Origin of the sequence: Streptomyces sp. Tu 3180 (assembly GCF_009852415.1) — a bacterium.
Classification (GTDB): domain Bacteria; phylum Actinomycetota; class Actinomycetes; order Streptomycetales; family Streptomycetaceae; genus Streptomyces.
Genome location: NZ_WOXS01000002.1, coordinates 5,387,521 through 5,501,037, shown reverse-complemented (window position 1 = coordinate 5,501,037; position 113,517 = coordinate 5,387,521). Strand labels below are relative to the sequence as shown.

The following is a 113,517-nucleotide window of genomic DNA, read 5'->3' as shown; positions in this document are numbered from 1 at the left end:
GCGATCGCGGGCCGCACCGGTTTCGGCGACGCGGCCGCCCTGCGCCACCACTTCGTGCGCACCGTGGGGACCACGCCGAACGCCTACCGGCGGACGTTCCGCGGCCCCGAGGCCGCCTGAGCGCCCGCCGGCGGGCGGGGCTCACCGGGCGACCGGCCTCACCAGCAGCCGGTTCGGGCGCAGGGTGATGCCGACGCGCGTGGTGTCGTCCGAGCCGGCCGCCTGCTCGAAGCGGAACCGGGTGGCCATCGCCGCGGTGATCAGCGTCAGCATGGCCATCGAGAAGTGGTCGCCCGGGCACTTGCGGTTGCCCACGCTGAAGGGCCGCATGGCGTGTTTCGGCACGTCCTTCGCGCGTTCCGGCCGCCACCGGTCGGGGTCGAACTCCAGGGGACGCTCGAAGGACTTCGGGTCGCGCTGGATCGCGTACGGGCTGTAGACGATGTCCGCCCCGGCCGGAATGCGATAGCCGCCGAGTTCCGTGTCGGCCACCGCCCGGCGGGTCAGAATCCAGACGGCCGGACGCAAACGCATTGCCTCGACGACGACATTGTTGGTGTGCGCGAGCTTGCGGACGTCCTCGAATGCCACGGCGCGCCCACCGGTCACGGCTTCTACTTCGTCGCGCACCTTGTCCCCGTGTTCCGGGTGCGCGGCGAGCAGCTCGAGCAGCCACATGATCGTGGAAGCGGTCGTCTCGCTGCCGGCGGTGAGTATCCCGACCACCTGGTCGTGAATCTCCTGCTCCCCCACGGGGTCGCCATTGTCGTCCTTCGCGTCCAGCAATAACGTCAGCAAATCGTTCGGCTTTTGACCGGATGCCCGGCGCTCGGCCACGATCTCGTCGACGAGGAGATGCATATCGGCCAGCGCCCGGTTGAATTCGCGGTTGGCCGGGAACGGCAGCTTGTACAGCGGGCCGAGCGGCACCACCATCCGCCGGTACATCCCGCAGAAGACGGTGGTCAGGGCGGCGCACAGCCGCTCCGCCCGCCCGTCGATGAACCGGCCGCGCAGCAGGCAGCGGGCCGTGACGCGCACGGCGACCCGGAAGGCCTCGAAGGTGCAGTCGACGGTCCGCCCGGAGGACCACCGTTCGGTCAGGGCGTGCGCCTCCTCCTCCATGATCGGGCCGTAGGCGGGGATGGCGTCGAGCCTGAAGGCGGGCTGGAGGGTGCGCCGCCGGCGCCGGTGCAGCGGACCGTTGGAGGTGGCCACGCCCTCCTTGCCGAGCAGGCCCTCCAGGGACTCCCACAGCGGCCCGGAGATGATGTAGTCGGGACTCAGCGCCAGCGCCCCGGTGAGGTCGGGCGTGGTGACGGCGTACACCGTCTTCGGTCCGAGCCTCAGGCGCACGACGTCGCCGTGGTCGCGCAGCCGGGACATGAAGGCCAGCGGGTCGCGGACCAGCTTCCAGCCGTGGCCGAGGACGGGAACGCCTCCGCCCGCCACCGGCGGTTCGCGCAGTGCGGTCACCGCGGACGCTTCGGGTTTCACCGACTCGACGGTCATTTCTCACCTGCCGCTTGGTTGTTGACGTACGGGGGCGTGGACCGGTCGTCCCAGCTGTCGACCCTGTACCGGCCGGACTCGTGGTGGAACCAGTAGACGGAGCTGAACCAGTTCCGCATGTTGCCGATGCAGGCGCGCACGGCGGCGCTCGTTTCCTTTCCCCGCACCGTGCCGTCGTCGAGGCCGTCGGCGAACCGCAAGGCGTCCCGCTCGACGTCCAGGAATTCGCTGATGCATTCCTCGACGCGACGCCTCACTTCGGCGATCGCCTCTTCGAGGGTCAGCCCCTCGTGAGTGACGAGACTGATTCCCAGATTGTGCACCTCACTGCCCGCCATTTCCTTCGGCAGCGAGCACAGGTCGTTGTACCAGGCGGCGAATTCCTGGCTGAGCAGCGCCGCCTTCCGGTAGGCCGGGTTCTTCCGCACCGTGTCCGGGAGTTCACAGCCGGCACTGGGTTCCAGGAGATCGGTCCAGATCCGGTGCGCGAAGGTGAGCCGGCGGAGTTCCAGGTATTCCTCGACGGTGGGGACGATTCCCTCCGTGCGGTTGTGGAACTCCCGGTCGTACGCCTCGATCACCGCGTGGAAGTGCCGCGCGAACCGGGCGTTCCAGGTGCCGGACAGGAACGTGTACAGCCGCTGCACGCTGTCCGCGAGCCCCGCCACCACCGGATCCCCGTGGTCCAGGTGGTCGGCGGGGCTGTCGAGGGCCGAGTGCAGCCGCTCCTTCAGCCGCCGCCAGGCGGCGGGGCGGCCGTGCACGATGTCGCGGTCGTGCCGGTCGTCCCAGACGAAGAACCACGCGCTGTAGTCCGCTATCGCCTGCAGAACCTCGTCGGGGGCTCCTGTGTAGTAGCCCGCCATGAGGTCGGTGTAGCGCAGCCCGTCGGCGTGTTCCTCCACCGTGTCGGCCGGCATGAGCCGCTTTTCGAGCAGCCACGCACGTGTTGTTCCCTGGAGCTTCGGCCAATACGGGTGGAGTTGCCGGGGAAACGCCGCCTCGATCACCGGGAGAGACAGCGCGGGTGGAACTGCGATGGTGGTCGGTGTCGATGTGGTGCCGTGTGACAAAGCATGCACGAACAATCCCCTCTCAGCCGCCGGTTGCGACGTGCGCCCGCCCCCGTGCCGCGCGTGCGCCGGTGCGTATCCCCGCACCTCCATTCAGCACCACAACTGACCGCTCTGGGAACGGATTTGCTCTATTCACCCCACCAGGAAGCCGAGATTCCTCCGCGACGTGTCCGATTCCGGATCAGTGCGGAGCGATAGGGGATCGAACACATGGCGGACACACGAACGGCGCCCGATCCGGGAACAGGCCCGGTCGGACGCCGTGCGCGAGGGGATCCGCGGCCCCGGGGCCGGGTGTCAGTCGTTGGCGACCACGGGGTAGCGCGGTTCGTTCTCGGCCATCTGCCGCAGCGCGTCCTTGCGTTCCCGCTTGGACAGCCGGTCGATGTAGAGGTAGCCGTAGAGGTGGTCGGTCTCGTGCTGCAAACACCGTGCGAAGTAGCCGGTGCCGCGTACCTTGACGGGGTTGCCCCACTCGTCCTGACCGGTCACCTCGGCGTAGTCGGGACGGGCCAGCGGAGCGTACGCGGTGGGCACCGACAGACAGCCCTCGTTGCTGTCGTCCAGCCGGCGCTTCTCGGCGGGCAGTTCGACCAGCTTGGGGTTGCAGACCACGCCGACGTGGCGCACGCCCTCGTCGTCCGGGCAGTCGTAGACGAAGACCTTCAGGTCGACGCCGATCTGGTTGGCGGCCAGGCCCACGCCCTCGGCGGTGCGCTGGCTGGCGAACATGTCGTCGACCAGCTTGCGCAGCTCGTCGTCGAACTCCGTGACGTCCCTGCACTCCTTGTGCAGCACCGGGTTCCCGACGACCGTGATCGGGCGGGAGGTGCCGCGCTCGCGGTAGGCGGCCTCGCGCTCCTCGCAGTCCTCCGTGTCGATGACGTACCCCTCGTCGTCGACGGGGAGCACGCTCGCGTGCTGCTGATCGGTGTCCTGCTGAGCCATGACCGACGTATGCCTTCCTGGAAAACATGGGGGTGTGATGCTGATACAGGGTACGGCGACCGGCCCCCGGACCTCCGCCCTAGCAGACCTCTTCCAGGTCCCGCCAGTCCCGGGAATCCGGGCTGTCCGCGACCCACCCGTCCAGCAGCCCCCTCACCAGGGAAGCCGGCGCGGCCACCCCGCACTCCCGCTCCGGCACCCACAACTGGCCGTCGGTGCGGTGGCCGAGCGGCCCGGGATGTCCCGGCTCGCTGTGGTCGTGCGGGTCGAGGTGCTCGCCGTCGCCCTCGTCGGACGGCATCCGGGACTCCGAGCACATCCGGCACAGCAGCCGCACGGAGGACGACCAGTCCTCGGCGGCGAACCCGGCGTCGGAGGCCAGCTGCTCCAGCGCGTCCCGGTCGGCCTCGGAGGCGGCCTCCAGCAGCACCACCCAGGTCGGCACCGGTGAGGGCGCCCACAACTCGATCTCGTCGAAGACCGGGTAGGTGTGTCCGGCGGCCGTGCTCCGCTCCCCGTGCGGCACGCCGTCGTGCAGCACGACCTCGCCCCAGCGGCGCCCGGAGGACGGCAGCGGAATGGACAGCACCTCGATCCGGGCGGGATCGAGCCGCCGCCCCCACACGACCTCGGCCTCCCCCTCCGGGGACAGCCGTACGGCCGCGCTGCCCAGGTCCATGCCGAGGGGCTCGCCGGAGTCGGTGGCCGGGCCGGGGACCCTGAGTCCGTAGGCCTGCCAGGCCCGCCGGGCCAGCGGCCAGTCCTGCAGTGCGGTGGCGGCGATGCCGACGTTCCACCAGTCGGGAGCGCCGGTGTCGCGGTCGAGCAGCGCGACGGCCCGCAGACCGGCCGCGCGCGCCTGCTCCCAGTCGTGCCGGAACTTGTGCAGCAGCGCGAGGTTGAACCACGACTCCGACAGCCACGGCTCCAGATCGGCGGCCCGTGTCAGCAGCGCGCCCGCGTCCTCGTACCGGCCGTCGCCGATGAGCGTGAACGCGCGGTCCGTGGCCTGCCGCCAGGAGGCGGAGGGCCGGTGCCGTCCCTTGCCGAAGATCCTCACGATTCCCGCCTGCCAGTTCCGTGCGGTGGGCTGGCTGTGTCTTTCCGCGCCCCCGGACACCCTCTTCTTCGCATCCAACCACGTACGGCCGGAGAGGCGCTCATTACCCATGGGTTACCCAGCCTCGGACGGGGTCAGACCGCCCCGTTCGTGGCCCTCACCACGCCCGGCCCCCGAACGCGCGCGGCGCTCAGCTCCCGTACGCACGCACCACCTCCGTGTTCCGTGACAGCACCCGGGCCAGTGCCTCGACCACCTCCGGGGCGTACTCCCCGGCGGTCGCCAGCCGCAGTTCCTCCAGCGCGGTCAGCGGCCCGCCGGGCCCTCCTTCCCTGGACTTCTCCTCGTACGCGTTCACCACCCGGACGATCCGCGCGGCGAGCGGCTGCTCCCGGTGCGGGTCGGCCTGCCGTTCGACGATCCGGGCCACCTGGGGGTCCACCCCGGTCTGGCGTACGACCGCGCCGCCGAGCAGGGCGATCCGCCGCTGCTCGGTGACCGGCAGGCCGGCGGTGGCGCCCGCGGGGACCGGGTCGACGAGGCTGAGCTGGCCGATGTCGTGCATCAGGGCCGCGTACTCGAGCACGGTCAGCTCGGGCTCGGCCAGCCCGAGGTCCCGGCCCACCGCCTGGCTGAGCGCCGCGACCCGGTGGGCGTGCCCGGCCGGGGTGTACCCGGCGATCTCGGTGGCCCGCGCGAGGGAGGCGATGGTCTGCCGGTAGGTGGCGCGCACGGCGGCGTACCGCCGGTAGGACAGCTGGGCGAGCAGCAGCGGCACGGAGAAGACGGGCAGCGCCCACAGGCCCACGACCGCGGCCCCGAGCGCCATCACCGCGCTCGTGGCGACGACGGCGGCCCCGATGCCGGGCACGGCCCGCAGTTCGTCGCGCAGCGTCGGCAGGAAGGGCCACCCGGTGCGGGAGTGGGCCAGCGCGGCGGCCAGCACGGCGTCGCACAGCGCGGTGAGGGACAGCAGGGCGAGCAGCAGCAGCGCGTGGGCCGGCCCGCTCCAGTCGTCGAACGCGCCCTGGCTGTACAGGGGCTGGAAGCACACGGCGACGAAGCCGACGGTGAGCACCCGGCGGGCCAGTGGGTCGAGGGTGGGGCCGTGGCCGCGCCCGACGTGCGGCACGCTGCCGAGCAGGGAGGCGGCGAGCACCACGGTGACGGCCTGGGCGGCGCCGTGGTGGGTGGGCCGGCCGCCGGCCTCGCCGAGCAGCGCGTACGACAGCGACCCGGCGGCGGCGAGCGGCGCGGCCTGCCTGATCCGCGTCCCGTTGCGCCGGGTGAGCTCGCCGACCGCGACGAGCACGCCGAAGGCGAGGGCGGTGGCGCGGTCCTCGACGCCGTGGTGGAGGGTGACGCCCAGGGACCCGGCGGCGAGGACCGCGGCGCACGTGTGGACGAGGGTGTGGAGCCCGGGCCTCATCGGCGCGCCCCGGACCGGTCGGCGACCGGTGCGGCGGGCGCGGCCACGGCACGGGCGCGGGCGTCGTCGGCGGTCACCTCGGGACGCCATCCGACCCGGCCGATCACGCGCACCAGGGCGGCCACCATCCGCGGGTCGAAGTGGGACCCCGCGCACCGCTGGAGCTCCTCCAGCGCCACGGGCACGGGCCGGGCCCGGCTGTAGGAGCGGGTGGAGGTCATCGCGTCGAAGGCGTCGGCGACGGCGACCACCCGCGCGGACTCCGGGATCTGACTGCCCGCCAGCCCGTAGGGGTAGCCGCTGCCGTCCAGCCGCTCGTGGTGGTGCAGCACCGCCGCCCGGGCCTCGCCCAGGAAGGAGATCCCCCGCACCATCTCGTGCCCGTACTCGGGGTGCAGTTCGATCACCCGCCGCTCCTCGGGGTGAGCGGACCGTCCTTGGTGAGCAGCCGGGTGGGCACGCCGAGCTTGCCGACGTCGTGCAGGATGCCCGCGAACCGCAGCACCTCGACCCGTTCGTCGTCCATGCCCAGTTCGCGCGCGATCATCATGGACGCCTGTCCGACGCGCTCGCTGTGCCCGCGCGTGTAGCCGTCCTTGATGTCGACGGCCTGGACGAGGGCGCGGATCGTCGCCCGGTGCGCGGCCCGTTCCCGGTGGTACTGGGCGAAGGCCCACCACGAGACGCACATCGGCAGCAGCACGAGCAGCGCGGCCACGGGCCCGTAGGGGCTGCGCCACAGCAGGGCCATCATGAGTCCGGCGAGACCGTGCACGGTGATCGGCGCCAGTGACCGCAGGAACAGCCGCCACCAGGCGTCCGGCCCCGCCGTCCGTCCCCCGCGCCGGAGGGGCACGCCCGCGGTCAGCGCCAGGAGGGCGCCGTCCAGCAGGGTGAGCACCAGGCAGAACACCAGCACCGCGGCCCCGGCGGTCCCGAGCGCGAGCGGGACGTCGCAGTCCGCCACCGCGTCCCGGCCGCCGACCGTCCGGTGGACCCGGCCCGCGGCCCACACGGCGAGCACCAGGCGGCCGGCCCGCCAGAGCCGTCGGGCCGGGTACGGCCGCCGCGCCACGGGGACGAGCAGCGCCCCGGGCAGGGCGGCCAGCGCCGCGGCGGGCGGCGGCAGCAGAAAGGCTCCGGCGAGCAGGACGGGGTAGAAGGTTCCGCCCGGGTGCGGGGTGCCGACGAGGCGCGACCGGGCGAGGCACTCGCAGCCGCCGTACAGCGCGGCGAGCAGGGCGACCGCTCCCCAGGGGACGTGGACGCCCGGGAGGGGCAGCAGACAGAACAGGCCCAGCAGGGCGACACCGGCGACCAGCGCGCGGGCCCGTCCCGGTAACGCCTCCATGAGCCCCTCCCGACCGTGCCCGACGCACTCGACCCGCCGCCTGTCAGGTCCTGGAGCCTAGGACGGCGCGGGGCGCCTCCGCGGGCCGATAACCCGCGGATTAGCACGTACGAGTGACGGCGGTCCCTTCCCGGGACGGTCGCACGTCGGGGGGTGTCAGGACTCCTGCGGTGCGGCCGATTCGGCCGGTGAAGCCGGTGCGGCGGTGACGTCCTGCTCGGGCACGGTCTGGCCGGAGCGGATCAGCTCGATCCGGCCCATGACCTTGGAACGCAGGTCGCCCGGTACGTCGTCGTGCCCGCAGCACCGCTTGACCAGCTTCTTCACCGCCTGCTCGAGCCCGTACTTCTCGAGGCAGGGCGAGCACTCCTCGAAGTGGTGCTCGAACTTGGTGCACTCGGTATCCGGCATCTCACGGTCGAGGAACTCGTAGAGATGATCGAGGATTTCGCTGCAATCCGTCTCGTGCGGCTCTCCGCAGCTCATGACCCCGAGCCTTTCGCTTCGTTCGACTCTCCGGCGCCGGCCGGGACCAGTCCGCGTTCGCGGGCGTAGTCCTCGAGCATGCCGCGCAGCTGACGGCGGCCCCGGTGCAGCCGGGACATCACCGTACCGATGGGTGTGCCCATGATGTCGGCGATCTCCTTGTAGGCAAAGCCCTCCACGTCCGCGAGATACACGGCGATGCGGAATTCCTCGGGGATCGCCTGGAGCGCTTCCTTCACGTCCGAGTCGGGCAGGTGGTCCAGCGCCTGCGACTCCGCGGAGCGCAGACCCGTGGACATGTGCGACTCGGCGCGCGCGAGCTGCCAGTCCTCGATCTCCTCGGCCGCGCTGCGCTGGGGTTCGCGCTGCTTCTTGCGGTACGAGTTGATGAAGGTGTTGGTGAGGATCCGGTACAGCCACGCCTTGAGGTTGGTGCCCTCGCGGAACTGGTGGAAGGACGCGTACGCCTTGGCGTACGTCTCCTGCACCAGGTCCTCCGCGTCGGCCGGGTTGCGCGTCATGCGCAGCGCGGCCGAGTACATCTGGTCGAGGAACTCGAGCGCGTCCCGCTCGAAGCGCGCGCTGCGCTCCGCGGTCGACTCCGCGCCCGTGCCGTTGCCCCGGCCCTCGGGCTGCTCCGCCTGGCCGTGTTCGGTCCCTGCGTCGGTACCGGGAACCGGACCCACCTCCTCCAGAGTTGTCGTGAGACCGAGACCGGTCTCACCCGAATCGGAGGATAGACGACGATCCGGTCCGCCCGCCGCCCGAATCGGGGCGGTCCTGGCCGCGTGCAGCACCGTCCACTCCAGGTCGGCGCGGCTGCTGCGGCTCGGGCAGAAGGTCGAACCCATGGGGCGAACTTCCTCTCCTACGGCGGCGGTGCCGTTGACCGGCACGTACGTCCGGCTCAACAGCGGGAGCCGCCGGGGCATTCCCGGCGCGTCACCCGAGTGAGCCGCACCACCGCACGACCGCGTCCGTGACCACCGCCACGGCCTCCTCCTGCGTGATGTCCGCCCGTTTGGGGACGGCGAAGCCGTGGTCGCCGTGCTCCACCCCGACCAGTTCGTACGCCCCCTCGGGGAACTCCTCCGGCCTGCCGAACGGATCGTTCCCGCCCTGGACGACGAGGGTGGGCACCCCGGTCCCGAGCAGCTCGCCGGCGCGGGACTTCTCGGGCCTGCCCGGCGGGTGCAGGGGGAAGCTCAGGGCGAGCACGGCGTGCGCGCCCAGCTCGCCGGCCGTGCGGCAGGCGACACGGGCGCCCGCGCTGCGCCCGCCCGCGACCACCGGCAGGCCGGGCCCGGCCAGCGCGGGCCAGACGCCGCGCCAGCCGGTGTCGAGGGTCTTCGGCGCCGGGGCCACCTTCTTGCCGGCCACGCGCCAGGGCTGCTCGACGAGGGCCACGCTCACGCCGTGGGCGGGCAGGGCGGCGGCGAGGGCCTTCAGGTCCCGGGCCTCGATGCCGCCGCCGGCGCCGTGGCCGACCGCGAGGACGAGGCGTGCGCCGCGCGGCGCCCGGTGCCAGGTGATGCGGGCGGGACCGGCGTCCGTCCCGACGGTCTCGACGGTCACGTCGGGGGTGCCGGAGGTGTCGGGGGTGCGGGTGGTGCCGGTGGTCACGTCGGGGCTCTCGGAGGTCACGTCAGAAGAGTGTGCCCTCTTCCGGCGCGGCCAGCTCGTTCAGCAGCTCCGGGCCGTTGTTGCGGACGTTGCTGACCGCCGTGGCGACCGGGTAGGCGCGCATCAGGCCGGGGGGCGGCGGGGCGAGCAGTCCGCGCAGGTCGTCGGCGTCCGTGCGGGAGGGGTCCAGCCAGGCGTCCCAGCGGTCCGGCGTGAGCATGAGCGGCATCCGCGGGTGGATCTCGGCCAGGGTGTGCGGGCCGTCCGCCGGGGACACCGCGAGCGGGCCCGTCTCCGCCTCGGTGGTGATGACGGTGCACGTCGCCCACCAGGCCTGCGGATGGTCGTCCGGCAGTGTCCGGTCCCGCCAGAACTCGTACAGCCCGGCCATCGCGAAGACCGAGCCGTCCGCCGGCGTCACGAAGTACGGCTGCTTGCGGGGGCGCTTCTTCTTCCCCTCGACCTCCAGGTCCCGCTCCTGCTTGCCGGTGACCCACTCGTAGTAGCCGTCGGCGGGCAGGATGCAGCGCCGGGTGGCGAAGGCGCGCCGGTAGGACGGCTTCTCGTGGACGGTCTCCGCGCGTGCGTTGATCATCCGGGCAGCGCCCTCGGGCGTCTTCGACCACGAGGGGACCAGGCCCCACCTCAGCTTGCGCAGCTGCCGAACCGGCCGCGGGTCGTCCGCGTCCTTCAGGGCGCGGTCGAGTACGGCGTAGACCTCTTTGGTGGGAGCCACGTTGTAGTCGGGCGCCAGGCTCTCCTCCGGCTCCCACTTGTCGATCTCGAAGATTCCTGCGAGATCCTCGGGCCTGCGACTCGCTGCATACCGTCCGCACATACGTGCAACACTGCCAGACTCCGTACGCCCAGGCAGAGGGAGCCAACGGAAACACATGGAAAGCACCACGAGCACGATCGGCACCGCGTCCGCCTCCCTCGCCTCCCTCTGGGACGAGGTCTCCGGCACCCAGCCCGACCCCGATCTGTGGGTGGTCGTCGCCACACTGGCCGCCGCGCTCGCCGTCGTCGTGCCGCACGGGCTGTGGCGGCTCTCGCGCAACGCCATCACCATCGCCCACGAAGGCGGTCACGGGCTCGTGGCCCTGCTGACCGGCCGCACCCTGACGGGGATACGCCTGCACTCGGACACCAGCGGCCTGACCGTCAGCCGCGGCAAGCCGCACGGCATCGGCATGATCCTGACCGCGGCGGCCGGCTACACCGCGCCCCCGCTGCTGGGCCTGGGCGGCGCCGCGCTGCTCGGCGCCGGGCGCATCACGCTGCTGCTGTGGCTGGCGACGGCGCTGCTGCTCGCGATGCTGGTGATGATCCGCAACGCGTACGGGGTGCTGACCGTGCTCGTCACCGGCGGCACGTTCGTGGCCGTGTCCTGGCTCGCCGGGCCCCAGGTGCAGGCGGCGTTCGCGTACGCCGTGGTGTGGTTCCTGCTGCTGGGCGGGGTGCGCCCGGCCTTCGAGCTGCAGGCCAAGCGGGCGCACGGGGGTGCGGGGGACTCGGACGCGGACCAGCTGTCCCGGCTGACGCACGTACCGGCGGGACTGTGGTTCTTCCTGTTCCACGCGGTGTCGCTGTGCTCGCTGCTCGGCGGGGGGCGCTGGCTGCTGGAGCTGTGACGGCCGCCCCGGGGCGCGTCCGGCGCCGGGGCGCGGCCGCGCTCCGGGCGGGCCACCGGCCACAACGCCGCCGTACCCGGACCACCCCCGCCCACTAAAGTGGGGCGCATGACCGTTAACCCCGCACACACCGCCCTCTGGCCCGCCCCGCACGCGAGCGGAGCCGTCGACGCGACGGTCCACGTGCCCGGGTCCAAGTCGGTCACCAACCGCGCCCTCGTGCTCGCCGCCCTCGCCTCCGAGCCGGGCTGGCTGCGCCGCCCGCTGCGCTCGCGCGACACCCTGCTGATGGCGGGCGCGCTGCGCGCCATGGGGGTCGAGATCGAGGAGGGCGTGGGTCCGGACGGCACGGGCGAGGCCTGGCGGGTGCTGCCCACGGGCCTGCACGGTCCGGCCGCCGTCGACGTCGGCAACGCGGGCACGGTGATGCGGTTCCTGCCCCCGGTCGCCACGCTGGCCGACGGCCCCGTCCGCTTCGACGGCGACCCGCGCTCCTACGAGCGTCCCCTGAACGGCGTCATCGACGCGCTGCGCCAACTGGGTGCCCGGATCGACGACGAGGACCGCGGCGCGCTGCCGATGACGGTGCACGGCGGCGGCGCCCTGGACGGCGGCACGGTCTCGGTCGACGCCTCCTCGTCCTCCCAGTTCGTCAGCGCCCTGCTGCTGTCCGCGCCGCGCTTCAACCAGGGCGTCGAGGTCCGGCACACCGGCTCGACGCTGCCGTCCCTGCCGCACATCCGCATGACCGTCGACATGCTCCGCGCGGTCGGCGCCCAGGTGGACACCCCGGAGTCGGGCGGCGAGCCCGACGTCTGGCGGGTCACCCCGGGCGCCCTGCTCGGCCGGGACCTGACCATCGAGCCGGACCTGTCCAACGCCCAGCCGTTCCTGGCGGCGGCGCTGGTGACCGGCGGCAGGGTCGTGGTCCCGGACTGGCCGGCCCGGACCACCCAGCCGGGTGACCGCCTGCGGGAGATCTTCACCGAGATGGGCGGTTCGTGCGAGCTGACCGAGTACGGGCTCGTGTTCACCGGCTCCGGGGCGGTCCACGGCATCGACGTGGACCTCGGCGAGGTCGGCGAGCTCACGCCGGGCATCGCGGCCGTCGCGGCGCTCGCGGACTCGCCGTCCACCCTGCGGGGCGTGGCCCACCTGCGGCTGCACGAGACGGACCGCCTGGCGGCGCTCACCAAGGAGATCAACGAGCTCGGCGGCGACGTCACCGAGACCGCCGACGGTCTGCACATCCGCCCGCGCCGGCTGCACGGCGGGGTCTTCCACACCTACGAGGACCACCGCATGGCCACCGCCGGCGCGATCATCGGCCTCGTGGTCGAGGGGTGCAGATCGAGAACGTGGCGACCACGGCGAAGACCCTGCCGGACTTCCCCGAGCTGTGGACCGGGATGCTGGGACAGTAGGGACTCACGACCATGCGCCGCTACGGCAAGCACACCGACGAGGACGACATCCGCTCCCGCCCCAACCGCAAGGGCAACCGGCCGCGCACCCACATCCGGCCCAAGCACGAGGACGCCGCCGAGGGCATGGTCCTCACCGTCGACCGGGGCCGGCTGACCTGCCTCGTCGAGGACCGGGTGGTGACGGCGATGAAGGCCCGGGAGCTGGGCCGCAAGGCGGCGGTGGTCGGTGACCGGGTGGCGATCGTCGGCGATCTGTCCGGCAGGAAGGACACGCTGGCGCGGATCGTGCGCATCACGGAGCGGACGTCGGTGCTGCGCCGTACCGCCGACGACGACGATCCCTACGAGCGGGTCGTCGTCGCCAACGCCGACCAGCTGGCCGTCGTCACCGCCCTCGCCGACCCCGAACCCCGCCCGCGCCTGATCGACCGCTGCCTGGTCGCGGCGTACGACGGGGGGCTGACGCCGCTGCTGGTGCTGACCAAGTCGGACCTCGCGCCGCCCGACAAGCTGCTGGAGCTGTACGGCGACCTCGACATCCCGTACGTCGTCACCAGCCGTGCCGAACTGGAGGCCGGCGCGGCGGCGGACCGGGTGCGGGAGCACCTGGACGGCCGGGTCACGGCGTTCGTGGGGCACTCCGGGGTCGGCAAGACGACGCTGGTGAACGCGCTGGTGCCGGAGGAACGCCGGCGCACCACGGGCCATGTGAACGCGGTGACGGGGCGGGGCCGGCACACGACGACCTCCGCGCTGGCGCTGCCGCTGTCGGGCGCGGACGGGTGGGTGATCGACACCCCGGGCGTGCGGTCCTTCGGGCTCGCCCACGTCGACCCGTCCCGGGTCATCCACGCCTTCCCCGATCTGGAGCCGGGCACGCAGGGCTGTCCCCGCGCGTGCAGTCACGACGAGCCGGACTGCGCGCTGGACGCGTGGGTGGCCGAGGGGAACGCGGATCCGGCGCGGTTGTACTCGCTGCGGCGGCTGCTGGCGACGCGGGAGCGCACGGAGGGCGACTAGGAATTCCGCCTTCATGTTGTTTGTCACGGTGTCCGGGCGGTAAGTGCATAATCGCACCGAGCCGGACCCGGACCCGTCGAACCCGGCGAAGCGGTCACCGTGCGTGGGGAGAACGGGAGGACGACACATGGCGTGGCTGCTGGTCGTGGTGGCCGGGTTGCTCGAGACCGGATTCGCCGTGTGCCTGAAGCTGTCCCACGGCTTCACGCGGCTGTGGCCGACGATCGCCTTCTGCGTGTTCGCGCTCGGCAGCTTCGGCCTGCTGACCCTGTCGCTGAAGAAGCTGGACGTGGGACCGGCGTACGCGGTGTGGACGGGGATCGGGGCGGCGGGGACGGCCGTCTACGGGATGGTGTTCCTCGGCGACCTGGTGTCGACGCTGAAGATCGTGTCGATCACGCTGGTGATCGTCGGGGTGATCGGGCTGCAGCTGTCGGGGTCGGCGCACTGAGCCTTCGCCGTCACGCGACGGGGTGCCGGCGCAGGGCGCTGCGGACCAGGTCGGCCACGCCGCCCTCGGCCGGGGGCGCGACGACGCAGGACAGGGCGAGGCGGACCACGAGTTCGCAGGAACGGGCCAGGTCGGGGGTGTCGGTCCGGGGTGTCCCGGGGCCGGCCAGGACGGCGACGGCACGGTCGCGGACGAGGGCCACGAAGTCGGCGGGCGAGGGCAGCGGACCGTCGGCGCGGCGCTGGGCGGGGACGGCGGAGGCGGACCGCGCGGGCGCGAGGGCCGGGACGGGCAGGCGTTCGCTCCAGCAGCCGGTGAGCATGGCGCGGACCAGGGCGTTCTCGCGGGCGGTGGAGGTCGTCCACTCGGCGGTCGCGGTCAGCCGGTCGCGCGCGTCGGTGGGGCCGGTGAGGGCGCGGTCGACGCCGGCGAGGTAGCCGTCGGCCTCCCTGCGGACGAGGGCCCGCGCGAGGCCGTCCTTGCTGCCGAACTCGTTGTACAGCGTCTGCCGGGAGACTCCGGCCGCGGCGGCCACGTCCACCATCCGCACCGCGGACCACGGGTGACGCGCCAGCGCCGTGTAAGCGGCGTCCAGCAGAGATTCCCGCGCTGCAGGCATCATCGCCTCCCTCGGGGCGAGCGACCGACCCTGCGGTTCAGATTTGACGCGTCCCCGGGGGCTGTCAAGGGTTCGCGGACCCCCTGTGGTCCCGCCCCCGCCCCGGCGGATACCGTTCGTTTCATGCCCGACTACCTCGACGACCTGCGTCTCGCCCACGTCCTCGCGGACGCCGCCGACGCCGCGACGATGGACCGCTTCAAGGCCCTCGACCTCAAGGTCGAGACCAAACCGGACATGACGCCGGTGAGCGAGGCGGACAGGGCCGCCGAGGAACTCATCCGCGGCCACCTCCAGCGCGCCCGGCCCAGGGACGCGGTCCTCGGCGAGGAGTACGGGGTGGAGGGCACGGGTCCGCGCCGCTGGGTGGTCGATCCCATCGACGGCACGAAGAACTACGTGCGCGGCGTCCCCGTCTGGGCCACCCTGATCGCCCTGATGGAGGCGGGCGAGGGAGGCTTCCAGCCCGTCGTCGGCGTCGTCTCCGCGCCCGCCCTCGGCCGCCGCTGGTGGGCCGCGCGGGGCCACGGCGCCTTCAGCGGGCGCAGCCTGTCCTCGGCCTCCCGGCTGCGGGTCTCCCGCGTCTCCAAGCTCTCCGACGCGTCCTTCGCGTACTCCTCGCTCGGCGGCTGGGAGGAGCAGGGGCGCCTCGACGGCTTCCTCGACCTCACCCGCGAGGTGTGGCGCACGCGCGCGTACGGCGACTTCTGGCCGTACATGATGGTCGCCGAGGGGTCGGTCGACATGTGCGCCGAGCCCGAGCTGTCGCTGTGGGACATGGCCGCCAACGCCATCGTCGTCACCGAGGCCGGAGGCAGTTTCACCGGGCTCGACGGCCGTCCCGGGCCGCACAGCGGCAACGCCGCCGCGTCGAACGGCCTGCTCCACGACGAGCTGCTGGGGTACCTCAACCAGCGTTACTGAGAGCTCCGGGTCCGCGTGCGCGCCGCCGGCCGGCCGCACGCGCCCCCTTGTTGCGCCCCGCTGCGCCTGCCACTCTGGGAGCCCCCCACTTGTGAATTTGTGAAACCGTGAACTAGCGGACGCCGTGTCCGTCAACGGCGCGTCCGCGAGCGTCCGGTTTCCCGAAGGAGGTGGCTCCACCCATGCTCGTCCGTGACGCCATGAGCACCGTGGTCCTCACCATCGGCCCCGCCCACACCCTCCGCCGGGCCGCCGCACTGATGTCCGCCCGCCGCGTGGGCGCGGCCGTGGTCCTCGACCCCGACGGCACCGGCATCGGCATCCTCACCGAGCGGGACGTCCTCAACTCCCTGGGGCTCGGGCAGGACCCGGACACCGAGCGCGCCCACGCCCACACCACCACCGACGTGGTCTTCGCGGCCCCGTCATGGACCCTGGAGGAGGCCGCTGCCGCCATGACCCACGGCGGTTTCCGCCATCTGATCGTCCTGGAGCGCGGCGGGCCCGTCGGCATCGTCTCGGTCCGCGACATCATCCGCTGCTGGGCACCGCCGCGGCAGCCGGGCCGCCACGTGCCGGCGCAGGCGTCGGCATAGGTGCAGGGGCGGGTGCCCCCACCGGCACCGTCGCGGGCACGCGGAACGGGCCGGACCCCCTGAGGGGTCCGGCCCGTGTTTCCGGCAAGCGGTCCAGCGCTGGAATCAGCCGCGCAGGGCCTGGACCGCGGCCTCCAGCCGCTTGCCGAAGTCCTCGTCCGCCTGGCGGAAGTTGTTGATCGCGCGGTCGGCGATGTCGTCGCGCGTGACCCCGGAGATGGCGTTCGCCAGGTTCTTGACCAGGCGCTCCTTCTCCTCCTCCGTCATCAGCCGGTAGAGGTTGCCCGCCTGCACGAAGTCGTTGTCCTCGGCGTGGACGGGCGTGACCGTCTCGCCGGTGACACCGGTCACCGGGATGGGCTGCCACAGCGGACGGTCCGTCTGGGACGGGCCGCCGAAGCTGTTCGGCTCGTAGTTCTTCGCGCCCTTGTGGCGGCCGTCGTAGAGGTAGCCGTCACGGGAGTGGGTGCGCGCCTCGGTGGCGTGCGGACGGTTCACCGGCAGGTGGTCGGCGTTGATGCCGACGCGGTAGCGGTGGGCGTCGCCGTACGCGAAGAGACGGCCCTGGAGCATCTTGTCCGGGGAGGGACCGATGCCCGGCACGAAGTGGGCGGGGCTGAAGATGGACTGCTCGACCTCGGCGAAGATGTTCTCCGGGTTGCGGTTGAGCTCCAGCTTGCCGAACTCGATCAGCGGGTAGTCCGCGTGCGGCCAGACCTTGGTCAGGTCGAACGGGTTGAAGCGGTACGTCGCCGCCTCGGCCGCCGGCATCACCTGGACGTAGACGGTCCAGGACGGGAACTCGCCGCGCTCGATGGCCTCGCGCAGGTCCCGCTGGTGCGAGTCGGGGTCCTTGCCCGCGAGGATCTCGGCCTCCTCGGCGGTCAGGTTCTTGATGCCCTGGTCGGTCTTGAAGTGGTACTTGACCCAGAAGACCTCGCCGGCCTCGTTGTTCCACTGGTAGGTGTGCGAACCGAAGCCGTCCATGTGGCGGTAGGACGCCGGGATGCCGCGGTCACCGAACAGCCAGGTCACCTGGTGCGTCGACTCGGGCGACAGGCCCCAGAAGTCGAAGACGTTGTCCGCCTCCTGCGAGCCCGTGTACGGGTCGCGCTTCTGGGTGTGGATGAAGTCGGGGAACTTGATGGCGTCCCGGATGAAGAACACCGGGGTGTTGTTGCCGACGAGGTCGTAGTTGCCCTCCTCGGTGTAGAACTTCACCGCGAAACCGCGCGGGTCGCGCACGGCGTCCGCGGCGCCCAGGTTGCCGGCCACGGTCGAGAAGCGCAGGAAGACCTCGGTCTCCTTGCCGACCTCGGAGAGGAACTTGGCCCGGGTGTACTTCGTGACGTCGGCGGTGACCTTGAAGGTGCCGTAGGCACCGGCACCACGGGCGTGCACGACGCGCTCCGGGATGCGCTCACGGTTGAAGTGGGCCAGCTTCTCCAGAAGGAGCTGGTCCTGAACGAGCACCGGGCCGCCGACGCCCGCGGTCTCGCTGTTCTGGTTGTCGGCTACCGGAGCACCGGCCTCCGTAGTAAGCGGTCCCTGCGTCACGTGCGCCTCCTGCGTCATTACCGGACCAATCTGTCCCTTGGCCAAAGCCGAGCTCGATCCTACAATGGACAATGTCTAAGTCAAGTGAGACTCCAAAGTCACACCCATTCGGGACCTGGTCCCCCTCTGCTGCTAGGCTGGTGCCTATGAGTGACCTTCTGGAACGGCTCCGCGGACGTGGATGGCGGATGACCGCGCAACGCCGTGTCGTGGCCGAGGTCCTCGACGGCGAACACGTCCACCTGACGGCCGACGAGGTGCACGCCAGGGCTGTCGCGAAGCTGCCCGAGATCTCCCGGGCGACCGTCTACAACACCCTGGGCGAGCTGGTCTCGCTCGGCGAGGTGCTGGAGGTCGCCACGGACAAGCGGGCCAAGCGCTACGACCCCAACGCCCACCGCCCGCACCACCACCTGGTCTGCGCTCAGTGCGGCGCGATCCGCGACGTCCACCCGACCGGCAACCCGCTGGCCGACCTCCCCGACACGGAGCGCTTCGGCTTCACGGTCTCCGACGTGGAAGTGACGTACCGCGGCGTCTGCCCGAACTGCGCGGCGGCGTAGTCGCCCCACACGCGTGAGCGAAAGCCCCGGCACCGATGGGTGCCGGGGCCCTTCGTCGTGCCGTCCGTCGCCGCGGTGAGCGGTTCGATGCACGCTCAATACGCCGAGGGCCGGAACCCTTTCGGGTTCCGGCCCTCGGCCTTCAGTAGCGGGGACAGGATTTGAACCTGCGACCTCTGGGTTATGAGCCCAGCGAGCTACCGAGCTGCTCCACCCCGCGTCGGTGAATGCAACGTTACGTCAAGGATGCGCATGGAAGCAAATCGCTTTCCGCGGACCGCCGCGGCGCGGGCCCGGGGCCGGCGTGCGGCCGCCCCCACCGCACGGGTGCCGCGGGTCAGGCCGACAGCTCCTGGCGCAGGGCGTCACGAAGGCGCGCGGCGCGCTCCGCGACCGCCTCGGGGCCCATGGCCGCCGCGCGGTCGGCCCAGCGCTGGCCCTCGGCGAGCTCGCCCCGCCGCGCGTAGACCAGCGCGAGGCGCAGCGCCGCCCGGCCGTGTCCGGCGTCGGCCGCCCGGGTCCACCAGACCGCCGCCTCCGGCTCGCTGCCCTCCCGGGCCAGCAGCAGGCCCAGGTTGAAGGCGCCGTTGCGGGAGCCGGCCTCGGCCGCCGCGCGGTACCAGCGTGCCGCCTCGACCACGTCACCGCGGGCCGCGGCGAGCATGCCGACGCGCACCTGCGCCCGGCGGTGCCCCTGGGAGGCCGCGCGCTCGTACCACTCCTCGCACTCGCTCCGCCGGTTCACCGGCTCCCCCAGCTCGTGGGCGGGCTCCGGCGGCCTGCGGGCGTCCAGCACCGTCGCCAGGCGGTACGCGGCCTCCGCGCTCCCGCCGCCCGCCGCGCACCGCAGGAACCGCTCCGCCTCGCCCTCGTCGCCGTCCCGCAGCCGCGCCATGCCGACCTGGAGCGCCGCCTCGCAGTGCCCGGCGGCGGCCGCCCGCTCGTACCAGCGCAGCGCGGCCTCCTCCTCGCCCCGGCCGGCGTGCAGGATGCCGAGGTTGAAGGCGGCGTCCACGCTGCCCGCCTCCGCGGCCTTGGAGAACCACGGCTCCGCACCCGTCCGGTCCCCCGCCCTCAGCAGCAGGATCGCCAGCGCGTTCGCCGCCTCGCGGTGACCGGCGTAGGCGGCCCTGCGGTACCACTGCTCGGCCTGCTGGGTGCGGCCCTGCTCGGCGCAGAGCAGCCCGAGGTTGTACGCGCCGTTGTCGTCGCCCGCGTCCATCGCGGCCCGGTACCAGCGCTCGGCGGTCTGGGTCTCGCCCCGCCCGGCGTGCAGCGCGCCCAGCGCGTTGGCGGCGTTGCCGTCGCCGTCCTGCGCGGCCCGCAGCCACCACACGGCGGCGTTCTCCGTGTCCCCCGCGTCGCGCAGCAGGAAGCCGAGTGCGCAGGCGGCCCGGGGCTCGCCGTCCTTGGCGGAGGTCAGGTACCAGCGGCCGGCCTCCTTGAGCTCGCCGCGTCTCTCCAGGATCGCCCCGAGGTGCAGCGCGGCCCTGCGGTGCCCGCGCGCGGCGGCCTGCCGGTACCACTGCTCGGCCTCGTCCACCAGCGGGGCGCCCTCGTCCTCCGTCCCCTGCGCGGCCCTGCGGTCCAGTGCCCGTGCCAGCCGGTACGCGGCCTCCCGGTGCCCCCGCTCGGCGGCGGCCCGCATCCAGCGCTCGGCGCCGGCCGCGTCCCCGCGGTGTTCCAGCAGGTCGGCGAGGGCGTAGGCGCCCAGGGGGTGCCCCTGCTCGGCGGACTGGCGCAGCCAGTACTCGGCGGCGGGCTCGTCGCCGCGCTCCCGGTGGTGACGGCCGAGCGCGTGCGCCGCGGCCGCGGAGCCGGCGACGGCGGCGATCCGCCACCATCCGGCGGCCTCGTCGGCGTAGCCCCGCTGGTGCAGCAGGACGCCCAGGTTGTTGGCGGCGGCGCGGTCGCCCGCGGCGGTGGCGGCACGCAGATGGGGTTCGGCTCCGTCGAGGTCACCGCGGCGCAGCAGCATGGCGCCGAGGACGCTCATCGCCTCGACGTCACCGGCCTCCGCGGCGAGCCTCTGCCGCAGTTCCTCGGCCGCTTCGTCGGCGATTCCCTCCGCCTCGTCGCCGGTTTCCTCCCGGTAGGAGGCCTGCACAAAACGCCCTGTCTCGTACAGAGTTGCCTTGTCCCCCATAACGTCCATCGTCGCACCACCTGCAACCTGGGTACACCCGGTATACCGCAGCCATTGAGGTCACTTCAGCGTTTTGTCGACATGCCCACAGAGAGACAAGTCAAACACAGATCTCCCAACTCCCGTCGGCGGCATGGCCGTCACCTGCCCCGGGCACATGCGTTCGCACATCACAAAGGCCCGGACTCCTTGCGGAATCCGGGCCTTTGCCGTCGCCGACTGCGCGACTTCAGTAGCGGGGACAGGATTTGAACCTGCGACCTCTGGGTTATGAGCCCAGCGAGCTACCGAGCTGCTCCACCCCGCGTCGTTGTGCTGCAACCGTAGCACGACGCGGGGGGAGCCTCCGACCGGCCTGCTCGCTAACTGCTCGGGCTCGCCTCGGGAGCGGGACCGCCGTCCCCGCCGCCGCCCCCTTCGGCCGCCTGGGCCTCCTCAGCCCTGCGCAACGCGTCCTCGAGGTCCTTCTGCGCCTGGCCGTAGGCCTCCCAGTCGTTCTTCCTGAGGGCTTCCTGGCCGGCCTCGAAGGCCTCCTGGGCGTCGTTCAGCGCCTCCTGGACCGTGGGGTTGTCCGACGTCGGCGGTGGCGTCGTGCCCTCGTCCTCGCCGGTGCCCTCGTCCTCGCCCGGTGGCGGCTCGGTGGCCGGACCCTCCGCCCCGAAGACCTTGTCGAGGGCCTGTTCCAGGGTGTCCTCGAAGGCCGTCTGGCCTCCGTAGGTCACCAGCACCTTCCGCAGCAGCGGGTACTTGAGTCCGCCACCGCGGACGTAGACCGGCTCCACGTACAGCAGGCCTCCGTCGAGCGGGACGGCCAGCAGGTTGCCGTACTCGACCTCGGAGTCGCCGCCCCTCAGCAGCCTGATGGACTCGGCGATGTCCTGCTCGGAGTTGAACTGGCTCTGGACCTGTTTGGGGCCCGCGGCCGTCGTGCTCGTCGGCAGTTTCAGGACTCTGATCTTGCCGTAGTCCTCGGTACCGGCCTCGGCGTTGACCGCCATGAAGGCGCTGAGGTTGTCACGGCCGTTCGGGGTGAACGTCGTGGTGAGCGAGAAGACCTGCTCCTGCTGGTCCGGCATCTTCATGCTCAGGTAGTACGGCGGCACCGCGTCGCCCGTCTTGTTGGTCGGGTCGTCCGGCACCTGCCACACCTCGCTGCCGCTGAGGAACGTCGTGGCGTCCTTCACGTGGTAGCGGGTGAGCAGCTCGCGCTGCACCTTGAACAGGTCCTGCGGGTAGCGCAGGTGGGCCATCAGGGAGTCGGAGATCTCGCTCTTCGGCTCCACCGTGTCCGGGAACGCCTTCATCCACGTCTTCAGGACGGGGTCCTGGGTGTCCCACTCGTAGAGCTTGACCTCGCCGCTGTACGCGTCGACCGTCGCCTTCACCGAGTTGCGGATGTAGTTGACCTGGTTCTGCTGGGCCACCACCGCGCGCTGGTCGTTGGTGGCGGTCAGCGAGTCGGCCGTGGTGTCGCCGAGGGTCGTCCGCGACGAGTACGGGTAGCCGTTGGTGGTCGTGTAGGCGTCGACGATCCACTGGATCCGGCCGTCCACCACCGCCGGGTAGGCGTCGCCGTCGATGGTCAGCCACGGGGCGATCGCCTCGACGCGCTCCTTGGGCGTGCGGTTGTACAGGATCCGCGAACCCTCGCCGATCGCGCCGGAGTACAGGATCTGCGGCTCGCTGAACGCGACCGCGTACGCGGCCCGGTTGACCGGGTTGGCCAGGTTGACCCCGCTGTCGCCCCGGTAGCTGTACGTCTTCTCGCCGCTGTCGTCGGAGTAGTCGATCTCCTTCTGGGGACCGCCGACGATCGAGTACGTGGTCGTCCGCTCGCCGTAGTAGACGCGCTGCTCGTACGTCCCGAGGTCGCCCTTGGACGGCAGGTCGGACTCGGTGAACTTCGGACGGCCGCCGGAGTCGGCGCTGGTGCCCTCGGCGGCGACGACACCGTATCCGTGCGTGTACCGGAAGTGGTCGTTGATCCAGTTCCGCTTGGGGATGCCGTTGAGGTTCAGCTCGCGCAGACCGATGACGGTGTCCTGGTCCTTGCCGTCCTTGCTGTACCGGTCGACGTCCAGGTTGGTCGGGAACGCGTAGTAGTTCCTGATCTGCTGGAGCTGCTGGAACGTCGGCGAGACGATGTTCGGGTCCATGATCCGGATGCTCGCCGTGCCGGCGACGTCGTCCCGCAGCTGGGTCTTGTCCTCGGTCTGGCTCGTGCCCGGGTAGTCGGTGACCTTGGAGTCGTCGATGCCGTAGGCCTCACGCGTGGCCTTGAGGTTCTTCTCGACGTACGGCGCCTCCTTGGCCTGCTCGTTCGGCTGGACCTGGAACTTCTGCACGATCGCCGGGTACAGGCCGCCGATCAGGATCGCCGACAGCACCATCAGGCCGAAGCCGATCACGGGCAGCTGCCAGGTGCGCCGCCACAGGGTGGCGAAGAACAGCAGCGCGCAGATCACGGCGATGCAGAACAGGATCGTCTTGGCCGGCAGGTAGGCGTTGGCGTCGACGTACCTGAGGCCCGTCCAGCTGTCGGTGGCCTTGAAGTCGCTGGACTTGACCGCCAGTCCGTACCGGTCGAGCCAGTACGCGACCGCCTTCAGCGCGACGAAGACGCCGAGGACCACCGACAGGTGTCCGGTGGCCGCGGCGGTGGCGCGCGCGCCCGGGCTGGTGACGCGCAGCCCGCCGTACAGGTAGTGGGTGAGCGCGGCGGCGATCAGCGACAGGATCGTGGCCGCGAAGCCGAAGCCCAGCAGGAACCGGTACCAGGGCAGGTCGAAGGCGTAGAAGGAGACGTCGAGCTTGAACTGCGGGTCCTTCTGGCCGAAGGGCACGCCGTTGACCCACATCAGCCAGGTCCGCCACTGGCTCGAGGCCGAGGCGCCCGCGATCAGGCCCACCAGCGCGGTGATGCCGAGCAGCAGCCACTTCTTGTACGGGGCGATGCCCATCCGGTACCGGTCGAGGTTCTGCTGCTCCATCGACATGGCGCTCAGCGGCGGCCGCATCCGGTGTGCCAGCCAGATGTTGAAGCCGACGGCGAGGGCCATCAGCAGACCGAAGACGAAGAAGAGTCCGATCTTGGTCCACAGGGTCGTCGTGAACACCGACGAGTAGTCGACCGAGCGATACCACAGCCAGTCGGTCCAGAAGCCCGCGAACATGGTGAACACCATGCCGAGGACGGCCAGGACGCCCAGTGTCATGAGCAGGGTCCGGACCCGCCGGGACGGGCGGCCCACTCTGATCCGTGGCCCTGTCGGGCCTCCGCCGCGGTCCGGCATCTGGAAAGCCAAGGTAGGCACCTCGAAGTTCGCTGTTGATTCGTCAGGCCCGCGTTTTCCGTGGACCGGGTGCGGCCCCCGTGATCGCGGGCCCCCACCTATGCAACTTACTCACCCTTTACTCGGTTCCCGATTCCGGCCAGGAACGAGAGAGGATTGTGACCATGTCCAACACACCCATGGCGGCGAACCCGCTCACCCGGGCCGTGCTCGAGATCGACGAGTACGTCTCCGGCCTCGGCTGGGACCGGCCCGCCCGTCTCTTCGCCCTCGTAGACACTGCCCGGCTTCGGGCCGAACAGCCCTCTCTCGCGGACCGGCTCGGTCTGGACGTCGAGCAGGAGACGACCGCTCTCACCCCGATCGAGCAGGACGAGATTCCAACGGGCAAGCCGCTGGATGAGTTCCTGGGCACCATCGCGTGGCCCGACGCGGTGGCCGGCTGCGCCCTGACCGTGGAGCGGCTGATGCTGCCGCCGTCCGCGGAGGCCCAGGTCCCGGAGGACATGGACGAGGCCGCGCTGACGAAGTGGGTGGCCGCGCACCCGGAGCGCCAGGAGGTCCGCATGACGGTCGCGGTGCTGCGCGACGGCACCCGCGAGTCGGCCCTCCGGCTGCGCGAGAAGGACTCCCCCACCGAGGTCCTCACCGGTTCCGAACTGGTGCCGGGCCTGGCCGAGGCCCTGGCGGCGACGTTCGAGGAGTAGCCCGAGGAGCGGCCGTCCCGGTCGGCGGGCCGCTCAGGAGGCCGTGCACCTCGGCAGGCCGGCGGTGTCGCCGGAGCGGATGTCCGCCAGGGCGTCCAGGGCGTCGTCGATGGTGTTCACCTTCACCAGGGTGAGTCCCTCGGGGGTGTCCTTGGCGGCCGCCGCGCAGTTGTCGGCGGGCGTGAGGAAGTACTGGGCGCCCTTGGCGCGCGCGCCGACCGTCTTCATCTCGATCCCGCCGATCGGCCCGACCTCGCCGTCGTCGTCGATCGTGCCGGTGCCGGCGACGAACCTGCCGCCGGTCAGGCTGCCCGGGGTGAGCTTGTCGTAGATGCCGAGGGCGAACATCAGGCCCGCGCTCGGCCCGCCGACGTCGGCGAGCTTGATGTCGATGGTGAACGGGAAGGTGTGGTCGGTCCCGGCGGAGATCCCGACGACGGCCCGCTTCTCACCGGCGTCGTCGGACGTCGCGGTGGTGATCGTGACCTTCTCGGTCCTCGTCACCGTCCGGTTCTCCTTCTCGGCCGCGGCCTGCTCCTTGGCGGGCACGATCGTGAAGACGACGTCCTGGCCGGGCTCGTGCCTGGTCACCAGTTCGGCGACGTCGGCCGGCTCCTCCACCGCCTTGCCGTCCACGGCCTTGATCACGTCACCCGCGTGCAGCTTGCCCTCGGACGGGGAGCCCTTGACGACCGTCGAGACGATCACCCAGGACCTCACCGGGACGTCGAGCTCCTTCAGGGCCGCGACCTTGGCGCTCTCCTGGGACTGGCTGAACTCCTCGGCGTTCTCCTGGGTGGACTCCTCCTCCGTCTTGCCGTCCGGGTAGAGGGTGTCGTGCGGCACGACCTTGTTGTCGTGCGCGAGCCACCCGTAGACGGCCTCGACGAGGTTCATCCGGTAGTCGGCGCTGGTGACCCGCACCGTGGTCATGTTGAGGTGACCGTCCGTCGGGTAGGTCCTGCGCCCGGAGATCTGCAGCACCGGCTCGCCGTCGTGCTCGCCCAGCGTGTTCACCGTCGGCCCCGGGGACATCTCCGCATACGGCACGGGGATGAACACTCCCACGCACAGGAGCGCGATCAGCATCAGGGTGGAGGCGAGCATCGTCGCAGTGCGGCGTGGCATGCCTCGACAGTACGGGACGTGTCTGTCAGCGCACCGTCAGGGCCGCCCGGACGGGCGGCCCTGCTCGCTTCGACTGCTCTGACCTGCTGTTTTCCGGTCGTCAGCTACCCGACCGTGGCCTTTCCATGGCCTCGCGGAAGCGGGCGTAACCGATGAGCTCGGGTCCGTCGCTCCGCACCTTGCGGGTCCGGTTGGCCCAACTGCCCCACAGTCCCGCGCCTATCGCAGCCACAAGCGGAATCAGCAACCAGGCAAGCGCCGCCATGCCGACCTCCCAACCCCAATGAGCGTCCGCAACTGACTGATCAGCAGATTAACCATCCGCAGTGACAACGCTCACGCCAGGGGTGCGGTTACGCAACCGGAGTCCCAGCAGGTCCCACCCGTCACTTGGCCACCACCCGCCGACGGCGCTGCACGTCGACCCCGCCACTACCCCTCAACGACGGCGCTACACGCCGACCCGCCCACCCGTCACCCGGCCACCACCCCCCGACGACGGCGCTACACGCCGACCCATTCCTCGGTGCCGTCCGAGAACCTCTGGTGCTTCCAGATGGGCACCTCACGCTTGAGGTCGTCGATCAGCTTCCGGCACGCCTCGAAGGCCTCGCCCCGGTGCGGGCACGACACGCCGACGACGACGGCCAGGTCCCCGACCCTGAGGTCTCCCACCCGGTGCACGGCGGCCAGCGCCCGCACGGGGTACTCGGCGACCACCTTCTCGGCGATCCGCCGCATCTCGGCCTCGGCGCCGGGGTGGGACGAATAGCCGAGCTCGTCGACGTCGGTGCCGCCGTCGTGGTTGCGCACGGTCCCCACGAACAGCGCCGTCCCGCCGGCCGCGTCGTCCCCGACCGCCCGGAAGACCTCGTCCACCGACAGCGGTGTGTCGCGGATCCCGATCAGCTTGATCGGATCCTGCGCCGCCTGCTCACCCGGATGATCGTGCGTGGATGCCATGCCCCCATCGTGCCGCACGCCGACGACGACGCGGAATAGCGTTATCACCCGGCCCCCGCGCGTGCCGGTTCGGACACTCCTACAGGACACTCCCGCAGGAGGCGCGGCGGGCCCCGGCCGGGGAAGCCCGGGCTCCCGCGTTCAGATCCGCCGCCGGGCCTTCCGCGCCCGCCGCACCACCGCCGCCGCACCCAGCAGGGCCACCGTCGCGCCCGCGGCACCCGCCGCCGTCGCGTCCTTGCGCCCCAGCCGCCGGCCGGCGACCGTGTGCCTGCCGGAGACCTCCTCCAGCAGCTCCGCGAGCACCTCCTCGTTGGTGTACGCGGGCCGCCACCCGGCGTCGTGCAGCCGGCTCCCGCTCACCACCCAGGGGTACATCGTGTACGCCAGGTCCCCGGCCGGGGACGGGGTCAGCCCGATCCGGTGCAGCCGGGCCGCCGCGCCCAGCGCCACCGCCGACGGCAGCTCCATCCGGCGGATCCCGCTGAGCTCCTCGACCTCCTCCTGCTCCAGCCACCCGTCGCAGCCGACGGCCAGCTCGCCGTCGACCTTCTCCAGCACGGCGTACTCCAGGGCGCTGCACAGATCGTCGACGTGGCAGAACTGCCACGCGGGCCGCGACCCGGTCACCACGAGCAGCCGAGGCGACTCGAAGTACCTGGTCAGCGCGGTGTCGGTGCCTCCCACCAGGACGGCGGGGCGGACGACGGTGACGTTGAGCCCGGGATGCGCCCGCGGCGCCCGGCGCGCGAGCCGCTCGATCTCGAGGAGGTCGCCGACGCCCGTGGCCTCCGCGGTGGCCCGCAGCTCCGCGTCCTCGGACAGCGGCAGCTCGTTGTCGGGCAGCGCCCCGTAGACCATCGTCGAGGTGCACAGCACCACCCGGTGCACCCCGGCGGCCGCGGCGGCCGTCAGGACGGTCTGCGTCCCCCGTACGTTGTAGGCCGTACGGGCGGCGGCATCGGTCTCCAGATCGAGGTCGAGCGCCAGGTGCACCACCACGTCGGCCCCGCGCAGCTTGTCCGCGATCGCCGGGTCCCGTACGTCCAGGATGTGCCACCGGGCCTCGGCGCACTCGCCCCGGCGTTCGTCGATGGCGACGACCTGCTTGATCTCCTCCGAGGCGGCGAGCCGCCCGGTGAGCAGCGCGCCGACGCCGGACGCGGCACCGGTGACCGCGACGACGGGCCCGCGCGCCGCGGGACTGCTTGACTTGTTTCGCGCTGCGCGAACCTGCGGATCTGGGGAACTCACCGGGCGTCTCCAGCGGTTGTCTTCTGTACGGGCGCAAGTGACGCGTACGTACCAGGTGGCATCCATCCTGCCGCAGGCCTCCTGTCGGCGAAGCACCGAGGCCCGAACCGCTTCAGGTGTCTACGCTGGGTGGTGTTGTCGGGCAGCCGTGCCGCCGGAAAGAACCGGCGGCCCTACCAGCCGAGGAATCCCGTGAGTGACACCCCATTCGGATTCGGCCTTCCGCCGGAGGAGCCGGACGACGGCGACGAGGGCAAGAAGAAGGACCCGCAGAGCGGCGGTGGTCAGGGCCCGGCCAACCCGTTCGGTTTCGGCATGCCCGGAGCCGGAGGCTTTGGCGGCCCGGGCGCGGACAATCCGTTCGCCGCGATGTTCGGGTCGCTGAACCCCACCGACCTGGGCGCCGCGTTCCAGCAGCTCGGCCAGATGCTCTCCTACGAGGGCGGCCCGGTGAACTGGGACATGGCCAAGCAGATCGCACGACAGACCGTCTCCCAGGGCACCGCGAGCGGCTCGAAGGACGCGAGCGTGGGCCCCGCCGACCGCAAGGCCGTCGAGGACGCCGTCCGCCTGGCCGACCTGTGGCTGGACGACGCCACCTCCCTGCCGTCGGGCGCGCACTCCGCCGTGGCCTGGAGCCGCGCGGAGTGGGTCGAGGCGACCCTCCCGGCCTGGCGGGAACTGGTCGACCCGGTCGCCGAGCGCGTCGGGAACGCCATGGGCGACGTCCTGCCGGAGGAGATGCAGGCCATGGCCGGCCCGCTGATCGGCATGATGCGCTCCATGGGCGGCGCCATGTTCGGCACGCAGATCGGGCAGGCCGTCGGCGTGCTGGCCGGTGAGGTCGTCGGCTCGTCCGACATCGGCCTGCCCCTCGGGCCGGCCGGCCGGGCGGCCCTGCTTCCGCTGAACGTCGAGACGTTCGGCAAGGACCTGGGCGTGCCGCAGGAGGAGGTGCGGCTGTACCTCGCCCTGCGCGAGGCCGCCCACCAGCGCCTGTTCGCGCACGTCCCGTGGCTGCGCTCGCACCTGTTCGGCGCGGTCGACGGCTACGCGCGCGGGATCAAGGTCGACACGGCCAAGCTGGAGGACGTGGTCGGCCAGTTCGACCCGCAGAACCCCGAGCAGCTGCAGGAGGCCCTCCAGCAGGGCATGTTCCAGCCGGAGGACACGCCGGAGCAGAAGGCCGCCCTGGCCCGTCTGGAGACGGCGCTGGCGCTCGTCGAGGGCTGGGTGGACGCGGTGGTGCACGCAGCGGCGAAGCCCCGGCTGTCGTCGGCCGACGCGCTGCGCGAGACGCTGCGCCGCCGCCGTGCCTCGGGCGGCCCGGCGGAGCAGACGTTCGCCACGCTGATCGGTCTGGAGCTGCGCCCGCGCCGGCTGCGTGACGCCTCGCGCCTGTGGGCCTCGCTCACCGACGCGCGCGGCGTCGACGGCCGGGACGCCCTGTGGGCCCACCCGGACATGCTGCCCACGGCCACCGACCTGGACGATCCGGACGGTTTCGTGCACCGCGAGCAGATCGACTTCTCCGAGCTGGACAAGATGCTCGGCGAGGCGGCCGGCAAGCCCGACCTCAGGAAGAAGGACCAGGGCGAGGCCGAGGGCCCGGGCGGCGGCAAGGGCGAGGGCGACGGCGCCGAGTGAGCCTGCACGACGACGCGGTCCTCGTGCTCAAGGGGTACGAGGACCAGCCCGCACTGCGCCAGGCCTATCTGGACCACCTCGCGGCGCATCCGGACGGCATGTGGAAGGCCTGCCAGGCGGGCCACGTCACGGCGAGCGCCCTGGTGGTCGATCCGGAGCGCGGCCGGGTGCTGCTCACCCTGCACAGGAAGCTGCGCATGTGGCTGCAGATGGGCGGGCACTGCGAGCCGGGTGACGCCTCGCTCGCGGCGGCGGCCCTGCGGGAGGCCACGGAGGAGTCCGGCATCGCGGGCCTGACGCTCCTCGCGGGCGGGCCGGTGCGCCTGGACCGGCATCCGATCCCGCCGCCCTGCCACTGCCACCTCGACGTCCAGTACGCGGCCCTGGCCGCGCCGGACGCCGCGCACGCGATCAGCGACGAGTCCCTCGACCTGCGCTGGTTCCCGTACGACGAGGTCGCGGACGTGGCCGACGCGTCGGTCCTGCGTCTGGTCGAGGCGACCCGGAGGAGACTGGGCGTCTGACGCCCTCGCGAGGACACACGTGCAGGGGGCGACCGCCGTGGCGGTCGCCCCCTGCACGTGTCGTCGCCGGCCGGTCAGCTCCAGGCGTTGCCCTGGTTCTGGCCGCGGGCGCCCTGCTGTCCCGCGCCGTACTGCGCGGCGAAACCCGAGCCGATCTGGGCGTTCTGCGGCGGCAGCAGTTCGCTGGGCTGGACGAGCGCGAAGCCGCTGCCCATGAAGCTGAGCTCCCAGCCCTCACCGGTGTTGCCGCGCCGGCGCCACACCCCGGAGGAGTGCGTCTGGGCCTGCATCTGCACACGCAGCGCGGTGGACCAGGCGACGATCGCGTCGGCGTCGCAGTTGACGTACTTGTCCGGCGTCACCTGCATCAGCAGGGGCATGCCCGAGGTCATCAGGGCGACCTTGCCCCGGCCGGTGATGTTGAGCTGGTACTTCCCGGATCCCGAGATGCCGTACAGGCTGTCGACGGCGATGACCTCGTGGTGCAGCGAGGAGTCCATCGCGAGCACGTAGCTGCTGTCGACCGTCAGCCCGTCCTGGTCCACCTCCATGACGTGGATGTGCTGGGCGAGATTGGCGAGGTAGACCGTGCCCTGTCCGTGGCAGCGCATGAGGTCGAGTCCCTCGCCGGTCTGCGCCCGCGCGCGCGACTGGCTGCTGCTCTGGAACTCGGCGTCGAACTCGACGAGGCCCTGGTAGGCGACCATGGTGCCCTTGCGGGCGAGGACGTCGTCGTGGCCCTCCAGCGCGACGCGGAGCATCTGCTTGTTCTGCAGGCTCCAGCGCTCCTGGGTCTGCTGGTCGTTGTGGGCGAAAAGCGGGCTCTGCATGGTGTGGTTGCTCCCCCTCAGCCCCGGACCCGGAGACGGTCGGTGCTGTCCTCACTGGGCTGGACGACGACGATGCCCTGACCGGAGAAGGCCATCTGGTAGGCCTCCCCGCTGCCGCGGCCGATCAGCGACTGGGCCCGGAAGCTGCGCTTGCCCTTCACCTTGAGGTTCGGGGACCAGGCGACGAGTGCGTCCGGGTCGACGTAGGTCTCGTCCTCGCCGCCGCCGCAGTCGACGACGATCGGCTTGCCCCGGGAGGTCAGCGCGACCCAGCCCTGACCGGAGATCCTGGTGTTCCACAGGCCCTGGCCGGCGAACTTCGCCAGGCCCTTGACCCGCTCCACGCCCCACGTCAGGTGGGCGTCGAAGGCGAGCAGGTTGGTGGCGTTGACGGAGATGCCGTCGCCGTTGAGGTTGATCACGACGACGTTGGCGCCGTAGTCGGCGAGGTAGAGCAGGCCGTCGCCGGAGCACTTCATCAGGGGCGCGCCCTCACCGGTCAGCCAGTCCTTGGCGATCTGGCGGACGGCCGGCGGGTTGGGCTCGTACTGGACGAACCCCTCGTAGGCGACCATGGACCCCACGCGCGCGAGGAGGTCGTTGCCGGTCTGCATGGCGACCTTCAGCATGTGGTTGCCGTGGTTCTCCATGCGGGCGGTGACGGGGGCGGGGGCGAAGCCCGCGAGTGGCTGGTTCATGACGGGCTCCCCTTAGATCTCGTACGGCTGGACGACGATGAAGTTGCCGGGTGCGCCCCGGAACTGGAGGTTGACGCTCTCCCCCGTGTCGCCGGGGTAGGAGTTGCGGCGCATCCGCACCTGGCTGGAGACGACCACCTGGGAGGCGGCCGACCAGGCGACCACCGCGTTGCAGTCGGCGAACGTCGTGGGCGTGACCGGCAGCACCACGGGCACGCCGTGCGTCTTCACGACGACGGTGCCGGTCCCCTGGAACTGCATCGTGAACAGCGCGCCCCCGGGGATGCCGTGCCCCTCGATGCGGCGGACCTCGTACTGCAGGCTCTCGTCGAAGGCGAGAACGTTCTCGGCGGAGACGCACACGGCGTCGCCCTGGAGCTCGATCGGGTGCAGCATCGTGGAGTTCTCGGCGAAGAACACCTGGCCCTGGCCGGTGCAGCGCATCAGCTGCATCTCCTGGCCGGTGGCGTTGCCCACGATGCGGCCGGTGAAGCCGGCGCCCTTGTAGCTGAAGTCGACCTTGCCCTGGTAGAGCACCATGCTGCCCTGGCGGGCCAGCACGGGCTGTCCGCCGATCCCGAGGTCGGCGCGGACGAGCTTCTTGTTCTGCTGCGTCCAGCGCTGCCCGGTGGGCGTCTCCTTGAACTGCTGGAGCGCGCCGAGCACGCCCGGAGCCTGCGGGGCGCCCTGCGGAACACCCTGCGGCGCCCCGTAGGGGGCCTGCTGTCCCGGGATCTGGCCGGGCGGGGGCTGCTGGCCGTAGCCCGGGGCAGGCGTCGGCTGGCCGTAGCCGGGAGGGGGCGTCGGCTGGCCGTATCCCGGAGGGGGCGTCGGCTGGCCGTAGCCGGGCGGCGGCGCGGGGGCGTGGGGCGCCTGCGGCTGGGCGGCGTAGCCCGGGGGCGGCGGGGCGCTCTGTCCCGGAACGGGCTGACCGTACGGCGGCTGCTGGCCCGGCTGGCCGTAGGGCGCGGGGGCCGGAGCCGGAGGCGGCACCGGGGAGCCGCCGGGCGGAGTGTGCACGGGCGCGACGATGGTCGGCGCGGTGTGCACCGGCGGCGCCGAGGGCGCGGGGGCCGGCGGCGGGGTGGCACCCGGCGGGGGCGCGAAGCCCTGCGCGGCAGGCTGGGGGGCGGGAGCCGGAGCCGGGGCGGGGGCGGGGGCGGAGCCCGCACCGGGCACTCCGAACGCGGGCGGCGCGGCGCTCTGGGCGGGCGGCGCGAAACCGGGCGCGGCCGCGCCCGCCTGCGGCTGCTGCGGGGCGGCCGGCTCGTCCTCGGCCACCTCGCCGCCGAAGTTCCTCAGCAGCGCGTCGAGCCCGCCGTCGAAACCCTGCCCGACGGCGGCGAACCGCCACACGTCCTTGACGTAGAAGTCGCCGAGCATCACGGCCCGCTCGGTGGAGAACTCCGAGCCGTCGAAGGGGTACCGGGCCACTTCCTCGCCGCCCGCGACGATGCGGATGTATCCGGGACCGATCTGTGACATCTGGCCGGCGCCGTCGACGGTCGCCGTGAAGGACAGCTTCTTGATCTGCTGCGGGATCCGGTCCAGCGTCACGCGGAAGGACTCCGTGTCGCCCGCCTGCGCGCCCAGGAGCTGGATGGACTCCTCGGGGGACTTCGGCTGGTTGTAGAAGATGAAGTAACGGTCGTCCGAGAGCCGCTCGTCGGCGTCGAGACCGAAGCAGCTGATGTCGAAGGTCAGCCCGGGCCCGGAGATCTGCACGCCTACGTACAGATCCGTGCCCGCCGTGAGGTCACTGATCCTGGCCTTGTGGCCGCGTTGGAATTCCCTGGCCATGCGTACGACCGTCCCCCATCCCGAATGTGAGTGCGTCGCGCCAGGCTAACGGCAAACTCCGGCACCGGAAGCAGCCGGTGCGGGCAGTCGGTACAGACCCGGTACACAACGCGCGCGGCCCCGCGGCGCGCGCCGCGGGCGGGGCTCACTCGTCGCGGACGGCCGGCGCGTGGGGCAGCCGCTCGGCCGCGACCACTCCCTCGAGGTAGCCCCTGGCCCGCTCGGTCCTCGGGTACGCCTCCAGCAGCCGCCAGAAGCGGGGCCCGTGCCCGGGCACCAGCAGGTGCGCCAGTTCGTGGCACAGGACGTAGTCGACGACGTACTCGGGCATCCCCCGCAGCCGGTGCGACAGGCGGATGCTGCCGTCGGAGGGGGTGCACGAGCCCCAGCGCGTGTTCTGGTTGGTCACCCAGCGCACCGACGAGGGACGGGCCCGCCCCTCGAGGTACTGGGCGGACAGGTACCGGGCGCGCTCGGCCAGCTCGGTGTCGCCGAGCGCCCGCCGGCTCTCCTGGGCGGCCAGCTTGTCGAGCATGACGGTCACCCAGCGCTGCTCCTCCGCCTCGGACATCCGGGCGGGGATGAGCACGACGGTGCGATCGCCCTCGCGGTACGCGGAGACCGTTCTGCGGCGGCGGGCGCTCCTGCGGACCTCGATCGCGCTCGCCCGTGAGCCGTTCGCCGGCTGGCTCGTCGTGCTGCGCTGTGGCTTTCCGGCGCGGTGCAGTGGGTCGGCGGGCACGCCCCGACGGTACCGGTTGTACAGGGGGAAGTCCCGGCTCCGGGACCGTTCGACGATGATCCTCCCACCGTGCGCCGGATTTATACGATGAATCCTCTCGCTTGTGGACAACTTTCGGCGGCCGGGGGTCCGTGCGGGCATGCTGGCATTCACCGGCCGGGGCGCGAGTCGTCCCGGCCGGGCGTACGGGGACGATCCAGAACATACGGGGGCCTGTCATGCATCCGATGGTCAAGCCGGCGCTCAGGCGCGGATGGCGCGATCTCCATACCGTGCAGTTCGGGATGACGCCGGCCCACGCCCTGACGCTGGGACCGGTGGACACGGCGACGGGCAGCTTCCTCGACCTGCTCGACGGCACCCGGGGCCTGGAGCTCCTGCGCGAGGAGGGACGGCGCATGGATCTGCCCGACGGCCACGTCGACCGGCTCGTACGGCGGCTGTCGCGGGCCGGGCTCCTGGACGACTCCCGGGGCGGCGGACCGGACGCCGACGCCCTGCGCGGGAAACGGGAGGTCCTCGACCGGCTGCGCCCGGACCTGGCCTCGCTGACCCTGACCACCTCCGGACCGGGCGACGCGCTCGGGCGGCTGGCGGCACGCGGCAGCATGCGGGTGCAGGTGAGGGGCGCGGGCCGGGTCGGCGCGGTGCTGGCGGCGCTGCTGTCGGGGGCCGGAGTGGGGGAGGTCGACGTGCGCGACGTCGGGCGGGTCGAGCCGTGGGACGTCGCGCCGGGCGGACTGCCCGCCGAGGCCGTCGGCGACCGCAGGGACGAGGCGGCCCGCCGCGGCGCACGCCGGGCCGCACCGGACCGGCCGCCCCGCCGCACCGCCCGGTCGCGGCTCGAGGAGGACGCCCCCGGCTTCGGTCTGGTGGTCCTCGCCCCGCGGGACGACGTCGCCGTGCACGCGCCCGACCCGTCGTCCGCCGAACCCCTGCTGTCCGCGGGCACACCCCACCTCTACGCGGGTGTCGTGGAGGGAACCGGTGTGGTCGGCCCGCTCGTCCTGCCCGGCGAGACGAGCTGTGCGGGCTGCCTCCAGGAGGACCGCACCGACCGGGACCCGACCTGGCCGCGCCTGGTCGCCCAGTGGCGTTCCGGACGGCAGCGCCGGGTGGGAGCATGTGACCTGACGCTCGCCACGACGGTGGCCTCCCTGGCGGCCGCCCACGCGCTCGTCTTCCTGGACGGCGGGGTCCCGTCCAGCGCGGACGCCCGCTGGGAGGTCTCCGTCCCCGGTCTGCACTGGCACGCCCGGCCGGTCCGGGCGCACCCGGCGTGCCCGTGCGGAGCGGCGGAGGACAGTAAGGGAGAACACACCTCCGGAAACGGGCCGTCGCACGAGACAATGGGCGTGCACGGGCCGTCGGAGGAGTCGTGCCGTAAGGCGGACGCGAAGCGGCCGGCAGGGACTTGGAGGGCGCATGTCTGATCTTCCCCGGAAGGCGGTCACCCGGACCGCCAAGCTGGCCGCGCTCCCGCTCGGCTTCGCCGGGCGGGCTACCTGGGGACTCGGCAAGCGGATCGTGGGCGAATCCGCGGAGATCGTCGGCCGTGAGCTGCAGCAGCGCACCGCCGATCAGCTCTTCAAGGTGCTCGGCGAGCTCAAGGGCGGTGCGATGAAGTTCGGCCAGGCCCTGTCGGTCTTCGAGTCCGCCCTGCCGGAGGAGGTCGCCGGTCCCTACCGCGCGGCGTTGACCAAGCTCCAGGAGGCCGCCCCGCCCATGCCGACCCGCACCGTGCACACGGTGCTCCGGGAGCGGCTCGGCGAGGGCTGGCAGGAGCTGTTCCTGGAGTTCGAGGACAAGCCGTCCGCGGCGGCCTCGATCGGCCAGGTGCACCGGGCCGTGTGGCGCGACGGCCGCGAGGTGGCGGTCAAGGTGCAGTACCCCGGCGCCGGCGAGGCCCTGCTGTCCGACCTGAACCAGCTGAGCCGCTTCGCCCGTCTGCTGGGCCCGCTGATCCCCGGCATGGACGTCAAGCCGCTGATCGCGGAGCTCAAGGACCGCGTCTCGGAGGAGCTGGACTACGGACTGGAGGCCCAGGCCCAGCGGTCCCACGCCGAGGAGTTCGCGGGCGACCCCGACGTCGTCGTGCCGGACGTGGTCCACCAGTGCGAGCAGGTGCTGATCACCGAGTGGATGGACGGCATACCGCTGGCGGAGATCATCTCGGACGGCACCGAGGCCCAGCGCGACCGGGCCGGTCAGCTCCTGGCCCGCTTCCTGTTCTCCGGCCCCGCCCGCACCGGCCTGCTGCACGCCGACCCGCATCCCGGTAACTTCCGTCTGCTTCCCGGCGGGCCGGGCGGAGAGGACGACTGGCGTCTGGGCGTGCTGGACTTCGGCACGGTCGACCGGCTTCCGGGCGGGCTGCCCGCCCCCATCGGCGAGGCCCTGCGGATGACCCTGGACGGCGAGGCCGAGGCCGTCTACGACATGCTGTGCGCGGAGGGCTTCGTCAAGGAGACGATAGAGCTGGACCCCGAAGCGGTCCTGGACTACCTGCTGCCGATCATCGAACCGGCGCAGGTCGACGAGTTCACCTTCACCCGCGGCTGGATACGCAGCCAGGCGGCCCGCATCGCCGACATCCGCTCGCCCGCCTACCAGTTGGGCAAGCAGCTCAACCTGCCCCCGGCGTACCTGCTGATCCACCGGGTGACCCTGAGCACCATCGGTGTGCTGTGCCAGCTGGGTGCGACGGTGCGGCTGCGGGACGAACTCGAGGAGTGGCTGCCGGGCTTCGTCCCGGAGGAACCGGCACCGGAGGAGCCGGCGGCCCGGGCATGACACGCGCCGCCGCCGGCCGCCGTCACCACCACCGCGCGTCCGGACGGCCCTCGATCGCCCGCAGGTTGTCCCGGGAGCAGGTCGCGCAGGAGTGGCGGCGGACGCCGTTCTCCACGGAGAGGGTCCAGGTCGGCTGCGGGTCCTCGGCGCGCGTGCCGCAGCGGGCGCACACCAGGGCTTGCGGCTCCGCCGGGCCGGTGTCGTCGCCGCGGCCCGGATGACTCGTCACCCGCCGACGACAACGCCGCGTCCGGCGCTCCGCCCGCCGGCAACGCACCGCGGGGGCCGGTCCGTTCGTACGGACCGGCCCCCGCGGGGAGAGCTTGGCCCCCGGCCTGGGAGGCCACCGCTTCAGGCGTGGTCGGTTACTGCATGACCGCCATGGCAAGCGCGCGGCGGGCGCGCCGGGAGGCGCGCTCGGCCCGGCGCTGCATCCGGCGAGCGGTCACCAGGCCCATGGCCTGGCGCTCCCGCTGCGCCTCCCGCAGTCGCTCGTGCATATGCGCACGGGCCATGGCTTCTGGGATGAGTTGCATCTCTCGGGTCCTGTTCTGGCGCGAGTCGTTCGCACCACTGGTGGTGAAGTCTTCGGTCGCGGAGCCTGCCGGCTCGTGAGTGGACGGCATCATCGGGGCCTGCTTCTGGGGGTCGTGCGTGAGGGGGCGGTCGATCGTTCCTGGGGTGTTCATGCCGTGACCGGGTTCTTGCGCGGGCGGCCACGCGGCCGCTTCCGGGCGACGACGACTCCCTGGACGAACAGCTCGCCACCCCAGACGCCCCAGGGCTCGCGCCGCTCCTTGGCACCGGCGAGGCAGGCCTCGATCAGCGGGCAGGTGCGGCAGAGGGACTTGGCGTACTCGACGTCCGCCGGCGACTCGGCGAAGAAGACCTCCGGGTCGTACGAACGGCAGGGGACGGGGACGCCGAGGTTCTCGATGGCGTCGTCGAGCGCGGTGAGCGCGGTGAGCGGAGTCAAGGTCGGGTCCTCCGTGGAGCCGGGCTTGGGGATCGTGTCGGAAGGCGGTACGGACGGGACGTGCGCTTCGAGTTGCACGGTTCGTCTTCCTCGTCTGGTCGTTTCCGGCCGGTTGGCCGGGTGGCGGCTGGTACCGGGTTCTTTTCTTGTCCCGAGGCGCCTTCGGGGCTGTCTCCCCCGTTCGGGGAAAACAGAAGGGCCGCGGATCCCGGATGGGGTTCCGCGGCCCTGAAGGCGCCGGCCTGATCGAATCAGGCTGGATCGCTCCAGGGTTCTGGCCCACGGAAGGCCCACATCAGGTGGTGCTGCGTCGTCTGCTTCCGGAATCCGGCACCGGCCGCCGCAAAGGCATAGGCATGCGCCTGTGCCACTACCGCTTCCAGTGCCTTGGTCGGTCGCTCATCGCGCTCACGGACGGCAGGAGCCGAGGGAGCGACGAGGGACGCCGGGCGTGCGGCACGAATGCCGGACAGACCGGTGCCCTGGTTCGAAGCGCCGAGCATGCACAGGGAGACGGACGAGCGATCGGTCATTTTGACGGTGGAGCTGGCGTTGATGCTGATCACTGGACTCGCCTCCTCTCGGCGCTTCGGGACTGGGGTGAGCCAGTCCGACGGATATGCAAGTACAACACGGAATCAGGGCCTCCGAGAAGGCCGCTGTTCCCGTGCCTAAGAACCTATGGGGATCGCTGGGGCATGCGCAAACTATTTTTTCGACGAGTTGGCGTCAGTCCTGCTCCCGGTCCCCGGCGATGTCCCGGCCTGCGCAGATGGCCAGAACGTCCGCCCCGTAGCGGCCCGTCTTGCGTGTCCCCACCCCGGGGATGCGGGCGAGAGCGTGCTCGTCCTCGGGGACGGCCTCGGCGATGGCCATCAGCGTCTTCTCGGTGAAGACGCAGAAGTCGGGCTGACCGCTGCGCCGCGCCTGGTCCGCGCGCCACTCGAGCAGCCGCCCGTAGACCCCCTCGTCCATGTCGGAGGGACAGTCCTCGCAGCGCATCAGCTTCATCTCACCCGCGTCCGTCAGCGTGCGGCCGCAGACCCGGCAGCGGGCGGGGCTGCGCTGCTTGCGCACCCTGCCCGGCGCGGCCGAGGCGGACACCGCTCCGGAGAATCCGGGGAAACCTCGCTCCACTCCTCCCGTGCCCCCCGCGCCACCGCGGCCGGCGGCGGCGCTCGAGCCGGTGCGCAACCCGTCGAGGAAACGGCTGGGGCGGCGGTTCGGCCGGCCGCCGGGCGAGCGGGAGAGCGCCCAGGAGAGGTGGAGGCGCTCGCGCGCCCGGGTGACGCCGACGTAGAGGAGGCGGCGTTCCTCCTCGATCTGCTCCTCGGTCTTTGCGTAGGTGATCGGCATCATGCCCTCGGCGACGCCCACCAGGAAGACGACGTCCCACTCCAGGCCCTTGGCCGAGTGCAGTGAGGCGAGGGTGACGCCCTGCACGGTCGGGGCGTGCTGGGCACCGGCCCGCTCGTCGAGTTCGGCGACGAGGTCGGCGAGGGTGGCGCCCGGCCTGGCGGCGGCGAAGTCCTGGGCGAGGTTCACCAGGGCGGCGAGCGACTCCCAGCGCTCCCGGACCGCCCCCGAGCCGGCCGGCGGCTGCGGTGTCCAGCCCTCGCCCGACAGCACGGCACGCACCTGGGAGGGCAGGTCGGGGGCGTCGTCGAGAAGGACGTCGTTGCCGCCGAAGCGGGCCGCTCCCCGCAGGGCGATGCCCGCCTTGCGCACCTCGGGGCGGTCGAAGAACCGCTCGGCGCCGCGCAGCTGGTAGGGCACCCCGGCATCGGCCAGGGCCTGCTCGTAGGTCTCGGACTGGGAGTTCGTGCGGAACAGGACGGCGATCTCGCTCGCCGGGACCCCGGAGTCGATCAGCTCCCGGATCCGGCGCGCCGCCCCCTCGGCCTCCGCGGGCTCGTCGGTGTACTCGGTGAACACCGGCTCGGGCCCCGCCGCACGCTGGGAGACGAGTTCCAGCCGGTGATCGGCGGCACGGCCCCGGGCCTGCGCGAGCAGGCCGTTGGCCAGGTGGACGACCTGGGGGGTCGAACGGTAGTCACGGACCAGCTTGACGACGGTGGCCCCGGGATGACGGATGCGGAAGTCGAGCAGATGGTCGGGAGTTGCGCCCGTGAACGAGTAGATGGTCTGGCTGGCGTCGCCGACCACGCACAGGTTCTCCCGGTCGCCGAGCCACAGCTCCAGCAGTCGCTGCTGGAGCGGGCTGACGTCCTGGTACTCGTCGACCACGAAGTGCTGGTACTGGGCGCGGACCTGCTCCGCGACGTCGTGCCGGTCCTGCAGGACGGCGACGGTCAGCAGCAGCACGTCCTCGAAGTCGATGACGGCGCGTTCGCGCTTGAGGTCCTCGTAGGCGGAGTACAGCTGGGCGATCTCGGCGGGGTCGCGGGGCGCCTCCCGGCCGGCCTTGAGGGCCGCCGCCGCGTAGTCGGCCGGGACGGTCTGGGTGACCTTCGACCACTCGATCTCGGCGGTGACGTCCCGCAGCTCGCCCCGGTCGAGCCGGATGCGGCAGGCGGCGGCCGCGTCGGCGACGAGCTGGATCTTGCGGTCGACGAGCCGGGGCATGGAGCCGCCGATCGCCCTCGGCCAGAAGTACTGGAGCTGACGCAGCGCCGCCGAGTGGAAGGTGCGCGCCTGGACGCCGACGGCGCCGAGCTGGCGCAGCCGGCCGCGCATCTCCCCGGCGGCGCGGTTGGTGAAGGTGACGGCGAGCACGCTGGAGGGCTGGAGGATGCCGGCGCGCACCCCGTAGGCGATCCGGTGGGTGATCGCCCGGGTCTTGCCGGTACCGGCACCCGCCAGCACGCACACCGGACCGTGCAGGGCGGTGGCCACCGCGCGCTGCTCGGGGTCGAGCCCGTCGAGTACCGCGTCGGCCGAGTCCGGTACCTGCGGGAAGAGGGTGGAATGCGTTGCTGCTGTCACACAGCCATGCTGCCAGGTCGCCGGAGACGGGTGAGCCGGTTGTCCACAGGCAGGGCCTCGCAGTCGTACTGATACGACGGATGCCGCTCCGAAGACGCGGCGGGACACCGTCCGCGGGAATGCCGGCGCTTTCAAGCACGTTCCCCCGGGTGCGAGGACTTCCCCGAACCGCCGAAGGAGCGCGAGAGACATGCTGGGTACTGTGACGATGTACAGCACCACGTGGTGCGGCTACTGCCGCCGGCTGAAGAGCCAGCTGGACCGCGAGGGCATCGCGTACACCGAGATCAACATCGAGCAGGACCCGGAGTCCGCGGCGTTCGTGGAGAAGGCGAACGGCGGGAACCAGACGGTTCCGACGGTTCGGGTGGTTCCCGCCGCCGGCGGCGAGGAGGTCGTCATGACGAACCCCAGCCTCGCCCAGGTGAAGCAGGCTCTCGCGGTCTGACGTTCCCCGCGTCGCGCCCCCTCCGGTCGAGGTCACCGGAGGGGGCGGACCTGTGTTCGGGGACGTGCGGGCCCGTGAACCTGAGGGAACCCCGGGGCCGGGGCCGTGCGGCTCCGCCCGGCCCGCTCGTACGGGCGGTCCGGGGCGCGGGGAGGGCGAAACCGGCCGGATTCGAACCGGCGTCCTCACGGTTTTGGAGACCGCGCGCGACGACCTCTGCGCTACGGCTCCGCCCGGGCCGGCATCCTAGCCGGAGCACGGGTGGGCCGTTCCCCGGCCGGTGCACGAGTGGGGGCCGTTCCCCGGCCGGGGGGCGGCCACCACCGTTTCCTCGGGTGTCCCGTCAGAAGACGCTGCGGGTCGGCAGGTCCTTGCCGTACCAGCGCTCGATCAGACGGGCCGCGATCGAGATGCCGTAGGGCGGGAGCACCTCGCCCGACTCGAAGGCGGCGCCGAGTTCGTCGCGGGAGAACCAGCGGGCCTCGTGGATCTCGTCGCCGTCGACGTCGATCCGGGTCGAGGTGGCGCGGGCGACGAAGCCCAGCATGAGGCTGGACGGGAACGGCCAGGGCTGGCTGGCGACGTACTCGACCTCGCCGACGTCGATGCCGACCTCCTCGTGGACCTCGCGGCGCACCGACTGCTCGATGGACTCGCCGGGCTCGACGAATCCGGCGAGGGTGGAGAAACGGCCCTCGGGCCAGTGGACCTGGCGCCCGAGCAGGATGCGGTCCTGCTCGTCGATCACGGCCATGATCACGGCGGGGTCGGTGCGCGGGTAGTGCTCGGCGCCGCAGGCGGGGCAGCGGCGGATGTGGCCGGCCGCGGCGATGACGGTGCGCTCGCCGCAGCGGGAGCAGAAACGGTGCAGCCGCTGCCAGTTCTCGAGGGCGACGGCGTGCACCATCAGGCCGGCGTCCCGCGGCGACAGCAGCAGGCCCGCCTCGCGCAGACCCGCCGGGCGGGCGGACTCGTCCATGCGGCCGGGCAGGGAGTCCTTCTGGAGGGCGAAGTAGCTGACGCCGCTCTCGTCGGTGCCCAGGAAGTAGCGGTGCGCCTCGGTGAGCGGGGCCTCGAAGGACGGGGTCATGACGAGTTCGGTGCGCCCGTCCGCCGTCTCGTCGATGAGGACCTGACCGCCGGAGACCACGAAACAGCGCGTGGAGGGGTGGCTCCACGCCGCCGCGAGCCATGCCTCGTCGAGCCGGTGGTGGGCGGCGCGGTCGATGCCGCTCGGGGCGGTGAGCGAGATGGGGCGGTCGGCGGTGTGGTCGGTCCAGGTGGTCACGGGTGCTTCCAACTCCCCCGGTGGAACGGATTGGGTCGGCGGGCGGTTCGGCGGGACGGGCGGCGGGCGAGCGGGTCCGGCGGCGGGCCCTTTCCAGTGTGCCCCGCGCGGACGGCCGGTTCGGACGGCGTGCGGTGGTCAGGGGGCGTGCCGCCAGTGCTCGGCGAGGTCGCCCCACAGGTACGCGCTGGTCTCGGCCCCCTTGAGGAGCAGGTCCAGCCCGACCTTCTCGTTGGGGGCGTGCCAGCCGTCGGACGGGACGGAGATGCCGAGGAAGAGCACCGGTGCGCCGAGGACGTCCTGCAGGTCGGCGGCCGGTCCTGAGCCGCCCTCGCGGGTGAAGCGGACGGGCTTGCCGAAGGCGCGGCCCATCGCCCGGACCAGGGACTGCAGGGCCGGGTGGTCCGGCGGCGTCAGGCACGGGCGCGTGGCGGGGCTGAAGGAGATCTCGTGGCGGATGCCCTCGGGCAGCTGCCCGGGCACCCAGGCGCGGACGGCCTCCCGCACGTGCCCGGGGTCCTGGCCGGCGACCAGCCGGAAGGACAGCTTCACCATGGCGGAGGAGGGGATGATCGTCTTGCTGCCGGGGCCCTGGTAGCCGCCGCCGATGCCGTTGACCTCCGCGGTGGGGCGGGCCCAGATGCGTTCCAGCGTGCTGTACCCGGCCTCGCCCAGGGTGCCGTGGGACCTGGCGGCGTGCAGCCACCGCCCCTCGTCGAAGGGCAGCTCGGCGAAGAGTTCGCGCTCGCGGTCGGTGAGCTCGACGACGCCGTCGTAGAAGCCGGGGATCGCCACGCGCTCGTGCTCGTCGTGCAGGGCGGCGACCAGGCGGGCGGCGGCGGTGGCCGGGTTGGGGACCGCGCCGCCGAAGGAGCCGGAGTGGATGTCCTGGTCGGGGCCGTACAGCCGGATCTCGCACTCGGCGAGGCCGCGCATGCCGGTGCACACGGTGGGGGTGTCCTCGGACCACATGCCGGTGTCGGAGACGATCACGGCGTCGGCGGTGAGCCGGCCGGCGTGCTGCTCCACGAGCTCCCGGAAGTGCGGGGAGCCGGACTCCTCCTCGCCCTCGATCAGGAGCTTCAGGTGGACGGCCGGGGTGGTGCGGCCGGTGGCGGCGAGGTGGGCCCGGACGCCGAGCGTGTGGAAGAACACCTGGCCCTTGTCGTCGGCCGCTCCGCGCGCGTACAGGCGGTCGCCCCGCACGACGGGCTCGAAGGGATCGCTGTCCCAGCCGTCCTCGCGGGCGGCCGGCTGCACGTCGTGGTGGCCGTAGACCAGCACCGTGGGCGCGTCCGGGTCGGCGGAGGGCCACTCGGCGTAGACGGCCGGGGCGCCCGGGGTCTGCCAGACCTCGGCGGTCGGGAAACCGGTCTCCTTGAGCTCGGCGGCGAGCCAGTCGGCGCTGCGGCGCACGTCGGGCGCGTGGTCGGGCTGGGCCGACACGGAGGGGATGCGCAGCCATGCGGCGAGGTCCTCGAGGAAGGCGGCGCGGTGCTGTGCGATGTACGTACGGACGGCGCTGACGGCACTGTCAACGGGCTGGCTCATGCTCACGAGCCTATCGGCCCGCGCCGGCGTCCTCGGAGTGCGGTATCTCACCGGGCGTCCCGCCGGACGTCCCACCGTCCGTCCCGTCGGACGGGTCCCGGAGCAGCAGCCGCTCCAGCGCGGCCCGGTCGGGCAGGTCGTCGGGGCGTACGACCTCGCCGGTGCGCACGTACAGGAACGCGGCGCCGACGGACTCCAGGGGGACTCCCTGCTGCTCGGCCCAGGCGAGCCGGTACACGGCGAGCTGGAGCGGGTCGGCGGTGCGGGCGCGGCCGGTCTTCCAGTCGACGATCTCGTACGTCGCCCCGTCCCCGTCGCCCTCCTTGTAGACGGCGTCGATGCGGCCCCGGACGACGCGTCCGGCGATCGACAGCTGGAAGGGGGCCTCCACGCGGTGGGGGGTGCGGTGGGCGTACTCGGTGCGTTCGAAGGCGTCCTTGAGGGCCTGGAGGTCGCGCTCGTCGGCGATCTCGGCCGTGCTGCCGGGCAGTTCCTCCGGCTCCAGCATGGGGAGGGTGAGCTCCTCGAAGCGGGCCTCGACCCAGGCGTGGAAGCGGGTGCCGCGGCGCGCGGCGGGCTGCGGCGGGCGGGGCATGGGGCGGGCCAGCTCCTGCGCGAAGCCGTCCGGGTCGGCGGCCAGGCGCAGCAGCTCGGAGGCGGTGAGCGAGGTGGGCAGCGGGACGTCGGTGACGCCCTCGCGGGTGCGCAGCAGTTCTCCGGCCAGGGCGTCGAGGTCGCGGTCCCAGGAGGCGACGGTGCGGGCCTCCTCGGGGGTGAGCCGGGGCGTCCCGGTCTCCTCGGCGGGGCGCGGCCGCGGGGTGCCGGGCCGTCCTGTCCCCCCTGTGGCGCCCGGCCGCGCGGCATCCGCGGGGCGGGGGCGCGCGCCCCCGGGTGCGCCGGGCCCCGTGGCGGACTCCGGGGCCCTCGCCTGGTGCGGGATGACGGGACGGTCGGTGGTCCAGGAGTCCCAGTCGTCCGGGTCGCCGGCCGGGAAGGGGGCTTCCTCCTCGGGGAAGGGGTCCTCGTCGTCCGGTGGCGGCGGCCAGTCCGGGTCGTCGTACGTGTCCGGGTCGTGGACGGCCACGGGGTGGTCGTCCGGGTGGTCGTCGGGATGGTCGCCGGGGCCGTCGGCGAGGCGGTCGAGGTGGGCGAGGACGGTCTCGGCGGCCGCGCGGCGCCGGGCGAGGGCGTCGTCGTCCAGGGGCAGGGGCCACAGCCGGTCGCCGGTGGCCCGGTGCAGGGCGGGGTTCTCCTCGTCCTCGGCGGGCTCGTCGGCCCACACCTCGATCTCGCCGTACCCGGCGGCACAGTGGTCGTGGAGGGCCTGGAGGAACGCGGAGGGGCCGCGCGGCTTCTTCTGACTGGGTCCCCACCAGTGGCCGGAGCCGAGCAGGAGGGAGCGGGGGCGGGTGAAGGTGACGTAGCCGAGGCGGAGTTCCTCGGTGTGCTGGTGCTCCTTCATCGCCTCGTGGAAGGCCTTCAGGCCCCGGGAGTCCCAGGACGTGACGTCGGGCAGGGTGTCGGCGTCGCCGCGCAGCGCGTGCGGCAGCACCTTGCCCTGGGCGGTCCACTTCTCGCGGCCCTGGCCGCTGGGGAAGGTGCCGGTGACCAGTCCGGGGACGGCGACGACGTCCCACTCCAGGCCCTTGGACTTGTGCGCGGTGAGCACCTTGACGGTGTTCTCGCCGCCGGGCAGCGCGTTGTCGAGGCCCTTCTCGTACTGGGCGGCGGTGCGCAGGAAGCCGAGGAAGGCGAGCAGGGTCGCCTCGTTGTCGCCGGCGGCGAAGGAGGCGGCGACGTCGAGGAAGTTGGACAGGGTCTCGCGCCGGCGGGCGGCCAGGGCGTGCGGGGAGGCCGACAGCTCGACCTCCAGGCCGGTGACGGCGAGGACGCGGTGCAGGACGTCCATCAGGGGGTCGGCCAGGGAGCGGCGCAGGTCGCGCAGTTCGGCGGCCAGGCGGGCGAAGCGCACGCGCGCGTCCGGCGAGAAGGGCAGTCCGTCGTCGTCCCCGCGGCCGTCCAGCGGCGTCTCCAGGAACGTGTCGAGGGCGTCGGCGAGCGAGACCACCTCGGACGGGTCGACGCCCTCCACGGCCTCCGCGAGCCGGCGGTCCGGGTCGTCGTCGCCCTCCACGCGCGCGTGGGAGACCAGCAGCCGGGCCCGCCGCCCCAGCAGGGCGAGGTCGCGCGGGCCGATGCGCCAGCGCGGGCCGGTCAGCAGCCGCACCAGGGAGGCGTTGGCGCCGGGGTCCTGGAGGACCTCGCAGACGGCGACGAGGTCGGCGATCTCGGGCAGGTGCAGCAGCCCGGACAGGCCGACGACCTCGACGGGGACGTCCCGGGCGACCAGCGCGCCCTGGATCTCGGCGAAGTCGGTCGCCGTGCGGCACAGCACGGCGATCTCACCGGGCGCCTTCCCGGTGCGCACGAGGTGGGCGATGGAGTCGGCGATCCAGTCGATTTCCTCGGCGTGGGTGGGCAGCAGGGCGCAGCGCACGATGCCGTCGCGTTCGGCGCCGGGGGCCGGGCGCAGGGCCTCCACGCCCTCGTGCAGGGCGCGCAGGGGCTCGGCGAGGCCGTTGGCGAGGTCCAGCAGGCGGCCCCCGCTGCGGCGGTTCTCGCTGAGCGACTGGCGGGTGGCGGGGCGGCCGTCGGCGTGGGGGAAGTGCTCGGGGAAGTCGTCGAGGTTGGCGACGGAGGCGCCGCGCCAGCCGTAGATCGCCTGGCAGGGGTCGCCGACGGCGGTCACCGGGTGGCCGGTGCCGTCGCCGAACAGGCCGGCCAGCAGGACGCGCTGGGCGACCGAGGTGTCCTGGTACTCGTCGAGGAGGACCACCCGGAACTCGTCGCGCAGCACGCGGCCGACCTCGGGGATCGCGGCGAGCCGGGCCGACAGGGCGATCTGGTCGCCGAAGTCGAGCAGGTCGCGTTCGCGTTTGGCGGCCCGGTAGCGCAGCACGAGGTCGGCGAGCTCGCGCCGCGCGGCGGCCGCTTCGGGGACCTTGCGCAGGTCGGCGTTGGTGAGCCTGGTGTTCTCCAGGGCGCGCAGCAGTTCGGTGTCGTGGGCGCGCAGGTCCTCGGGCCGTACGAGGTGTTCGGCGAGTTCGCCGTCCAGGGTGAGGAGGTCGCCGACCAGGTCGGGGAAGGAGCGGGTCAGCGCCGGGTAGGGGCCGGGGGCCTCGCGCAGGACGCGCGCGGCGAGCTGGTAGCGGGTGGCGTCGGCGAGCAGGCGGGAGGTCGGTTCCAGGCCGATGCGCAGGCCGTGGTCGGTCAGCAGGCGGCCCGCGAAGGCGTGGTAGGTGGAGATCACGGGTTCGCCCGGGGGGTTGTCCGGGTCGATGGCATCGGGGTCGGTGACGCCGGCCTTGATCAGCGCCTTGCGGACGCGTTCGGCCAGCTCGCCGGCGGCCTTGTTGGTGAAGGTGAGGCCGAGCACCTGTTCGGGGGCGACCTGGCCGGTGCCGACCAGCCAGACCACGCGGGCCGCCATCACCGTGGTCTTGCCCGACCCGGCTCCGGCCACGATCACCTGCGGGGCGGGCGGCGCGGTGATGCAGGCCGTCTGCTCCGGGGTGAAGGGGATGCCGAGGAGTTCTTTGAGCTGATCGGGTTCGGTGATGCGGGCGGGCACACGCAGAGGCTAGCGGCGGACACTGACACGTGATGCCGGATCACCCTCCGGGGACGACGAAAGCGCAGGTCGGCACGGGTGGTGCGATGCGTCACGCCGGTCACTCGACCACGTGCCGCCCCTCGGGCCGGGCGCTGCAGGAGGCCCGGAAGGCGCAGTGGGCGCAGTGCTGCCCCGCGGTCGGGGTGAACCGTTCGTCGAGGACCTTGCCGGCGGCCGTGGCCAGCAGGTCGCCGACCCACTCCCCCTCCAGCGGCTGCTGGGCCTGCACCTTGGGCAGGGCCTCGCCCCCGTCCCGTTTGGCGGCCCCCTGGCGCAGCTGGACGAGCTCGGCGCCGCCCGGTTCGGGGCGCGCCCCGTCGAAGACCTCGTCGACGGCGCCCTCGCGCACGGCGAGCTGGTAGACGGCGAGCTGCGGGTGCCGGACCACCTCGGCGGAGCTGGGCGCCTGCTTGCCGGTCTTGAAGTCGACGACGTAGGCGCGGCCCTCGCCGTCGGCCTCGACGCGGTCCATCTGGCCGCGGATGCGGACCTGGTAGTCGCCCGCCTCGAGGGTGACGTCGAAGTCGTGCTCGCTGGCCACCGGGGTGCGTCCGGCGCGGTCCATGACGTGCCACTTCAGGAAGCGTTCGAGCGCGACGCGCGCGTTCTCCTTCTCCTGCGCCGACTTCCACGGCGCGTCGAAGGCCAGCGCGTTCCACACGGAGTCGAGGCGCTCCATGAGGACGTCGAGGTCGGCCGGGGTGTGTCCGGAGGCCACCTCGTCGGCCAGGACGTGCACCACGTTGCCGAAGCCCTGGGCGGCGGTCGCGGGGGCGTCGGCCTTCACCTCGCGGCCCAGGAACCACTGCAGCGCGCAGGTGTTGGCGAGCTGGTCGAGGGCGCTGCCGGAGAGCACCACCGGCTGGTCGCGGTCGCGCAGCGGCACCCTGGACTCGGTCGGCTCGAACATGCCCCACCAGCGGTAGGGGTGCGCGGACGGGACGAGCGGACGGCCGTCGTCGTCGGCGAGGGCGGCGAGCCGGGCCAGCCGGTGGGCCGCGGCCCGGCGGAGGGCGTCCGAGACGCGCGGGTCGACCGTCGTGGCCCGCAGTTCGGCGACGAGCGCGGCCACGGACAGGGGGCGGCGCGGGCGCCCGGTGACGTCCTTGGGTTCGACGCCGAGTTCGGTCAGGAAGCGGGAGGGCTGGTCGCCGTCGTCCGCGGGCGCCTTCACCGCCGTCACGACCAGGCGTTCACGCGCGCGCGTGGCGGCCACGTAGAACAGGCGTCGCTCCTCGGCGAGCAGGGCGCCCGGGGTGAGGGGTTCGGCGAGTCCGTCGCGGCCGATGCGGTCGGCCTCCAGCAGGGAGCCGCGGCGGCGCAGGTCCGGCCACAGGCCCTCCTGGACCCCGGCCACGACGACCAGGCGCCACTCCAGGCCCTTGGAGCGGTGCGCGGTCATCAGGCGCACCGCGTCGGGACGGACGGCGCGCCGGGTGAGGGTGTCGGCGGCGATGTCCTCGGCCTCGATCTCCTCCAGGAAGTTCAGGGCGCCGCGGCCACCGGTGCGCTCCTCCGCGCGGGCCGCGGTCGCGAACAGCGCGCACACGGCGTCGAGGTCCCGGTCGGCGTTGCGCCCGGCCGCGCCGCCGCGCCGGGCGGAGCGCTCCAGGCGCTGGGGCCACGGCGTGCCGTCCCACAGGTCCCACAGGGCCTCCTCGGCCGTGCCGCCGCCGGCCAGGCGCTCGCGGGCCTTGCGCAGCAGGGCGCCGAGGCGCTGGGCGCCGCGCGCGTACGCGGGGTCGTGCACGGCCAGCCGCTCCGGCTCGGCCAGCGCCCGCGCGAGCAGTTCGTCCGAGGGCGGCGGCAGCGGATTGCCCGCGGCCCGCTCCTCCTCGCGCAGGGCCCGCCCGAGGCGGCGCAGGTCGGCGGCGTCCATGCCGGCGAGGGGGGAGGTGAGCAGGGTGAGGGCGGTCTCGGTGTCGAGCCGGTACGGCTCCGGCACGTCGTCGGTGCCGGAGCCGGGACGGTCCGCGTCCGCGGCGGCCCCGCCGGTCCCCTCTCCCGCGGTCCCCGCGGCCCGGCCGGGGCCCTCGGCCGCCGCCGTCGCCACCACCCGCAGGGCCGTCAGCAGCGGGGCCACCGCCGGCTCGTGGCGCAGGGGCAGGTCGTCGCCGTCGACGTCCACGGGGACGCCCGCCGACGTGAGCGCGCGGCGGACGACGGGGAGGGTGCGGGAGCCGGCGCGCACCAGGACGGCCATGTCGCTCCAGGGGACGCCGTCCTCCAGGTGGGCCCTGCGCAGGATGTCGGCGATGTTGTCCAGCTCGGTGCCGGGCGTCGGGTAGGTGTACACCTCGACCCGGCCGCCCTCCCGCACCGGGACCGGCTCCCGGTGGGCGCGGACCTTCTCGGCGGGCAGGCGGGGCAGCGGCATGCGCCGGGTCACCAGCCGGGTGGCGGCCAGCAGGGCGGCGCCGGAGCGGCGTGAGGTGCGCAGCACCCCGACCGGGGCCGGGCGGCCGTCCGCGCGGGGGAACGCGTGCGGGAACTCCAGGATGCCGCCCACGTCCGCGCCCCGGAAGGCGTAGATCGACTGGTCGGGGTCGCCGAAGGCGACGAGGGTGCGGCCCTCCCCGGCCAGGGCGCGCAGCAGGCGCACCTGGGCCGGGTCGGTGTCCTGGTACTCGTCGACGTAGACGGCGTCGTACCGCGCGGCCAGCCGTCCGGCGGTCTCCGGGCGGCGGGCGAGGAGCACCGCGCGGTGGACCAGTTCGGCGTAGTCGAGCACGCCCTGGAGGTCGAGGACGTCGAGGTACTCGGCGAGGAAGGCGGAGGCGGCGCGCCAGTCGGGGCGGCCGATGCGGCGGGCGAAGGCGTCCAGGGCGTCGGGGCCGAGGCCCAGTTCGCGGCTGCGGGCGAGCACCGCGCGGACCTCGTCGGCGAAACCGCGGGTGGTCAGGCAGGCGCGCAGTTCGTCCGGCCAGCGCACGTGGGCGAGTCCGAGCCGTTCCAGGTCGACCTGGCCGGCGAGCAGTTCCCGGACCGTGACGTCCTGCTCGGGGCCCGACAGCAGCCGCAGCGGTTCCGCGAAGAGGTCGCCGTCCTGGTGGGCGCGGACCAGGGCGTAGCAGAACGAGTGGAAGGTGGTCGCCTGCGGGGCGCGCGCGGCGCCCATGCGCAGGGCCATGCGGTCGCGCAGCTCGACGGCCGCCTTGCGGCTGAACGTCAGCACCAGGATGCGCTCGGGGTCCCCGCCGCGGGCGATCCGCGCGGCCACGGACTCGACGAGCGTGGTGGTCTTCCCGGTGCCCGGGCCTGCGAGGACGAGCAGTGGTCCGCTCTCGTGGTCAACCACGGAGCGCTGTGCGGCGTCCAGTCGAGGGGGATCCATGCGAGCCGGCGGGGTACGCACCAGTCGATAAGCGCCACGGCTCCCCCGCCGCACCTGGGGGTGCGACAGGCCGCTGGTGGAGGAAGAGGAGCTCACGTGGTTCGCCGGTCCTGGTGGGTGTGCTGGTGGGCGGTCCGCCGCGCGTGGGTGGCGGTGGACCCGGGGTGAGGGGGACTCGCGCTGCCGACGCTACGCCGGTGAAAAGTATGGAAGCAGGGCTTCCGCTTCTTCCCGCACGGCACTCACGACACGCTCGTCCCCTCCCTCACGAACGTACGTCATGCCACGGACGTGTTCCGTTTCCCCATGACGGAGCAGAGGTCACACGGCGGCGCGCGCGATGGCGGAAGCTGTCAGGTGTGACCCTCGCCCTGTCCACCGCCGTCCCACCGCGCACGCTTCATGTCGAGGCGCGGCACGTGGCCCTGAGCGGCCCGGTCCGCCTCCCTCAGGGGCGTGCCCTCCGCGCGGTAGTGGCCGAGTGCCCTCAGTTCGTGGCCCGGCAGCAGGACACCGTCCGCGCGGACGACGCGCCACCACGGCACGGCGCCCCCGTAGAGGGCCATCACGCGCCCGACCTGCCGGGGACCCCCCTCCCCCAGCCACTCCGCCACGTCGCCGTACGTCATGACGCGTCCCGGCGGGATCAGCTCGGCCACCTCGAGGACCTGCTCGGCGTACTCGGGCAGGGCGTCCGGGGGCTCCGGGGCGGCATCGGGCGGAAGGCTCTCCTGACTCATCCGGCCCATCCTGCACCACCCCACCGACAACGCCGGGCGCACGCGCGCGTGTGCGCCCGCCTCGCCCCGGCGCACCGCTTCGGGCAGACTGTGCGGCCCCGCACATGGACCCTGATGCCCCCTCGTGCCGGTGCGGCATGCCACCATCGTGCGGGCGGTGACTGGTGATACGAGACCAAGAAGAGACGATGAAGCAGCAGGGCGCGCACCCCGGGGACACGGAGGGCACCCCTGACGCCTCGTCGCGCCCGGACACCGCGAGCGCCGACCCGGAGGAAGCCGGCCCCGAGGGCGCCGGCACCCGGGCGGCCGGGAGGAAGGCCGCCCTGGACAGCGACGACGCCGACGCGGCGCACATCGACGAGGTCGAGGGCGACGAACCCCTGCTGCCCGCGCGGGTGCACCGCCCGTCCGACCTCATGCGGCTCCTCGTGGGCGTCCTCGCCGTCGTGGTGCTGCTGGCGATCGCCGCGTTCGCCCACGGCACCACCTCGGGCCTGGAACAGGACATCACCAAGGGCACCGGGCAGGCACCCGACCTGTTCATCAAGATCGCGGGCCTGGCCTCCAGCATCGCGATCCTCCTGGTGCCGGTCGCCTTCGCCATCGAGCGGCTGATCAAACGGGACGGACTGCGCATCGCCGACGGCGTGCTCGCCGCCGTCCTCGCGCACGGCGTGACCCTCGCCACGGACCTGTGGGTCGCGCGGGCCGCCCCCGGCTCGATCCAGGAGGCGCTCACCCAGCCCTCCCCCGGCGACATCAACGCCCTGACCGATCCCGTGCACGGCTACCTGGCCCCGGTCATCGCGTACATGACGGCCGTCGGCATGTCCCGCAGACCCAGATGGCGCGCGGTGCTGTGGGTGGTCCTGCTCCTCGACGCCTTCTCGATGCTCGTCACCGGGTACACGACCCCGTTCTCGATCATCCTGACGGTGCTGATCGGCTGGACCGTCGCCTACGGCACCCTCTACGCGGTCGGCTCGCCCAACGTGCGCCCCACCGGCCGGACCCTGATGGCGGGCCTGCGCACCGTCGGCTTCCGTCCCGTGAGCGCGTCCCGCGAGGAGTCCGGCGACGCCTCCGAGGCCGGGGACCGGGGACGCCGGTACTTCGTCACCCTGGAGGACGGCCCGCCGCTGGACGTGACGGTGGTCGACCGCGAGCAGCAGGCGCAGGGGTTCTTCTACCGCGCGTGGCGCAATCTGACCCTGCGCGGCTTCGCCACCCGCAGCAGCCTCCAGTCACTGCGCCAGGCCCTGGAACAGGAAGCCCTGCTGGCGTACGCGGCCATCGCGGCCGGCGCCAACGCGCCCAAGCTGATCGCGGCCTCCGAGCTCGGGCCCGACGCGGTCATGCTCGTCTACGAGCACAGCGGCGGGCGCACACTCGACTCGCTGCCGGACGAGGAGATCACCGACGAACTGCTGCGCGACGCCTGGCACCAGGTACGGGCGCTGCAGTCCCGCCGCATCGCGCACCGCAGGCTGGTGGGCGACGCGATCCTGGTGGACCGTTCCGGCACGGTGATCCTCAGCGACCTGCGCATCGGCGAGATCGCGGCCGGCGATCTGCTGCTGCGCATGGACGTCTCCCAGCTGCTCGTGACGCTGGGCCTCAGGGTGGGCGCCGAACGGGCGGTGGCCTCCGCGCTGAGCGTCCTCGGTCCCGACGCCGTGGCGGACTGCCTGCCGATGCTCCAGCCCATCGCGCTGAGCCGCTCCACGCGCGCGACCCTGCGCAGGCTCGCCCGGGAGCGGGCGGAGCGCGAGCGCGAGGCGGTCCTGGAGGCCTCCCGGCAGGCCCGGCTGCTGCGCGCCGAGCAGGCGGCCGCCGACGACACCGACAAGCCCGTGCTCGAGAAGCCCGACAAGAAGTCCGTACGCGCGGAACAGCGGGCCGAGAAGCGGGCCATCGACGAGGCCCTGGAGGGGGCGCGCGAGGAGGACCTCCTCACCCAGATCCGGCACGAGGTGCTGCGGATCAGGCCGCAGGCCCCGGTCGAACCGGCCCGCCTGGAGCGGGTGCGGCCGCGGACGATGATCAGTTTCATCGCCGGCGCGATCGGCGCGTACTTCCTGCTGACCCAGCTCACGCACATCGAGTTCGGGCCGCTGATCGCCAACGCCGAGTGGGGATGGGTGGCCGCGGCCGTGCTGTTCTCGGCGGCCAGCTACTTCGCGGCCGCTCTGGCGCTGCTGGGGTTCGTGCCGGAGCGGGTGCCGTTCCTGCGGACGGTGGCGGCACAGGTCGCCGGGTCGTTCGTGAAGATCGTCGCCCCGGCGGCGGTGGGCGGCGTGGCCCTGAACACACGCTTCCTCCAGCGCGCGGGGGTGCGGCCGGGGCTCGCGGTGGCGAGCGTCGGCGCCTCCCAGCTGTTCGGGCTGGGCTGTCACATCCTGATGCTGCTGTCCTTCGGCTATCTGACCGGCACCGAGAAGACGCCCTCCCTGTCGCCGTCCCGCACGGTCATCGCGGGGCTGCTGACGGTGGCGGTGCTGATGCTCGTGGTGACCTCGGTGCCGTTCCTGCGGAAGTTCGTCGTCACGCGCGTGCGGTCGCTCTTCGCCGGGGTCGTGCCGCGCATGCTCGACGTGCTGCAGCGGCCGCAGAAGCTGGTCACCGGCATCGGCGGCATGCTGCTGCTCACGGCCTGCTTCGTGATGTGCCTGGACGCCTCGATCCGGGCGTTCGGCGACGAGACGACCTCGATCAGCATCGCCAGTGTCGCCGTCGTCTTCCTCGCCGGCAACGCGCTGGGGTCGGCGGCGCCGACGCCGGGCGGTGTGGGCGCGGTCGAGGCGACCCTGACGGTCGGCCTGATCGCCGTCGGGCTCCCCAAGGAGGTCGCCGCGCCGGCGGTGCTGCTGTTCCGGCTGCTGACGCTGTGGCTGCCGGTACTGCCGGGATGGCTGGCCTTCAACCACCTCACGCGCAAGGAAGCACTGTAGGGGCGCGAGGGCGGGCACGGCGGGGGCGGACGCCGTGGGACCGGTCCCGGGTCCTTACCCCGTACGGCCCGTGCCCCGCGCGCCCCGCCCCGGACCGCCGCAGGATGGAGGCATGCCCCGCCCCTTCCGCCTGCGTGCCGCCGCCCCGACCGTCTGCGCCGTACTGCTGTCCGCGCTGCTGGCGGGCTGCGGCGGGGACGACGGGAACGACGGGTACGCGGACCTGACGCAGCAGGAGCTCAGCTGGAAGGACTGCCCGGCCCAGTCCGAGGCCCAGGGCGGAGGTCCGGCCCCCTCGCCCCTGCCGGACGGAGCCGGGTGGAGCTGCGCCACCCTGAAGGCGCCCCTGGACTGGGACGAGCCCGGGGGCGACACCATCGACCTCGCGCTGATCCGCGCGAGGTCGAGCGGCGGACCGGACGAGCGCATCGGGTCCCTGATCTTCAACTTCGGCGGCCCTGGCGTTTCGGGCGTCGCCACGCTCCCCGCGTTCGGCGAGGAGTACGAGACCCTGCGCACCCGCTACGACCTGGTGAGCTTCGATCCCCGCGGGGTCGGCGACAGCGCGCCCGTGCGCTGCGTGAGCGACCGGCAGCTCGACGCCTACCTCCAGCAGGACGCGACCCCCGACGACGCCGCCGAGCGGACCGAGCTCCTGAACAGCACCAAGGAGTTCAACGCGGCCTGCGAGGAGAACTCCGAACGGATCCTGCCGCACGTGCGCACCACGGACACCGCCCGCGACCTCGACCTGATGCGCCAGGTCCTCGGCGACGACGAACTGCACTACTTCGGCATCTCCTACGGCACCGAACTCGGCGGCGTCCACGCCCACCTGTTCCCGCAGAAGGTGGGCCGGGCGGTGTTCGACGCGGTCGTCGACCCCACACGGACCCCCGAGCAGGTCTCGCTCGGACAGGCCCGGGGCTTCCAGCTCGCGCTCGGCAACTACGCCGAGCACTGCGTCTCCCGGGCCGGCGGCTGCCCCGTCGGCGACAGCGTGCAGGAGGTGGAGGACCGTATCGCCGGGCTCCTGGAGGACCTCGACGCCGAGCCGATCCCCGGTCTCCCCCCGCGCGAGCTGACCCAGGCCGCGGCGGTCGACGGGATCCTCCAGGCGTTGTACTCCCAGGAACTCTGGGAGTTCCTCACCCAGGGCCTGGAGGAGGCCTACAACGGCGACGGAACGATTCTGATGGTGCTGTCCGACTCCTCGAACGGGCGCGACCGGAACGGTGAGTACAACAACCTCGTCCCCGCCAACGTCTCCATCAACTGCGCCGACTACAAGCCCCGTTACGGCGTCGGGGACGTGGAGCGCGGGCTGCCCGCGTTCCGGGCCGCGTCCGAGTTGTTCGGCGACCACCTGGCCTGGGGCTTGATCGGCTGCACCGACTGGGCGGTCCCGGGGGCCGCCGACCGTCCCGAGGTGAGCGCACCCGGCGCGGCCCCGATCCTGGTGATCGGCAACACCGGCGACCCGGCCACGCCGTACGAGGGGGCGCGCAGGATGGCGCGGGCGCTGGGTGAGGGAGTCGGTGTCGAGCTGACGTACGAGGGGCAGGGGCACGGGGCCTACAACAGCGGGAACGGGTGTGTGCGGGACGCGGTGGACGGCTATCTCCTGGACGGAAAGGTGCCCGCGTCCGGCACCGTCTGCTCCTGAAGCAGACACCGTCTGAAAACTGCAGGTCAGAACGTTTTCCACAGGGTGCCCCGGTGGGAGGCGGATCTGCCTACCATGGCCTGACCGCCATCCGCGGCACGGCGCGGACGGTCGGCGAGGGGGGGAAGGCGCCACATGACGCGTATCACACGGTGGGCGGCTCTGACGGCCGTCATCACGCTGCTGGCGGTGGGCTGCGGCTCGTCCGGCGACGACGGCAAGAACGACGGGACGGCACTCGACTGGGGCCGCTGCAAGGCCTCGGGGGACGCCCCCGCCCCGGGCGGTGACTGGCAGTGCGCCACGCTCCGGGTGCCGCTGGACTGGTCGGAGCCCGACGGCACCACGATCGGGCTGGCGCTGATCCGGGCGAAGGCCACGGGGGACGACCGTCTCGGCTCACTGCTGTTCAACTTCGGCGGCCCGGGCGGCTCCGGCGTGTCCACGATGCCGTCCTACGCCGACACCGCCGCCGAGCTGCGCGAGCGGTACGACCTGGTGAGCTGGGATCCGCGCGGGGTGGCCGCCAGCGAGGGCATCCGCTGCCGTGACGACGCGGAGATCCGGGCGGCCGAATCGTCGGTGGACGGCACCCCGGACACGCCGGCCGAGGAGCGGGCGTACCTCGAGGACGCCGCCGACTTCGGCCGGGGCTGCCAGGAGGCCGCCGGGAAGCTGATGGCCCACGTGTCGACCACCGACACCGCCCGCGACATGGACCGCATCCGGCAGGCCCTCGGCGACGACAGGCTGAACTACTTCGGCATCTCCTACGGCACCGAACTCGGCGGCGTCTACGCCCATCTGTTCCCGCAGAAGGTGGGCCGGATGACGCTCGACGCGGTGGTCGACCCGAGTGCCGACGCGGTGGGCCACGCCAGGAACCAGACGCGCGGCTTCCAGCTGGCGCTCGACAACTACCTGAAGTCCACCGGCCGGGATCCGCAGGAGGGCTCACGCGAGATCGCGGAGTTGCTGGAGCGGATCGACGCGGAGCCGTTGCCGACGTCCTCGTCCGGACGGAAGCTGACGCAGACGCTGGCGCTGACCGGCATCGTCCTGCCGCTGTACAGCAAGTCCGGCTGGCCGGCGCTGACCAGCGCGCTGCGGGCGGCGGAGAAGGGAGACGGCACGGAGCTGCTGGCGCTGGCCGACGGCTACAACGAACGCGACTCCTCGGGCCGCTACGGCACGAGCACCCACTCGCAGCGGGTCATATCGTGCCTGGACGACAAGCAGCGGCCGACCGTGGCGGAGACGAAGAAGCTGCTGCCGGAGTTCGAGGAGATCTCGCCCGTGTTCGGGGCCTTCCTCGGCTGGGACACGGCCGGCTGGTGCCACGACTGGCCGGTGCCCGGCCGGCACGTCACCCCGGAGGTGAGCGCGCCGGGTGCGGACCCGGTCCTGGTGGTCGGGAACACCGGCGACCCGGCCACGCCGTACGAGGGCGCCCGGAGGATGGCGGACGAGCTGGGCGAGGGCGTCGGCGTGGTGCTCACCTGGAAGGGCGAGGGACACGGCGCGTACGGCAGCGGCAGCGACTGCGTCGACTCCACGGTGAACGCCTACCTCCTGAACGGCACGGTCCCCGAGGACGGCAAGGTCTGCTCATGACGAGGGCGGGAGCTTCGGAGGCCCGCGGCACCCGAAGCCCCCACCTCGACTACGGCTACGGCTACGGCTCCGAGTCGGCGGACTCGATCGCATCGGAGATCGCACAGCGACCGGGCGACGCGACCGGAGAGCAGGCTCTTCGGTACCGGGTCACTGACTGATGGACTCGCCAGGGGTGAGTGTGTGACCGCGTGACAGCGCCGACAGGCACGGGCGGACACGCGCGCACATCCATGGACGACCGCGGCAGCTCAGAGGCGTTGCGTGCCCAGGCATAACCCTCACCCGAGTTGCTTCCGGACGAAGCGGTCGCCGTGCCGCAAGGGCAGATGCGGGAGGCAGCCACGGTCAACGAGGGTGGCTGGTGGGTGTGTCCGGCTCCGCCGACTCGACCGGTGAATCAGCAGGTCGCCGGCCCGATGCCCCAGCCTCTCCCCTCAAGCGGGGGTCGCAGGTTCGGATCCTGCCGTGGCACAGGGGAAAAGGCCGCCTGCCGACGTTGGTGGGTGGCCTTGCACGAGCAGTGAACCGCCTCGGGTGTTCGAAGGCGCCTCAGACGCTCACGGCATGCTCGCGCACCGCGATCCGAGCCAGCTTCGTCAGCATCATGCCGTTGCGGACCCTGATGAAGTAATCCACCGGGAGCCCGTGCATCCGCGTGCCGGGGCCCCGGAGGGGGTGCCAATCGAGGGTGAAGAGGGTGTGCTCGCCCCAGGGGGTCAACTTCATGGCGATGCGAGCCGCACCGAAGGGTTCTGCCTTCGCTTCCAGTTGCAAGCGGTGTCGCGGTTCGGAGATGCGGACGATGCAGGTGTCCTCGAGGGTCAGAGGGCCGGCCCCGACGCGGACTTTCAGTCGGGCGCCTACGTCCGGCCAATGCGGGTCCACGGCGAGGACTTGCTGGGTTCCTGTCACCCACTCCCTGTAGCGGTGGCCGTCGGACAGCAGGCTCCAGACTTCGGACGGCGAGCTCAGGATCAGGCAGCGGTTCCGGGCCATCATCACGCTCCTGGAGGACGGGCAGTACGGAGCACCCCCCGTCATGGGGTCACCGGGATGAGGACGTCCGGCGCAGCAGAAGCGCGGCGGGGTAACCGGCCACTCCCCGGCTCGACGGGTGGACCCAGCGCACCGGGTTGCCTCTCCAGCCGTCCCACGGGCTTGGCTTCCAGCGTCACGCCGATCGCACCACCTGCACAGTCCGAGAGATCCAGACGGGTGAGTCGGCAGTCGGGGATGAGCCTGTGCCGGCCGACGCGGAGCAGCCGCAGCGCACGGCGCAGCCGTCGCCCGGCGTCGACGACGGGCGTCGACAGTGCCGGGCGACGGCGGACCGGGCCGGTCCTCCGAGGACCAGCCACCCGACGCCAACGGTGCCAACCGCCGCCGAGCGAACCCCTCATGCGGTGGTCACGCCTCCCTGCCGCGCCGGACGTACCAGCCCACAGCCGGGCACGACGGAAACGACGGCACAAACGCCCCCACGGTCGTCGCCGCGTCCAGGACCGGCACACGAGGGCCGGCGCGCAGGCGGAAGCCCACGGCATCCGAACTGGTCGGAGCCGTGGGCTTCGTCAGGCCCGCCGGCCGGCGGAAGGGGTGATCAGTAGACCGGCTTCTGCGGCTCGATCTGGTTGACCCAGCCGATCACGCCGCCGCCGACGTGGACGGCGTCGGAGAAGCCCGCGGACTTGAGGACCGCAAGGACTTCCGCACTGCGGACACCCGTCTTGCAGTTCAAGACGATCCTCTTGTCCTGCGGCAGGCCCTCCAGGGCGTTGCCCATGAGGAACTCGTTCTTGGGGATCAGGCGGGCGCCCGGGATGGAGACGATCTCGAACTCGTTCGGCTCGCGGACGTCGATGAGCTCGATGTTCTCGCCGTCGTCGATCCACTCCTTGAGCTGCTTGGGAGTGATCGTGGAGTCGGCGGCCGCCGCCTGGGCCTCCTCGGACACGACGCCGCAGAAGGCCTCGTAGTCGATGAGCTCGGTGACGGTCGGGTTCTCGCCGCAGACCGCGCAGTCGGGGTCCTTGCGGACCTTGACCTGGCGGTACTGCATCTCCAGGGCGTCGTAGATCATCAGGCGGCCGACCAGCGGCTCACCGATGCCGGCGAGGAGCTTGATGGCCTCGTTGGTCTGGATGGAGCCGATGGACGCGCACAGCACGCCCAGGACGCCGCCCTCGGCGCAGGAGGGGACCATGCCGGGGGGCGGGGGCTCCGGGTAGAGGCAGCGGTAGCAGGGACCGTGCTCGGACCAGAAGACCGAGGCCTGGCCGTCGAAGCGGTAGATCGAGCCCCACACGTAGGGCTTGTTCAGCAGCACGCAGGCGTCGTTGACCAGGTAGCGGGTCGCGAAGTTGTCCGTGCCGTCGACGATCAGGTCGTACTGGCTGAAGATGTCCATCACGTTGTCGGCCTCGAGCCGCTCCTCGTGAAGGACCACGTTCACGTACGGGTTGATGCCCTGGATCGTGTCGCGGGCGGACTCAGCCTTGGGGCGGCCGATGTCGGCCTGGCTGTGGATGACCTGGCGCTGCAGGTTCGACTCGTCGACCTCGTCGAATTCCACGATGCCGAGCGTGCCGACACCGGCTGCCGCCAGGTACATCAGGGTCGGCGAGCCGAGCCCGCCCGCGCCCACGGCGAGCACCTTGGCGTTCTTCAGCCGCTTCTGCCCGTCCATCCCCACATCGGGGATGATCAGGTGGCGGGAGTACCTGCGGACCTCGTCTACGGTGAGCTCGGGGGCCGGCTCGACCAGGGGTGGCAGCGACACGGGGACTCCGTTGGTCGGTCGATCACTACGGTTGTTCTCCGCTTAACAGTGCCACGGCCTTTTTCATTCCGAGACACCCGTCCCGATGTTCGAGACGATCTCGTCCCAGTAGCCGGGCAGCGGCTCCCAGGGATCGGTGCGGCCGCCGCGGCCCGTGTGGTCGGTGAAGTAGATCGTCGCGGCGCCCTGCCAGCGGGCGATGCGCAGGGCCTCCTCCAGGTGCGGTCCGGGCACCCCGTGCACGAAGTGGCAGAAGCGTTCGGGCGGATGGTCGGCGGTCCACTCCGCCGCCTGCGACCAGCGGTAGTCGCTCCAGGGTCCGGAGAAGGTGACCAGTTGGTCGGCGTCGTCGGCGTATCCGGGGTACGGGTGGGTGCCGTGGCCGAGGACGATGTGGGCACCGTCACGGATCACCCGGAGCGTGGTGACGGTGCGCCGGACCTCGGGGAGCCCGGCGCGGTCGGCCGGGCAGCGGTCCAGGAGGAAGCCGTCGACCCGGTACCAGTCGAGGAACCGGTGGGCGTCCGAGATCACCTCGCCGAAGGTGCGCAGGCCGTACGCGGCGTCGACGTGGCCGAGGACGCGGACACCTGCGTTGCGCAGGCGGCCGGCCGCCTCCAGGCAGTGCGGGTCGGGCCGGACGCCGGGGCCGTCGGCCACGTTCAGGACGACCCAGTGCAGGGGGGCGCCCGGGCGGGTGAGTTCCCTCCACTCGGCCGGGGCGACGAGGGGGTGCGCGAAGCCCGGGACGCCGAAGCCGGTTCGGACGCCGGTGCCCGCGGTGCCCGGTCTGACGCTGGTCAGATACGGCATGCCGCCTCCATCCAGATGTCGGCCAGGGACTCCTCGAGGTTGATCCGGGGGCGCCAGCCGAGCCGGTCGCGTGCGGTGCGCACGTCGGCCTGCTGCCAGCCGCCGCAGCCGTCCGGGTACGGGTACGCGACCGGAGGCGCGTGGTGGTCCGCTTCGGCGCGGGGATGGCCGATGGTGGCCCTGAGGTGGGCGGGGTGGCCCGTGTGGGAGGCGTGCGCGGCGTGCGAGATCGGTGACGCGTGCGCCCCGTGGGGGCCGGGGGGACCGTCCAGTTCGGTGAGGGTGCCGCCGTACCCGGCCACGCGGGCGAGGATCCCGGCGGCGTCGCGCAGGCGGACGGCGCGGCCCGAGCCGATGTTGATGACGCCCTGTGCGGCGGAGAGCGAGGCGGCGTGGACGGCGCGGGCCACGTCACGGACGTCGACGAAGTCCCGCTGGGCGCCGAGTCCGCCGAGCCTCAGCTCGCCGTCGCCGGTCTGCATGGCGCGGCGCATGGCCTCGGCGAGGCGGCCGAGCGGGGAGCCGGCGGGGGTGCCGGGGCCGACGGGTGAGAAGACCCGCAGGACGACGGCGTCCAGGCCGGAGCCGAGGACCAGCTCGGTGGCGGCGAGCTTGCTGACGCCGTACGGGCCGCCGGGGCGGGGGACGGCGTCCTCCGCCGTGGAGGAACCGGGCTGGCTCGGGCCGTACTCCGCGCTGCAGCCGATCTGCACGAGACGCGCGCCGCAGCCGCTGCGGCGCAGGGCCTCGCAGACGGTGGCGACGGCGACGGTGTTGTGCCGGGTGAGCTCGCGGGCACCGCCCCGGGTGGCGCCGGCGCAGTTGACCACCACGCCGGGGTGGACGGCGTCGAGGAAGCGGGTGAGGGCGCCGGGGCTGCCGGTGGCGAGGTCGAAGCGGACGTCGGCGTCGTCGCCGCGGCCGAGGGCGGTGAGCTGGACGGCCGGGTCGGCGAGCAGGCGGTCGGCGACGAAGCGGCCGATGTAACCGTTGGATCCGATCAGCAGGACTCTCATCGGGCGGCTCCTTCGGCGTCCGGAGCTGCTGGGCGGGTGGTCATGTGGGGTTCTCCTTCGGATGCGGATGCGTGGGGGTGGGGGGCGGGAGCCGTGGGGGGCGGGAGCGGCGCGCGGCTGCCGGACGTCCGCCGTTCGGCCCGCCTTCGCGCCGTGCGCGGGCACGGGCCGTGCCCGCCCGGCTCGCGCGGCCCGCGCGGGGAGCCCGGCCGGTCACCGCGGTTGCTCCGGGTGGGTGTGGGCCGAGGCCCGGGCGAGTGTGCGGGACGCGTGGACCAGGAGGACCAGGGCCGCCGCCCCGCAGGTGAGGGTGGGGACGGCGGCGGGGCCCCAGGCGGTGGCCAGCGCGTCCACGGGGGCGGCCAGCGGCCCGCAGCCGGGGAGGCGGGCCGCGAAGACCGTGGCCAGGGCCGCTGCCTGGGCGACGGCCGTGGCCGCGAGGACCACCCTCGGGGCGTGGGTGAATCCGTGGACCGCGAGGAGGCGGGCCAGGAAGAGGAGGGCGCCCAGGGCGAGGGTCCGGGGGTGGGCGGGGGGTGCGTCGAGGAGTGCGGCCGAAAGGGCGAGGAGCACTCCCAGGGCGCCCAGGTACAGGGCGAACGCGCCGAGCAGTACGGGCCGGACGGAAGCGGCGAAGTCCTCCAGGCCCCGGCTCGAGACGAGCCTGCGGCGGGCGCGGGCGCGGAAGAGGTGGGCGGTCCAGGCCGCGGGCGCGCAGGACAGGGCGAGGGCCAGGACCGGGGCGGCGGTGAGCGGCCAGTCCCCCTCGGCGGTGCCGGTGGGCAGGCCGTCGGGGCCGCCGGTGACCGCGGTGCCGAGCAGGCCGTCGCCCAGGAGGGCGTAGCCGACGAGCCAGCAGGTCCAGGACGCGGTGGCGGGGCGTCGCGGGGCGGGTGAGACGTGGTCGCCGGTGCTCAGGGGGCCTCGGCGCAGTGCCGCGCGCAGGGCGAGGGCGACGGCGAGGACGCCGGCGGTCGCCGCGAGGAGGCGGGTCTGGCCGTGGGTGAGGCGCAGGGCGGCCAGGGAAGCGGCGCACAGCGCTCCGGGGAGCAGGGTGAGGACCACCCAGTCGGCGCGCGCCCCGGGGGCGGCCGTGGCCGGGGCGGGCCGGGTCTCGCCGTCGCGGGGGACGCGGGCGTACAGCTCCTCCGCGAGGGAGAAGACGTCCCGGTGGCGGAAGCGCGCGGCGGTCCGGTCGGTGACGCCGTGGGCCTCCAGGCCGGCCGCGATCTCCAGGGGGTCCACGGCCCGTTCGCACAGCTCGCGGTGACGGTGCAGGAGTGCCTTGACCGGATCGGCCGCGCCCCGGCGGGCGGTGGGGGCGGGGTCGGCCGCCGGGGCGGTGGCCCGGCCGTCCGGCTCGGGGGACCGCGGGCCGCCGGGCTCCGCTGTCTCTCGGTGCGGTGCGCCCAGGTCGTTCATCGGGCTGCCTCCGTCGCGGGCGCCGGCGTGGCGCGTACGGGTGTGCTCGTCGCCCATGTGGGGAGGGCGCGCGGGGCGGGGTCGGTCCAGTGGCCGGGGACGTGGGCCTCGGCGGGGGTGGCGAAGGGCAGGGGGTCGCCGCCGTCGTTCAGCAGGAGGCGGCGGACCGGGGTGCGCGCGACGGTCTCCAGATACAGGCCCTGGAACGCCGCGACGTTCTGCTCGACGGTGAACAGTTCGAGTGCGCGGGCGCGCGCGGCGGCTCCGAGGCGCTCGCGGCGCGCGGGATCGCGCAACAGGGACACGCACGCCTCGGCGAGCGCCCGCGGGTTGCGCGGCGGGACGACGAGGCCCGTTCCGCCGATGGCCTCCACGACGGCGCCGACGTCCGTGGAGACCGTCGCGCGCCCGCAGAACATCGCCTCGACCAGCCCGGCGGGGAACCCCTCGACGACGCTGGACAGAACGGTCACGGCGCCCGAGGCGTACGCGTCGGCGGCGGTGGGCAGGTCCGGGCCGCCGATCTCCTCGAAGGACACCGGGTTGTCACCGACGGAGTGCGGGCCCTCGGCCTCGTCCGGGAAGAGCTGCGCGGCCAACGCCTTGCAGTGGCCGAGATAGCCGGCGCCCTCCGCACCGGAGGGGCCGCCTATGATCCGCAGTCGGGTCCCGGGCTCCTCCTTGTGGATCTCCGCGAAGGCGTGCAGCAGCGAGACCAGGTCCTTGGCGGGCTCCACACGGCCGACCCAGACCAGGGTGCGCGGGTCCCCGCGCCCGGGTGACTCGCCGACCTCCTCGAAGGGCGCGGCGTCCATGCCGGGGTGGACCGTGCGGAGCTTGGCCCGGTCGGCGCCGCAGCGTTCCTGCCAGCGGCGGGCGTGGGCGTTGCCCGGGGTGACGAACGCGGCCCGGCGGTAGGTCTCGGCGGCGAGCCTGCCGTGGAAGGCGGCGAGCAGGGAGCGGACCGCGGGCGAGGAGTCCGGACGGGTCAGGTAGTGCGTCCGCAGCCGTACGCCGTACTCGGTCACCAGCAGCGGGATGCCGAAGAAGTGGTGGGCGAGCAGGCCCGGCAGGGCGGCCGCGCCGCCGGCCGTGGCGTGGCACAGGTCGACCGCGCCGAGCCCGTCCTCCTCGTACCAGTCGAGCGAGAGGGGGCGCAGGGCCTGCTCCAGGTGCGCGGCGACGGCCAGCAGATCCGGTACGCGGGCCTCGCGCGCGGCGCGCAGGACGCGGGGCGCACGACAGGCGCGTTCCAGGGCGCGTACGGCGGTCTCGGAGCGGAGGGCGGCCACCAGGCCGCCCTCGTCGCGGGCGAGTTCGGCGAGGCCGTTCAGGGCGGTGGCGAAACGGTCCGCCTCGGGCGACACACGGGCCGTCCCGGTGGGTTCACGGCGTGCGCCGGGCGTCGCCGCGGGCCGTGCGCCGGGGGCGGCGTCAGGCGCGGCTCCGGGGGCGGCGGGGTCCACCGCCGCGCAGAGCACGGCGGCCAGTTCGCCGTAGTGCTCCGTGAAGCGCCGGCGCGCGCGGCGGCCGTACACCACCCCGTCGTCCTCGGCCGCCCACAGCGGCGCGGTGCGCACCCTGCCGACCTGCGGCGGCAGCGGGACCCAGCCCGCGTCCTCCTGGGCTTCGCTGCGGCTGAACGCGTAGACGTCGAACTCGTGTTGGTGAAGTCCGCGCACGAGGCGGTCGCACCAGAGCCCGGCGCCACCGCTCACATACGGATAACCACCCTCCGTAAGCAGTCCGATGCGCACGTGTGCACCCCCGATCTCCCGTATGGGGAGCCGCCGTTGGTCCGGCGGCTCGCAGCGGGACGAACGTATGCGGACAAGGCGGTGGTGCGATGGACGGTTGTCCATCGCACCACCAAAAGGGGTGAACGGGCGTAACCTTCCTGCGCGGGGCGCGTTTCGCCCCGTCAGGGGATCAGGCCTTCGGGTAGGGCCACGGGTTCGGCCGGCAGTCGATGCCGTCGTGGTCCACGAACTTGGTCTGCTGCTGCATGACCGGGGCGAGTTCGCCGTCCTTGTCGCAGGTGACGTGGCCGTAGCCCAGGCGGTGGCCGATCTCGTGGTTGATCAGCATCTGGCGGTAGGCGTGGATCTCGTCGCCGTACGGCTCCGCCCCCTGCGCCCACCGGTACGCGTTGATCATCACGCGTTCGGTGGCCGCCGAGTCGCAGGAGACGTTGTCCACGGTGGTGTCCAGGCCGGACTTGGCGCACCAGTCGGCGGTGGTGCCGGGGCTGGCGAGGGTGATCACGAAGTCGGGCCGGCCGGAGTGGATGCGCTCGAAGGTGCGGGCGCCGTTGTGCGCCCAGCTGCGGTCGTCGTTGAGCGTCTTCTGCACGGCCTCGGCGAAGAGTTCGCCGTCGAGGCCGAGGCCCTGCTCCACGTCCACCCGGTAGGTGATCTTCTGCCCCGTGCCCGGCGCCTTGTCGATGCCGGGGATCGCGTCGAACTTCCCCGAGCCCGCGAGCGTGGCGCCGAGCGGGTACCTCCGCTCCATCTTCTGCTCGTACGTCAGCGGCTCGGCGCCGGACACCCCGCCGGGCGTCTCCCGGTCGTCCCCGCGCGAGGCGGGGTCCCGGACGTCACGCGCCCGGTCGACGGCGGACTGCGCCTGTACGTCGGTGCCGCCGTGTTCGTCGGCGACCTGGCCGGCCACGACCACGGCCAGCACCGTGGTGACGGCGGCGGCCGCGATCCCGGTGAACGCCCGCCCCTTGCCGCCCCTGTTCCGCGCGGGCTCACCGGTGGGCGGCGCGTCGTCGCCGGGGCCGGACGCGACGGCGGTGCCCGCGGCGGTGGTCCAGTCGGTGACGGCGGCGTACGGGTCCGCGGGGTGCGCGGCGGCGGGCGGGCGCGGCGCGGCGGCGGGCGGGCGCGGCGTGAAGAGGTCGCCGGCCTCGTCGAAGGCGTCCAGGTAGTCCTGCCGCGGGCCTCCGGGGGGCGCCTGCCGCTGCCGCGGCAGGGGCACCTCGGCCCCGGCCGGCACGCCGTGTCCGGTCCCGGGCGGGCCTCCCGCCGGCCGCCCCGTCAACTTCCCCCAGCCACCGCCGGGTTCCCGCTGCTCGGGGTGGCCGCCGCGGACCCGGGGGGTGCCGTGGGCGGGGGTGCCGTCGGGGAACGGGGGGACACCGTGCGCCGGGGTGCCGTCGAAGGCGCGCGGGACGCCGTGAGCGGGCGTGCCGTCCGGCAGGCGCGGGAAGCCGTGCGCCGGCGTGCCGTCCGGAAGCCACCCGTCCGGGAGGCGTGGCACCGCGCCGCCCGGCGTGCCGTACACCGGGGTCCCGTACGCCTCGGGCGCGCCGGGAGGCGTTCCGGCCGGCCCCGGACGGGCCTCCCGCCGGCCGTCCCGCCGGGTCTCTCCCCGGGCTTCGCGGCCGTCCCGGCCGCTGCGTGCTGCAGTTGTGTCCGCGGTGTCGCCCTTCGGGGCGGGCCCACGGCGGCTGTGGCGTCCCACGTCGCGCCTCAGCCCCTCACGTTCTCGGCGGTGACCCCGCCGTCGACGGCCTCGTCCGCACCGCTGTCGGCGGCCGGACCGGGGGCGCCCTTCGCGCCCGGCTCCCCAGTATCCCCCTCGCTCCTCGAATCCCTTGCGTCCGCGAGGAGTTCACGGAAGGCGAGGGCCACGGTCTCGGGGTACTCCATCATCGCCACGTGCCCCGCGTCCGGGAGTGTCACCAGCCGCGAGTTCCGGAACGCGCGGGCCGCCCGCTGGGCCATGCGGAAGCCGACGAGCTGGTCCCGGCCGCCGTAGACGAGCAGGGTCGGCGCGAGCACCCGCTCGGCCTGGCGCCACAGTCCGTGCTGGCCACCCAGCGTGTAGGCGTTGACGAGGCCCCGCGCGGAGCGCGCCGTCGCGTCCCAGAAGTACGGCAGCCGCATCCGCCGCTCCATCTCGTGCACGGCGTTGCGGAACCCCTCCGGCGTCACTCGCCCGGGGTCGCCGTAGCAGAGATCCATCACGCCGCGGACCCGCTGTTCCGCCGTCCACCCCCGGGTGATGCGGGTGAACAGCGGTGCGACCCCGGGCACCGCCAGCAGTCCCGTCGGGACGGCGGTGCGCTGCACGCGCAGCTCCGGCAGGGCCGGCGAGACGAGCGTGAGCGTACGGACGAGGTCCGGGCGCACGGCGGCGACGCGTGTCGCGACCGCGCCGCCGAGCGAGTTGCCGAAGAGGTGCACCGGGCCGCGTCCGGCGGTGTCGAGATAACGGATCACCGCGCGGGCGTGCGCGGAGACGGAGTAGTTGCCGTCGTCCGGGGGCGGGGAGTCGCCGAAGCCCGGCAGGTCCACCGCCTCGCTGTCGACGACGTCCTCCAGCAGGGGCATCAGGGCCGACCAGTTCAGCGAGGAGCCGCCCAGTCCGTGGACGTAGAGGGCGGGCGGCAGCCCCCGGCGCGCGGGCGGCCTCGACCGGATCGACAGCGTGACCCCGGGCAGCTCCACCGACCTGAGCCGCTCGCCCTCCGCGACCCTGACGGCGGCCACTTCGGGAAGCACGCTTGCGGGCGGCACGGACGGCGGCTCGGTCGAAGACATGCGGCAATGTTACGAGACGATCACGCAATGGCTCACGTGTTCGCCGTCACAGGGCCGCGTGCGCATCGCGTCACGTCCCGGTCGCGGATCGCATAGCGTCCGGATCGGGTGTCTCCTAGGCTCGTACAGAGGGCACCCGCATGTGGCCCCTGCATTCCCAGGGACGTTCGTAGGAAGGGAGCCCAGCATGGCCGTAGATCCGACCGACCCCGAGACGTTCGAGGAGGACGAGGACGTCCGCGAGGGTCAGGAGTTCGACGTCGAGGCGCCCGTGGTCGACGCGGCCGAGCAGCACGCGGAGGTCAGGCCGGACCGCGACGACCCGCTGACCGGTGTCGATCCCGATCGCGCCAATGAGGCGGATCTGGTGGAGCAGGCGAGGATCGTCTCCCTCGACGAGGACGACTACCGGTGAGGAGACCGCCGAGGAGGGCCTCGACGAGCAGGAGAGAGGCCATATTTTGCCCACTCTGACACCTTTTGAAACCGTCCGTACGGCTTTCGCTGTCGTCCGGTCCGTGAAATTCTGCGCTCTCACCGCGCACACCACGGTTACCGAAAAGTACGATGGCGGCGCGGCTCACACCGCATGTGGACGACAATGGGAGGCGGCGTGACAGCCATCGAGCAGACAGAGGCGGTACGCCCGAGGGGGACACGCCTGCCGCGCCGGGCCCGACGGAACCAGCTGCTGGGCGCCGCCCAGGAGGTCTTCGTCGCGCAGGGCTACCACGCGGCCGCGATGGACGACATCGCCGAGCGCGCCGGCGTCAGCAAGCCGGTGCTGTACCAGCACTTCCCGGGCAAGCTCGATCTCTACCTCGCGCTGCTGGACCAGCACTGCGAGTCGCTGATCCGGTCGGTGCGCCACGCGCTCGCGTCGACGACCGACAACAAGCAGCGCGTCCGGGCGACCATGGACGCCTACTTCGCGTACGTCGAGGACGACGGCGGCGCCTTCCGCCTGGTCTTCGAGTCGGACCTGACGAACGAGCCCGCCGTGCGCGAGCGCGTCGACAAGGTCACCAACGACTGCGCGGAGGCGATCTGCGACGTCATCGCCGAGGACACCGGGCTCTCGCGGGCGGAGTCGATGCTGCTCGCCTCGGGGCTGGGCGGACTCGCCCAGGTGGTGGCCCGGTCCTGGCTGCACAGCGACCGCAGCGTGCCGCGCGACCAGGCGGTGCAGTTGCTGACCTCGCTCGCCTGGCGGGGCATCGCCGGATTCCCGCTGCACGGCAACGAACAGCAGCACTGACCGCGGGCGCGGACACCGGCGGTCGTTTGTTCCCGCCGGCTGTTCGCTCCTGGCGTGGCCGGGTGCAGCGTGCACGTCCCCTCACCGGGCTAATGTGTGCTGGTACGGCGCGGAAGGTCGCGCACTTCACTGACCGTCGGAGGGACATAGCCGTGGAGGTCAAGATCGGCGTGCAGCACGCGCCCCGCGAGATCGTTCTGGAGAGCGGTCAGAGCGCCGAGGAGGTCGAGCGCGTGGTGGCCGAGGCACTGGCCGGGAAGTCGCAGCTGCTGAGCCTCGTGGACGAGCACGGCCGCAAGGTCCTGGTCCCGGCCGACCGCCTCGCGTACGTCGAGATCGGCGAGCCGGCCCCGCGCAAGGTGGGCTTCGGCGCGCTGTAGGCGTCGACCGGCGGACGACCAGCAGCCGGGGAAGGGCCCGGCGGTGCCGCGTGCGGCACCGCCGGGCCCTTCCGTGTCCCGTGCCGCCCCGACGGCGTTCACTCCGTCGGAGCCATGCGCGCGCCCCTCTCCGCGTGCCGTTCCGCTCCGGCTCACCGCGCGCGGCCGCGGCCCTCCCGTTCACGGGGGTACACGGTTCCCTCACAGGGAGGATTGGATTCCGCAGGTCAGGGGTAATACGGGCTACGACCGATGTGAGCAGGCCGGCCATGTGGGAGGGACCCCGACATGCTCTTGGAAGCGCTCAGCTCCGCGATCCTCGGCCTGGCTCTGGCGTGGGCGGCCGCACGCCGCCTGCCGCACCGTCTGCCCGCCCGCGTCCTGGTCCTGCCGACCGGCGTGGCCGGAGCCCTCTTCGGCGCCTTCGTGACGCACACCGCGCTGGAGGCCGTGAGCCTGCTGACGGTCCTGGTCGGCGCGGCGACCGTCTCCGTGGCCTCCCTCTCGCTGCTGCTGCGCCCCGCGGGAAGACTCCGCCGCGGATCGGCGACCGCCTGACCGGCCGCCGACGTCGCCGCGGGCCCTGACGGGCCGGTCCGCCGTCAGGCCGCCAGCCCCAGCGCCGCCATCCGCTTGGTGTGCGCCTCGGTGATCCGGGAGAACATCCTGCCGACCTCGGCGAGGTCGAAGCCGTCCGCGACACCGCCCACGAGCATCGTGGACAGCGCGTCCCGGTCGGCGACCACCCGCTGGGACTGCGACAGGGCCTCCCCCATCAGCCGCCGCGCCCACAGCGCGAGCCGCCCGCCCACGCGCGGGTCCGCGTCGATCGCCGCGCGCACCTTCTCCACGGCGAAGCCGCCGTGCCCCGTGTCGTCGAGCACGGTCAGCACCAGGGCGCGGGTGTCGGAGTCGAGGCGGACCGCCACCTCCCGGTAGAAGTCGCTGGCGATGGAGTCGCCGACGTAGGCCTTGACCAGGCCCTCCAGCCAGTCGGAGGGCGCCGTCTGCTTGTGGAAGCCGTCGTACGCGGCGACGAACGGCTCCATCGCGTGCGTCGGCTCCTCGCCGATCCCGGCGAGCCGGTCGCGCAGCCGCTCGAAGTGGTGGAACTCGGCCGACGCCATCTTCGCCAGCTCCGCCTTGTCCGCCAGCGTGGGCGCCAGCTTGGCGTCCTCCGCGAGCCGTTCGAACGCCGCCAGCTCCCCGTACGCGAGCGCGCCGAGCAGGTCCACGACGGCGGCGCGGTACTGGGGGTCGGCGGAGGCGGCCGCCCAGTCCATGGCGGCGACGCCGGTGTGTTCGGCGGGGGTCTCGGGGGTGTCCGCGGCGTTGTCAGGCTTGTCAGAGCTCGTCATGAAGCGCACAATAGCCCGCTTGCCGGGCGCCGGAAGGTCTTGGCCGATCGGTGTGACGACGACTACGTGACCAAATCGGCCATGGCGTGTGCGCGAATCCGGGGTATGGTGGTAATGCGCCTGCTGAGCACTCTGACGTACTCGACAGGCCGCATGTATGAGGATGCCCGGTCGGTGGCCCGATCGGCTCCGACCCGACAGCCCTCCCTGACCGTGCGGCACCTCGCGTACGACGATCGGAGGGAACCCTCAGCGGTACGAGCGCTAGAGCGTCGGCGGTGGTCCCGTGCCCTACGGCACCGCCCGTAAGGCAGCCGACGTCCCCGGCACGGTCCCGACACGACCCCCCGCGCTCGCCTCGCACCGCGCACACAGAAGAGGCAGCACCCTGACTACGACGTTCCGAGAGCTCGGGATCCTCCCCGAGACCGCCGAGGCCCTGGAGGCCGTCGGCATCATCACCCCCTTCCCCATCCAGGAGATGACCCTCCCCGTGGCCCTGTCGGGCACGGACGTCATCGGCCAGGCCAAGACCGGCACCGGCAAGACGCTCGGCTTCGGCCTTCCGCTCCTCGAGCGCGTCACCGTCCCCGCCGACGTGGAGGCGGGCCGCGCCAGGCCCGAGGACCTCACCGACGCACCGCAGGCCCTCGTCGTCGTCCCCACGCGCGAGCTGTGCACCCAGGTCACCAACGACCTGCTGACCGCCGGCAAGGTGCGCAACGTGCGCGTCGCCGCGATCTACGGCGGCCGGGCCTACGAACCGCAGGTCGAGGCCCTGAAGAAGGGCGTCGACGTGGTCGTCGGCACCCCGGGCCGGCTGCTCGACCTCGCCGGGCAGAAGAAGCTGGACCTGGCGCACGTGAAGGCGCTCGTCCTGGACGAGGCCGACGAGATGCTCGACCTGGGCTTCCTGCCCGACGTCGAGAAGATCATCAACCTGCTTCCGGTCAGGCGCCAGACCATGCTGTTCTCGGCCACCATGCCGGGCGCGGTCATCGGTCTCGCCCGCCGCTACATGTCGCAGCCCACGCACATCCGCGCCACCGCGCCGGACGACGAGGGCGCCACGGTGGCGAACACCACGCAGTTCGTCTACCGCGCGCACAACATGGACAAGCCCGAGATGGTCGCGCGGATCCTGCAGGCCGACGGCCGGGGACTGGCCATGATCTTCTGCCGCACCAAGCGCACGGCCGCCGACCTCGCCGACCAGCTCAAGCAGCGCGGCTTCGCCTCCGGCGCGGTCCACGGCGACCTCGGCCAGGGCGCCCGCGAGCAGGCGCTGCGCGCCTTCCGCAACGGCAAGGTGGACGTGCTCGTCTGCACCGACGTCGCCGCCCGCGGCATCGACGTCGAGGGCGTCACGCACGTCATCAACTACCAGTCGCCGGAGGAGGAGAAGACGTACCTGCACCGCATCGGCCGGACCGGCCGCGCCGGCGCGAAGGGTACGGCGATCACGCTGGTCGACTGGGACGACATCCCGCGCTGGCAGCTGATCGACAAGGCGCTGGACCTGGGCTTCAGCGACCCGCCGGAGACGTACTCCACCTCCCCGCACCTGTACACCGACCTCGGCATCCCCGAGGGCACCAAGGGCATCCTGCCGCGCTCGGAGCGCACGCGCGCCGGGCTGGACGCGGAGGAGCTGGAGGACCTGGGCGAGCCGGGCGGACGCGGACCGCGCGGACGCGGCGGCCGGGGCGGGCGCAGTGACTCCCGTGCCGCCGAGCAGGAGGCCCCGTCCCGTACGCCGCGGCGCCGCCGCCGCACGCGCGGTGGTGCGCCGCTGGACCAGACGAGCCCGCAGCCCGCGACCCCGGCCGCCGAGGGCGCCGACGAGGCGGAGGCCGGTACGGCCGTCCGCACCCCGCGTCGCCGCCGCCGGATGCGCGGCGGACTCCCGGCCGAGATGGCGCCGGCCGCGGCGACCGCGGCCGAGACCGCGGAGCCGGCGCGGTCCGCCGTCGCCACGGCCGAGGGCACGACCGGTGAGGCCCCCGAGGCTCCCGAGAAGCCGCGCCGCCGCCGGACCCGCAGGACCGCGGCCGCGGAGGCGGCGGTGGAGGACGCGGCCGTGGTCACCCCGTCGGTCGAGGAGGCCGCGGCGGCCCCCGCGGCCCCGGTGACGACGGACGCGGCGGCGGTCACGGAGCCCGAGTCCCCGGCGGCCGAGCCGCGCCGCCGCCGGACCCGCAAGACCGCGGCCGCGGCCGCGGAGGCGGAGGCGGCGGTCGACACGGCCGAGGGAACCACCGAGCCGGCCGAGGCCGTGGAGCCCCGGCCGCGCCGCACCCGCAAGGCCGCGGCGAAGGCCGAGGCAGTGGTCGAACCGGCGCAGGAGCCGGAGGCCGCGGCGGAGGCCAAGCCGCGCCGCACCCGCAAGACCGCGGCCAAGAAGGCCGAGGCGGCGGCCGACACGGCGGAGGCCACCGAGGCCGAGCCGCGCCGCCGCACCCGCAAGACCGCCGAGACCGCGGAGCCCGCCGCGACCGTCGCCGACATCCCGGCACAGGCCGCGCAGGAGCCCGAGGTCACGGCGGAGGCCAAGCCGCGCCGCACCCGCAAGACCGCGGCCAAGAAGGCCGAGGCGGCGGCCGACACGGCGGAGGCCACCGAGGCCGAGCCGCGCCGCCGCACCCGCAAGACCGCCGAGACCGCGGAGCCCGCCGCGACCGTCGCCGACATCCCGGCACAGGCCGCCCAGGAGCCCGAGGTCACGGCGGAGGCCAAGCCGCGCCGCACCCGCAAGACCGCGGCCAAGAAGGCCGAGGCAGTGGTCGAACCGGCGCAGGAGCCGGAGGCCGCGGCGGCGAAGCCCAGGGTCCGCCGCACCCGCAAGACCACCACGGCCGCCGCGGAGCCCACGGAGGGCTGACGCACCGTCCGACGGCCCGGTCCCGCCTCCCGGTGGGGCCGGGCCGTCGGCGTGTCCGTGCCCGTCGCCCGGAAGCGGGGCGGGGCCTCACCGCCTCGCCCCGCCGCACGTCCGCCGCGCCCGCTACCCTCCCTCCGTGACCAGCCACTCCACGCCCGTCCCCGCCCCCGTCCCGCCCCACGGCGCCCGGCCCCGCCGGCTCCGCACCTCGCGCGGGGAGTTCGCCGTCGTGGACGTGCCGCCGTCCGCCGGAGCCGAGGAGAGGGGGGTCGCGCTGCTGCTGCCGGGGTTCACCGGGAGCAAGGAGGACTTCGCGCTGGTGCAGGGACCGCTCGCCGCGCGCGGGTATCGCAGCGTCGCCGTGGACGGACGGGGTCAGCACGAGTCGGACGGGCCCGCCGACGACGAGACCGCCTACGCCCAGGCCGAGTTGGCGCGGGACGTGCTCGCGCAGGCCGAGGCGCTCGGCGGGCCCGTGCACCTCGTCGGACACTCGCTCGGCGGCCAGATCGCCCGTGCCGCCGTCCTCCTGGACCACTCCCCCTTCCGCTCGCTCACCCTCGTCTCCTCCGGCCCCGGACGGATCTCCGTCTCCCAGGAGCGGCGCGTGAAACTGCTGCGGGACGCGCTCGCGGTGATGTCGATGGCGGAGTGCTGGGAGGCGATCCTGGCCATGGGGCCGCCCGAGGAGGTCGGTGGTCCGGCGCGCGGGATCGGCGGCCCGGAGCAGTTGCGCCGCCGCTGGCTGGGCACCGAGCCCGCGCAGTTGCTCGCCACGGGGCGGCAGTTGTGCGCCGAACCGGACCGGGTGGCCGAACTCGCCGCCGTGCCGCTGCCGTTCCACGTCCTGTCCGGCGCGCGCGACGACACCTGGCCGGTCCCGGACCTCGACGAGATGGCCGTACGGCTGAAGGCGCACCGCACCGTCGTCGACGGGGCCGAGCACTCGCCCAACGTCGACGCGCCGGAGCCGACCGCCCGCGCCCTCGCCGACTTCTGGGACGGGCTGCGCCCCGGCGGCCGTTGACGCGTCAGTACTGCGTCTGCAGGTGGTCCCAGAAGCCGTCGCGCAGGGCGCGCCGCAGGTCCGCCTGGCCCCGCAGGGAGTACTGGAGCAGGCCCTCCGCCTCCACCAGCAGCTCCTGGTCGACCGAGCCGGGCAGGTAGGGGTGGCCGGGGAGCAGCTCCACCAGGGTGTCCCGGCCGCGTGCGGCGAGCCACTTCGCGGCGATCTGCGCGCCGACGAAGCGGACGTCCTCGCGGGTGGGCCGGCCCGTCATGGGCTCGTAGGCCGGGGCCGTGCGCCGGGAGACGTAGGGCTTGAAGAAGTCGAGGTCGAGGGTGCGCTGGCTGTCGACCTCCCAGAGCAGCGGCTCGGCCTGGTTGCGGCCCTCGGGCGCCTCGATGCCCCACAGGTGCACCCGGGCGCCGTACCCCTGGGCCGCCTCGACCGCCGAGACGAGGTCCTCGTCGCCGCCGAGCAGGGCGGCGTCGCTGATGGCGCGGTGCCGGGCCAGTGACTCCAGGTCGGTGCGGATCAGGGAGTCGACGCCCTTCTGCTGGTTGTTGGCGTTGAGGTTGCCGAGGCGGACCTTGACGTCGGGGAGCTCGGCGATGGACTGCTGTTCGGCGGTGTGGATGCGGCGCCTGGCGCCGTCGTACCAGTAGACCCGCAGCAGCCGGCTGTCCGCGAAGACGGTGCGGGCGCGGTCGATGAGCGCGTCGATGAGTCCCTCGGCGTCGAGGTCGAAGGCCCGGCGGTCCTCGGTCCCGGCCACGAGCCGCCCCGCGGCCGCGTACAGATAGCCGGCGTCGACGAAGATCGCGTGGGTCGAGGGCGTCTTCGCCACCTCGGCGAGCATGCGCTGGAGCAACTCGTTCGTGCGATCGATGCGGGCGCTCAGGTCCGCGAGGTCTTCGTTCATCTCCTCCATTGTCCCGGCGGTCACGCTACGAACACAACCGGTCCCGGTCGGTCCTCTTCGAAACTCTTACTGGTCAGTATTTAGTCGATCGAAAAATTTCTTTAGCGTAGGGAATGTTTGTATCGCACAGACCGTTGTCACTCGTGGAACTCGGGTCCGACCGGCCCGGGACCGCCCACCGAGTAGTTCTCCTTCAGGAGGATGACCAGACGAAGGGAGAAGCCCGTGCGCTTCGAGATCATGCGACTCGACGACGTCGACGGCACGCCCGTGGACACGACCGTCGTGGACGCCGCCTCCGTCAACCGCATCGTCCAACAGGCCGCCGCCATCGGGCAGCGCCTGTGGATCCGCCCCGCCGACACGTCGGCCTCATAACGCGCTGCGCCGCCCCCCGGGTCCGCGACGCCTCCGTTTGCTCCGGAGCCCCCGTACCGCGATCGGTACGGGGGCTCCGCGCGTCCCGCGTGCGGGGTCAGCCGCCCCGGATCACCTGGGTGACGCCGTTGATGATCTGCTGCACGGCGATCGCGGAGAGCATCATGCCCGCGAGGCGCGTCACCAGGACCACGCCGCCGTCCTTGATGACCCGGATGATCAGCAGCGAGTACCGCATCGCCAGCCACAGCACGACGTGGATGGCGAGGATCGCCGACCACACCGAGACCTGCCCGGCGACACCGCCGGCCTTCTCCACCGCGAGGATCACCGACACCATCGCGCCGGGCCCGGCCAGCAGCGGCATGCCCAGCGGGACCAGCGCGACGTTGACGTCCTTGGTCTGCTGGGGCTCGTCGGACTTGCCGGTGAGCAGGTCGAGCGCGATCAGCAGGAGCAGCAGCCCGCCCGCGATCATCAGCGCGGGCACCGACACGTGCAGGTAGTCGAGGATCTGGTGGCCGAGCAGCCCGAAGACGGTGATCACGCCACCGGCCACGCACACGGCCTGGAAGGCCATCCGCCTCTGCGCCTTGACGGGCCGGCCCGCGGTCAGGGCGAGGAAGATCGGGGTGATCCCCGGGGGATCCATGATGACGAAGAGGGTCAGGAAGAGGGAGCCGAAGAGGGCGACGTCGAACATGACTGCCTTGCTGAAGGACGAACGAAAGGCATGACTGCCTTGCGCTGGGGGGCGAACGAGAGGTGGGCGGGGAGGACGGGCCTCAGGCTCCGCCGGTCCCCGGCACCGGGAACGCCCCGGTCGCGCGCCGCGTGATCTCGCCGTACACCTCGGGGTCCGTCATGAACTCGCCGAGGACGCAGGTCTTCCGGCTGCCGTGGTAGTCGCTGGACCCCGTCACCAGGAGTCCCAGCTCCTGCGCGAGGCCCCGCAGCCCGGCCCGCACCTCGGGGTCGTGGTCCATGTGGTCGACCTCGAGGCCGTCGAGGCCGGCCTCGGCCAGTGCGGCGATCGCGGACTCGGGCACGGTCCGGCCCCGCTTGCTCGCGGCCGGGTGCGCGAACACCGCGACCCCGCCCGCGCCCTTGATCAGCCGCAGGGCCTCGAAGGGGTCGGTCTCGTGCTTCTCCACGTAGGCCCGGCCGCCGTCGGCCAGCCACTCCTGGGTGAACGCGTCACTCACGGTCGGCACGACGCCCAGCTCGACGAGGGCGGTGGCGACGTGCGGGCGCCCCACCGACCCGTCGCCGGCGATCCGCGCGACCTGCTCCCAGGTGACGGGCACGCCCAGCGCGTTGAGCTTGTCGATCATGCCCCGGGCGCGCGGCACCCGGTCGTCCCGGACCAGCTCGCGCTCGGCGAGCAGTGCGGGCTCCTCGGGGTCGAAGAGGTAGGCCAGCATGTGCATGCTGATGCCGTCGAGCCGGCAGGAGAGCTCCGCACCGGTGACCAGCGTGAGCCCCTCGGGCAGCGCGGCGAGGGCCTCGGCGTGCCCGCGGGTGGTGTCGTGGTCGGTCAGCGCGATGACGTCGAGTCCGACGGCTGCGGCCTTGCGGACCAGGTCGGCCGGCGTGTCCGTGCCGTCGGACGCGGTGGAGTGGGTGTGCAGGTCGATACGCACGACGCGTTACTCCAAAGCGGTGACGGAACGGACGGGGACGCTTCAGGATAACCGGATTTTCACCGTCCTCTGTCACACCCGAACCCGCCCTGCGCCCCCTACGCGCACCTGGGGAACCGCCCCTACGCCTCCAGCAGGCGCGGCGACAGCGCCCCGCAGGGGACCAGCTCCACCTCGGCCCCGGCGTCCCGCAGGTCGGTGAGCACCAGTTCGTCGTACATCAGCAGTCCGGACTGCTCCGGCCACACCACCGCCCACAGCCACATCCCGAGCGCCTCGCCCGCGAACACGGCGCGGTCGTCCGGGGTCTTGGAGACGTGCCAGAGCGGGGTCGGGCGGCCGGCGGCCAGCACCTTCGCCTCGGCCGGCTTCTCGACGTCCAGGTACGGTCCCGGGTCCGGGCCGTCGACGCCCGCGTACCGCGCGCCGAGGCCGACGCCCAGCTCCTCGGCCACCAGGATGAGCTCGCCCATGCCGCCGAGCGGCCCGGGCCCGGTGCACGCGACGGCGGTCGCACGCCCCCCGCTGCGGTCGTCACCCGCGCAGGCCACGCCCGTGAACAGCCAGCCCACCGGCAGCGGCCACGGCATCCACACCGGCACCTTCGTGCGGTGCACGACCACGTCGAGGGCCTCGACGCTGGGCGGTATCACGGGCTGCACCGGGTGTACGGCGCCGTGCACGGCGCACTGCCAGGCATCGGAGAAGAGGCCGGGAGCCCTGACCCGGCCACCGCACTTCGGGCAACTGGGTTCGCCCCTCATAGGGCCCCACGGTCCTACCCCTGCCGCCCCACGTCAAGGACGATCACCCGTCCGGGCGGAACCGGCACGGCGGCCCCATTAAATGTAGCTCACATTAATTAGATCAGCTAACTTACTGTGTGCATATACCAACCATCTGCCGGGCATCCGGCACCCGGACACGTCCCGGATTGGAGCACCTCCCATGGATTCCCCCGACGCGGGAACGGGCGGCCTTCTCAGGCAGCCGAAGGCCGTGTGGGCGACGGCCGGCGCGTCCGTCGTCGCCTTCATGGGGATCGGGCTCGTCGACCCGATCCTGCCCTCCATCGCGCACGGCCTCGACGCCACCGCCGGCCAGGTCTCCCTGCTGTTCACCTCGTACTTCCTCATCACCGCCTTCGCGATGCTGGTGACCGGCTCCGTCTCCAGCCGCATCGGCGGCCGCAGGACCCTGCTGCTCGGCCTCGCGTTCGTCGTGGTCTTCGCGGGGCTCGCCGGCACCTCGGGGTCGGTCGGGGAACTGGTCGGCTTCCGGGCCGGCTGGGGACTGGGCAACGCCCTCTTCGTCTCCACGGCCCTCGCGGTCATCGTCGGCGCGGCGGCCGGGGGCAGCGCGGCGGCGATCCTGCTCTACGAGTCCGCCCTCGGCCTCGGCATGGCCTGCGGGCCGCTGCTGGGCGCGCTGCTCGGTGACGCGAGCTGGCGCTACCCCTTCTTCGGCACGGCCCTCCTCATGGCGGCCGGTTTCCTGTGCATCGCGGTGTTCCTGAAGGAACAGCCGAAGCCGGCCCGCGGAACCTCGCCGCTCGACCCGCTCAGGGCGCTGGGCCACGGCGGACTGGCCTCGGCCGCGGTCTCGGCGTTCTTCTACAACTACACGTTCTTCACGGTGCTGGCCTTCACGCCGTTCGTGCTGGACATGTCCCCGTACCGGTCCGGTGCGGTGTTCTTCGGCTGGGGCGTGCTGCTGGCCGTCTTCTCGGTGATCGTGGCGCCACGGCTGCAGCGGCGCCTCGGCTCCCTGAAGGTGCTGGGCGGCTCGCTGGTGCTGCTCGCGGCCGACGTGCTCGTGCTCGGGTACGGCGGCCACGCCGTCGCCGTCGTCTGCACCGTCCTGTCCGGTGCCTTCATCGGCGTGAACAACACGGTGTACACCGAGCTGGCGCTCGGGGTGTCGGACGCGCCGCGCCCGGTGGCGAGCGCCGGGTACAACTTCGTGCGCTGGTTCGCCGCGGCGGCCGCGCCCTGGTTCGCGCCGAAGCTCGAGGAGTGGACCGACGCGCACGTCCCGTTCGTGGTCGCGGCGGTCACGGCGGTGCTGGGCGCGCTGGTGGTGGCGGTACGGCGCGGGGCGCTCACCGGGGGGACCGAGGAGCGGCGGACGCGGCCCGAGACGCAGGACGGTGTCACCGTTCTCGCCAACTGAACCGGTCCGAAAAGGCGTTGGTGAGCTTGCTCACTCCAGCGGGACGGACCTGCGGGCGGGGTCCCGCAGGTCCGTCCCCTGCGTCAGCCAGCGCTCCTGGAGGGCCTGGGCGCCGTGCACCCGCTTCCAGGCGGCCTCGTTCGGGGTCATGGGCAGCAGCGGCAGGAACCGCACGGGGTCCAGGGGCGCGTCGAGCTCCAGGTCCTCCACCAGACCGCCGGGCTCGGCGACCAGGACCGAGGTGAACGGGGCGCCGGGCCACAGCGGCCCGCCGACGTCCAGGGAGGCGCCGGGCGCCACGACCACTCCCTCGACCTGCGGGGACGCGGCCAGCACGGCGAGCGGGCGGAGCACCTTGTCGGTGTCGGCGAGTCCGCCCCTGACAGACAGCACCAGTTCGGCGCGCGGCCCCCTGACCGGGTCCGCGACCACGGCCGTGGGGTCGGCCATGGGCTGCGCCGACATGCCGAGCGTGGCGTAGCGCACGATGTCGCCCTCGTGGAAGCGCAGCACCTCGATGCGGTCCGTGCCCAGGAAGGTGACCGCCGCCCGCGCGTCCGGTTCGCCCAGCGCCGTACGCAACCGGGCCTCGACCAGAGGAAGAACATCAGCCATGCGGCGAGCATAGAACTCGTCAGCACCGGGCAAAGCAGCGCCTTGACACGCCGGTCGGCTGATACGCTTGGCCGGTGGTCGGGGCAGCACGCAGAAGCGTCGCGATCGAGTCCCGACGCCGATGTGGCACTCCCCGTCTACGGGGGAATCCCCCAGGGGGATTGTGGATCGTCCCTCACGAGGGACCGGCCGGAGGAGGTGGGGCTGGCATGGACCGAAGTCGACCGTGCAGTATCACCCGCTCTTCCGCCCGCTGATGTAGCCGTCTTTCCCCTGGCTGCCGCCTTTCGCACTCGCGTCCGTAACGGAAGAGCACTTCGTTTCGTTCTGCCTGATCTGCCCCAGTAGCTGTATCAGCGACGAAGCTCGCCACCGCGACGGTGCGGTGCTCCCCGCTTTGTGGACGTGCCAAACATCCGCAGTTCAAGACGTCCTCATTCCGGGTTGTTCCACCCGTCGTCCCGGCGCCTTTCGTTGCCCGTCCGCGAAGGAGCCCGCCATGTCGATGATCCGCGACCTGCGTGCCGTGGTCCGTCCCTCCTCCCGTGTCTCGCTGCGCAAGGAGAGCGGCCCGTACGACACCACCCGCGACCCCGGGACGGCCACCGCCGTCGTCGACTGCGCCGTCTACCGCGACGGCCGGCGCCTGGAGACCGAGGGCCCGATCGGCCCGCAGGAGGCGATGCGCCTGGTGCGTCGCGACGGGGGCTTCGTGTGGATCGGCCTGCACGAGCCGACCGAGGCCGAATTCGCCGGTATCGCCCGCGAGTTCGGGCTGCACCCGCTGGCCGTGGAGGACGCCGTCCAGGCCCACCAGCGGCCCAAGCTGGAGCGCTACGACGACTCGCTGTTCACGGTCTTCAAGACCATCCACTACGTCGACCACGACCGGCTCACCTCCAGCAGCGAGGTCGTCGAGACCGGCGAGGTGATGTGCTTCACCGGCCGGGACTTCTTCATCACCGTCCGGCACGGCGGGCAGGGCTCGCTGCGGGCCCTCAGGCACCGCCTGCAGGACGACCCCGAGCTGCTGGCCAAGGGCCCCTCGGCCGTGCTGCACGCCATCGCCGACCACGTCGTGGACGGCTACATCGCGGTCGCCGACGCGGTGCAGGACGACATCGACGAGGTCGAGACGGAGGTGTTCTCGCCGGGCCGCAAGGGCGCCCCGCGCGGCACGGACGCCGGCCGGATCTACCAACTCAAGCGCGAGGTGCTGGAGTTCAAGCGGGCCGTGTCGCCGCTGCTGCGGCCGATGCAGCTGCTGAGCGAGCGGCCGATGCGGCTGATCGACCCGGAGATCCAGAAGTACTTCCGGGACGTCGCCGACCACGTGGCGCGCGTGCAGGAACAGGTCATCGGCTTCGACGAACTGCTGAACTCCATCCTCCAGGCCAACCTCGCCCAGGCCTCCGTGGCGCAGAACGAGGACATGCGCAAGATCACCTCGTGGGCCGCCATCATCGCCGTGCCGACGATGGTGTGCGGTGTGTACGGGATGAACTTCGACCACATGCCCGAGCTGCGCTGGAAGTACGGCTACCCGCTGGTCCTGGGGATCACGGTGGCCATCTGCCTGGGCATCCACCGCACGCTCAAGCGCAACGGCTGGCTCTGACGGCCCCGGACGGCCCTGGATAGGCTGGGCCCATGACAAGCGAGCTGCTCGAGAGGGCCCTCATCGAGGAGGCCACGAAGAAGTCCGGCCTCGTCTGGGTCGGGGGGCCCGGCGCCGCGGCCCGTGCGCTGTGGCACGTGTGGCACGAGGGCGCCGCGTGCGTGGTCGGCGACGGGCCCGGGGAGCAGCCGCTGCCGGGGCTGGCCGACGGCGTCCGGGCCCAGGTGACGGTCCGCAGCAAGGACAAGGGCGGCCGGCTGGTCTCCTGGACCGCGCGGGTCGTGGAGCTGCCGTCCGGCTCCGAGGAGTGGACGGCCGCCGTCGCCGAGCTCAAGGGCAAGCGGCTCAACGCGCCCGACGGCGAGGCGATGACCGCGCGCTGGTCGCGCGAGTGCCGGGTGCTGCGCCTGGAGCCGACGGGGGAGACGGCGCCACTGCCCGACGGCTCGCTGGCCGGGCCGCCGCTGCCGACGCCGGTGACGACCAGGAGGCCCGTGCCGGCGGGCCTGCCCCGGCTGCTGCTGAAGAAGAGGAAGCGCCGGCGGGGCTAGGGTCTGTCGTTCGGACCGGCTACGAGGCGGGGAGCTGCTGGCCGTAGTCCAGGGTCTGGTCCTCGGCCGGCTTCTCCAGGGGGAAGTCGGTGCCCCAGGCCGAGAACGTCAGGGTGCCCGCCTTGCCGGCCCGCACCAGGCGCAGCGGGTACGGCGTGCCCTCGAGGGAGACGTCCAGGGTGCCGCCGGAGCCCTTGTCGCCGGCGATCCGGATGGTGCGGACGCCCCCCTGCTCGTGGCGGCCGTCCGTGGCCAGCTTGCCGTGCAGGGTGAGCAGGCCGCCGAGGAGGACGTCCTTGTCCGTGAAACCGCTGAACTTCTTGTACGAGGGGTCGCCCTGCGGCACCTTCACGTACTTCTCGGCGAGCTTGCCGGCCGCCGCCGCGTCCGCCTCGCCGTCGTCCTCGCGGCCCCAGAACTCCGCGCCGGCCTTCAGGAAGAGCTCGTCGCCGACCCGCAGCAGGCGAAACGTCTCCCCCCGGGTGGTGACCGACCCGATGCCGCCCTCGGGCTTCAGCCGCATGTCGAGCGTGTAGCTGCGCCCGTTGGTGACCACGGTCCCGTGCAGCCGGACCGTGTCGACCGACTTCGCGGCCTTCTGGGTCCGGCTCTGGATCTCGTCGGCGGACAGCCTGCCGACGCCGTTGGTGCCCTCGTTCGGGTCCTCGGAGCATCCCGTGAGCGCCGTCCCCGTCACGAGCAGCGCGCCCACGGCGCCGGCCAGCACGGTCCTGCGGGAACGGCCCGAGGAGATCGGAGTCACAGGTGGGGCTGCCTCTCTGTCGGGGGACCTGAACGGCGTACCGCAGGGTACCGGGATCAGGTGATCAGAACGGAGCCGGTCCGTCCGGACCGGCCTCGGGAGCACGGCCGATCGGGACGGGCTAGCCTGAAGCCCACCCGAGCGGGCAATTCGGAAAACGAGCGCAGCAGGCACCACCCGGAACGAAACATCCCGCATGAAAAGGAGCCGCGGCCATGGCAGCGGGCGCCCCCCGGTTCTTCGTCTCGCACCTCTCCGGTGTCGCCGTGTTCGACCCGGCCGGCGACCAGGTGGGGCGCGTGCGCGATCTGGTCGTCGTCCTGCGGGTCGGCCGGCGTCCGCCGAGACTGCTCGGTCTGGTGGTCGAACTCGCCACCCGCCGCCGTATCTTCCTGCCCATGAACCGGGTGACCGCCGTGCAGTCCGGGCAGGTCATCACGACCGGCGTGCTCAACGTCCGGCGCTTCGAGCAGCGGCCCACCGAGCGGCTCGTCTTCGGCGAGCTCCTGGACCGGCGGGTGACGCTCGCGGAGAGCGGCGAGGAGGTCACGGTCCTGGACCTGTCGGTGCATCAGCTGCCGGTCCGCCGCGAGTGGGAGATCGACCGCGTCTTCGTGCGCAAGGGGAAGAAGGCGGGCGCGTTCCGGCGCAGCAAGGGCGAGACGCTGACCGTCGAGTGGACCGCGGTCACCGGCTTCTCCCTGGAGGAGCACGGGCAGGGCGCCGAGAACCTGCTCGCCACCTTCGAGCAGCTGCGCCCCGCCGACCTGGCCAACGTCCTGCACCACCTGTCCGCCAAGCGGCGGGCCGAGGTCGCCGCCGCCCTCGACGACGACCGGCTGGCCGACGTGCTGGAGGAGCTGCCCGAGGACGACCAGATCGAGATCCTCGGCAAGCTGAAGGAGGAGCGCGCCGCCGACGTCCTGGAGGCCATGGACCCCGACGACGCGGCCGACCTGCTCGGCGAGCTGCCCGAGGCGGACAAGGAGCGGCTGCTGAGCCTGATGCAGCCCGGTGACGCGGCCGACATGCGGCGCCTGATGTCGTACGAGGAGCACACGGCGGGCGGTCTGATGACGACCGAGCCGATCGTGCTGCGGCCCGACGCGACCGTCGCCGACGCGCTCGCCCGCATCCGCAACCCCGACCTCTCCCCCGCGCACGCCGCGCAGATCTACGTGTGCCGTCCGCCCGAGGAGACGCCCACCGGCAAGTACCTGGGCACGGTCCACTTCCAGCGCCTGCTGCGCGACCCCCCGTACACCCTGGTCGGCTCGATCCTGGACGACGACCTGCAGCCCCTGGAGCCGGACGCGGCGCTGCCCGTGGTCGCCGGGTTCTTCGCCGCGTACGACATGGTGGCGGCGCCCGTGGTCGACGAGACGGGCTCGCTGCTGGGCGCGGTGACGGTGGACGACGTGCTGGACCACATGCTGCCCGAGGACTGGCGGGAGACCGAGTTCCACCTCGACGGGGGGGTGGTGACCGATGGCTCCTGAGCGCGAGGGGACGCGCGAGCGGCTGCCCGCGGGTGCCACGGCCGCCGGCCGCCGGCCGCGCGCGCCCCGGCTGGACCAGCCGCGCCCGCCCCGGCGCCGGCTCCTGCCCGAGTGGGACCCGGAGGCCTTCGGGCGGCTGTCGGAGCGGATCGCGCGCTTCATCGGCACCGGGCGGTTCCTCGTCTGGATGACGGTCGTCATCATCGTGTGGGTGCTGTGGAACGTGTCCGTGCCGCGGGAGCTGCGGTTCGACGAGTACCCGTTCATCTTCCTGACGCTGGCGCTGTCCCTCCAGGCCTCCTACGCGGCCCCGCTGATCCTGCTCGCGCAGAACCGGCAGGACGACCGCGACCGGGTCAACCTGGAGCAGGACCGCAAGCAGAACGAGCGGTCGATCGCGGACACCGAGTACCTGACCCGGGAGATCGCGGCGCTGCGCATCGGGCTCGGGGAGGTGGCCACGCGGGACTGGATCCGCTCGGAGCTCCAGGACATGGTCAAGGAACTGGAGGAGCGGCAGGACGGCCACAAGGACCATCACGGACCGTTTCCGGCGATACGGGCGGAACGGCCGCCGGAACGTGACGCAGACGACCGATGACGGACTTACCGGCGGGTGCACCCGGCGCCGTACCATCGTCCCTATGGCTACGGAAGACGCGGTGCGCGAGGCACTGGCGACGGTGAACGACCCCGAGATCAACCGGCCGATCACCGAACTCGGCATGGTCAAATCGGTGGAGATCGGTGCGGACGGGGCGGTCGCGGTCACCGTGTACCTGACGGTCTCCGGCTGTCCCATGCGGGACACCATCACGCAGCGCGTGACGGACGCGGTCTCCCGGGTCGAGGGCGTCACCCGTGTCGACGTCACGCTGGACGTCATGAGCGACGAGCAGCGCAAGGAACTGGCCAGCGCCCTGCGCGGCGGCCAGACCGAGCGCGAGGTGCCCTTCGCCAAGCCGGGCAGCCTGACCCGGGTGTACGCGGTCGCCTCCGGCAAGGGCGGCGTCGGCAAGTCGTCGGTGACGGTGAACCTGGCGGCGGCGATGGCGGCCGACGGCCTGAAGGTCGGTGTCGTGGACGCCGACATCTACGGCCACTCGGTGCCGCGCATGCTGGGCGCCGACGGACGTCCGACCCAGGTCGAGAACATGATCATGCCGCCGTCGGCGAACGGCGTGAAGGTCATTTCCATCGGCATGTTCACCCCGGGCAACGCGCCGGTGGTGTGGCGCGGCCCGATGCTGCACCGCGCGCTCCAGCAGTTCCTGGCGGACGTGTACTGGGGCGACCTGGACGTGCTGCTGCTCGACCTGCCGCCCGGCACCGGCGACATCGCGATCTCCGTGGCCCAGCTGGTCCCGAACGCCGAGATCCTGGTGGTCACCACGCCCCAGCAGGCGGCGGCCGAGGTGGCCGAGCGGGCGGGTTCCATCGCCGTGCAGACGCACCAGAAGATCGTCGGCGTGGTCGAGAACATGTCCGGGCTGCCCTGCCCGCACTGCGGCGAGATGGTCGACGTCTTCGGCACCGGCGGCGGCCAGACGGTCGCCGACGGCCTGACCCGGACCACCGGGGCGAACGTCCCGGTGCTCGGCGCCATCCCCATCGACGTCCGGCTGCGCGAGGGCGGCGACGAGGGCAGGCCGGTCGTCCTGACCGACCCGGACTCCCCGGCGGGCTCGGCGCTCCGCTCGATCGCCGGCAAGCTGGGCGGCCGCCAGCGGGGCCTCGCGGGGCTGTCCCTGGGGATCACGCCGAAGAACAAGTTCTAGGGTCCGGACGGTCCCCGGGGCCGTCAGCACGCCGAAGGGCGCCGTCCCCCGCGGGGGAGGGCGCCCTTCGGCGTGTCCGGGGCCCGCGCTCAGGCCGCGTACGTGCCGATGTCCTCGACCACGGCGAAGCCGAGGCCGTAGGCGCTCATGCCCCTGCCGTACGCGCCCACGTGCACGCCCGTCCGCGTGGTCCCGGCGAGCACCCAGCCGAACTCCGACTCCCGGTAGTGGAACGGCGTCGGCACCCCGTCCACGGGCAGGGACAGCGTCGACCAGTCGGGGCCCTCGAGGTCGTCCGCGAGGACCCACGCGGTCTCCGTCTGCTGCTCCAGCCAGTCGTCGCGCAGGGAGTGGTCCATCTGGCCGGGCCAGGTGAAGGACAGCAGCCCCACACCGGCGAGCCAGGCGGCGGAGGACACCGAGGTGGCCTCCAGCAGACCGGTGCCGTCGGCGCTGCGGCGGACCGGGTTGGCGGCCACGGTCACGACGACCGCGAACTTCTCCTTGGCGTCCTGGTCGCCTCCGGCCAGGTACTCGCTGCGCACCGAGGGCTCGTCGCCGTGCCCGATGGATCCGTGTTCGACGGCCCCGTCGGCCGCCGTACCGACCTGCATCAGCCAGCGGGGCCCCGTGAAGGCCTCGTCAAGGCCGTACCAGGGGAAGGGCGCACGCAGGTAGCCGTCGACCGCACGCCGGACGGAGGGGACCTGTGGTCCGTCCTCCGCGACCGGCGCCTGCGCGACTGCCCGACTCGTCGTCTCCATGTGCCCGGACGCCTCCTCGCTCTCGTCGGACCGAGCGGCCCGCCCCCCTTCGGGCGTACTCGTCCGGTCCGCACAACAACTCGGCAGCATAGCCATCTTGTCGCCACCGGCTGGGAAAGCGCCCGGTGTACGGGGCGCACGGACGTCCGGATCGGGCCCTGCGGAGCCCGGCCGGAGTATGAAACGCGTCACGTGCGCGGGGGCGTACGCCCCTGTGCACCCTGCTCGGCGCCCGGTCCGGACCGCGTCCGCGGGCCCGGTTCGCCCCGGTTCGAACGGTCCTCGCGGGACCGGGTCAGGTGGCGTCCGCGTCGAAGGGCGGGCGGTGGTCGGCCGCCCGGCTCTCGGGCTTCTTGGTCATGTCCACGCGGTCACCGGAGGAACCCGGGGACGGGGCGGGACCGGAGGAGCCCGAGGACGACGAGGAGTCGGAGTCGCGGCCGTGGACGGCGTCCGCGACCTCGGCCATCTCCTTCTTGAGGTCGAATCCGTTGCGGATCTCCTTGAGCCCCAGGTCGTCGTTGTCCAGCTGCTTGCGGATGAACGTCTTGGGGTTGAGGTCCTCGAACTCGAAGTCCTTGAACTCCGGTCCCAGCTCCTGCCGGATGTCCTGCTTGGCGCTCTCCGAGAAGTCCCGGATCTTCCGGATCGTGCGCGTCACGTCCTGGATGACCTTGGGGAGCTTGTCCGGACCGAAGACGAGCACGGCGAGGACGATGAGCGTCACCAGCTCGAGCGGTCCTATGTCATTGAACACCTGAAGCTCCTCGCGATGCCTTCGGTCCTCGGCCCTCGGGGCGGTCTGCGGTCTTCCGTGGTCCGGGCCGGGTCCACGGTACCCGGCCATCCCGTGCGACCGGTACCGTCCCGGTGGTCACCTGTGTGCGCACCCGTGCGGTTTTTCCGGGCCGTTCGCCTTCCCGTGCCGTGCCGTACGTCTCAGTCGCCCTCCGAGGAGCCGAGCACCAGGGAGACCTTCCGCTCCACGCCGTCCCGCTCCAGGGTGAGCTCCAGCCGGTCGCCGGGGCGGTGGGCGCGGGTCTTGACGATGAGTTCCTCGCCGGAGTGGATGCGCCGGCCGTCGACCTCCGTGATGACGTCGCCGGCCCTGATCCCGGCCTTGTCGCCGGGGCCGCCGGTGCGGACCGCGGGCCCGCCGTCGCCGCCCTCGGTGCCGACGCGGGCGCCGTCGCCGCTGTAGGCCATGTCGAGGGTGATGCCGATGACCGGGTGGGTCGCCCCGCCCGTGTTGATCAGCTCCTCGGCGACCCGCTTGCCCTGGTTGATGGGGATGGCGAAGCCGAGCCCTATGGAGCCGGACTGACCGCCGTCCGGGGCGGCCCCGCCGCCGGCGGAGCGGATGGCGGAGTTGATGCCGATCACCCGGGCCCTGGAGTCGAGCAGGGGGCCGCCGGAGTTGCCGGGGTTGATCGGCGCGTCGGTCTGCAGGGCGTCGACGTACGAGACGTCGCTGCCGTCGCCCTCCTCGCCGCCCGCGGTGATGGGCCGCTCCTTGGCGCTGATGATGCCGGAGGTCACGGTGCCGGCCAGGTCGAAGGGGGCGCCGATGGCCACGACGGGGTCGCCGACCTGCACGTTGTCGGAGTTGCCGAGGGGCAGGGGGGTGAGCCCCCGGACGCCCTTCACCTTCACGACGGCCAGGTCGTAACCGCTGTCCCGGCCGACGACGGCGGCCTCGGCGGTGTCGCCGCTGTGGAAGGTCACGGTGATCTCGCCGTCGTCCCCGGCGGGGTCCACGACGTGGTCGTTGGTGAGGATGTGTCCGCGCGTGTCGAGCACGAAGCCGGTGCCGGTGCCGCCCTCGCCGGAGCCGTTGACGTGCAGGGTGACGACGCTGGGCAGGGCCTGTGCGGCGATGCCGGCGACGCTGCCCGGCTCCCGCCCGGAGGACTCCTCGCCGGCCTGCGGCAGCTCGACGGCGCCGATCCCGCCGTTGCGCTCCAGGTACGCGCCGACGATCCCGCCGACGCCCCCGCACACGAGCGCGAACACCAGCACGGCGCCGAGGAGGGCCCTCCTGGTCCGCCTGCGCCGCTGCTTCTCGTGGGGCACCGCGGACCCGGTCTGCTGCAGCGGCGCGGCCGCCCAGGGGTCGTAGCGGCGCCACGGGTCGGGGGCCGGGGCGTTTGCGTACGGGGATGCCGGGGCGTCCGCGTGGGCGGAGGGCACCGGGGTGTCCGGGCGCGCCTGCGCGGGGACGGACGGTGCCACGGCGGCCGGTGCGGGCGGCGCGCCGTGCGGCGCCGTGCCGGGCGGCGGTGCCGTGACCGCCATGCCGTGGGCGGGAGTGGCCGCCGGGTGCTGCACCGGCGGCGCGGGCGCCCAGGGGCCCGGTTCGCCGTACGGCGGGGTGCTGTACGGGTCGGGGTCGTGCAGGGGCCTGGGCTGCTCGGCCTCGGCGGCGGAGGCGGCAGGGGCCGCGGGGCCTGCGGGGTGGGCAGGGGCGGCGGAGGCGGCGGACGCCTCCGGCGCGCCGGGCGTCCGGGACGGGTCCGGGACGGCAGGCGCGCCGGCGGGGGCGGCCTCGGCGGGCAGCGGCCGGTCCAGCTCGTAGTCGCCCTCGTGCCCGCCCCCGGCACCGGCCGGCGCCCGGCCGGGCCGCGCCAGCTCGAAGTCCCCGTCGGGCCCTTCCGGACGCGCGGTCGGCCCCTCCCCCGGTGGGCCCGGCTTCCCCTCGTTCATGCTCTCCCCACAGCTGGACGCGGCACGGCTCGTCGGCGGTGGCCGCGGATCGTCGGCTCCCGGCTCCGTCGCCTCCGCGCCGGAGCCCGGCTCGGCGCCCGGCTGCGTGGGCCTGGGCGCACCACCTGGATTCAATCAGGTCCGCGCGCCCGTGCGCAGGGAACGGGTCAGCGGGCCGTACGGGAGGAGGCGGTGGGCGAAGGGGCCGACGACGTGCCGGGAGCGGCGGTGAGGAGGTCGGGGCCCTTGATCCCGGAGGAGCCGGACCACGCGGTCAGGGCGAGCGGCGGGGTCGAGCCGAGCGGTCGTATCAGCGGGGACGTCGCGGCGGCGCCGGCCGTCAGCGGTGTGCCCCGGTGGCCGGTGGGGGGACGCCGGGCAGCAGCGGCGCGGAGACCGTGGTCGGGGCGACCGGGTCGTCCGCGGGGGCGCCCTGGCCCTGGAGCTGGCCGAGCAGCGGTCCGACGCCACGGCGCCGCTGTTCGGGCGCCGTCGCCGGGCCCGTGCCCTGGGTGCGCGTCGGCGTCACGTTGCTGCCCTTGCCCGAGCCGCGCGCCTCCGTGTCGGTGGGCGTGCTCGTGGTGACCCCGCCGAGCGCGATCGCGGCCAGGGACACCGCCCCGGCGGCGACGAACGCGAACCGCAGCCCGCGCGAGGACGGCCGGTCCGCCGTCTCGTGGCGGCCGACGTCGTGGATGCGGAAGCCCCGGTCCGCCCGGGACGCCGCCGGTGCGGGGGCGTGCCGCCGCGCCGGTGCGTACGCGAACTCGAAGCGCTCGCCCCGCCTGGTCCCGAAGGCCCCGGAGGTCGTGCCGAACCGCCCGGACGCGCCGCCCGGGGGCCCTTCCCCGGCCGACGGCGGGCCGCCGAGGTCGCCCCCGGCCGGGAGCCCCTGGAGGCGGGCCAGGAAGCTCTCCGAGGGGGGCGGGGGGCGGCCTCCGCGAAGACGTTCTTCAGACGGCGCTGCGCGTCCACCTCCGCCTTGCACTTCGCGCAGGTGGCCACGTGTGCCAGTACGCGCTCGCGCGCGTCATGACCGAGCTCTCCGTCCACCAGGGCGGAGAGTCGGTCTCCCAGGTGCTGCTCTGCGAGGTGTCCCTCGGAAGACTTCGGCCGTGAACCGCTCACGCGCTCGCGCCCCCTCCTCCCAGTGCGGGAACACGCGGCACGAAGGAGCGGCGCTCCGCGCGCGCCTGGGGCGAGCGGTGCGCGAGGGCCTTGCGCAACTGGGAGCGGCCGCGGTGGATCCGGGAGCGGACCGTGCCGAGCTTGACGCCGAGGGTCGCGGCGATCTCCTCGTACGACAGTCCTTCGATGTCGCACAGGACGACCGCGGCGCGGAACTCGGGGGCGAGGGTGTCGAGAGCCTGCTGGACGTCCGCGTCGAAGTGGGCGTCGTTGAACACCTGCTGGGGGGTGGGCTCCTTGCTGGCCAGCCGCTCGGCCGCGTCCTCGCCGAGCGCGTCGAAGCGGATGCGCTGCTTGCGGCGGACCATGTCCAGGAAGAGGTTGGTGGTGATGCGGTGCAGCCAGCCCTCGAAGGTGCCCGGCGTGTAGGTCGACAGGGAGCGGAAGACGCGGACGAAGACCTCCTGGGTGAGGTCCTCGGCGTCGTGCTGGTTGCCGGTGAGGCGGTAGGCGAGCCGGTAGACGCGGCCGCTGTGCATGCTGACGATCTCCTCCCACGTGGGCGGAGTCCACGCCTGCCCGTCCGCGTCGGTGGAGAAGGTCGCGGTCTGGGTCCGGTCGGCGGCGTGGGTGTGGTCAGCGGTGTCGTTCACGGATTTCGGCCTGCCCGCCGATCCGAGGAAGCGCCGCAGCACTCCTGCGCGATCCACAGGCGCAGCCGCACCTCCCCTATCGGCTCTGGTGGTGTCCAGTGGAGCCCCTACCATAGCCACCTCGCCCGTTAGCTCCGGATAAGCGGTTTTACGAGAATTTGATCTGGGCTGCCACGGGTCGTACGACTGCGTCAGCACTTGCTCGGCGTCCTCGTCCACCGCCCACCCCCCGTCACGGCGCACGCCACTCGGTCACCCCTTTAAACGACCGGTCCCATCTGCGGGTTCCCGGCGCCAGCGGATACAGTCACGCAGCAGGCAACCATGGGGACAGGAGAGGGTCATTACCGCCAACCGGCAGACGAGCTGGGCGTTCGCCGACGCCTATGTCGCCGAGGACGAAGCGCTGCTCTGGGCCCGGGACCGGGCCCGCGAGGCGGGGCTGCGCTCGGTGTCGCCCGGCACGGGCGCGGCCCTGCGGTTGCTCGCCGCCAGCGTGGACGCCAAGGCGGTCGCGGAGATCGGCACCGGCTGCGGCGTCTCCGGGATCCACCTGCTGCACGGGATGCGGCCGGACGGGGTGCTGACCACGGTCGACCAGGAGCCGGAGCACCAGCAGTCCGCCCGGCAGGCCTTCCGCGCCGCCGGTTTCGCCGGCAACCGGGCCCGCTTCATCCCGGGCCGCGCCCTGGACGTCCTGCCCCGGCTCGCGGACGCCGGCTACGACCTGGTCTTCTGCGACGGCGACCGGCTGGAGTACCAGGACTATCTCGCTGAATCGTTGCGCCTGCTGCGTCCCGGGGGCCTGGTCGCCTTCGAGGGCATCTTCGCGAACGGGCGCACGGTGGACTCCGGGCCGCAGCCGACGGAGGTGCTGCGGCTGCGGGAACTGGTGCGGGCCGTGCGCGAGAGCCAGGAGCTGGTGTCGTCGCTGCTGCCCGTGGGGGACGGGCTCCTCTGCGCGGTGAAGCGGTAGCCGGGTGGGAGACGGTGCGCGGCGGCGGGGCGGCAGCGGCGGGGACGGACCGGCGCCCCGCCCGCGCAAGCAGCCGCCCCGGCACCGAGTGCGGCACCGGGGCGGCTGAAAGGGTATGGTCGCTTGCGCGTCAGCCGACGACCTTCTTGAGGGCGTCGCCGAGCGCGTCGGCCTCGTCCGGGGTCAGCTCGACGACGAGCCGACCGCCGCCTTCGAGCGGAACGCGCATGACGATGCCCCGCCCCTCCTTGGTCACCTCGAGCGGGCCATCACCCGTCCGCGGCTTCATGGCCGCCATGCTCGTTCCCCTTCCTGAAACCCAGCTCAACCGTCTAGCCGACGGGCCACGAAGGGCACCTGCGGTCCTGGGAGCAGGACACACGCCACCGGCATCGAACACATTGCTTCCAGGCCATTATCCCGCATCTCAGGACCCGATGACCAACATCAGTCGGCATCGCTTGGGCAACGCACGCGAGCAAAACCACCCAATTCGGCGATGTGGTTGCGATACTGCGCCACCGCACGGAGTTTCACCGAACGAAAACGGACGGGAATTCTTTGACGCAGGTCACATGCCGCCCGCACGCCACCGCCGGTGATCTCCGTCATGCTGTCCTGCAGACGGGGACGTACTCGCCGGTACGTCCCGATTCCGCCACACGGAGGGGAAACGCCATGGCCGACACCGTGCTCTACGAGGTGAGCGACGGACTCGCGACGATCACGCTGAACCGCCCGGAGGCGATGAACGCGCTGGACGTCGCGACGAAGGCCGCCCTCCGCGACGCGGTCCGTTCCGCCGCGGACGACGACGCCGTGCGGGCCGTGCTGCTGACCGCGGCCGGCGACCGGGCGTTCTGCGTCGGGCAGGACCTCAAGGAGCACATCGGGCTGCTGGCCGCCGACCGGGAGAGCGGTTCGGGGCAGACCATGAGCACGGTGCGCGAGCACTACAACCCGATCGTGAAGGCGATCGCCGGGGCCGCGAAGCCGGTGGTGGCGGCGGTGAACGGCGTCGCGGCGGGCGCCGGCTTCGGCTTCGCGCTGGCGGCGGACTACCGGATCGTCGCGGACACGGCGTCCTTCACCACCTCGTTCGCCGGGGTCGCGCTGACCGCGGACTCCGGCGTCTCGTGGACGCTGCCGCGCGTGATCGGCCCCGGGCGCGCCACCGACCTGCTGCTCTTCCCGCGCAGCATCCCGGCCCGGGAGGCGTACGAGCTGGGCATCGCGAACCGGCTGGTCCCGGCGGCGGAGCTGCGCGCGGAGGCGGAGAAGACGGCGCGGGCCCTGGCCGAGGGCCCGACGGTGGCGTACGCGGCGCTGAAGGAGTCCGTGGCGTACGGGCTGAGCCACTCCCTGGAGGAGACCCTGGAGAAGGAGGACGAGCTCCAGACCCGGGCGGGCTCCTCCGAGGACCACGCGATCGCGGTGCGGGCGTTCGTGAACAAGGAGAAGCCGAAGTACCTGGGCCGCTGAGCCGGGACGCGCGCGGCGCCGGGCGGCTCAGCGCCGCCTGGCCACGCAGTCCTCCAGGTGGTCGTCGACCAGCCCGCAGGCCTGCATCAGGGCGTACGCCGTGGTCGGGCCGACGAAGCGCAGGCCGCGCTTCTTCAGGGCCTTGGACAGGGCCGTCGACTCCGGGGTCACCGCGGGGACGTCGGCCAGGGTCTTCGGAGCCGGGCGGCCCGCCGGGTCGGGGGCGTGCGACCAGATCAGGGCGTCGAGGTCGCCGGGCGCCCACGCGGCCAGCTCGCGCGCGTTGGCGAGGGTCGCGTCGATCTTGGCGCGATTGCGGATGATGCCCGTGTCGGCCAGCAGGCGCTCGCGGTCCTCGTCGGTGAACTCCGCGACCGTGGCGATCTTGAAGTCGGCGAAGGCGGCGCGGAAGCCGGGGCGACGGCGCAGGATGGTGATCCAGGAGAGGCCGGACTGGAACGCCTCCAGGCTGAGGCGTTCGAAGAGGGCGTCGTCGCCGTGGACCGGGCGGCCCCACTCCTCGTCGTGGTACGTGACGTAGTCCGGGGCGGACAGGGCCCAGGGGCAGCGCGGGGCGCCGTCCGGGCCGACGAGCGCGGCACCGTCGCTCACAGCTGCTCACCCTCCTCGCGCGGGGCGGTCTTGTCCATGGAGACGTGGGCGGCGGCACGGGCGCCGGCCAGCGCGGCCTCCAGGTCGGCGATGCGGGCGTCGCGCTCGGCGAGCTCGGCGCCGAGCCGGCCGAGGGCGTCGTCCACGTCCGCCATCCGGTAGCCGCGCACGGTGAGCGGGAAGCGCAGGCCGTCCACGTCCGCGCGGTCGACCGGGCGGTCCGGCGGCAGGGGGTCCAGGAGCCGTTCGGGCGGCGCCTCGGGCAGCGGGCCGTTCTCGCCGCCGCCCACCACCGCGAGGGTCACCGCGGTGACCACGACGGCGAGCGCGACGACCAGGAACAAGAACATCACCATCGCTGGGGCCCCCATGGTCGGATGAGTCGGAGTCGGATGTGTGGCTCCGATCGTGCCATGCGAGTCTGACAGTTAGGGTCGCCAGGCGGTCACAGGCGGCCGGAAGACGGTTCGGCGCACGAGGAGAGGTCACAGGGGATGCTCAGGCTGGGCAGGCGGGAATTCGAGCCGCACGAGCCGGTGATCATGGCGATCGTGAACCGGACCCCGGACTCCTTCTACGACCAGGGCGCGACGTTCCGCGACGAGCCCGCCCTCGCGCGCGTGGAGCAGGCCGTGGCGGAGGGCGCCGCGATCATCGACATCGGCGGGGTGAAGGCCGGGCCGGGCGAGGAGGTCACGGCCGAGGAGGAGGCGCGGCGGACCGTCGGCTTCGTCGCGGAGGTCCGGCGGCGGTTCCCGGACGTCGTGATCAGCGTGGACACCTGGCGGCACGAGGTCGGCGAGGCCGTGTGCGAGGCGGGGGCGGACCTGCTGAACGACGCCTGGGGCGGGGTCGATCCGCTGCTCGCGGAGGTCGCCGCGCGGTACGGCGCCGGGCTGGTGTGCACCCACGCGGGCGGCGCCGAGCCGCGGACCCGGCCGCACCGGGTGGCGTACGGGGACGTCATGGCCGACATCCTCGACGTGACCGTGGGACTGGCGGAGCGGGCGGTGGCCCTGGGGGTGCCGAGGGAGTCGGTGCTGATCGACCCCGGGCACGACTTCGGGAAGAACACGCGGCACAGCCTGGAGGCGACGCGGCGGCTGGACGAGATGGTCGCCACCGGGTGGCCGGTGCTGGTGTCGCTGTCCAACAAGGACTTCGTCGGGGAGACGCTGGACAAGCCGGTGAAGGAGCGGGTGCTGGGCACCTTGGCCACGACGGCCGTGTCGGCGTGGCTGGGGGCGCAGGTGTACCGGGTGCACGAGGTGGCGGAGACGCGGCAGGTGCTGGACATGGTGGCGTCGATCGCGGGGCACCGTCCGCCGGCGGTCGCGCGCAGGGGGCTGGCGTAGGCCCGCCCCGCCGCGCGGGGAACGCCTCTAGCGGCCCGCTTCCTTCGACACCAGCGCCACCGCCTCGTCCACGTCGTCCGTGACGTGGAACAGCAGCAGGTCCTTCTCCGCCGCCTTGCCCTGGGCGATGACCGTGTGGCGGAGCCAGTCGACCAGCCCGCCCCAGTAGTCCGTGCCGAACAGGACGATGGGGAAGCGGGTGACCTTCTGGGTCTGGACGAGGGTCAGCGCCTCGAAGAGCTCGTCGAGGGTGCCGAGGCCGCCGGGCAGGACCACGAAGCCCTGGGCGTACTTGACGAACATCATCTTGCGGACGAAGAAGTAACGGAAGTTCAGGCCGATGTCGACGTAGGGGTTGAGCCCCTGCTCGAAGGGCAGTTCGATGCCCAGGCCGACCGACACGCCCTTCGCCTCGCACGCGCCCTTGTTGGCCGCCTCCATGGCCCCGGGGCCGCCGCCGGTGATCACCGCGAAACCCGCCTCGACCAGGCCCCGGCCCAGGCGGACGCCCGCCTCGTACTCCGCGGAGTCCACCGGCGTGCGCGCCGAGCCGAAGACGCTGATGGCGGCGGGCAGTTCGGCGAGGGTGCCGAAGCCCTCGATGAACTCCGACTGGATGCGCAGCACCCGCCAGGGGTCGGTGTGGACCCAGTCGGACGGAGCGCGCTCGTCCAGCAGCCGCTGGTCGGTGGTGCTCGCCTGCACCTGGTCCCGCCTGCGGAGGACCGGCCCCAGGCGCTTCTCCTCCGGCGGCTGCTGCTTCCCCTCGGGGTTACCGGTAGCCATGTGCGCTCCCTCCGTTGTGCAGGTCGTTCCACCTCAGCGTAGATCTACGCGGGTTACGTACGGGGGACGTCAGCATGTCCGCCGGACAGCGTCCTAAACGCGCCGGAACGCCGGCGGCCTCACGCCGTCAGCCAGGACCGCAGCCGCTCCTCCCCGGCGAGGATCTTCGCGGTGTCCACGCGCTCGTCCCGCTTGTGGGCCAGGTGGGGGTTGCCGGGACCGTAGTTGACCGCCGGGACGCCCAGCGCCGAGAAGCGGGAGACGTCGGTCCAGCCGTACTTGGGCTGGGGCGTGCCGCCCACCGCCTCGATGAAGGCCGCCGCGGCCGGGTGGGAGAGTCCGGGCAGTGCCGCGCCGCTGTGGTCGTCGACGACGAACTCCGCCACGCCGCAGCCGGCGAAGACCTCCCGGACGTGGGCCAGGGCCTCCTCCTCGGTGCGGTCGGGCGCGTAGCGGAAGTTGACGGTGACGACGCACTCGTCGGGGATGACGTTGCCGGCCACGCCTCCGGAGATGCCGACCGCGTTCAGGCCCTCCCGGTACTCCAGGCCGTCGATCACGGGGCGGCGCGGTTCGTAGGCGGCCAGGCGGGCGAGGATCGGGGCGGCGGCGTGGATCGCGTTGGAGCCCATCCAGCCGCGCGCGGAGTGGGCGCGCTCGCCGGTGGTCCTCAGCAGGACCCGCAGCGTGCCCTGGCAGCCGCCCTCCACCTGGCCGTCGGAGGGTTCCAGCAGCACCGCGAAGTCGCCCTCCAGCCATTCGGGGTGGGCCTCGGCCACGTGCTTCAGGCCGTTGAGGTCCGCGGCGACCTCCTCGTTGTCGTAGAAGACGAAGGTCAGGTCGCGGTTGGGGGCGGGGACCGTGGCGGCGATGCGCAGCTGGACGGCCACGCCGGCCTTCATGTCGCAGGTGCCGCAGCCCCACAGCGTGCCGTCCTCGTCGAGCCGGGAGGGGACGTTGTCCGCGATCGGGACCGTGTCGATGTGGCCGGCGAGGATCACCCGCTCCGGGCGCCCCAGGCGCGTGCGGGCCACGACGTTGTTGCCGTACCGGTCGACCGTGAGGTGCGGCAGCGCGCGCAGCGCTCCCTCGATCGCGTCCGCGAGCGGCTTCTCGGTGCCGCTCTCGGAGGGGAAGTCGACGAGCTGCGCGGTCAGGCGCGCGGCGTCCAGCGTGAGGTCAAGCGGGGTGTCGGCCATGCCGTCGACCCTAACGCCCCGGGGCCGGGACCACTGTCCGCACCCGGCTCACACGTCTGCGTACTCTCCAGTACCTTGTACGCGTGCCAGAGCCGTCCCTCCCTTCCAAGCGTCGCGGCCGCCTCCTCCGCTCCGGGGCGGCCCTCGTGGTGCTGTGCGCGGTCGCCGGGTACCTCGTGGTGCAGTACGTCACCGGGGGCACGGGCGCGCCGGGCTGCAAGGTCGTGTCCGGCAAGGGCGACGGGGCGACGTACGCGTTCACTCCCGAGCAGGCGGTGAACGCGGCGACGATCGCCGCCGTGGGCACCGCGCGCGACCTGCCCGAGCGGGCCGTGACGATCGCCCTGGCGACCGCGCTGCAGGAGTCCGCGCTGCGCAACATCGACTACGGCGACCGCGACTCGCTGGGCCTGTTCCAGCAGCGGCCCTCGCAGGGCTGGGGCACGCCGAAGGAGATCATGGACCCGGCGTACGCGGCGGAGAAGTTCTACGAGCACCTGGTGGAGGTGCCGGGCTACACCCGGCTGCCGCTCACCGTCGCCGCGCAGCGGGTGCAGCGCAGCGGCTTCCCGCAGGCGTACGCCAAGCACGAGCCGGACGCCACGCTGCTGGCCGCCGCCCTCACCGGGCGCTCGGCGGCCACGCTGACCTGCGACGGCCGTCCGGCCGCGACGCGTGCGGCGGGCACGGACGCGGTGCGCGCCGCGCTGGTGCGGGACTTCGGGCGGGACGTGCTGGAGCCGGCCGGCGCGGAGGTGGGCGCGGCGGCGACGCCCCCGCCCGCTCCGGACGACCGGTCCGTCCCCGGCGACGGCAGCACCGTGACGCTGCCGGTCACCGCCGGGCCCGACGGCGCCTCGCGGGACGTCGAGGCCCGCGGCTGGCAGCTGGCGCACTGGGCCGTGGCCAACGCCTCCGAGCTGCACATAAAGCAGGTGTCGTACGGCGGGCGCGAATGGACCGCCGGGAACACCGACAGCCAGTGGCAGCCGATCGACGGCAAGGGCTCCGCGGACGCGGGCGACGGCCTGGGCGCGGTCCGGATCACGACCGCACAGTAGTACGGGACCTCACCCTCAGGCGTCGTGCGCGAGGCGGGCCGCTGACGCCGCGCGAGGAATTCCGCGCGGTCGCCCCGCGTCGGTGAAAATCCTTGGCGGGACGGGGCCGCAGCCCTTTCACCAGCCCGCGGCGGACCGTGCGGGCAGGTCCTTTTCCTCCCCTTTTCGCCGCAGCCGATAATGCGACGCATTGCCAACTCTTTACGTCGCCCCGCCGCAACCTTCCCGGCCGCCGGACGGTAGTCACTGCGTCCGGGTCCGGAGACCACCGGCCAGTCGGCCGGTTCCGGGCCCGGTCGGACACGTCACCGTTCTCTCCGCCGAAGGAGCACCATGTCCCTCCCTCTGACCCGCCGGATCGCCCGTGCCGCGCTGCTCGTCGCTGCGGGAGCGGCCGCCGGGGTCGGTGCGGCCGGTTCCGCCGGCGCGGCCCCCGAGCTGCCGACCGCCCAGAACCTCGGCGGGCTGACCGCCCCGGACGGGGCGACCGGCGACACCGTGACCGGCGTGACGCGGAACGTCACCGAGACCGCGGGGGGCACCGACAAGGTGGTGCCGACCGTCGACAGGACCGCCGAGAGGACCGCGCCGGTGGTGAAGGAGCTGCCGACCGGGTCCCTCACCGAGGGCGCCGTGCCGTCGGCCAGGACCCTGCCGGCCCAGGACCTGCCGCTCGCCTGATCGGGCCCGGCCCGACACGCCGACGGGGCCCGGGGGTTCACTCCCCCGGGCCCCGTCGGCCGTCGTGCGCCGTGACGCGGACCGCGTCATCCCGTCCGCGTCATCCCGTCCGCGTCACGCGGACAGACGCTCCACCGCCGCCCGCACCCGCTCGTCCGTGGCGGTCAGGGCGACACGGACGAACCGCTCGCCCGCCGGGCCGTAGAAGTCGCCCGGCGCCACCAGGATGCCGCGTTCGGCGAGGTGGGCGACGGTGTCCCAGCAGGACTCGTCGCGAGTCGCCCACAGGTAGAGGCTGGCCTCGCTGTGCTCGATGCGGAAGCCGTGGCCGAGCAGCGCCCCGCGCAGGGCGGTGCGCCGGGCCGCGTAGCGCTCGCGCTGGACGCGGACGTGCTCGTCGTCGCCCAGGGCCGCCACCACGGCCGCCTGCGTCGGCGCCGAGGTCATCATGCCGCCGTGCTTGCGGATCTCCAGCAGCGGACCGAGCACCGCCGGGTCGCCGGCCAGGAAGGCGGCGCGGTAACCGGCCAGGTTGGAGCGCTTGGACAGGGAGTGCACGGAGACGATGCCGTCGTGGGACCCGCCGTTGACGTCCGGGTGGAGGACCGAGACCGGGTCGGCCTCCCAGCCCAGCTCGATGTAGCACTCGTCGGAGAGGACCAGGACGCCGTGCTCACGGGCCCAGGCGACGATCCGGGTCAGCTCCTGCTTCGACAGCACCCGGCCCGTGGGGTTGGACGGGGAGTTCAGCCAGAGCAGCTTCAGGCCCGCCGGGTCCAGCTCGGTCGGATCGTCGTACGCCACGTGGTCCGCGCGCGCCAGGCGGGCGCCGACCTCGTACGTCGGGTAGGCCAGCCGCGGGAAGGCGACCTTGTCGCCGGGGCCGAGGCCCAGCTGGGTGGGGAGCCAGGCGACCAGTTCCTTGGAGCCGACGACCGGCAGGACGTGGCGGTGGGTGATCCCGCGGGCGCCCAGGCGGCGCTCCACCCAGCGGGTGATCGCGTCCCGCAGCTCCGGGGTGCCCCAGACCGTGGGGTAGCCCGGGGAGTCCGCCGCGGCGATCAGGGCCTTCTGGACCGGCTCGGGGACCGGGTCGACGGGGGTGCCCACCGAGAGGTCGACGATGCCGCCGGGGTGCGCGGCGGCCGTCTTCTTGTAGGGCTCCAGCTTGTCCCAGGGGAAGGTGGGCAGCCGGTCGGACACTGCGGACACGGGTACGGGCTCACTTTCTGGTGCGGCACGGGTACGGCACTGGTGCGGCACGGGCACGGAAAACGCCTCGGTCCCGTGCGGCGATCGGGCTGATCGGGCCGTACGGGACCGAGGCGGCGCGGAGCGCGCCGGCCGCTCAGGCCTGCGGCGGGAGCGCGGCGATGAAGGGGTGGTCGCGCTCGATCAGACCCAGCTTGCTGGCGCCGCCGGGCGAGCCGAGTTCGTCGAAGAACTCGACGTTCGCCTTGTAGTAGTCCTTCCACTCCTCGGGAGTGTCGTCCTCGTAGAAGATGGCCTCGACCGGGCAGACCGGCTCACAGGCCCCGCAGTCGACGCATTCGTCCGGGTGGATGTACAAGGACCGCTGGCCCTCGTAGATGCAGTCGACCGGGCACTCCTCGATGCACGCCTTGTCCTTGACGTCGACACAAGGCTGCGCGATGACGTAGGTCACGCTGTCGTTCCTCCTCGATAGGGCGCTGGCGGGCCTCCTCAGGCTCCGCCGCCTGGCGCGCGGGAGCGCGGCGTCGTCGATGCCCGCCCCTAGTATCTCCGTTCTTGGGCATGATCCGAACAGGAGGGGTGAACTGACCTGTGGAAATCTCTGCCGCTGGGCGTCTCGAGGTCCGTATCACCGCTGCTGACGTGGGCAAACGAGTTTCCGTGCGCCGCTTGAGCCACGCCGGTGTCACGGAGGAGAAGTTCACCGACACGGTGGGTGTTCTCGCATCATGGGACGACGGTGTGCTGCTGATCACACGGAAGAGCGGCGAGACCGTCCGCATCGCGGAATCCTCGCTGGTCGCGGGGAAGGTGGTGCCGTCCGCTCCGGCGCGTCGGCGGGGTCCGGCCGCCTCGTACGAGGAGCTGGCGCGGGTCGCCGCGCGGGCCTGGCGGCCCCTGGAGAGCGAGCGGCTGGGCGAGTGGGAGCTGCGGGCCGCGGTCGAGCGGGCGCCGCGCGACGGGGGTCCCGCCGGGCGGCGGGTGGGCTTCACCCGGCGCGCCAACTCGGTGCTGCCGCTCGGCGACCCGGGCGTGCCGCTCGACGAGGCGCTGACGACCGTACGCCGCTGGTACGCCGAACGGGGGCTGCCCGCCTACGTGCAGACCGCGACCGGCGCCGAGGGCACGCAGGAGCTGCTGTGCGCGGAGCTGGAGCGGCGGGGCTGGGTGCGGGAGGTGACCGCCGAGCTGTGGGTCGGGGGGCTGGCACCGGTCGCCGACCGGGGCCCGGAGCCGTCCGGGGTCGTGCTGTCGCGGACGGCCGACGAGGCGTGGCTGGCGCGGTACCGGCGCAAGGGGGCGAGCGAGGTCGCCCTGAAGGTGCTGGAGAGCGGTCCCTCGGTGTGGTTCGCGACGGTGCCCGGTCCGGACGCCCCGGCCGCCATCGGGCGGTGCGTCGTGGACGGGCGGTGGGCCGGTTTCGCGGCGGTCGAGGTGGATCCGGCGCAGCGCCGGCGGGGGCTCGCGACCGCCGTGATGGCCGCGCTGGCCCGGCGGGCGCTGGAGGAGGGCGCGTCGGCGGCCTGGCTCCAGGTCGAGGACGACAACGCGGGGGCCCGGGCGCTGTACGACCGGATGGGCTTCGCCGCACACCACGCCTACCACCACCACCGCGCGCCGGAATCATCGGCTCCGGCCGGTGACGGATCGCCGTGAGCGGGCACGAACCGGTTATGCGTTTCCCCCGTCCCCCGTCACCCGAGCGCTCCGCCGAGCTGCGGCGGCGGTTCGCCGAGGAGGCCCGCTGCGAGCGGCCGGACCTGTCCGCGCTGTGCCTGCTGATCGGCGCGGAGGCGGACGGCGCGCTGGACGAGGCGGGCATGGACGCCGCGCAGGTCGAGCTGGACCGGCTGGCCGGGGAACTCCCCTACCGGCCCGGCTCGCCCCTGGCGTGGGCGCTCGCGCTGCGCGGACTGCTGGGCGAGCGGTACGGCTTCCACGGCACGCCGGGCGACTACCGGCGGCTGGAGTCCTCGCTGCTGCACGCGGTGCTGCGGCGGCGGCGCGGGCTGCCGATCCTGCTGTCGGTGGTGTGGCTGGAGGTGGCCCGGCGGGCGGGGGCGCCGGTGTACGGGGTGGCGCTGCCCGGGCACTTCGTCGTCGGCTTCGGGGAGGCGGAGGAGCAGGTGCTCGCCGACCCCTTCGACGGGGGCCGGGTACTGACCGGCGCCGACGCGGAGCTGCTGGTCGCCGGGGCCACGGGGGCGCCGCTGGAGGCGTCGATGCTGACGCCCGCCGATCCCCTGGACGTCGTGCTGCGCGTCCTGAACAACGTCCGGGCGTGGGCGGCCGCCCGGCCGGAGCGGTCCGACGTGGCCCTGTGGGCGGTGGACCTGTCCCTGCTGCTCCCCTCGCACCCGGCACGGCTGCGGTACGAGCGGGCCCAGGTACTGGTCCGGCGCGGTGACTTCCTCGACGGCGCGGACGAGCTGGAGGCGTACGCCGAGGTGGTGGCCGCGGTGGACGAGCCGGCGGCGGAACACGTCCGCGCCCAGGCCCGAGCGGCACGGGCCCTGCTCAACTAGGGGGTGTCGTTTGGATCTTGCCGGGGCCGCGGGGCCCGGCACGCGCATCTGCGGCGTTGTCGTCGGTTGCCGGGGCTCCGCCCCGGCGCCCTCCTCCGCCTTGCACCCGCACGCACCAGACCCCGCTCGGGCCGGTCCGCAAGGCACCGTTGCCCGGAGCCGGCCTGATCCAAACGACACCCCCTGGGGCCGGCGGCCACCCGTCCGGCCACTCATCTCCTTTGACATAGGTATCTCGGGATACCTGTCATCTCGGGCGTGTCCGACACCCGTGCCCCCGAACAGCGCATCGCACGCGTGGCCTCCGAGCTCGCGGCGTGCCTGCCGGCGCTGCACCGGGCACTGGAGCGGCGGGTCGGGAGCGAGTACCCCCACCCGAAGCCGCCCGAGGGGCAGCTCGCGCTGCTGCGGTTCGTCGCGCGGCACGAGGGCGCCACGGTGGGCGAGGCGGCCACGGCGCTGCTGATGAAGCCCAACAACGTCAGCGCCCTGGTCTCCCAGCTCACGGAGCGGGGAGAACTGGAGCGCCGGCAGGACGGCGCCGACAAGCGGGTCGCCCACCTCCACCTCACGGAGTCCTCGCGGCAGCGGATCGCCGAGGTGCGCGCCCTCGAGGAGAGCCACCTCGGCCGGGCGATGCTGTCCCTCACCGACGGCGAGATGGACGCGCTCGGTTCCGCCCTCGGGGCGCTGAAAGCGCTGACGCACCACCTGCACTCCGCGGCCCGCTGACGCCGGGACCGCGGGGTCGCACGCGTCCTTGCGGCGGCGCGTTCCCGCGGTGACGCGTTCCCGCGTGGCATGTCCACGCGGTGAGCGTCCCGCTTCCCGCTCCCCTTCCCCCGTTCCCCCGCTTCCCGCTCCCTCCCGGACGCACCCCTTCCCGGACGCGGTCCTTCCCGGGGCCGTCCCGCGTCGGCCGCCCCGCGTCCGGTCCTCCGCGCGCCCTTCTCCCGCCGTCCGTGCGATCCGTGCGGTCCGGCCACTCCCCTTCGTCCCTTCTTTCACCCCTTCTTCGCCCCTTCCGAGAAAGAAACGGCTTCCCTCATGGCGTCCACTCCCGTGGATCACTCCGCCCCCGTCACGGCTGCCCCCGTGCAGTCGGGGGCCGCGCGCCGGGGCAACCCCTGGCTCGCTCTGGTCGCAGTGTCGTTCGGCCTGCTCATGGTGCAGCTCGACGGCTCCGTCGTCGCCATCGCCAACCCGGCGATCGGCAAGGACCTCGGGGCCAGCACCGCGGAACTGCAGTGGGTCACCAACTCCTACCTGCTCGCGCTCGCCGCCTCGATGATCCTCGGCGGCACGCTCGGCGACCGGTTCGGCCGGCGCCTGTACTACCTCGTCGGCGTCGGCGGGTTCGTCGTCACCTCGGTCGCCATCGGCCTGGTCGGCAGCATCGAGGGCGTCATCCTCTTCCGCGCCCTGCAGGGCCTGTGCGGCGGCGTCCTGATGCCCAACACCCTGGGCATCCTGCGCGCCGTCTTCCCGCCGAGGAGGTTCGGGCTCGCGGTGGGCATCTGGGGCATGGTCTCGGCCGTCTCGACGTCGCTGGGCCCGATCATCGGCGGTCTGCTCGTCGAGCACGTCGACTGGTCGTGGGTCTTCTACATCAACGCGCCGATCGGTGCCGTCGCGCTGGTGTTCAGCGCGGCGGTCCTCACCGAGTCCAGGAACTCCGCCGGTCACCGGCGCTTCGACATCGCCGGCGTCGTCCTGCTCGCCGCGGGTCTGCTCGCGCTCGTCTTCGGCATCGTCAAGGGCGAGACCTGGGGCTGGACCTCCGCCGGGACCCTCGGCTCCATCGCCCTCGGCCTGGTGCTCCTGGCCGTCTTCTGCCGGTACGAGGCCCGGCAGGAGCACCCGCTGCTGCCGATGCGCCTGTTCCGCGGCCGGTCGCTGACCACCGGCGCCGTCATGACCCTGCTGAACTTCTTCGTCATGCTCGGCGGCATCTTCTTCATCATGCTGTACCTGCAGAACGTGCGCGGCTACACGCCCGTCGAGGCCGGCATCAGCACGCTGCCGATGTCGATCGCCTCGCTGTTCGCCTCCCCGATCGGCTCCCAGCTGACGGCCCGCTTCGGGCCGCGCGTCACGATCCCGCTGGGTCTGGTCCTCTCGGCCGCCGCCATGTTCTCCATGCTCACCTGGACCGTCGACTCGTCCTACGCCACGATGTGGCCGCCCTACCTCGCGCTGGGCCTCGGCGTCGGCATCGTGCTGCCCGCCACCGCCGCCGCGATCATCGGCAACGCGCCCGTCGAGGACGGCGGCGTGGCGTCCGGCCTGCAGTCCACCATGCTGCAGATCGGCGGTGCGCTCGGCACCTCCGTGCTGGTCACCGTGATCGCCGGCAAGGTCGGTTCCTCACTGTTCGGCGAGCTCACCGGGGCGGGCGTCCCGGTGTCCCTGGCCCACGGACTGGAGAAGGCCGAGGACGCCGTCGCGATGGGGATCGCCCCGGTCTCCTCCGACATGCCGGCGCAGCTCAGGGCCGCGGTCGTGGAGGGCAGCGGCCAGGCGTTCGTGAACGGTCTGCACTCCGCCGTCACCGTCACCGGGATCCTGTGCCTGATCGGCGCCGTGGCCGCCTTCGCCGGCATCGAGCGCCGCTCCCGGGAGGCGCGGGACGGCGAGGGGGCGCCGGTGAGCGTCGCCGCCCGCTGACCCGCGACGCACGCGGGGAGGGCGCCCGGTGGGTCACCGGGCGCCCTCCCCGTACCGGGGCGGTCAGCCGCCGCCGGGACCCCGTCGCCGCGGCGGTGCGACCGGGACGCGGGCGATCGGCCCGGCCTCCCCCGGGCTCTTCCCCGGGCGTGGGGGCCGAGTGCGGCGCGTCGGCGGAGGGGGACCCGCACCGCACGAGGTCCGTGAAAGCCCGTGAAGGCCCGTCCGGGCAGGACGGGCCTTCACGGGTTCACGTGTCACGCGGGCGCCGCGGGACGGCCGGCGGTCAGTTCGGGTTGGTCTCTATGACGCCGATGCGCTCCGCCGGGGTCTTGCCGCGCAGAGCCTTGCGCAGCGCGGAGACGACGTCCTGCGGCTGGACGTCGCGCTTCCCGCTGGCGCCCTCGATCTGCACCCCGTCGAAGGTGCTGCCGTACGCCTTGCGGAGCGCCTCGAGGTCGTACGTCTCCACGAGCTTGCCCCCGACGGCCTTGACGCCGAGGATCTTCGGCAGGGACACGGGGCCGAACGGGATGCTGTGCGCCGCGTCGGTCCTGACGGTGACGAGGCCGGACATCGCCGGCTCGGCGAACTCCTTCATCATCCGGTCGACCTCGGCCTTGGAGACCTTCGGCTGCTGGGGAGCCGTCGGGACGTTCACCGCGGCGGTGGCGCCGGTCTCGACCTGGGTGCGGTACGCCTCCGTCACCACGTCGGCCGCCTCGGCGACGTCGATGCCCTGGCCCGCCTTGGGGTAGACGGCCACGGCCTTGCCGGACTCGAACTTGATCGAGCCCTCGACCACCGAGCCGGAACCGCCCGCCGCGTCCTCCAGGGCGGCCTGGAGCTTCTCCTCGTCCACGGGCATGACCGGTTCGACGACGCGGTGGTTGCCGAAGAGCGAGCCGATCACGGAGACCGGGTTGTAGTCGCTCCGGGCGGCCTCGCCGACGGTGGCGTCGGCGTCGAGCTGAAGACCCGCGTTGTCCGGCTCCAGCTCGACGGTCCTGCCGCCGACCGACAGCTTCAGCGGCTTGTCCAGCCGGTCGTCGAGGGCCTGGTCGAGCTTCTTCACGGCCTCGTCGCGGGTGCCGCCGCCGATGTCGACGCCGAGCACGGTGGTGCCCTTGGGCACGTCGGAGTGGTTCATCAGCAGCCCGGCGCCGTAGGCGACACCGGCGAGGACGACCAGGGCGCCGCCGAGCAGGACGAGCTTGTTGCGCCCCTTCTTCTTCGGCGGCTTCGAGGAGCTCGCCGGGGGCGGGGAGACCGGCTCGGGCAGCTTCGGGGGCGTGTGCCCCAGGGGACCGTCGGCGGGGGCGCCGGCGTTGAAGGCCGCGCCCGGCGGCACGACCGGGATGCCGCTGGTGAGGGTGTGCCCGGAGACGTTGTCGTGGCGGACGCCGTAGCCCGGGGTGCCCGGCTCGGGGGCCGGCTGCTGCGGGGTGAGGATCGCGGTGTCGTCGCTCAGGCCGCCGCCGGGGGCGCCGGGCCGGCCCTGCTCGTCGAAGGCCGCGCCCGGGTGGGGCCGGCCGGCGGCGGCACCGGGGCCGGCCGGCGGGGCCATCGGGCCGTCGCCGGTGACCGGACCGCCCGTGGGGCCCGCCGGGCCCTGCTGCGGGCCGCCCGGGCCCCGCCGGCCGCCGCGGTCGAGCCGTCCGGGCCGGCCTGCCTGCCCGTTCCGGCCGCCGGGCCCGTCCCCCGGGAAGTACGGCAGGTCGTCGTGGCCCGGTTCGCCCCCGCCGCCGGTGCCCGGACGCGTACCGCTCGCGGTCCCGCCGGCCAGCGCCTCGGTCACGTCGAACGAGCCGGTGCCGCCGCCGTGTCCGGGGGCCACGGGCCCGCCGGTCGCGCCGGGGAGGCCGGAGCCGTTGGTCCCGCCGGGCCGGGAGCCGCCCGGCGCGTTCATGGAGCCGACCACGCCACCGGGACGCCCACCGCCCGGTCGCGCACCGCCGGGCGCACCGGGACCGGGGGCGGCCGCGGGTGCGGAGCCGGCCGCCGGCCCCCCTGCCGCGGCGCCGCCCGAACCGTTCGGCGCGCCCGATCCGTTGGCGGAGCCGCCGCCCGGAGCGCCCTTGCCCGGCGCCGACTTGCGCGGCGCGAACCAGTCGCTGGCCGGCTTGTCCCCGTCCGGCTGCCCCTCGGGTCCGGTGGACCGGGCGGGCTCGGCGGGAGGCTCGGCCGCGCCCGTGGAGGTGGCGGAGGACGGCGCCGACGCCTCGGCGTCGGGGGCGGCGTTGCCCTCCTTGTCCGCGACGGGCTTGCGCACGACGACCGGCGGGATGGGCCGCGATCCGGGGATGTTGATCCGGATCCGGGTCGTCAGCGTGGTCTCGGTCTTGCGGTCCTCCGGTCGCGCGGCCGGACGGCCCGCGCCCGTACCCTCGTCCGGAATCGCCGGAATCCCGTAGGGCGGGGTGCCCGACGGGTAGGCGGCTCCGCCGCGCCCGTCGGGCCCGGAGGACGGAGTGTCAGTTTCACGACTCAAGGCAGGTTCTCCCGGTTGGCTCCGCCGCCCGTCACGACCTCACGGTGGGGGTCCCCCGGCTCGGGCGAGGCCGAAAGTGCGGGGGAGGCTCGGCGGCGCGCACCACCTTACTGGCCGCGTCCGGCCGGTATTCCAGGACCGCTGAGGAAACCCACACCGGACCCGCACGCCCGTGACACCGCGAAGTGGTACGTCACTTGCCAAGTCGGACGGGACCGCCGTCCGGTTGCCGCCCGGGAGCGAGCGTGGCACAGATCACAGCCACGGCGATGCCGCCGAGCAGGAAGAGGTAGGAACCGCTGCCCGCGGCGAACAGGAAGTCACCTTCCGGACGGCTGGTGGTGAGCAGGATGACGGCGAGCATCCATCCGCCGGCCGCCGCGGCGGCCGCTCCCCGGCTGCGCAGCGCGCGGGCCGCCCCCAGGCACAGGCCCGCCTCGCCCGCGAGGGCGAGCAGCAGCCCGCCCGGGAACCACGCGGGCTGCACCAGCGCCCCGGCCGCGCCGACCACGGCGCCGAGCAGGAGGAGCCCCAGGAGGGCGGAGATCCGTGCGGCGGAGGGCGGGCGCATCGGCTGGGCGAGCAGGGGGCCGCGGTCGCCGCTCACGACGCCTCCCCGGTGCCGATTCCGGCGAACAGGTCGCTCTCGCGCCCCTCGGGACGCTCGCCCCGCACCAACTCGTAGTACTCGGTGGTGAAGAGGGGCTGCGCGAGGTCGTTGGAGAGCACGAAGTACGGCTCGGCCACCGTGATCTGGGTGGCGTGGGCGCGCATCGCGGCGGCCTTGGCGGCGGCGTGGGCGCTTCCGTCGATCGCGGTGGTGACGCGCTCGTCGTCGACGACGCCCGGTACGTCGTCGATGTCGGCCGCCTTGTCGAAGGGCAGGCCGGGCAGGTCGTCGTGGAGGCGCGCGAAGGACCGCTCGGCGGCGGAGCGGGGCACCCGGTTCCAGTAGACCTTGGGGACGTCCCAGCCGGAGCCGGCGGCGAGTTCGACGGCGCGCATGGCGACGCGGTGGGCCTGGACGTGGTCGGGGTGGCCGTAGCCTCCGTCGTCGTCGTAGGTGACGAGGACCTGGGGGCGGATCTCGAGGATCACCTCGGCGAGCAGCCCGGCGGCCTGGTCGACGTCGGCCTGCCAGAAGCAGCCGGGGTCGTCGTTGTCGGGCAGCCCCATCATCCCGGAGTCGCTGTACCGCCCGGCGCCGCCGAGCAGCCGGACGTCCTCGACCCCGAGCGCGCGCATCGCGTCCCTCAGCTCACCGAGCCGGTGCTGGCCGAGGGCCGCCCCGCTCAGATGGGCGAGCTCGGGCGGGATGACCTCCCCGCGCTCACCGAGGGTGCAGGTGACCAGCGTCACATGGGCGCCCTCGGCGGCGTACCGGGCCATGGTCGCGCCGTTGTTGATCGACTCGTCGTCCGGGTGGGCGTGCACCAGCAGGAGACGCCGGGCGGGCAGTTCCGTCATGGGGTCACCTTATGAGGCGGCGCCCTCGTCCTCGTACCGCGGCAGACCGTCCACGGGGATCCTCCGGTCCGCGAGGGTGACCTCCCGGCCGTGGGCGAAGTCCCCGCGGGTGGCGCGGCGGGGCCTTCGGGGGCGGGGCGGGAGCCGGGCGGCGAGGCGGCGGCCGGGGCGGACCGCCGGTCCGGGGACGTTCACCCGCCCGGGCGTGCGCGACCGCGGACGGGAGGGGTGGGGCCCGGTCCCGGCGATTTACTGATTCACGTCACTCGGCGTGGCCGGCCGGACGTACCGTGAGGAGTGATCGCGGCGTCGCGCAGGGTGACCGTCCACGGTTCGTCCGGTGCCGTCCGGGCTGTCGGCACGGCTCCCGCGCGCGGCGCGCGACGGTACGGAACGGCGCCACGGAGGGGCACGCATGTCGGTGAACGGTGAGGCGTTGCGGGTCAGGACCGAGACGGAGCGGACGGACGAGCCGGGCTGGGAGGTGGACCCGGACGACGACTGGGCGCTCGCCGTGGTGGCCACCGTGGGACGGCAGTTGAAGCTCCGCCGGGAGGCGGCGGGGATGCGGGCCGGCGAGTTCGCGGTGGCGGTCGGCTACGGCGAGGACCTCGTCCACAAGATCGAGGGCGGCAAGCGGATCCCCCGCCCCGAGTACCTGGACACGGCGGACGAGGTGCTGAACGCCGGCGGGCTCGTCGCGGCGATGAAGGAGGACGTCAAGAAGGTCCGGTACCCGAAGAAGGTGCGGGACCTGGCGCAGATGGAGGCGCGGGCGGTCGAGCTCCAGCTGTACGACCCGCTGCACATCCACGGCCTGTTGCAGACGCCGGAGTACGCACGTGCCCTTCTGGCGATGCGGCGTCCCGCGTACTCAACGGACGAAGTGGAACGGTTCGTCGCAGCACGAGCGGCACGCAAGGTGATCTTCGAACGGGACCCGGCGCCCGAACTCAGCTTCGTCCTGGAGGAGTGGACGCCTCGTCGGCCGCTGGGCGGGAGGACGACCCTGCGTGGCCAGCTTCAGCACCTGCTCGAGTTGGGACGGCTGCGTAACGTCGAGCTCCAAGTGATGCCGACGGACCGTGATGAGCACGCCGGTGTGGATGGCGGCATCGAGGTGCTCAAGTTCGAGGACGGTTCGGCGATCGGCCGTTCGCCGGCGGTGGCCAACGGACGGCCGGTTTCCGAACTGAGGCAGCTCCGTATCCTGGAACTTCGTTATGGCATCATCCGGGCCCAGGCGCTCACACCGCGTGAGTCGACGGCCTTCGACGAGCAACTGCTGGGGGAGACATGATCCGGAAGACCTCGTCCAGGGACGCCTCCAGCCTGACGTGGTTCAAGAGCAGCTACAGCAGTGGCAGCGAGGGCGACTCCTGTGTCGAGGTCGCCGCCGGGGCCGGTGCCGTCCACGTCCGTGACTCGAAGGACGTCGGGGGCCCCCGGCTGGCCTTCGCCCCCGCCGCGTGGGGCGGCTTCGTGCCGTACGCGGCCGGGGACCGTCCCGCCCTCTCGACCGCACCCCTCGGACGACCGTGAACAGCGAGAAGGGAAACGCCGGCCAGACGCTCACGTGAGCAGCCCAGGAGCAGCGAGGGCCGGGATGCTCACGCTTCCACGTGAGCGCACCGGTCCGGTGCCCGCGGTCTGCGCCGCTCCTCCCCGGAGTCCCGTCAGCCGTCCTGGAGGCGCGGGAAGGGCCGGTCGGCCTCCAGCTCGAACGCGAGCTCCAGCAGGGTCCGTTCGGCGCCCGGCCGGCCGGAGAACATGACGCCGACGGGGAGCCCGTCCGCCGTGGTGCTCGCGGCCGGTACCGAGATCGACGGCGTCCCGACGACGTTGTTGACCGGGGTGAAGGCGACGTAGGCGAGGATCCGCTCGATCAGCGTCGGGTACGGGACCGCCGGGCTGAGGTGACCGAGCGGCGGCGTGGTGTGGGCGAGCACCGGCGAGAGGACCAGGTCGAGCCCGCGGAACGCCGCCGCGTACGCCTCCCGCGTGCGCTTCAGCCTCCGCACCACGCCCGGCGTGCGCTGCCAGTTGTTCACGTACAGCTCGCGCAGTCCCCGGCTGAGTCCGTCCATGCGGCGCCGGTCGAAGTCCGCGCCGAACGTCCTGCCGGTGAGGCCGATCAGGAACGACAGCAGGCCCCAGTAGGTGAGGAAGTCCCGGGTGAAACGCGGGTCGATCGACAGCTCCACCGGTTCCACCGTGTGGCCGAGCCGCTCCAGCCGCCGTGCCGTCTCCGTGACGGCCGTCCGGGTGGCGTCGTCGGAGCGGACGCCGTTCGGCGAGTCCAGCACGAGCCCGATGCGCAGCCGCCTTTCCGAGGGGCCTTCGACCAGGCCGACGGGCG

102 protein-coding genes, 3 tRNA genes and 3 pseudogenes (2 of these 108 cut by a window edge) are annotated in these 113,517 nt (G+C 73.1%); 41 read left to right on the top strand and 67 right to left on the bottom strand.

Translation table 11 applies throughout. From position 1 onward, the window contains the following. On the top strand, positions 1-120 hold the end of the coding sequence (locus GL259_RS25835) for a helix-turn-helix domain-containing protein (protein ID WP_159535711.1). 843 nt of this gene lie to the left of the window's left edge; the window shows 120 of its 963 coding nt (coding positions 844-963); its start codon lies beyond the left edge, outside the window; its stop codon occupies positions 118-120. A 21-nt stretch (positions 121-141) separates the two neighbouring features. On the opposite strand, the gene GL259_RS25830 is transcribed toward GL259_RS25835, so the two are convergent. The 10 genes and pseudogenes from GL259_RS25830 to GL259_RS25785 all read right to left on the bottom strand — a co-directional run bounded on the left by GL259_RS25830 (position 142) and on the right by GL259_RS25785 (position 10,323). Continuing rightward, the gene (locus GL259_RS25830; protein ID WP_159535710.1) at positions 142-1,512 is read right to left on the bottom strand and encodes a cytochrome P450; all 1,371 of its coding nucleotides are present in this window, start codon (positions 1,510-1,512) and stop codon (positions 142-144) included. Beyond that, the gene (cyc1, locus tag GL259_RS25825; protein WP_159535709.1) at positions 1,509-2,594 is read right to left on the bottom strand and encodes an epi-isozizaene synthase; all 1,086 of its coding nucleotides are present in this window, start codon (positions 2,592-2,594) and stop codon (positions 1,509-1,511) included. Before cyc1 ends, GL259_RS25830 begins: the two co-directional genes overlap by 4 nt. Before the next feature lie 291 nt (positions 2,595-2,885). Continuing rightward, entirely contained in the window at positions 2,886-3,536 is a 651-nt protein-coding gene (gene def, locus GL259_RS25820; protein WP_159535708.1) for a peptide deformylase, read from the bottom strand. Between the two features lie 79 nt (positions 3,537-3,615). Then, a complete protein-coding gene (locus GL259_RS25815; RefSeq protein ID WP_159535707.1) occupies positions 3,616-4,596 on the bottom strand; it encodes a hypothetical protein in 981 nt (326 codons plus the stop codon). Between the two features lie 190 nt (positions 4,597-4,786). After that, entirely contained in the window at positions 4,787-6,025 is a 1,239-nt protein-coding gene (locus GL259_RS25810; protein ID WP_159535706.1) for an HD domain-containing protein, read from the bottom strand. Continuing rightward, positions 6,022-6,716, bottom strand: a pseudogene (locus GL259_RS39550) (HD-GYP domain-containing protein). Before GL259_RS39550 ends, GL259_RS25810 begins: the two are co-directional and overlap by 4 nt. 816 nt (positions 6,717-7,532) lie before the next feature. Then, positions 7,533-7,862: a mycothiol system anti-sigma-R factor gene (gene rsrA / locus GL259_RS25800; protein WP_159535705.1), complete on the bottom strand. Its 330-nt coding sequence runs from the start codon at positions 7,860-7,862 to the stop codon at positions 7,533-7,535. Then, complete coding sequence (sigR, locus tag GL259_RS25795) at positions 7,859-8,548, bottom strand: RNA polymerase sigma factor SigR (RefSeq protein ID WP_208026628.1); 690 nt, start codon at positions 8,546-8,548, stop codon at positions 7,859-7,861. Before sigR ends, rsrA begins: the two co-directional genes overlap by 4 nt. A gap of 256 nt (positions 8,549-8,804) precedes the next feature. After that, the gene (locus tag GL259_RS25790) at positions 8,805-9,437 is read right to left on the bottom strand and encodes an alpha/beta family hydrolase (RefSeq protein WP_159538976.1); all 633 of its coding nucleotides are present in this window, start codon (positions 9,435-9,437) and stop codon (positions 8,805-8,807) included. A gap of 70 nt (positions 9,438-9,507) precedes the next feature. Then, positions 9,508-10,323 (bottom strand): SOS response-associated peptidase, encoded by an 816-nt coding sequence (locus GL259_RS25785; RefSeq protein WP_159535703.1) that lies wholly within the window; start codon positions 10,321-10,323, stop codon positions 9,508-9,510. Positions 10,324-10,378: 55 nt separating this feature from the next. On the opposite strand from GL259_RS25785, the gene GL259_RS25780 reads away from it, so the two are divergent. The 4 genes and pseudogenes from GL259_RS25780 (at position 10,379) to GL259_RS25765 (ending at position 14,017) form a co-directional block, all read left to right on the top strand. Then, complete coding sequence (locus GL259_RS25780; protein WP_159535702.1) at positions 10,379-11,119, top strand: M50 family metallopeptidase; 741 nt, start codon at positions 10,379-10,381, stop codon at positions 11,117-11,119. A 108-nt stretch (positions 11,120-11,227) separates the two neighbouring features. Further along, a pseudogene (aroA, locus tag GL259_RS25775) lies at positions 11,228-12,543 on the top strand (3-phosphoshikimate 1-carboxyvinyltransferase). A 12-nt stretch (positions 12,544-12,555) separates the two neighbouring features. After that, positions 12,556-13,566 (top strand): ribosome small subunit-dependent GTPase A, encoded by a 1,011-nt coding sequence (gene rsgA / locus GL259_RS25770; RefSeq protein ID WP_159535701.1) that lies wholly within the window; start codon positions 12,556-12,558, stop codon positions 13,564-13,566. A 127-nt stretch (positions 13,567-13,693) separates the two neighbouring features. Next, positions 13,694-14,017 carry a multidrug efflux SMR transporter gene (locus GL259_RS25765; protein WP_159535700.1) on the top strand — a complete coding sequence of 108 codons (324 nt, stop codon included), beginning with the start codon at positions 13,694-13,696 and terminating at the stop codon, positions 14,015-14,017. Positions 14,018-14,027: 10 nt separating this feature from the next. Here the strand turns inward: GL259_RS25765 and GL259_RS25760 are convergent, their stop codons facing one another. Next, on the bottom strand, positions 14,028-14,639 hold the full coding sequence (locus GL259_RS25760; RefSeq protein WP_159535699.1) for a TetR/AcrR family transcriptional regulator: 612 nt from the start codon (positions 14,637-14,639) through the stop codon (positions 14,028-14,030). A 120-nt stretch (positions 14,640-14,759) separates the two neighbouring features. On the opposite strand from GL259_RS25760, the gene hisN reads away from it, so the two are divergent. Next, positions 14,760-15,560, top strand: coding sequence for a histidinol-phosphatase (gene hisN, locus GL259_RS25755; RefSeq protein ID WP_159535698.1), 801 nt, complete (start codon positions 14,760-14,762; stop codon positions 15,558-15,560). A 182-nt stretch (positions 15,561-15,742) separates the two neighbouring features. Beyond that, entirely contained in the window at positions 15,743-16,156 is a 414-nt protein-coding gene (locus GL259_RS25750; protein WP_159535697.1) for a CBS domain-containing protein, read from the top strand. A 105-nt stretch (positions 16,157-16,261) separates the two neighbouring features. On the opposite strand, the gene GL259_RS25745 is transcribed toward GL259_RS25750, so the two are convergent. Next, complete coding sequence (locus tag GL259_RS25745) at positions 16,262-17,713, bottom strand: catalase (protein ID WP_208026522.1); 1,452 nt, start codon at positions 17,711-17,713, stop codon at positions 16,262-16,264. A 146-nt stretch (positions 17,714-17,859) separates the two neighbouring features. On the opposite strand from GL259_RS25745, the gene GL259_RS25740 reads away from it, so the two are divergent. Continuing rightward, entirely contained in the window at positions 17,860-18,276 is a 417-nt protein-coding gene (locus GL259_RS25740; RefSeq protein ID WP_004983642.1) for a Fur family transcriptional regulator, read from the top strand. A 146-nt stretch (positions 18,277-18,422) separates the two neighbouring features. Here GL259_RS25740 and GL259_RS25735 read toward each other — a convergent pair. From GL259_RS25735 to GL259_RS25720, 4 genes are all read right to left on the bottom strand, one after another. Further along, positions 18,423-18,496: transfer RNA gene (locus GL259_RS25735), tRNA-Met, on the bottom strand. A gap of 117 nt (positions 18,497-18,613) precedes the next feature. Beyond that, the gene (locus tag GL259_RS25730; RefSeq protein WP_208026521.1) at positions 18,614-20,431 is read right to left on the bottom strand and encodes a tetratricopeptide repeat protein; all 1,818 of its coding nucleotides are present in this window, start codon (positions 20,429-20,431) and stop codon (positions 18,614-18,616) included. Between the two features lie 224 nt (positions 20,432-20,655). Beyond that, positions 20,656-20,729, bottom strand: a tRNA-Met gene (locus GL259_RS25725). A 55-nt stretch (positions 20,730-20,784) separates the two neighbouring features. Beyond that, positions 20,785-23,715 (bottom strand): UPF0182 family protein, encoded by a 2,931-nt coding sequence (locus tag GL259_RS25720; RefSeq protein ID WP_243762602.1) that lies wholly within the window; start codon positions 23,713-23,715, stop codon positions 20,785-20,787. Between the two features lie 164 nt (positions 23,716-23,879). On the opposite strand from GL259_RS25720, the gene GL259_RS25715 reads away from it, so the two are divergent. Beyond that, positions 23,880-24,422, top strand: a complete 543-nt coding sequence (locus GL259_RS25715; RefSeq protein WP_166461556.1) for a PPA1309 family protein — start codon at positions 23,880-23,882, stop codon at positions 24,420-24,422. Between the two features lie 33 nt (positions 24,423-24,455). On the opposite strand, the gene GL259_RS25710 is transcribed toward GL259_RS25715, so the two are convergent. The 3 genes from GL259_RS25710 to GL259_RS25700 all read right to left on the bottom strand — a co-directional run bounded on the left by GL259_RS25710 (position 24,456) and on the right by GL259_RS25700 (position 27,767). Further along, on the bottom strand, positions 24,456-25,550 hold the full coding sequence (locus tag GL259_RS25710; protein ID WP_159535692.1) for a PDZ domain-containing protein: 1,095 nt from the start codon (positions 25,548-25,550) through the stop codon (positions 24,456-24,458). 504 nt (positions 25,551-26,054) lie between these two features. Further along, positions 26,055-26,513, bottom strand: coding sequence for a molybdenum cofactor biosynthesis protein MoaE (locus GL259_RS25705; protein ID WP_159535691.1), 459 nt, complete (start codon positions 26,511-26,513; stop codon positions 26,055-26,057). A 141-nt stretch (positions 26,514-26,654) separates the two neighbouring features. Further along, positions 26,655-27,767, bottom strand: coding sequence for an SDR family oxidoreductase (locus GL259_RS25700; protein WP_159535690.1), 1,113 nt, complete (start codon positions 27,765-27,767; stop codon positions 26,655-26,657). Positions 27,768-27,959: 192 nt separating this feature from the next. Here GL259_RS25700 and GL259_RS25695 point away from each other — a divergent pair, with 192 nt between their 5' ends. Further along, positions 27,960-29,414, top strand: a complete 1,455-nt coding sequence (locus GL259_RS25695; RefSeq protein WP_159535689.1) for a zinc-dependent metalloprotease — start codon at positions 27,960-27,962, stop codon at positions 29,412-29,414. Continuing rightward, complete coding sequence (locus tag GL259_RS25690) at positions 29,411-29,938, top strand: NUDIX hydrolase (RefSeq protein WP_159535688.1); 528 nt, start codon at positions 29,411-29,413, stop codon at positions 29,936-29,938. The genes GL259_RS25695 and GL259_RS25690 overlap by 4 nt, the downstream gene beginning before the upstream one ends. A 74-nt stretch (positions 29,939-30,012) precedes the next feature. Here GL259_RS25690 and GL259_RS25685 read toward each other — a convergent pair whose 3' ends face one another. The 4 genes from GL259_RS25685 to GL259_RS25670 all read right to left on the bottom strand — a co-directional run bounded on the left by GL259_RS25685 (position 30,013) and on the right by GL259_RS25670 (position 34,008). Then, the gene (locus GL259_RS25685) at positions 30,013-30,768 is read right to left on the bottom strand and encodes an AIM24 family protein (protein ID WP_159535687.1); all 756 of its coding nucleotides are present in this window, start codon (positions 30,766-30,768) and stop codon (positions 30,013-30,015) included. A gap of 17 nt (positions 30,769-30,785) precedes the next feature. After that, complete coding sequence (locus GL259_RS25680) at positions 30,786-31,466, bottom strand: AIM24 family protein (RefSeq protein ID WP_159535686.1); 681 nt, start codon at positions 31,464-31,466, stop codon at positions 30,786-30,788. A 12-nt stretch (positions 31,467-31,478) separates the two neighbouring features. Then, entirely contained in the window at positions 31,479-33,266 is a 1,788-nt protein-coding gene (locus tag GL259_RS25675; protein ID WP_159535685.1) for a TerD family protein, read from the bottom strand. Positions 33,267-33,411: 145 nt separating this feature from the next. After that, on the bottom strand, positions 33,412-34,008 hold the full coding sequence (locus GL259_RS25670) for a M48 family metallopeptidase (protein ID WP_159535684.1): 597 nt from the start codon (positions 34,006-34,008) through the stop codon (positions 33,412-33,414). Between the two features lie 218 nt (positions 34,009-34,226). Here GL259_RS25670 and GL259_RS25665 point away from each other — a divergent pair, with 218 nt between their 5' ends. Then, entirely contained in the window at positions 34,227-35,441 is a 1,215-nt protein-coding gene (locus GL259_RS25665) for a ThiF family adenylyltransferase (protein WP_159535683.1), read from the top strand. After that, positions 35,434-36,801, top strand: a complete 1,368-nt coding sequence (locus tag GL259_RS25660; protein WP_159535682.1) for an AarF/ABC1/UbiB kinase family protein — start codon at positions 35,434-35,436, stop codon at positions 36,799-36,801. The genes GL259_RS25665 and GL259_RS25660 overlap by 8 nt, the downstream gene beginning before the upstream one ends. Positions 36,802-36,823: 22 nt before the next feature. Here the strand turns inward: GL259_RS25660 and GL259_RS25655 are convergent, their stop codons facing one another. From GL259_RS25655 to GL259_RS25635, 5 genes are all read right to left on the bottom strand, one after another. Continuing rightward, on the bottom strand, positions 36,824-37,030 hold the full coding sequence (locus GL259_RS25655) for a hypothetical protein (RefSeq protein WP_159535681.1): 207 nt from the start codon (positions 37,028-37,030) through the stop codon (positions 36,824-36,826). A gap of 136 nt (positions 37,031-37,166) precedes the next feature. Beyond that, positions 37,167-37,490, bottom strand: coding sequence for a hypothetical protein (locus GL259_RS25650; RefSeq protein ID WP_159535680.1), 324 nt, complete (start codon positions 37,488-37,490; stop codon positions 37,167-37,169). Beyond that, a complete protein-coding gene (locus tag GL259_RS25645; protein ID WP_073932361.1) occupies positions 37,487-37,855 on the bottom strand; it encodes a WhiB family transcriptional regulator in 369 nt (122 codons plus the stop codon). Before GL259_RS25645 ends, GL259_RS25650 begins: the two co-directional genes overlap by 4 nt. Positions 37,856-38,028: 173 nt before the next feature. After that, positions 38,029-38,343, bottom strand: a complete 315-nt coding sequence (locus tag GL259_RS25640; protein ID WP_159535679.1) for a hypothetical protein — start codon at positions 38,341-38,343, stop codon at positions 38,029-38,031. Between the two features lie 163 nt (positions 38,344-38,506). Next, positions 38,507-40,723, bottom strand: coding sequence for an ATP-dependent DNA helicase UvrD2 (locus GL259_RS25635; RefSeq protein WP_159535678.1), 2,217 nt, complete (start codon positions 40,721-40,723; stop codon positions 38,507-38,509). Positions 40,724-40,913: 190 nt separating this feature from the next. On the opposite strand from GL259_RS25635, the gene GL259_RS25630 reads away from it, so the two are divergent. Then, positions 40,914-41,171: a mycoredoxin gene (locus GL259_RS25630; RefSeq protein ID WP_159535677.1), complete on the top strand. Its 258-nt coding sequence runs from the start codon at positions 40,914-40,916 to the stop codon at positions 41,169-41,171. A 156-nt stretch (positions 41,172-41,327) separates the two neighbouring features. Here the strand turns inward: GL259_RS25630 and GL259_RS25625 are convergent. From GL259_RS25625 to GL259_RS25600, 6 genes are all read right to left on the bottom strand, one after another. Next, positions 41,328-41,402 (bottom strand) — tRNA-Trp (locus tag GL259_RS25625). A gap of 112 nt (positions 41,403-41,514) precedes the next feature. Beyond that, positions 41,515-42,471 (bottom strand): NAD(+) diphosphatase, encoded by a 957-nt coding sequence (nudC, locus tag GL259_RS25620; RefSeq protein WP_208026520.1) that lies wholly within the window; start codon positions 42,469-42,471, stop codon positions 41,515-41,517. A gap of 126 nt (positions 42,472-42,597) precedes the next feature. Beyond that, positions 42,598-44,010, bottom strand: a complete 1,413-nt coding sequence (locus GL259_RS25615) for a dipeptidase (protein WP_159535675.1) — start codon at positions 44,008-44,010, stop codon at positions 42,598-42,600. Between the two features lie 10 nt (positions 44,011-44,020). Beyond that, entirely contained in the window at positions 44,021-47,641 is a 3,621-nt protein-coding gene (locus GL259_RS25610; RefSeq protein ID WP_159535674.1) for an ATP-dependent DNA helicase, read from the bottom strand. A 100-nt stretch (positions 47,642-47,741) separates the two neighbouring features. Beyond that, the gene (locus GL259_RS25605) at positions 47,742-51,113 is read right to left on the bottom strand and encodes an ATP-dependent DNA helicase (protein ID WP_159535673.1); all 3,372 of its coding nucleotides are present in this window, start codon (positions 51,111-51,113) and stop codon (positions 47,742-47,744) included. A 257-nt stretch (positions 51,114-51,370) separates the two neighbouring features. After that, positions 51,371-51,757, bottom strand: coding sequence for an MGMT family protein (locus GL259_RS25600; protein ID WP_159535672.1), 387 nt, complete (start codon positions 51,755-51,757; stop codon positions 51,371-51,373). A gap of 188 nt (positions 51,758-51,945) precedes the next feature. Here GL259_RS25600 and GL259_RS25595 point away from each other — a divergent pair, with 188 nt between their 5' ends. The 3 genes from GL259_RS25595 (at position 51,946) to GL259_RS25585 (ending at position 57,991) form a co-directional block, all read left to right on the top strand. Then, complete coding sequence (locus tag GL259_RS25595) at positions 51,946-54,711, top strand: lysylphosphatidylglycerol synthase transmembrane domain-containing protein (protein WP_159535671.1); 2,766 nt, start codon at positions 51,946-51,948, stop codon at positions 54,709-54,711. A gap of 112 nt (positions 54,712-54,823) precedes the next feature. Next, on the top strand, positions 54,824-56,377 hold the full coding sequence (locus GL259_RS25590; protein ID WP_159535670.1) for an alpha/beta fold hydrolase: 1,554 nt from the start codon (positions 54,824-54,826) through the stop codon (positions 56,375-56,377). 135 nt (positions 56,378-56,512) lie between these two features. Beyond that, entirely contained in the window at positions 56,513-57,991 is a 1,479-nt protein-coding gene (locus GL259_RS25585; RefSeq protein ID WP_159535669.1) for an alpha/beta hydrolase, read from the top strand. 552 nt (positions 57,992-58,543) lie between these two features. Here GL259_RS25585 and GL259_RS25580 read toward each other — a convergent pair. From GL259_RS25580 to GL259_RS25545, 8 genes are all read right to left on the bottom strand, one after another. Then, positions 58,544-58,990, bottom strand: coding sequence for an SRPBCC family protein (locus GL259_RS25580; RefSeq protein WP_159538974.1), 447 nt, complete (start codon positions 58,988-58,990; stop codon positions 58,544-58,546). Positions 58,991-59,594: 604 nt separating this feature from the next. Next, positions 59,595-60,773, bottom strand: a complete 1,179-nt coding sequence (moeZ, locus tag GL259_RS25575) for an adenylyltransferase/sulfurtransferase MoeZ (RefSeq protein ID WP_159535668.1) — start codon at positions 60,771-60,773, stop codon at positions 59,595-59,597. A gap of 63 nt (positions 60,774-60,836) precedes the next feature. Further along, positions 60,837-61,586, bottom strand: coding sequence for a spherulation-specific family 4 protein (locus GL259_RS25570; RefSeq protein ID WP_159535667.1), 750 nt, complete (start codon positions 61,584-61,586; stop codon positions 60,837-60,839). Next, on the bottom strand, positions 61,574-62,602 hold the full coding sequence (locus GL259_RS25565) for an NAD-dependent epimerase/dehydratase family protein (protein ID WP_159535666.1): 1,029 nt from the start codon (positions 62,600-62,602) through the stop codon (positions 61,574-61,576). Before GL259_RS25565 ends, GL259_RS25570 begins: the two co-directional genes overlap by 13 nt. Positions 62,603-62,815: 213 nt before the next feature. Continuing rightward, positions 62,816-64,024, bottom strand: a complete 1,209-nt coding sequence (locus GL259_RS25560; protein ID WP_243762387.1) for a hypothetical protein — start codon at positions 64,022-64,024, stop codon at positions 62,816-62,818. Further along, entirely contained in the window at positions 64,021-65,781 is a 1,761-nt protein-coding gene (locus tag GL259_RS25555) for a DUF3492 domain-containing protein (protein ID WP_159535665.1), read from the bottom strand. Before GL259_RS25555 ends, GL259_RS25560 begins: the two co-directional genes overlap by 4 nt. Before the next feature lie 172 nt (positions 65,782-65,953). Beyond that, positions 65,954-67,492 carry a DUF3152 domain-containing protein gene (locus tag GL259_RS25550; protein ID WP_159535664.1) on the bottom strand — a complete coding sequence of 513 codons (1,539 nt, stop codon included), beginning with the start codon at positions 67,490-67,492 and terminating at the stop codon, positions 65,954-65,956. Positions 67,493-67,500: 8 nt separating this feature from the next. Then, positions 67,501-68,574: an alpha/beta hydrolase gene (locus GL259_RS25545; protein WP_159535663.1), complete on the bottom strand. Its 1,074-nt coding sequence runs from the start codon at positions 68,572-68,574 to the stop codon at positions 67,501-67,503. A 187-nt stretch (positions 68,575-68,761) separates the two neighbouring features. Here GL259_RS25545 and GL259_RS25540 point away from each other — a divergent pair, with 187 nt between their 5' ends. From GL259_RS25540 to GL259_RS25525, 4 genes are all read left to right on the top strand, one after another. After that, positions 68,762-68,989 (top strand): hypothetical protein, encoded by a 228-nt coding sequence (locus tag GL259_RS25540; protein ID WP_159535662.1) that lies wholly within the window; start codon positions 68,762-68,764, stop codon positions 68,987-68,989. Between the two features lie 198 nt (positions 68,990-69,187). Continuing rightward, positions 69,188-69,832, top strand: a complete 645-nt coding sequence (locus GL259_RS25535; protein WP_159535661.1) for a TetR/AcrR family transcriptional regulator — start codon at positions 69,188-69,190, stop codon at positions 69,830-69,832. Positions 69,833-69,984: 152 nt separating this feature from the next. Next, complete coding sequence (locus tag GL259_RS25530) at positions 69,985-70,212, top strand: DUF3107 domain-containing protein (protein ID WP_159535660.1); 228 nt, start codon at positions 69,985-69,987, stop codon at positions 70,210-70,212. 288 nt (positions 70,213-70,500) lie between these two features. After that, positions 70,501-70,770 carry a hypothetical protein gene (locus tag GL259_RS25525; RefSeq protein ID WP_159535659.1) on the top strand — a complete coding sequence of 90 codons (270 nt, stop codon included), beginning with the start codon at positions 70,501-70,503 and terminating at the stop codon, positions 70,768-70,770. Between the two features lie 44 nt (positions 70,771-70,814). Here GL259_RS25525 and GL259_RS25520 read toward each other — a convergent pair whose 3' ends face one another. After that, the gene (locus GL259_RS25520; protein ID WP_159535658.1) at positions 70,815-71,570 is read right to left on the bottom strand and encodes a ferritin-like domain-containing protein; all 756 of its coding nucleotides are present in this window, start codon (positions 71,568-71,570) and stop codon (positions 70,815-70,817) included. 481 nt (positions 71,571-72,051) lie between these two features. On the opposite strand from GL259_RS25520, the gene GL259_RS25515 reads away from it, so the two are divergent. Continuing rightward, entirely contained in the window at positions 72,052-74,451 is a 2,400-nt protein-coding gene (locus tag GL259_RS25515) for a DEAD/DEAH box helicase (protein WP_243762601.1), read from the top strand. Between the two features lie 136 nt (positions 74,452-74,587). After that, a complete protein-coding gene (locus GL259_RS25510) occupies positions 74,588-75,478 on the top strand; it encodes an alpha/beta hydrolase (RefSeq protein WP_159535656.1) in 891 nt (296 codons plus the stop codon). 4 nt (positions 75,479-75,482) lie between these two features. Here the strand turns inward: GL259_RS25510 and GL259_RS25505 are convergent, their stop codons facing one another. Then, a complete protein-coding gene (locus GL259_RS25505; protein ID WP_166461555.1) occupies positions 75,483-76,376 on the bottom strand; it encodes an NYN domain-containing protein in 894 nt (297 codons plus the stop codon). A 201-nt stretch (positions 76,377-76,577) separates the two neighbouring features. Here GL259_RS25505 and GL259_RS25500 point away from each other — a divergent pair, with 201 nt between their 5' ends. Then, complete coding sequence (locus GL259_RS25500; protein WP_166461409.1) at positions 76,578-76,754, top strand: hypothetical protein; 177 nt, start codon at positions 76,578-76,580, stop codon at positions 76,752-76,754. A 97-nt stretch (positions 76,755-76,851) separates the two neighbouring features. On the opposite strand, the gene GL259_RS25495 is transcribed toward GL259_RS25500, so the two are convergent. From GL259_RS25495 to GL259_RS25485, 3 genes are all read right to left on the bottom strand, one after another. Continuing rightward, on the bottom strand, positions 76,852-77,457 hold the full coding sequence (locus GL259_RS25495; protein WP_159535655.1) for a MarC family protein: 606 nt from the start codon (positions 77,455-77,457) through the stop codon (positions 76,852-76,854). An 82-nt stretch (positions 77,458-77,539) separates the two neighbouring features. Continuing rightward, a complete protein-coding gene (locus GL259_RS25490; RefSeq protein WP_159535654.1) occupies positions 77,540-78,397 on the bottom strand; it encodes a PHP domain-containing protein in 858 nt (285 codons plus the stop codon). Between the two features lie 122 nt (positions 78,398-78,519). Then, positions 78,520-79,161 carry a DUF6758 family protein gene (locus GL259_RS25485; RefSeq protein WP_159535653.1) on the bottom strand — a complete coding sequence of 214 codons (642 nt, stop codon included), beginning with the start codon at positions 79,159-79,161 and terminating at the stop codon, positions 78,520-78,522. Between the two features lie 184 nt (positions 79,162-79,345). Here GL259_RS25485 and GL259_RS25480 point away from each other — a divergent pair, with 184 nt between their 5' ends. Continuing rightward, complete coding sequence (locus GL259_RS25480) at positions 79,346-80,569, top strand: MFS transporter (protein WP_159535652.1); 1,224 nt, start codon at positions 79,346-79,348, stop codon at positions 80,567-80,569. Positions 80,570-80,599: 30 nt separating this feature from the next. Here GL259_RS25480 and GL259_RS25475 read toward each other — a convergent pair whose 3' ends face one another. Next, positions 80,600-81,184, bottom strand: coding sequence for a suppressor of fused domain protein (locus tag GL259_RS25475; protein WP_159535651.1), 585 nt, complete (start codon positions 81,182-81,184; stop codon positions 80,600-80,602). 499 nt (positions 81,185-81,683) lie between these two features. Here GL259_RS25475 and GL259_RS25470 point away from each other — a divergent pair, with 499 nt between their 5' ends. Together GL259_RS25470 and GL259_RS25465 are read left to right on the top strand one after the other, a co-directional pair. Continuing rightward, the gene (locus tag GL259_RS25470) at positions 81,684-82,802 is read left to right on the top strand and encodes a magnesium and cobalt transport protein CorA (RefSeq protein WP_159535650.1); all 1,119 of its coding nucleotides are present in this window, start codon (positions 81,684-81,686) and stop codon (positions 82,800-82,802) included. Between the two features lie 32 nt (positions 82,803-82,834). Then, entirely contained in the window at positions 82,835-83,353 is a 519-nt protein-coding gene (locus GL259_RS25465; RefSeq protein WP_159535649.1) for a hypothetical protein, read from the top strand. A 19-nt stretch (positions 83,354-83,372) separates the two neighbouring features. Here the strand turns inward: GL259_RS25465 and GL259_RS25460 are convergent, their stop codons facing one another. Beyond that, the gene (locus tag GL259_RS25460; protein WP_159535648.1) at positions 83,373-84,116 is read right to left on the bottom strand and encodes a hypothetical protein; all 744 of its coding nucleotides are present in this window, start codon (positions 84,114-84,116) and stop codon (positions 83,373-83,375) included. A 215-nt stretch (positions 84,117-84,331) separates the two neighbouring features. Here GL259_RS25460 and GL259_RS25455 point away from each other — a divergent pair, with 215 nt between their 5' ends. The 3 genes from GL259_RS25455 to GL259_RS25445 are packed head-to-tail and all read left to right on the top strand — an operon-like array spanning position 84,332 to position 87,393. Next, on the top strand, positions 84,332-85,615 hold the full coding sequence (locus GL259_RS25455; protein WP_159535647.1) for a CBS domain-containing protein: 1,284 nt from the start codon (positions 84,332-84,334) through the stop codon (positions 85,613-85,615). Beyond that, positions 85,605-86,216: a DUF1003 domain-containing protein gene (locus tag GL259_RS25450; RefSeq protein WP_159535646.1), complete on the top strand. Its 612-nt coding sequence runs from the start codon at positions 85,605-85,607 to the stop codon at positions 86,214-86,216. Before GL259_RS25455 ends, GL259_RS25450 begins: the two co-directional genes overlap by 11 nt. A gap of 43 nt (positions 86,217-86,259) precedes the next feature. Then, complete coding sequence (locus GL259_RS25445) at positions 86,260-87,393, top strand: Mrp/NBP35 family ATP-binding protein (protein ID WP_159535645.1); 1,134 nt, start codon at positions 86,260-86,262, stop codon at positions 87,391-87,393. An 89-nt stretch (positions 87,394-87,482) separates the two neighbouring features. Here GL259_RS25445 and GL259_RS25440 read toward each other — a convergent pair whose 3' ends face one another. The 5 genes and pseudogenes from GL259_RS25440 to sigE all read right to left on the bottom strand — a co-directional run bounded on the left by GL259_RS25440 (position 87,483) and on the right by sigE (position 92,683). Then, a complete protein-coding gene (locus tag GL259_RS25440) occupies positions 87,483-88,157 on the bottom strand; it encodes a hypothetical protein (RefSeq protein ID WP_159535644.1) in 675 nt (224 codons plus the stop codon). Between the two features lie 295 nt (positions 88,158-88,452). Then, the gene (locus tag GL259_RS25435) at positions 88,453-88,914 is read right to left on the bottom strand and encodes a sec-independent translocase (protein WP_159535643.1); all 462 of its coding nucleotides are present in this window, start codon (positions 88,912-88,914) and stop codon (positions 88,453-88,455) included. Positions 88,915-89,096: 182 nt separating this feature from the next. After that, positions 89,097-90,860, bottom strand: coding sequence for a trypsin-like peptidase domain-containing protein (locus tag GL259_RS25430; RefSeq protein ID WP_208026519.1), 1,764 nt, complete (start codon positions 90,858-90,860; stop codon positions 89,097-89,099). A 167-nt stretch (positions 90,861-91,027) separates the two neighbouring features. Then, positions 91,028-91,988: pseudogene (locus tag GL259_RS25425) on the bottom strand (zf-HC2 domain-containing protein). Continuing rightward, entirely contained in the window at positions 91,985-92,683 is a 699-nt protein-coding gene (gene sigE, locus GL259_RS25420; protein ID WP_159538966.1) for an RNA polymerase sigma factor SigE, read from the bottom strand. Before sigE ends, GL259_RS25425 begins: the two are co-directional and overlap by 4 nt. A gap of 259 nt (positions 92,684-92,942) precedes the next feature. Here sigE and GL259_RS25415 point away from each other — a divergent pair, with 259 nt between their 5' ends. Then, entirely contained in the window at positions 92,943-93,617 is a 675-nt protein-coding gene (locus tag GL259_RS25415; RefSeq protein WP_159538964.1) for an O-methyltransferase, read from the top strand. Between the two features lie 130 nt (positions 93,618-93,747). Here GL259_RS25415 and GL259_RS25410 read toward each other — a convergent pair whose 3' ends face one another. Beyond that, on the bottom strand, positions 93,748-93,915 hold the full coding sequence (locus GL259_RS25410) for a DUF3117 domain-containing protein (protein ID WP_003966491.1): 168 nt from the start codon (positions 93,913-93,915) through the stop codon (positions 93,748-93,750). 149 nt (positions 93,916-94,064) lie between these two features. Beyond that, positions 94,065-94,229, bottom strand: coding sequence for a hypothetical protein (locus tag GL259_RS25405; RefSeq protein WP_159535642.1), 165 nt, complete (start codon positions 94,227-94,229; stop codon positions 94,065-94,067). A gap of 66 nt (positions 94,230-94,295) precedes the next feature. Here GL259_RS25405 and GL259_RS25400 point away from each other — a divergent pair, with 66 nt between their 5' ends. Next, a complete protein-coding gene (locus tag GL259_RS25400) occupies positions 94,296-95,099 on the top strand; it encodes an enoyl-CoA hydratase-related protein (RefSeq protein WP_159535641.1) in 804 nt (267 codons plus the stop codon). Positions 95,100-95,126: 27 nt separating this feature from the next. On the opposite strand, the gene GL259_RS25395 is transcribed toward GL259_RS25400, so the two are convergent. Continuing rightward, a complete protein-coding gene (locus GL259_RS25395) occupies positions 95,127-95,711 on the bottom strand; it encodes a DNA-3-methyladenine glycosylase I (RefSeq protein WP_159535640.1) in 585 nt (194 codons plus the stop codon). Continuing rightward, on the bottom strand, positions 95,708-96,061 hold the full coding sequence (locus tag GL259_RS25390; protein WP_166461666.1) for a DivIVA domain-containing protein: 354 nt from the start codon (positions 96,059-96,061) through the stop codon (positions 95,708-95,710). Before GL259_RS25390 ends, GL259_RS25395 begins: the two co-directional genes overlap by 4 nt. A 144-nt stretch (positions 96,062-96,205) precedes the next feature. Between GL259_RS25390 and folP the strand changes: the two genes are divergently transcribed. After that, complete coding sequence (gene folP / locus GL259_RS25385; protein ID WP_159535638.1) at positions 96,206-97,066, top strand: dihydropteroate synthase; 861 nt, start codon at positions 96,206-96,208, stop codon at positions 97,064-97,066. 27 nt (positions 97,067-97,093) lie between these two features. Here folP and GL259_RS25380 read toward each other — a convergent pair whose 3' ends face one another. Together GL259_RS25380 and dapE are read right to left on the bottom strand one after the other, a co-directional pair. Further along, complete coding sequence (locus GL259_RS25380; protein WP_159535637.1) at positions 97,094-97,852, bottom strand: TIGR00730 family Rossman fold protein; 759 nt, start codon at positions 97,850-97,852, stop codon at positions 97,094-97,096. A 119-nt stretch (positions 97,853-97,971) separates the two neighbouring features. Then, the gene (gene dapE / locus GL259_RS25375; RefSeq protein ID WP_159535636.1) at positions 97,972-99,051 is read right to left on the bottom strand and encodes a succinyl-diaminopimelate desuccinylase; all 1,080 of its coding nucleotides are present in this window, start codon (positions 99,049-99,051) and stop codon (positions 97,972-97,974) included. 83 nt (positions 99,052-99,134) lie between these two features. On the opposite strand from dapE, the gene GL259_RS25370 reads away from it, so the two are divergent. Beyond that, entirely contained in the window at positions 99,135-100,112 is a 978-nt protein-coding gene (locus GL259_RS25370) for a heavy metal transporter (RefSeq protein ID WP_159535635.1), read from the top strand. A gap of 333 nt (positions 100,113-100,445) precedes the next feature. Further along, a complete protein-coding gene (locus tag GL259_RS25365) occupies positions 100,446-100,793 on the top strand; it encodes an ATP-binding protein (RefSeq protein WP_159535634.1) in 348 nt (115 codons plus the stop codon). Between the two features lie 114 nt (positions 100,794-100,907). Here GL259_RS25365 and GL259_RS25360 read toward each other — a convergent pair whose 3' ends face one another. Continuing rightward, complete coding sequence (locus GL259_RS25360) at positions 100,908-102,005, bottom strand: bifunctional succinyldiaminopimelate transaminase/glutamate-prephenate aminotransferase (protein WP_159535633.1); 1,098 nt, start codon at positions 102,003-102,005, stop codon at positions 100,908-100,910. Positions 102,006-102,141: 136 nt separating this feature from the next. Then, positions 102,142-102,459 (bottom strand): ferredoxin, encoded by a 318-nt coding sequence (fdxA, locus tag GL259_RS25355; RefSeq protein ID WP_004926152.1) that lies wholly within the window; start codon positions 102,457-102,459, stop codon positions 102,142-102,144. Positions 102,460-102,599: 140 nt separating this feature from the next. On the opposite strand from fdxA, the gene GL259_RS25350 reads away from it, so the two are divergent. The 4 genes from GL259_RS25350 (at position 102,600) to GL259_RS25335 (ending at position 107,200) form a co-directional block, all read left to right on the top strand. Further along, complete coding sequence (locus tag GL259_RS25350) at positions 102,600-103,664, top strand: GNAT family N-acetyltransferase (RefSeq protein ID WP_159535632.1); 1,065 nt, start codon at positions 102,600-102,602, stop codon at positions 103,662-103,664. A gap of 17 nt (positions 103,665-103,681) precedes the next feature. Further along, the gene (locus tag GL259_RS25345) at positions 103,682-104,533 is read left to right on the top strand and encodes a transglutaminase-like domain-containing protein (protein ID WP_159535631.1); all 852 of its coding nucleotides are present in this window, start codon (positions 103,682-103,684) and stop codon (positions 104,531-104,533) included. A 258-nt stretch (positions 104,534-104,791) separates the two neighbouring features. Beyond that, the gene (locus tag GL259_RS25340) at positions 104,792-105,265 is read left to right on the top strand and encodes a MarR family transcriptional regulator (protein WP_159535630.1); all 474 of its coding nucleotides are present in this window, start codon (positions 104,792-104,794) and stop codon (positions 105,263-105,265) included. A gap of 315 nt (positions 105,266-105,580) precedes the next feature. Continuing rightward, positions 105,581-107,200, top strand: coding sequence for an MFS transporter (locus tag GL259_RS25335; RefSeq protein ID WP_159535629.1), 1,620 nt, complete (start codon positions 105,581-105,583; stop codon positions 107,198-107,200). 286 nt (positions 107,201-107,486) lie between these two features. On the opposite strand, the gene GL259_RS25330 is transcribed toward GL259_RS25335, so the two are convergent. The 4 genes from GL259_RS25330 to GL259_RS25315 all read right to left on the bottom strand — a co-directional run bounded on the left by GL259_RS25330 (position 107,487) and on the right by GL259_RS25315 (position 111,353). Further along, entirely contained in the window at positions 107,487-109,691 is a 2,205-nt protein-coding gene (locus GL259_RS25330; RefSeq protein ID WP_159535628.1) for a hypothetical protein, read from the bottom strand. Between the two features lie 193 nt (positions 109,692-109,884). Beyond that, positions 109,885-110,262, bottom strand: a complete 378-nt coding sequence (locus GL259_RS25325; protein WP_159538962.1) for a DUF6113 family protein — start codon at positions 110,260-110,262, stop codon at positions 109,885-109,887. A gap of 32 nt (positions 110,263-110,294) precedes the next feature. Beyond that, complete coding sequence (mshB, locus tag GL259_RS25320) at positions 110,295-111,158, bottom strand: N-acetyl-1-D-myo-inositol-2-amino-2-deoxy-alpha-D-glucopyranoside deacetylase (protein WP_159535627.1); 864 nt, start codon at positions 111,156-111,158, stop codon at positions 110,295-110,297. 9 nt (positions 111,159-111,167) lie between these two features. Continuing rightward, positions 111,168-111,353 carry a hypothetical protein gene (locus GL259_RS25315; protein WP_159535626.1) on the bottom strand — a complete coding sequence of 62 codons (186 nt, stop codon included), beginning with the start codon at positions 111,351-111,353 and terminating at the stop codon, positions 111,168-111,170. A gap of 220 nt (positions 111,354-111,573) precedes the next feature. Here GL259_RS25315 and GL259_RS25310 point away from each other — a divergent pair, with 220 nt between their 5' ends. Together GL259_RS25310 and GL259_RS25305 are read left to right on the top strand one after the other, a co-directional pair. Then, entirely contained in the window at positions 111,574-112,458 is an 885-nt protein-coding gene (locus GL259_RS25310) for a helix-turn-helix transcriptional regulator (RefSeq protein ID WP_159535625.1), read from the top strand. After that, positions 112,455-112,700, top strand: coding sequence for a DUF397 domain-containing protein (locus tag GL259_RS25305; RefSeq protein ID WP_159535624.1), 246 nt, complete (start codon positions 112,455-112,457; stop codon positions 112,698-112,700). Before GL259_RS25310 ends, GL259_RS25305 begins: the two co-directional genes overlap by 4 nt. Before the next feature lie 134 nt (positions 112,701-112,834). Here the strand turns inward: GL259_RS25305 and GL259_RS25300 are convergent, their stop codons facing one another. Further along, a protein-coding gene (locus GL259_RS25300) for an amidase (protein ID WP_159535623.1) crosses the window boundary here: on the bottom strand, positions 112,835-113,517 show its 3' portion. The gene runs 733 nt beyond the window's last position; only the last 683 of its 1,416 coding nucleotides appear in the window; its start codon lies off the right edge, out of view; it ends in the stop codon at positions 112,835-112,837.

Bases quoted from the DNA above. Each gene is read 5' to 3' on its own strand.
- GL259_RS25830 (WP_159535710.1), bottom strand. From the start codon at position 1,512: ATGACCGTCGAGTCGGTGAAACCCGAAGCGTCCGCGGTGACCGCACTG.
- def (WP_159535708.1), bottom strand. From the start codon at position 3,536: ATGGCTCAGCAGGACACCGATCAGCAGCACGCGAGCGTGCTCCCCGTC.
- GL259_RS25810 (WP_159535706.1), bottom strand. From the start codon at position 6,025: ATGAGGCCCGGGCTCCACACCCTCGTCCACACGTGCGCCGCGGTCCTC.
- rsrA (WP_159535705.1), bottom strand. From the start codon at position 7,862: ATGAGCTGCGGAGAGCCGCACGAGACGGATTGCAGCGAAATCCTCGAT.
- GL259_RS25785 (WP_159535703.1), bottom strand. From the start codon at position 10,323: ATGTGCGGACGGTATGCAGCGAGTCGCAGGCCCGAGGATCTCGCAGGA.
- GL259_RS25780 (WP_159535702.1), top strand. From the start codon at position 10,379: ATGGAAAGCACCACGAGCACGATCGGCACCGCGTCCGCCTCCCTCGCC.
- rsgA (WP_159535701.1), top strand. From the start codon at position 12,556: ATGCGCCGCTACGGCAAGCACACCGACGAGGACGACATCCGCTCCCGC.
- GL259_RS25765 (WP_159535700.1), top strand. From the start codon at position 13,694: ATGGCGTGGCTGCTGGTCGTGGTGGCCGGGTTGCTCGAGACCGGATTC.
- GL259_RS25760 (WP_159535699.1), bottom strand. From the start codon at position 14,639: ATGATGCCTGCAGCGCGGGAATCTCTGCTGGACGCCGCTTACACGGCG.
- hisN (WP_159535698.1), top strand. From the start codon at position 14,760: ATGCCCGACTACCTCGACGACCTGCGTCTCGCCCACGTCCTCGCGGAC.
- GL259_RS25750 (WP_159535697.1), top strand. From the start codon at position 15,743: ATGCTCGTCCGTGACGCCATGAGCACCGTGGTCCTCACCATCGGCCCC.
- GL259_RS25740 (WP_004983642.1), top strand. From the start codon at position 17,860: ATGAGTGACCTTCTGGAACGGCTCCGCGGACGTGGATGGCGGATGACC.
- GL259_RS25730 (WP_208026521.1), bottom strand. From the start codon at position 20,431: ATGGACGTTATGGGGGACAAGGCAACTCTGTACGAGACAGGGCGTTTT.
- GL259_RS25720 (WP_243762602.1), bottom strand. From the start codon at position 23,715: ATGCCGGACCGCGGCGGAGGCCCGACAGGGCCACGGATCAGAGTGGGC.
- GL259_RS25715 (WP_166461556.1), top strand. From the start codon at position 23,880: ATGTCCAACACACCCATGGCGGCGAACCCGCTCACCCGGGCCGTGCTC.
- GL259_RS25710 (WP_159535692.1), bottom strand. From the start codon at position 25,550: ATGCCACGCCGCACTGCGACGATGCTCGCCTCCACCCTGATGCTGATC.
- GL259_RS25705 (WP_159535691.1), bottom strand. From the start codon at position 26,513: ATGGCATCCACGCACGATCATCCGGGTGAGCAGGCGGCGCAGGATCCG.
- GL259_RS25685 (WP_159535687.1), bottom strand. From the start codon at position 30,768: ATGCAGAGCCCGCTTTTCGCCCACAACGACCAGCAGACCCAGGAGCGC.
- GL259_RS25680 (WP_159535686.1), bottom strand. From the start codon at position 31,466: ATGAACCAGCCACTCGCGGGCTTCGCCCCCGCCCCCGTCACCGCCCGC.
- GL259_RS25675 (WP_159535685.1), bottom strand. From the start codon at position 33,266: ATGGCCAGGGAATTCCAACGCGGCCACAAGGCCAGGATCAGTGACCTC.
- GL259_RS25665 (WP_159535683.1), top strand. From the start codon at position 34,227: ATGCATCCGATGGTCAAGCCGGCGCTCAGGCGCGGATGGCGCGATCTC.
- GL259_RS25660 (WP_159535682.1), top strand. From the start codon at position 35,434: ATGTCTGATCTTCCCCGGAAGGCGGTCACCCGGACCGCCAAGCTGGCC.
- GL259_RS25650 (WP_159535680.1), bottom strand. From the start codon at position 37,490: ATGAACACCCCAGGAACGATCGACCGCCCCCTCACGCACGACCCCCAG.
- GL259_RS25630 (WP_159535677.1), top strand. From the start codon at position 40,914: ATGCTGGGTACTGTGACGATGTACAGCACCACGTGGTGCGGCTACTGC.
- GL259_RS25615 (WP_159535675.1), bottom strand. From the start codon at position 44,010: ATGAGCCAGCCCGTTGACAGTGCCGTCAGCGCCGTCCGTACGTACATC.
- GL259_RS25600 (WP_159535672.1), bottom strand. From the start codon at position 51,757: ATGAGTCAGGAGAGCCTTCCGCCCGATGCCGCCCCGGAGCCCCCGGAC.
- GL259_RS25595 (WP_159535671.1), top strand. From the start codon at position 51,946: ATGAAGCAGCAGGGCGCGCACCCCGGGGACACGGAGGGCACCCCTGAC.
- GL259_RS25590 (WP_159535670.1), top strand. From the start codon at position 54,824: ATGCCCCGCCCCTTCCGCCTGCGTGCCGCCGCCCCGACCGTCTGCGCC.
- GL259_RS25585 (WP_159535669.1), top strand. From the start codon at position 56,513: ATGACGCGTATCACACGGTGGGCGGCTCTGACGGCCGTCATCACGCTG.
- GL259_RS25580 (WP_159538974.1), bottom strand. From the start codon at position 58,990: ATGGCCCGGAACCGCTGCCTGATCCTGAGCTCGCCGTCCGAAGTCTGG.
- GL259_RS25570 (WP_159535667.1), bottom strand. From the start codon at position 61,586: ATGCCGTATCTGACCAGCGTCAGACCGGGCACCGCGGGCACCGGCGTC.
- GL259_RS25565 (WP_159535666.1), bottom strand. From the start codon at position 62,602: ATGAGAGTCCTGCTGATCGGATCCAACGGTTACATCGGCCGCTTCGTC.
- GL259_RS25560 (WP_243762387.1), bottom strand. From the start codon at position 64,024: ATGAACGACCTGGGCGCACCGCACCGAGAGACAGCGGAGCCCGGCGGC.
- GL259_RS25545 (WP_159535663.1), bottom strand. From the start codon at position 68,574: ATGTCTTCGACCGAGCCGCCGTCCGTGCCGCCCGCAAGCGTGCTTCCC.
- GL259_RS25540 (WP_159535662.1), top strand. From the start codon at position 68,762: ATGGCCGTAGATCCGACCGACCCCGAGACGTTCGAGGAGGACGAGGAC.
- GL259_RS25525 (WP_159535659.1), top strand. From the start codon at position 70,501: ATGCTCTTGGAAGCGCTCAGCTCCGCGATCCTCGGCCTGGCTCTGGCG.
- GL259_RS25520 (WP_159535658.1), bottom strand. From the start codon at position 71,570: ATGACGAGCTCTGACAAGCCTGACAACGCCGCGGACACCCCCGAGACC.
- GL259_RS25515 (WP_243762601.1), top strand. From the start codon at position 72,052: ATGACCCTCCCCGTGGCCCTGTCGGGCACGGACGTCATCGGCCAGGCC.
- GL259_RS25505 (WP_166461555.1), bottom strand. From the start codon at position 76,376: ATGAACGAAGACCTCGCGGACCTGAGCGCCCGCATCGATCGCACGAAC.
- GL259_RS25500 (WP_166461409.1), top strand. From the start codon at position 76,578: ATGACCAGACGAAGGGAGAAGCCCGTGCGCTTCGAGATCATGCGACTC.
- GL259_RS25495 (WP_159535655.1), bottom strand. From the start codon at position 77,457: ATGTTCGACGTCGCCCTCTTCGGCTCCCTCTTCCTGACCCTCTTCGTC.
- GL259_RS25485 (WP_159535653.1), bottom strand. From the start codon at position 79,161: ATGAGGGGCGAACCCAGTTGCCCGAAGTGCGGTGGCCGGGTCAGGGCT.
- GL259_RS25480 (WP_159535652.1), top strand. From the start codon at position 79,346: ATGGATTCCCCCGACGCGGGAACGGGCGGCCTTCTCAGGCAGCCGAAG.
- GL259_RS25475 (WP_159535651.1), bottom strand. From the start codon at position 81,184: ATGGCTGATGTTCTTCCTCTGGTCGAGGCCCGGTTGCGTACGGCGCTG.
- GL259_RS25470 (WP_159535650.1), top strand. From the start codon at position 81,684: ATGTCGATGATCCGCGACCTGCGTGCCGTGGTCCGTCCCTCCTCCCGT.
- GL259_RS25465 (WP_159535649.1), top strand. From the start codon at position 82,835: ATGACAAGCGAGCTGCTCGAGAGGGCCCTCATCGAGGAGGCCACGAAG.
- GL259_RS25455 (WP_159535647.1), top strand. From the start codon at position 84,332: ATGGCAGCGGGCGCCCCCCGGTTCTTCGTCTCGCACCTCTCCGGTGTC.
- GL259_RS25450 (WP_159535646.1), top strand. From the start codon at position 85,605: ATGGCTCCTGAGCGCGAGGGGACGCGCGAGCGGCTGCCCGCGGGTGCC.
- GL259_RS25445 (WP_159535645.1), top strand. From the start codon at position 86,260: ATGGCTACGGAAGACGCGGTGCGCGAGGCACTGGCGACGGTGAACGAC.
- GL259_RS25440 (WP_159535644.1), bottom strand. From the start codon at position 88,157: ATGGAGACGACGAGTCGGGCAGTCGCGCAGGCGCCGGTCGCGGAGGAC.
- GL259_RS25430 (WP_208026519.1), bottom strand. From the start codon at position 90,860: ATGAACGAGGGGAAGCCGGGCCCACCGGGGGAGGGGCCGACCGCGCGT.
- GL259_RS25410 (WP_003966491.1), bottom strand. From the start codon at position 93,915: ATGGCGGCCATGAAGCCGCGGACGGGTGATGGCCCGCTCGAGGTGACC.
- GL259_RS25405 (WP_159535642.1), bottom strand. From the start codon at position 94,229: ATGACGGAGATCACCGGCGGTGGCGTGCGGGCGGCATGTGACCTGCGT.
- GL259_RS25400 (WP_159535641.1), top strand. From the start codon at position 94,296: ATGGCCGACACCGTGCTCTACGAGGTGAGCGACGGACTCGCGACGATC.
- GL259_RS25390 (WP_166461666.1), bottom strand. From the start codon at position 96,061: ATGTTCTTGTTCCTGGTCGTCGCGCTCGCCGTCGTGGTCACCGCGGTG.
- folP (WP_159535638.1), top strand. From the start codon at position 96,206: ATGCTCAGGCTGGGCAGGCGGGAATTCGAGCCGCACGAGCCGGTGATC.
- GL259_RS25380 (WP_159535637.1), bottom strand. From the start codon at position 97,852: ATGGCTACCGGTAACCCCGAGGGGAAGCAGCAGCCGCCGGAGGAGAAG.
- dapE (WP_159535636.1), bottom strand. From the start codon at position 99,051: ATGGCCGACACCCCGCTTGACCTCACGCTGGACGCCGCGCGCCTGACC.
- GL259_RS25365 (WP_159535634.1), top strand. From the start codon at position 100,446: ATGTCCCTCCCTCTGACCCGCCGGATCGCCCGTGCCGCGCTGCTCGTC.
- GL259_RS25345 (WP_159535631.1), top strand. From the start codon at position 103,682: ATGCGTTTCCCCCGTCCCCCGTCACCCGAGCGCTCCGCCGAGCTGCGG.
- GL259_RS25335 (WP_159535629.1), top strand. From the start codon at position 105,581: ATGGCGTCCACTCCCGTGGATCACTCCGCCCCCGTCACGGCTGCCCCC.
- GL259_RS25325 (WP_159538962.1), bottom strand. From the start codon at position 110,262: ATGCGCCCGCCCTCCGCCGCACGGATCTCCGCCCTCCTGGGGCTCCTC.
- mshB (WP_159535627.1), bottom strand. From the start codon at position 111,158: ATGACGGAACTGCCCGCCCGGCGTCTCCTGCTGGTGCACGCCCACCCG.
- GL259_RS25310 (WP_159535625.1), top strand. From the start codon at position 111,574: ATGTCGGTGAACGGTGAGGCGTTGCGGGTCAGGACCGAGACGGAGCGG.
- GL259_RS25305 (WP_159535624.1), top strand. From the start codon at position 112,455: ATGATCCGGAAGACCTCGTCCAGGGACGCCTCCAGCCTGACGTGGTTC.